This is a genomic window from Psychrobacter sanguinis (genome assembly GCF_020736705.1).
Lineage (GTDB): Bacteria > Pseudomonadota > Gammaproteobacteria > Pseudomonadales > Moraxellaceae > Psychrobacter > Psychrobacter sanguinis.
The window spans coordinates 980,414-1,095,756 of the sequence record NZ_CP085990.1 but is presented as its reverse complement, the minus strand read 5'-3'; the positions used below and the strand labels follow the sequence as shown (position 1 = coordinate 1,095,756).

The window sequence follows — 115,343 nt, the reverse complement described above, 5'->3', positions numbered from 1 at the left end:
TTTATTTATTTCTAGTTGGCATGGATATTGAAACAAAGTTAACAGTTAGAAACTTTTAATTACGTTAATGCTGTTTTTATTATCTGGAGAGTTTTATGTCAATTTTTGGTTCAGTTCCTTCTACTACGGTCAACTTATCACTATCGAACAACCCTGTTATGAAGTCTCATTTATCGGTATTGGCCGTTGCTATCTTAGGTAGCTTAAGCCTTGTCGGCTGTCAAAAACCAGCTGAAACCAATAACGAGACTGCACCAGCTGAAACCACCTCAAAAACAACTACTGAAACCAAAGCTACCCCTTCGGTAGATGGCGATACTATTAAAGTAGGAATTCTACATTCTTTATCAGGCACCATGGCTATTTCAGAAACATCGTTAAAAGATACAGCACTTATGACCATTGAAGAAATTAATGCTAATGGCGGTGTATTAGGCAAGCAACTTGAGCCTGTGGTAGTTGATCCAGCCTCAGACTGGCCATTATTCGCAGAAAAAGCTCGCCAGCTATTAACTCAAGACAAAGTAGATGTTATCTTCGGCGGCTGGACTTCAGTATCACGTAAATCAGTACTTCCGGTAGTTGAAGAGTTAAATGGCCTGATGTTCTACCCGGTACAGTATGAAGGTCAAGAGCAATCAAAGAATATTTTTTATACTGGCGCAGCCCCCAATCAACAAGCTATACCAGCGGTGGAATATTTAATGAGTCCAGAAGGCGGTAAAGCTGAACGCTTTGTACTGCTAGGTACCGATTATGTTTATCCTCGTACCACCAATCAGATTCTAAAAGCTTTCTTAAAATCGAAAGGTGTGGCTGATGCTGACATCATGGAAGAGTACACCCCATTTGGCTTTAGTAACTATCAGACCATCGTATCGAACGTAAAGAAGTTTTCAACTGGCAAAAAGACAGCAGTAATTTCGACCATTAATGGTGACTCAAACGTGCCATTTTATCGCGAGCTTGCCAATCAAGGCATCAAAGCCTCAGACATTCCTGTCATGGCCTTCTCAGTGGGTGAGGAAGAATTACGCGGTATTGATACCAGTTTATTACAAGGTCATTTAGCAGCATGGAACTACTTCATGTCTATTAAGAACCCAGTAAATAATGCGTTTACTAAAAAGTATAAAAAGTACGCCGTGGATCATAAGCTGCCTAATGCCGATAAAGTGGTGACCAATGATCCTATGGAAGCCACCTACGTGGGTATCAATATGTGGAAACAAGCGGTTGAAAAAGCGGGTACTACTGACGTAGATAAAGTGCGTATTAGTATGGGCGGTCAGACCTTTGATGCGCCATCAGGCTATACCTTAAAAATGGATGAAGAAAATCATCATTTATGGAAGCCAGTTATGATCGGTCAGATTCGTGCCGATGGTCAATTTGATGTTATCAATAAAACCCCAGAAGTTATCCGTGCTGAACCTTGGAGTCAGTATATTCCTAAGTAGAGATTAATGGCTAAGGGCTTACCAAAGATTAGTCCTTTAGCTGGCAGTCAGGATAAGCAGACAACGCTCTACCTATCCTAAATTTACTTCATGAACCATAAAAGAGAATCGGACCTTATTGCCATTCTCTTTTATCTCAATGACCCTCCCCTATAAGTTGATTGAAAAATCACTAAGGAGCCGTAAAAGATGCCTATGCTAAACTCATATTCAATACACGGGCAAAGCTTATCTACAAATGCCGTGATTACTGATTCAAACACATCATATAAACTAGAGCACCAAGCTAACGTAGAACACAAAACCAATAAAGCTGCCATTTATAAACAAGGGTTATTGCCACACTTTATGAACCTTTGTTTATGGGTGGCCGCATTATTTACTGCCGTTATTTTACTGATGCTACCGGCGCAGGCTGAAACAGCATCAGCCGTACAAACCCCTACTTCTTCTCAGCCAACCAATACTGTGGCAATTACCTCTGATGTTGCTAGCACTCCGGGCCATACTTTGGCCAATCAAAATGAGCAATCGCTTACTTCGCCAGCCGCTTTGAATAACGCCGCTACCCTTGCTGAGGTATCAACAGATTCTAACGCCTTAGACCCTATCCAGCAATTTGTCGCAGGCGACTTTAGCAAACGACAGACCATGTTGAATCATTGGCCAGGATCCGTCGAAAGTCTAGATACTTTGGTCGAATTAATCAGCAATGATCGGTTGTACCAAGGTAATAACGGTCAGACCTATTTACTCAATGCTGAAGACCAGTTGTTTACCTATCCAGATAAAAAAGAGACCGCAGATTGGCCCAGTGATTTATCACAAGTCACACTAACCAGCACCCTACGCTCGGCCCTTATCTTTGGTCAGGCTAAGGTAAAGCTGGCTTCAGAAGACCCTACACAGCGTTTAAAAGCGGTCGATATTTTATCAGACAATATTGACCAAGTAGATCCTACGCTTATCAGCGCTGCGGCTACTAATGAGAGTAATAAAAAAGTGCTTTCGGCCTTAAGTGCGTTGCAAGCCCGTATCGATTTTAAAAACGGTAATACGGCAACTAAGATTGAAGCGCTCAATCAACTGGCAGACAGTGATAGTCCACAAGTATTGGTTGATATAGAATCGGCTTTGACTACAGAAAATTTGAATCCTGCGCTTAAAAGCGCCTTAACCAATGCGCAAAGTAGTGTCGCCAATCGCATCAAAGTAAGCACTTGGACCGGGCACTTATTTATCGGTATGAGTACCGCCAGTATTCTATTGCTAGCTGCTCTTGGTCTTGCGATTACTTTTGGCTTACTGGGTGTCATAAACATGGCACATGGCGAACTAATTATGATTGGTGCTTACTCAACTTATGTGGTGCAAAACTTATTTCAGGCTTATTTACCTGGCATGGCAGGCTGGTATTTAGTTGCCGCTATTCCGGTCGCCTTCTTAGTCAGCGCCATCATTGGCATGATTATCGAACGGGTGGTGATTCGCCCGCTTTATGGCCGTGAGCTTGAAACCTTATTGGCTACCTTTGGGGTGAGTCTGATTTTGATGCAATTGGTGCGCATGATTTTTGGGGCTCAGAACGTGGAAGTCAGCAACGTAGATTGGTTAAGTGGCGCCTATCAAGTCTCTGCTAGTCTCGTTCTCCCTTATAACCGTATCGCCATTATTGGCTTTACCGTTATCGTATTGGCATTACTGATTTATTTATTAAATAAAACACGCTTTGGTTTATTCGTCCGTGCGGTAACCCAAAACCGTCAAATGGCAAGAGCCGTAGGTATTCGCTCAGCACGTATTGATATGTTGGCCTTTGGTTTGGGTTCAGGTCTCGCTGGACTGGCAGGCTGTGCGTTGGCACAGGTCGGCAACGTTGGTCCTGACCTGGGACAAACCTATATTATTGATGCCTTCTTAGTCGTTGTCGTCGGTGGTGTTGGACAAGTTTGGGGCGCTGTACTGGCTTCATTAGGCCTTGGTATCAGTGGCACTGTACTCGAGATAGGCATTGGTGCAGTTATGGCCAAAATAGTACTTCTGGTTCTTGTCATCCTGTTTATTCAGAAGCGTCCACAAGGTTTATTTGCCCTCAAAGGCCGTTTTGTGGATTAAGGAAACCCCCATGCGTTTTACTCAATTATTATCAGATAGACCCCGTAATGCCCTGCTTATTGGATTGTGCTTTTTAGTACTGTTGATATTGCCTTGGCTACATTTGATGCCGGTAGACTCAACATTTCATATTTCTGCTTATTGGATTACTTTGATTGGCAAAATTATGGCGCTGGCCATGGTGGCTTTAGCACTAGACTTAGTATGGGGTTATGCCGGTATTTTAAGTTTAGGGCACGGTCTTTACTTTGCACTTGGCGGTTATGCCTTTGGCATGTATTTAACCCGTGAAACGGCCGGTGATGCCCTACCTGACTTTATGCGTTTTTTAAGTTGGACTGAAATGCCATGGTATTGGGCGGGCACTCAAAATTTTTGGTGGTCAATGGCGTTAGTGGTTTTGGTTCCAGGACTGGTGGCCTTTATCTTTGGTTATTTTGCTTTCCGCTCTAAAATCAAAGGGGTTTATTTCTCCATCATCACCCAAGCCATGACCTATGCAGCAGCGCTACTGTTTTTCCGCAATGAAACAGGCTTTGGGGGTAACAATGGTTTTACCGGCTTTACTACCCTACTGGGCTATGACATCACGGCGGCCTCAACAAGAGCCATGCTATGCTTTGTAACTGCTTTGGCCCTCCTTTTTTCTTATTTGGGACTGCGTTACTTAATGAGCCAACCTTATGGCCGAGTGTTGGGTGCTATTCGTGACAGTGAAAACCGTCTGCAATATTTGGGCTATCGTACTCTCTGGTACAAGCTTTCTGCTTGGGTACTGTCTGCAGTTATCGCTGGGATAGCAGGGGCGCTGTATGTACCTCAAGTCGGTATTATTAATCCAGGTGAAATGAACCCAGTCAACTCGATTGAAATGGCGGTATGGGTAGCAGCTGGCGGTCGCGGCACATTAATTGGTGCCATAGTGGGTGCCGGTGCGGTGAATGCCATTAAGACCTACTTTACTGTGGCATATCCTGAGTTTTGGTTACTTATATTAGGTGGTTTATTTGTGGTCGTTACCATATTTTTACCCAATGGCATTATTGGTTTACTGGATCGATTTAAGAAGGAGAAAGAATAATGTCTAACTACCCAAATGCGATCCGTCCTGCCGAAAATCCACTAGTACCTAATGCTTCCTTTACCGCCAATAATGCGATTGAAGAATACGGTAGTGGTCTGGACGGGCTGGTGCATACTACCCCCAAATCTGGACCTGATTTAAGTCATGGTATTGCGCTATACCTTGAAGAAGTTGACGTTTGGTTTGACTCTTTTCAAGCCTTAAACAACCTATCCTTGTATATAGAAGAAGGTGAGCTACGCTGTATTATTGGTCCCAATGGTGCAGGCAAAACTACGTTAATGGATGTCATTACTGGTAAAACACGCCCAACTTCGGGTACCGCCTTTTTCGGTCAGGTTCATGACTTATCCACTTTATCCACTGAGCAAATTGCAGAAGCAGGTATCGGACGTAAATTTCAAAAACCCACTGTATTTGAAAACTTTACGATATTAGATAACTTAATGCTTGCGGCCCCTAAAGACAAACGAGTATCGAGAAGTTGGTATACCCGTATCGATGCTGATACCCAAAACACCCTAGACTCCACTCTACAACAGATTCGCTTAAAAGAGATGTTACACAAGCCGGCAGGACTACTGTCTCATGGTCAAAAGCAGTGGCTTGAAATTGGAATGCTACTAATGCAAAGCCCAAAGTTAATTTTATTAGACGAGCCGGTCGCTGGCATGACCGACGCAGAAACCGAACATACCGCTGAGCTTTGTTTGCGTCTTAAAAAAGATCATACCTTGGTCGTCGTCGAGCATGACATGACCTTCATCGATGCCATTAGCGAAAAAGTAACGGTTTTGGCAAATGGGGCAATTTTGGCTGAAGGTACGTTACATGATGTTCAGAATAATGAAGCAGTAATCGAAACCTACTTAGGTCGATAAGCTCTAGGGCGTGTCCTCAAGAAAAAAACACGATACCAAGCATACACAGATAAATTAGGGTAGTCATATGTTACAAGTTAATGCCATAAATCAATATTACGGAGGCAGCCATATCCTTCGCGACGTCACTCTGAGCGCTCCCATTGGAGAATGTAGCGTAATACTTGGTCGCAATGGGGTGGGTAAAACAACTTTACTGAAGTGCTTAATGGGTATTTTACCGATTAAATCGGGTGAAATTATCTTAGATGATAAAGACATCAGTAAGCAGAGCCCTGAGCAACGGGTACATCAAGGGTTGGCTTATGTCCCTCAAGGTCGCGATATTTTTTCTACGCTCACGGTAGAAGAAAATATTTTAATTGGTATGGCTAAGTTCTCTCAGAGTAAAGCCAGTAAAGTTCCTAAACATTTGTATGATTTATTTCCAGTACTTGATGAAATGAAGCATCGCCGAGGGGGCGATTTGTCTGGAGGTCAACAGCAGCAATTGGCCATTGCTCGTGCACTTGCTTCAGAACCTAGGGTACTTATTTTGGATGAGCCTACCGAGGGTATCCAGCCTTCTATTATTAAAGATATTGGCCGTGTTATTCAGGACTTAGCCCGTCAAGGCAATATGGCCATTGTCTTGGTCGAGCAGTTTTATGAGTTCGCAGAAGAACTGGCCGATAATTATACGGTGTTGTCACGAGGGCAAGTGGTGGCACAAGGTAAAGGGTCGGAAATGGCGGCAAATAACATCCAACAATTGGTGGCGATTTAGCTTAAGAAACCCGTATATTTGCTTTAGTATGATCTCGTGATTTTTAATTTAGCCAAGTACATTGCTGTACTTGGCTTTTTCTGGTCTAAACTTTTATAAACGGATAATAGACTAGCAGTATTCGACAGGGTCTATTTTTGCTATTATGAGGTTCATTTATTGACCAACTTTGTGACGATACGCCATGATGATTCATCCCCAATTTGATCCCGTAGCCCTATCACTCGGCCCCGTTCAAGTACATTGGTACGGTTTTATGTATTTACTGGCCTTTGTCGCAGCCTACGGACTTGCTTGGTATCGCAGTTCCAAGCGCGAAGGCTGGACACAAGATATGGTGTCAGACTTAGTGTTTTTTGGCGCATTGGGTGTGATTTTAGGGGGCCGCATTGGCTACGTCCTACTGTATCAATTTGATCAATTGCTCGCCAACCCCATGTATTTATTTAGAGTATGGGAAGGCGGTATGTCCTTCCATGGTGGCTTCATCGGCGTGGCCTTAGCAATGATTTATTTTGCTCGTAAATACAAAAAGCCCATATTCACCGTGTTAGACTTTATCGTACCGTGTGTGCCAACAGGTTTGTTATTTGGGCGTATTGGTAATTATATTAACGGCGAGCTTTGGGGTCGAGTCTCGGATGGCGGTCATAATTGGCTTACCTATTTCCCTCAAGCTGCGCAATTTGATGCCGACTTAATTGCCGCCAATCCTGCACTACAGTCTCTAGCAATGCAAGTGAATGGCAACTACCTGTTACCACGTCATCCTTCGCAGTTGTATGAGGCTTTTGCCGAAGGCTTATTAACCTTTATATTGGTTTGGTGGTTTTCTTCTAAACCACGCCCACGTATGGCTGTATCTGCTTTATTTATGTTGTGCTATGGAGTCAGTCGCTTCACAATCGAATTTTTCCGTCAGCCCGATGAAGGTTATCAATTAATCTTTGGTTGGATGAGTAAAGGACAGCTATACACTTTGCCTATGATTATTATTGGCTTGATATTAATGGTATTAGCTTATCGTCGTCAGCAATATGATTGGGGCAAATACGCAAGCTAATCCTAAGCACTAATGGCCACACTCAAGGATTTAGCCCTTTAATTTGCTCATTACTTTTTATTAATTATTTGAATTGAAACGTTGACTGTATCACTATGATAACCACTAAAAAAAATGAAGCCGCCTATCTGGATTTAATCCGCTACGTTCGTAACCACGGTACCGAAAAGGGAGACCGTACGGGTACAGGAACTCGCAGTCACTTTGGCGCCCAATTACGCTTTGATTTAAGCGACGGTTTTCCGTTATTAACCACCAAAAAAGTTCACATGAAATCGATTACCTATGAACTATTTTGGTTTTTAAAAGGCGATACCCATGTTAAATATTTACAGGACAATGGGGTGCGTATTTGGAATGAATGGTCAACGGCTGAACAAACTGCTCGATTTGGTCGCCCCGAAGGCGAGCTTGGCCCTATCTATGGTCATCAGTGGCGCAACTATGGTGCCAGTAAAAAACCAGATGGCAGCTACAACCAAGATGGGGTGGATCAAATCGTTGAGGTGATTGAGCAAATTAAAAACAACCCCAACTCTCGCCGTTTGATTGTCTCTGGTTGGAACCCTGCGGAAGCGACTCAGGTTGCATTGCCCCCTTGCCATACCCTATTCCAATTCTTCGTAGCAGATGGCAAGCTGTCTTGCCAATTGTATCAGCGTTCAGCAGATTTATTTTTAGGGGTGCCGTTTAACATTGCCAGCTACTCCTTATTAACCCATATGATTGCTCAAGTCTGCGACTTAGAGGTGGGTGAATTTATTTGGACCGGTGGCGATTGTCACCTGTATCAAAACCATATTGAACAGGTAAATGAGCAGCTGTCACGCGAGGCTTATGAGCTGCCCACCCTATGGTTGAATCCTGATATTAAAGATATTTTTGATTTTACCTTTGATGACATTCGAGTCGAAAACTATAAATCGCACCCTGCTATCAAAGCACCGGTCGCCGTTTAGCGTTTAGACAGTTATAAGATACCTTTATATTTATAAGCGACATATTTTATAAGCTACACACATTTATAACCCATATTAAGACAGTAATTGATTAGCGAAAGGATGGTTTCATGAGCTATGCCCACACCCAAGTTGCCCAAATTGCGGCCATTAGCAATAACCGCTGTATTGGTAAAGACAATAACTTACCATGGCATATCCCCAATGATTTAAAGCATTTTAAAGCCTTAACCACTGCCGAGACCGATGCCTATGTAGATAGCGGTTTAAAGGGTATTGTTATCATGGGCCGCAAAACCTTTGAATCGATGGGTTCAAAACCCTTGCCAAAACGGGTAAACTTTATCATTACCACTCAAATGGATTATGCGAAACAAAAGGACTTGGAAGGTCTTGAAGATGTGCATGTGGTACATAATTTAGATGATGCGTTAACCCACGCTGCTAATGTGGCTCATGGACTAAAGTTTGAAACTATTTGGGTAATTGGCGGTGAACGCGTCTTTAAAAACGCTTTGATGTTTACCGACCGCATTGAGTTGACCATCGTTGACACTGATATTGAAGACGGCGATGCTTTTTATCCTGAAATACCTGAAGATTTTGAATTAACTGAAGAATCTGAATCATTTACCGATGAAGACAGTGGCTTAAGCTATAAGTTTGTCACCTATTTACAGAAAAAAGGCTAATTGTATTGTGGCTCATAAAATGAGAGGACTGTAACCGTTATTTAATCTAGCCTGCTTATTTGAGCGGGCTTTTTTATCCTTACTCGCTCACCGTCTAGTTACGCTTACTGCTCTCTGCTGCCTAATGTCTCATTTTAAGCTTTTATGCTAGCCGCCCTTATTGCCATGAATCAAAATTCTCCCCTCAAAAGAGCAGTACTATGATTATAAAAACTCTAAAAATATTATTGCTGTTTATTGTCGGATTGCTTGCTCTTTTGACTCTGTTGGCATTTCTTACCTATAAGGATTTGCCTGACAATACCCAGCGCACCAAGTCCACTCATTTACCAATAGATTCTGACACTGCTTTGGCTCGGCAGTTACTGCCTGCTATGCAGCAACACCCTGATATGAGCGGTGTTTATTTATTAGGTGATAGCCATGAGGCTTTCTTGGCTAGATTGTCTTTGGCCGCTGCTGCCGAAAAAACTTTAGATGTGCAATATTACATTTGGCATGATGACACCACGGGCCATCTGTTGATGCAAAGCTTATATCAAGCTGCCGAACGTGGGGTACGGGTCCGCTTATTGCTAGATGATAATAATACGGGGGGTATGGACAAGTTATTGGCCAGTGTTGACGCTCACCCTAATATAGAAATACGGCTATTCAACCCCTTTATGCAGCGAACTTTACGACCTTTAGGTTACTTGAGTGATTTTTTCCGACTCAATCGCCGCATGCACAATAAGTCTTTTAGCGCTGATGGTCTAGTAACTATAACTGGGGGTCGCAACGTTGGCGACGAATACTTTGGCTTTGGTAGTGGTGTAATGTTTGCAGATTTAGACATTACCACCGTTGGGCCTGCGGCTAAGGAAGTAGAGCAAGATTTCGACCGTTACTGGGCCAGCGAATCCTCCTATCCACTGCAAAGTATTGTTAAAGCGGCAGCGACAGAGCCTTTTGATACCTCTCCCTCACAAGATGTTGATACTCAGCGTTTCTTAAAAGAGCTTGGGGAGTCTAAATTTGTAAAGCAGTTACGTGACGGTTCACTTCCGCTAATTTGGACCAAGACCCAGCTGATTAGTGATGACCCTGCCAAAGGTTTGCAAAAATCGAGAGAGGCAGATTCGGTACTGGCTCATATCACTCCGTTAATGCAGAAAACTAAGGAGGAACTACTTATCATTTCTCCTTATTTCGTCCCGACCAAGCAAGGCGCAAACTTATTTATTCGTCTGGCCCAAGAAGGGAAAAATGTTGCCGTATTGACCAACTCCTTAGCGGCTACCGATGTTATCCCCGTTCATGCCGGCTATGCCAAATACCGCAAACCTTTATTGACCTCAGGTGTCGCCTTATACGAGCTTAAACCTCATGCTACGGTCACTACTAGAAATCATGGGGGTATTATCAAAAGTAGTGGCGCCAGTTTACATGCCAAGACTTTTATCATCGATAATAAAACGCTATTTGTCGGCTCGTTTAATATGGACCCCCGCTCTGCAGCATTGAATACTGAAATGGGGTTCGTGTTTGATAGCGAGGAGATGGCCAGCTATTTGGCAGATAACATGAAACAAAAACAAATGCAGTACAGCTATTTGGTCAGTAAAAACGCCAAAGGTAAACTGCACTGGGAAACCATCGAAGACAACCAAATCCTTGAGTTTGATGATGAGCCACACAGCAGCTTTTTATCGCGTGCCGGCGTCTGGGTCTGCTCCTTATTGCCGATTGAATGGTTGTTGTAGCAGGTAATAGTTGGACAATCACACAAAAAAGCCGCCTAAAATTTAGGCGGCTTTTTAATTTAGAGTGAATAAACAACTATAAATAACGAGTTAAACGATTACATAGCCGACTAAATCGCTTTAGTACGCTCAGTTAACCAAGCCAGTGCTTCACCTTCTATACGGTCTTTTAGCTCATGATAAACGTGAGTGTGGTAATCATTCAACCAATCAATTTCCTCTTGGGTAAGTAGATTTGGATTCACCAAACGGGTATCGATAGGACATAAAGTAACTGTTTCAAAGTTTAGATAATGACCAAACTCGGTCTCTTCAGGCGTTGGTACCGGCTGATTCACTACTAAGTTTTCGATACGAATGCCCCATTTACCTTCACGATAAATACCAGGTTCATTACTACTAATCATACCGACTTTCATCGCACGCTCTGGCGGATTGCTGGCAGCGTAAGCAATCACTTGCGGGCCTTCATGAACGTTTAAGAAATAACCCACACCATGACCGGTACCATGACCATAATCCATCTGGGCTTGCCATAATGGGGCACGGCAAATGGCATCAATTAATGGTGAAGCAATGCCATCTGGGAAGCAGGCTTTGGCTAGTGCAATATGTGCTTTTAACACCATGCTAAAGTCGCGTTTTTGTACCTCATTGACATTACCAATGCCCACAACACGAGTAATATCGGTGGTTCCATTTTGGTACTGCGCTCCTGAGTCAATGAGTAACAGGCCATCGCCGTCTAAATAACTAAACTTGTCTTCAGTCGCACGGTAATGCGGTAAAGCACCATTTTCGTTGTAGCCAGCAATAGTAGGGAAGCTAGGAGATACATAATGTGGCTGCTGGCTACGTACCTCAATCAGCATGCTATCGACATCAAGTTCACTTAAACGCTCGCCTTTGTTCAAACGCGCTTCGAATTCAGCGAAGAATTGACATAAAGCAGCACCGTCTTGACGCATGGCTTGACGCACATGCTCGATATCCTCGACTGATTTTATTGATTTTAATAGGGTGCTTGGTGCAATTTGCTCAATCATCCCAATGTCATCACCTAAGTCATTTAGGGTGCCTACCGCCACTTTATTGGGATCTAACAGCAGCAAATCTTCAGGGGTTAATTGACTTAAAGCAGACTGCACTTGATCATATTCTGCGACGTCAATGCCGGCATCGGCCAATAACTTAGCAATATCATCGCCAACTTTGTTGTTGTCGATATATAAAGTGGCTTTGTCAGCTGTAATTAGCATATGAGCTAAGAACACCGGGTTATAATCGACGTCATTGCCGCGCAGGTTAGTTAACCAAGCAATATCATCTAAGCTCGACACAAGATGATGGGTAACCCCAATCTCTTGCATTTGGGCGCGCACATCAGCCAATTTTTCTTTGGCTGATTGTGATAAAAACTGCTCGTCATGAGCATACAGAGGGGCCGTTGGTAAAGCAGGTCGATCCTGCCACAGCTCAGTCAATAAGTCTTGCTCAGTGATTAAGCGAATACCCTCTTCGTCCTCGCCTGCCACTTCATCAAAAGCGTCTAGCAAACGGTCTTGTTCTGCTAATGACAACACATTACCATCGATGGCGACCGCATCGCCTGGGTTTAAACGAGAAGCCAACCACTCTGCGTGATTGGGTGAGCCTTTTTGTAGCTTCTGTAAACTAATACCTGTTTCTGCCAATTGGGCTGCAGCTTGTACCCAGTAACGGCTGTCCGTCCATAGACCGGCAAAATCTTCGGTGACCACCAACGTACCTACTGAACCGGTAAAACCTGATAACCACTGACGGCCTTGCCAGTACTCTGGCAAATACTCAGACAAATGAGGGTCTGCAGAAGGAATGATAATGGCATCAATTTCGTTATTTTTTAGCACTTGACGTAATTGACTGATACGCTCTTGAATAATAGATTTACTCATTATTAACTTACCTCTTTTTATAGAGTGATTTTTATTGTGAATTGGGGCCAGTTTTAAATACAAAAAACGTGCTACCAATTATGGTAACACGTTTGATTTTTAGAACGGTTTTTAGTTAGTAATCGACTTAAAATCTTACTATAAATCTGCAGCTGTATTAAACAATTTTATTACGGGCATCTTCAGCTTCACTGCGATCAAGCATCGCTCTAACTGGCTTAGACAATGCCAATAATATCAAAGCTGTGACCACTAAGAAAATAGTCATCGTGGTAAATAAACTTGGCAAGCCGTCAATGGTATCGGCAGAAACATGTCCGCCGAAGAAGGCAGCGACTAGGTTACCCATTGCCACAGAAGTAAAGAATAATCCCATCATTTGGCCTTGCATACCTTTCGGTGCAAGTTTGGTCATAGAAGACAGACCGACGGGGCTTAGTGCCAACTCACCTAGGGTCAATAGCAATAAACTACCGGTTAACCAGAGGGGAGAAACTAACGTATCCGGATTGGCCACAACCAGTTTAGACGCCATAATCATAAGACCAAAGCCTGCTGCCGCCAGTAGCATACCTAGTGAGAACTTGGCCATACTGTTGGGTTCAAGATTACGTTTACCCAACCATACCCAGATAACACTCACAATTGGAGCCAACATCAAAATAAAAATAGGGTTTAACGACTGGAACCAAATGCTAGGTACCGTGAAACCTAATATATTTAAATCAGTATAGCGATCAGCAAATAAGTTAAACGAGGTAGGCTGTTGCTCAAAACTTGACCAGAATAGAGTCGAGCCGATGATTAAGATAAAACAAATTAATAAGCGCAATTTATCAGTTTTGTCTAACTTAGGAGAAATAAACATAAAGCCAAAATACAACAACACTGTCGCAGCGATAAAGTAGGTCATGTATTCTGCGACCAACGCTGGATTAAATGGCATGATACCTGTCGCGATTAAGACAATAAGCGCCACCAAAGCTACCAAGAACACTGTTACCCAGCGCCCTACATTGTGATACTGACCATTGGCCATTTCCCACTCAGGGGTAATGCCTTTGAGGGTAGCATAACGTTTCAAGTTTTTGCGAGCGGCAAAACGGTATACCAATAGCGAGACTAGCATCCCTAGTCCACCGACACCAAAACCAAGGTGCCACATTTGTTTTTCTTGGAATATACCAACAATAAGGGCGGCCACTAAGGCACCGATATTAATGCCCATATAGAACAAGGTAAAGCCACCATCGCGTCGTGCGTCATCCTTGGGATATAAAGCGCCTACCATCACTGAGATACAGGTTTTAAACAGACCTGAACCCAAGACAATGCAGACCAGACCAATAAAAAACATCGACATGCCAAACAGAGCCGATAAAGCAATACACAAATGACCTAAGGCAATAATAACGCTGCCCCACCATAAGGCCCTTTCTTGACCTAGCCAATTGTCAGCCAACCAGCCACCAGGTACGGCGGCCAAATATAAAGTACCTGCGAAAATACCATAAATAGCAGAAGCGGTGGCATCATCAAAGCCAAAACCGCCGTTACTTACTGAGGCCACCATAAATAGCACCAGTAAGGGACGGATACTATAGTATGAAAAGCGTTCCCACATTTCGGTGAAAAACAAAGACCGTAATGGCTGAGGATGACCCATAAAGCCATTGTCTAGCGCTTTTAATTCAGCGGAGGACCCTTCTCGTTTTGAGTCTGCACTACTCATAGTCTCAATTCCTTAGTTGTATAACCGTTAACAGTGTCACTCTTAGCTGCATAATGAACGCCGTCCATCTTTACAAGCAGTATTTAGAGCAAGCCGTTATGTCATAGTATGAGCAAAATTTGGGTTAGTAATAACGTTGTCTTTCATAAAAAAAGACAAGTATTGTTTCATGGGATAAAAGGGTCGTAAAGAAGAAATTAGTGAAATATCACCAAAAAAACCCGCTCTATCATATAGATAAAGCGGGTTTTAGCGTATTTTATATCTTAAAAGTGACGCATCACTCACAAACTACCTGAGGCAATATAACCGATAAGCCAATACCAATAAATAGTATTAACGAACCGTTATAGCACGGTCTCAGCTGATTTACCTGAGCATTCATCAAGTGATACACAGCGTCCTATTGAGCAGGCGCAGGCTGTGTTGTCTCTGCAGAAGCATCTGCACGTTTCGCCTCATCGGCTGCAACGTCTGTAGCAGTAGATTGCGATTCAGTAGCATCTGATGACGCTTCAGCAGTTGCAGACTCTTCAGTCGCAGTAGGTGTACCCATTGTCGCTGATTTACCTTCTAATGCGGCAGGGGTAGCATCTGTAGCTGTGGCGTCAGTTGCTGTCGCTTCTGTTGCTGTCGCTTCTGTTGCTGTAGCATCTGTTGTAGCGGCATCTGTAGCTGCCGCAGGCTCTGCAGCTGCGGGTTTAGCAGCCTCTTCTTTAGCAGGTTCAGCCACTGCAGCTTTAGGCATGTCATGATTTCCTGCAGGGCGTAAGAAGGCTGAAATACCAATAAGAAGTACAATAGCCAAAAACGCAGCCGTACCTATCATGGCGTAGGTAAATTCTTTCTTTGGGTTATTTTGGCTTGCATCTGCCATAGGTCACCTATCTGTATTATTTGATAAAGGTTTAAGAGGAGTTAGTCCTCTGCAATATAGTCTTTTAAAGTGTGGTAGTAACTCTACATTCCCCGTAATGACTACGCTTCAGCACTATACCACAGTCAGAACCGTTCACATATCTTGCTATTATATCGCAATTTGCTATCTTTTGTGAAAACGCCCTGTCCAATTTGTGGATTAGCAGTGTATTTTTACATATCCCTGTCAATACGAGAAGGATTTTTTAGGTACGATTATTGCTTATTACCGCGTTTTCCGAGATAGCTTAACAACAACATTAGGCCTATTAATAATAAAACAGGCGTATTACCAAAGCGCACATAAGGGGTTGTCCCTGTACGCGACTGCACTTCACCGCGCAATACGGTGCGTTCAAATTGAGGCGCTCGGGCCACAATTTTACCAGTATGGTCAATAATAGCCGTTACCCCAGTATTGGTGGCACGCATAAACCATCGACCCGTCTCCAAAGAGCGCATCTGTACCATCTGTAAATGCTGTAAAGGACCGGCTGAGGTGCCAAACCAAGCATCGTTAGATATGGTCAGTAAAAAGTCTGTATTTTGTGCATTGCGGCGCGTCGTGTCTGGATAAGCCACTTCGTAGCATACCGCTGACCCTAAGTTATGTCCTCTCACCTTTAGAGGAGATTGATTTTCAGGACCACGGCTATAGTTCAGAACCTCTTGACTGCCTGCCAAACCTGGGAATAAATCTAATGCCCCCTGGAATGGGATATATTCTCCAAAAGGAACTAGATTTTGTTTTTTATACAGCCCTTCTGCTTGCGCCCCTAAGGCAATCACACTGTTATAAAAAGGCGCGTATTTATCGGTTTCTTTGTTATAAGCCGCTTCATCTTTATAAGGAATGCCGGTTACCCAGGTGGTGTCTGTTTCCTTAGCGACTTTGACCACTTCCGTCATAAACGGCCAAGCTTCGGTCTGAAACATCGGAATAGAAGACTCAGGCCAAACAACCAAATCTTGCCCCCACTCAGTCCTACTCAGCGTGGCGTAAATCTCAAGGGTCTTATAACGGTATTCGGTTAACCATTTTAAGTCCTGAGGAATATTACCTTGTACCAAAGATACTTTCAGGTTGGGGGTATTTTGTTTGGGTTGGGTCCACGCAGGATTGACCAGCCAAAGCCCGATACTCACTGCTAAAAACAGGGCGGCAACTACCAAGTAACCGGCGCGTTTGCGGAAAACATCCACCAAACTTGTGGCCAATAAAACCGCCACAAAAGATACCGCGAATACCCCAGCTACCGGTGCCAATGAAGACAACCAATACTGCTCGGTAAAAGCATAGCCAACAAACAACCAAGGGAAACCGGTTAAAAACCATGTTTTCATCCACTCTTGCAACACCCAAAGGGCCGCAAAAGCCAAAGGCTGTTTGCCCACAAAATGGTTAAAAATCCAAGCCATAAAGCCATGGAACAGACCCATACCTAGCCCCATAACCGCAATTGCCAACAAAGCTAAAGGCGCAGGTATGTCACCATAATCATGAATTGAAGTATACAGCCAGAATGCACCCACACACCAAAGCCCCATACCGTAAGCCTCACCTATAATAAACGCCCGCTTATTGGACATAGGAGACAACAGTAAAGCATACAATAGGGCAGGAGAGATCAATGCGATAATCCAATACCCATAGGGGGCAAGCGATAACATAAACATCGCCCCTGCCAACCAAGCCACAATCACAGCAGTACCAATCGGCATCAAAGACGCTTGCTGCTCGTTATAGGGCTGATTTAATCTATCTTGGACGTGTTGGGTTGAGGCTCGCATGACCGCTCCGATTACTGGTAACTTAGGGTAGTTAATCAAAAACCTGCTCAGCATTACATGCCAGCAGGTCGGTATCAATAATACTGTTCTGTCTTAACTGATAAAACAGTCATAAACTGTACAAGAGGGTAAAAGAATTCACTGAAAAGGGCAAATGAATTGCCACGTTTGTTTAGAGGGAAATATAAACCACATTCATCAAAGGATAAAACCACCGATACTGTCCTATTGGCTTAGCCTATACTATACGTATTATATGCCTATCATAACAGTCTACACCCCAAAAATGTTGAGGCAGATAACAGATAACCAATTCCCTCTGAAGAATCGCAGCAATATACTCTATAATCTTAGGTAAATACTGTAAAAATTTTGTCTAAATGCCCTATTTCTAGGTCCCTACTTGGCCTTTAATAACGCTATCAAAGAGGCTAATTATGCCGATATCATCTCCTAACATCCCAGAAAACAGCACAAACACAACCAGAGTGGCCACGGCCGTAGACCTGCCTGTGCATGTCTTAGCGGGCGTCGGTAGTAAAATTGAAGGGCAACTTGAGCAGCTGGGCATTAAGCGTTTATTCGACTTGCTATTACACTTACCACGTGGCTATGAAGACCGCAGCCGTTTGGTCAATATCAATGAGTTACAAGATGGTCAATCCGCCCTTATCGAAGGCGAAGTCACCTATGTTGATAACAAACGCAGCGGTATGACGGTGGTAATCGAAGATGCGACAGGTGCTCTGCAATTGCGATTCTTCAAAGTTTATGCAGGCTTGGTACAAACCATGACCTTAGGCACGCATTTAAGACTGTTTGGTGAAGTCAAAATTAGCCGTTATGGCATTCAAATGGCGCACCCTGAATACAGCATCGTATCACCCGGTGCCCCAGTCATTAATACCGGGCTACAGCCCATTTATCCGACGGTAAAGGGCCTGCACCAAAACAAATTACGTACTTTACTTAAGCTGGCATTACAAACTGTGCATCAGCAAGGACTGCCTCTGAGCGTATTCAATAGCGCAGACTGGGAAGCGGTCAATCATTTACCCGCACCCTTGCCCAAAAACAGTTATGGTTTACCGTTACCGAATGCCCCTGTTACACCAATCAATCCTGGTAGTTCACCCCAAGCACCGAGTTGGCAGACCCTGACTTTATTTGAGGCACTGACCTTAATCCATACGCCGCCGATGCACACCGATATTGGTTTGCAAGCGGCTCAATTGGCACAGTTAAAAGACCGGGTACATCCTGCTTGCCAACGCTTGATTGTGGAAGAGCTTACGGCGCATCAGTTAAGTATGTTATATCGCCGCAAGCAGCTACATCAGCACAAAGCGCCTAAGTGCGATAAACATAGCTCTCTCGCAGATAGGCTGTTGGCCAATTTGCCGTTTAGTTTAACCAAAGCTCAAGATCGGGTAATTAACGAAATTACCAGTGACATGGCCACTTCTGTGCCTATGTTACGCTTGGTACAAGGCGATGTGGGTGCCGGTAAAACTCTAGTGGCGGCACTAGCCGCCTGTTATGCCTTAGACAGTGGCTGGCAAGTTGCAGTGATGGCACCGACTGAAATTCTTGCTGAGCAGCATCTAATTAACTTTAAGTCATGGTTTGAACCCTTAGGTATCGGGGTCGGCTGGTTGGCAGGCAAGCAAACTGCCAAGCAGCGCCGTGAAGCTTTAGAAGCTGTTGCTGAAAATGAGGTGCAAGTGGTGGTCGGTACCCATGCCCTATTCCAAGATGCCGTAGTATTTGCCAAGTTAGGGCTAGCCATTATCGATGAGCAGCACCGCTTCGGCGTCGAGCAGCGCATGGCATTGACTGACAAAGGGGTGGCTGACAGTACACCACATCAGCTCATTATGACCGCTACTCCGATTCCGCGTACTTTGGCAATGAGTGCCTATGGCGACATGGACACCTCTATTATTGATGAGCTGCCTCCTGGTCGCACCCCGATTACTACAGTCACTATTGACCGTGCCCGCCGCGATGAAGTGATTGAACGCATTGCTATCAATTGTAAAGAAGGTAAGCAAGCCTATTGGGTCTGTCCGCTAGTGGATGACTCTAATACCTTGAATGCGCAAGCAGCGGAGGCAACTTACGCTGATTTAAGCGAGCGCTTAGACATTCGCATTGGTATGGTGCATGGCAAAATGAAGGGCGCTGAAAAGCAAGCGGTTATGGCTGCCTTTAAAAATGGCGAGCTTGATTTATTGGTGGCCACTACCGTGATTGAGGTCGGTGTTGATGTGCCTAATGCTTCGTTAATGGTCATAGAAAACGCAGAACGATTGGGTCTATCACAGCTGCATCAGTTACGAGGTCGAGTCGGTCGTGGTTCGACCAAAAGTTTCTGTGTGCTGTTGTACCAAACGCCCTTATCAGAGACGGGTATTGAGCGTCTTAATGTCCTGCGTGACAGTAACGACGGCTTCGTTATTGCTCAAAAGGACTTACAACTGCGCGGACCGGGCGAGCTATTGGGCAAACGTCAGACCGGTAATGTGGGCTACTATGTATCTGATCTCAGCCGTGATGAAAACTTATTAATGATTGCCAGCCATCTGGCCAAACGCTTAATTAACGACGATCAGCGCAAAGCAGAAGTGACCCAGCTTATTCATCGTTGGATGCCCGAGGCCAGTAAATACACCAATGTTTAAAGGACAGACAGCAATAAAGACTCATAGGCAAGCAATTAGATAAGAATAAAGGCAGATAGACAAATAGGCACACAAACCAAACGATTTAACAGAAAAATAGTTCTGCTATTGAGGGTTCAATGTGATTATAATCACTAATAATTTTACACTAGTACAATATTACAGAGCGTAATAACTGACCCATAGCCTAGTATGTGCTTATTTACCTCTTTTGTTAACATAGGATGTTACAGTGACTCAGCGCGACCTTATCACGTTTATTAGCCTTGCCTTTATGTGGTCGTTGTCCTTTATATTTTATCGAATCGGTGTGCCTGAATTTGGTTCGGTGGGCTTTGCCAGTCTTCGTGTGGTCTTAGCCGGTCTGACCATGTTACTGTTTGTTCTGTTTAATCCAAAAAATAGAGAAGGTATTCTCAAGCACTGGAAAATGCTAGCGGTCGTTGGTCTGTTCTCGACGGCCATTCCTTTTACCTTGTTTGGATTTGCCGCAAAATCAGTCAACGCCGGGGTATTGGCCGTATTGAATGCGTCTGTTCCGATGATGAGTGGGGTTATTGCCAGTATGTTCTTTAAGGACAGACTGTCTAGAAAGCAGCTGCTGGGTCTGGCCATTGGTATTATCGGGGTGGTGATATTGATGAGCGAAACTTTCATGGGCTTATTTGCGCCCAGTACAGCGGACAATGCACCACTTGGCTCACAGCTGTTGCCGATGGGGCTGGCATTATTTGCCTGTATTGGCTATGCCGCAGGCGCTAACCTCACTCGAAACTATCTGAGTCATGTTTCCCCTATTGCCATTACCGCAGGGTCACTGATTATAGCCAGTGTGGTGATGCTACCAGTTAGTATTTACGCCTTTCCTTACGGTCAGTCTATCAGTCTAAAAGCTTGGTTTTCAATCCTCTGTATTGGGGTAATATCAACTGCCATTGCTCTGATATTTATGAACCAACTGATCAAAAACATTGGTCCCGTTCGAGCCACCAGTATTACGTTGGTCATTCCTATTTTTGCCATTATTTTTGGTTATATCTTGCTGGATGAATCTTTGGATGTTTTTGCTATTGTCGGCTCTATGGTTATCTTGTTTGGTACTTACCTATCTTTAGACTTATCCTTTAAGAAACTGGCGAAATCTTAATTTAGCACGCATAATGAATGTTAAAGAGAGTCTATCTGTCTATTCTATGCCCCACCCTATGTTATGACCTGTTTTACCCATATCATAAGACTCAAGGATGAATTATGCGTCTGTTATCTAAGCTAAAAACGATTGTTAAAACCTCGACCCCGTCAACTACGACCTTAACTTCTATTCTTAAGGAATCAGAAGCGATAGAAACGGCCCCTATTTTTACCTTGGCAGATAGACTCCCGCAGCTGCCAGCTTTGCCGAATATACCCAGACGTGCCTCAGCCAGAGTGCGCCAATTGCTGCCAAGCGTGCCGTTTGTCAGCAACAAGCCACAGTTAGATATCTTAATTATTGGGGCAGGTATCTCAGGTATTGATATGGCGACCCATATTTCCCGAGACAAACGACTGTCTAAGTCTCTAAAAAAAGGACGGGTGGCCATCGTCGAAAAAAGAGACGCTATCGGCGGTACTTGGGATTTATTCAAATATCCTGGCGTACGCTCAGATTCAGACATGACCACGTTTGGCTTTGCGCATCGCCCTTGGATGGGCAAAAAGACTTTGGCGGACGCTGCTTCTATCAAAAACTATATTGAAGACACGGCCAAAGCAGGCTCTATTGATTCGCTGATTCAATTTAATACCAATGTGTCGCAAATTGAATGGTCAAGCGAGCGGAAGTATTGGACGGCTACTTTAGTCGACGTCAATACTGGCAACACTCGAACCATCACCAGCCGTTTTATTATCGGTGCTACCGGCTACTATGACTTTGATCAAGGTTATCAGCCTCACTTTACCGGTCAAGAGCAGTTTAAAGGTCAAATCATTCATCCTCAACAGTGGCAAGATGATATCGTCTATGACAATAAACGAGTGGTGGTAATTGGCAGTGGCGCCACAGCGGTCACCTTAGTCCCTGCTTTATTGCAACCCAACCATACAACCCCTAGCCAGACTCCGCAGAGCGCCGCCCATGTCACAATGTTGCAGCGTTCGCCTACCTATATCGGTAGTGTGCCTAGTGAAGATGATAGCTTAAACACTCTGAGCAAACGCTTTAACCTAAATACTCAAACCGCTTATACTTTGGTACGTTGGCGCAATATTCTTGCCCAACAAGGTCTGTATCGTTTTGCCCAAGTCGCGCCTACCCTTATGAAAAAAGGGCTAATCAGCCGAGCCAAAAAAGAGCTTAAAGGTAGCGATGTCGATATCAAGCACTTCCAACCAAGCTATGACCCGTGGGATGAAAGGTTATGTGCAGTCCCTGACGGGGATTTGTTCAAAGTACTACAGACCCCCAATGCTGAAATTGTGACCGACACCATAGAATATATGACAGACAGTGGTATCCAATTAACTTCAGGACGTCATTTAGAGGCAGATATTATTGTCAGCGCCACAGGACTAAAGCTACAAATGTTGGGCGGTGCTCAAGTGATAATCGATGGAGAGAGGGTACAAGTGAATCAGCGCATGACCTACAAAGCGGTGCTGGTAGAAAATGCCCCTAATTTAGCAGTGTTATTCGGTTATACCAATGCTTCTTGGACTCTAAAAATCGACTTGGCCTGCGACTATATCGTCCGTTTATTGCGTCATATGCAGCAAAATGGTCATAACAAATTTGTGCCGAATTCAATAGCCACTGACGGTGATACTGCCATCAAGCAGTCTGATACGGTTATGGGTGCGCTAAGTGCCGGCTATATACGTCGCGCCGAAGATGTGTTGCCGAAGCAAGGCGACCGTTACCCTTGGCATGTGACCAACAATTATCTCAGTGACATTATTATGCTGAAATATCAACGTATCGAAGACAAGTGGCTCAAGCTTTCTAAGTAATACATAAATTAGATGGCTATTTAATTATTAAATCCACTCCAATTTACTTATTCTGTTGTCAGTAGCCTTTAAAAAGGTCATAAATGCAACTTACTAAATCAAAGCACTAAATAAAAGTATGCATCTATAAAAAAGCCCTTGGAAACCAGAGTTGCTATTGGCAGTCTGTTTCTAAGGGCTTGTCTATCAGATCTTATAGTTAAAGTAAAACTGTTACCCTACTTCACTTTTTTTAAGAGCGTTTCTGTGGCCAATTTACCAAAATCATTGGCTGCCAGTGGACCATCTCCCGAAATTAGCTTTCTATCTTGATGGGTGTGACCCGAGGCCAATTTGTTGGTGATGGTAACCCCTAGTGCTTCCAACTTTTCATTAAAGTACCAAGGCATCTCACCGGGTAAATAGCCCATCTTAGGCAGTTGCTTGTCCATCACATCTGGGAAAGCCACGATATCGTAATCCTTATAGATAAAGTCGCTGTTAAATGAACGGTTACCGTCAGCCTCAAGCTCTTCTGGACGTTCTAAATTAGCAGATAATAATGCAGCAGGACCATGACAAATAACTAAGGTGTATAAGTCGCTCTCGTGAGCCCAACGCAATAACTCACCCAAATATTTGTTTTCTGGTAAGCCAAGCATCGCGCCATGTCCACCTGGGATAAAAATAGCAGCATAGTCCTCACTGTCAGCCATTTTATTTTTCACAAAGTCTTCTATACTCTGTGGCGCTTCACGTTTTGACTGGTAACTGCTATAAATTTCTTTTACCTTTTCATCTTCATTGGGCATTGCCCATTGCTCAATTTTCACTGATTCCCCAGTAGGCGTAAAGATATCTACCTCAAACCCTGCTTTTTTAAAATGTAGTAATGGCACAAACATCTCAACAGGATGATTACCTGTATCAAATTTCTTACCATTTTCCATGGTCATATATTGCTCTTGAGTACAGACCATCAGTATCTTTTTGTCACCCTGATAAGGCGTTTCATAATCGGTATCATCATAATTGGTCTTTTCAGGGGCAGCTAGTTTTAGCGCTGTTTGTGCAGGGATATAAACGCCATCTTCTGTCTCTTGTGCCTCAAAACCTAAAGCTTCTTTGAAGCTGTCTAATGTCTCTTTAATATTCATTATTATTTACCTAGTTTATAGTGAGTTTATAGAGCTAATAATTTATACAGTTAGGGTTAATAGGGTTATATCTTTCTATTTAATTTGGCTACTTATTTTTAATGAACTAGCTTAATCGGTTGTTATTTATTCTTTTTTCTTTGTCTTTACCACTCATTCAATTTAGCAAATCATTGCTTTATTAAATAGGTGACAGGTTTTGTTTTTCGTAAGCTTTGTTGATACTGCGTATAGGCACTGTCTCTAAAACGCTTATTTTTAAATAAAAAAAGAGGCCAGCAATGCTGACCTCTTTTTTGATAAGCGATTTATGACGCTTATTTTTTGTCTTTCTTAGCTTTTTTGTCTTTCTTAAGCTCTTTTACTTTTTTATCTTTAAGCTTATCAAGCTCTTTTACTTTCTTCTCAATTTTCTTTTCTGCTTTTTTGATGTCTTTTTTCAGGTCTTTCTTCATTTCTTTTAGCTTAGAATTATTAGCCATGTCTGACTCCTTTATTTTATTTTATAACTACAAATTTTATGGTACACACTTTATGATTAAACGTTGCGATAAATTGCAATAACGTATTATCGGGACTTATGTGATAAAGCAAGCTAGCCCATTAAAACTGGTCCATAGCTTGCTTAAATAGGTCTTAACTTGATAGTAGCAGATTGCATTTATAAAACAAGATACTACTGTATTCAGTATGTAATATTAACTTACGCTACCTATTTTTTTTAATGTGTTTAAATAAAAGTTATCTAAATAAAAATCACCAAAAATAAATCGCTTTAAATAAAAATTGCTGAAATCGCAAATTACTAGGCAACACCCTTTCATCATACGAGATTATCAGGACTGCTATAAATATCATACGAATCATCTTCCTTTAGCCATTCCTCAATTTACTTCGGGCATATAAAAAGCATCGCTGAGATATTTTTAAGTTAGCCAATGAAGTATTACAAAGTATTCAATATAGTCCTCAAATTGACGTAACTCTTTTACTTTTTTCTAAATAGGCTCTATTTTCTGATTTACAGTATTTCCCATATTTTTCCATAAAGTAACCAGCTTGTAACACCAAACTGTTAAAAAAGATTAAGTATAAAAAATAATCTAAATAACAACTCCAAATAATGAATTCACATACAGACGGCTTACTTAGGATAATAATATGACCCTTCAAAAAACTGGCATAACCCACCACCCTATTCTCAAAAAAGCATACACCACATTAGTGGCGATAACCTTAACGGGAATGTGTGGCACAGCAATGGCAAAAGTGTTGCCTGATTATCAAATGACTAGCCCTTGGTTCACAGAGGCACAAGCCAGTGTCAAAAACAAAGTTTCTGCAAGTAAGGATTTGGGTCACGCCAAAAATGTCATCTTGTTCGTCGGTGATGGTATGGGTATCTCAACCTTAACCGCTGCTCGAATTTTGGATGGTCAGCAAAAAGGGATGCTCGGTGAAGAGAACTATTTAAGCTTTGAGCGTTATCCCAATACCGCTTTAATCAAAACCTACAATACCAATCAACAAACGCCTGACTCTGCAGGAACCATGACCGCAATGGTCACTGGGGTAAAAACCCGTGCAGGCGTTCTGAATATAGCGCCAGATGCCCTACGCGCTGATTGTGCTAGCTCAAAAGGCCGTGAATTAACCACGTTATTTGAATACGCAGAAGCTCAAGGCCTATCAACAGGAGTGGTCACTACTGCTCGTCTCACTCATGCCACACCAGCCGCTACCTATGCTAAGACTTCTGAACGTAACTGGGAAAGTGATGACAAGCTGACCGATGAAGCCAAAATGAATGGCTGTAAAGACATTGCCACCCAATTCGTTGAGTTCGGCACGCAGCCGGGTCAAGGTGATGGTATTGATGTCGCTTTTGGTGGCGGTCGTCGTCATTTTATCAGTAACAACGCCATCGACAACGAAGGTAAAAAAGGCAAACGTACCGACGGTCAAAACCTTATAGACCTATGGAAAGCTCGCACCGGTGGAGTCTATGTGGAAGATCAAAATAGCTTTAATGCCATTGCTGATGATGCCGATAAGGTCCTTGGATTATTTAACTCATCGCATATGCAGTATGAGTCCGACCGTGGCAATGATAAATCTGGTGAACCGTCATTGATTGAAATGACCGCTAAAGCCGTACAGCTATTGGAAAACCGCAGCACCAAAACGGGCAAAGGCTATGTATTGGTTGTCGAGTCTGGACGTATCGACCACGCACATCATGCAGGTAATGCTTATAACGCTTTAGAAGACACTATTGAATATTCTGAAGCCATTGATACTGCACAGAAAATGGTGAGTGACGACACTTTAATCATGGTCACCGCAGATCACAGTCATGTCTTTACCATTGCCGGTTATCCTCAACGTGGTAATCCTATCTTAGGTAAAGTGTCTGGTACAGATGAGCATGGCTTGCCAAAGTCTATACCTGATCTTGCCTTAGACAATAAGCCTTATACCACACTTAGCTACGGTAATGGCCTCGGCTATCGTAACCTTGGTCAAGAAACCGATGCCGACGCTGCTTATGATGCTGATCCTGAAGCAGGTCGTCGTGATATCAGTGCCATCGATACCACCCAGCCAGGCTTCCATCAAGAAGCGTTAGTGCCCCTGGATTCAGAGTCACATGCGGGTGAAGATGTCTCCCTGCACGCTATGGGTCCAGGCTCGGCCTATGTACAAGGTGTGATGGAACAGAATGCGGTGTTTCATGTGATTAATAAAGCCTTAGGTCTTGAGGTTATGGCTAAATAGCGGCTAGCAATGAGTTGGCCTATTTATTAAAAAATAAAACCTATAGATAAAAAAATAACTAAATAAAAATATTAAGTCGCACACCGACCGGAGAAATCTTATGTTGCATCGCACAAAGCTAAATAATAAAAACATGTCTGCTAAAACGTTACTAACCATAAGCGTTACCTTAATGTTAGCCACTCTGACAGGTTGTAGCACTATGGCTACTGACACGCCAACAACATCAGCTACCACAATAGAGGCACCCCTTAATGCGGAAAGCAAAGCTTGGTTTAATGCTGGGGCACTAAAAGTGGCACAAAACGAAGCAGAAGTTAAAAAAATGATAGCAGATGCTCGCCAACAAGCTGCTCATGAGCAGGGTCAAGCTAAAAACATTATTCTATTTATTGGCGATGGTATGGGCGTATCAACGGTAACGGCCGCTCGTATTTTAGATGGACAGAATAAAGGACACTCAGGAGAAGAAAATTTACTTTCTTTTGAAAAAATGCCATATGCGGGCTTTATCAAAACCTACAACACCAATCAGCAGACTCCAGATTCTGCAGGTACCGCCACCGCGATACTAACCGGCGTTAAGACCAAAGCTGGGGTACTGGGGGTAACAGACCGTGCCAATCGTGCCACCTGTGCCGGTGACAAAGGTGAGAAAAATGCCAAACTAGTCACTGCGCTTGAGCTTGCTTCTATGGCGGGTAAAGCAACTGGTATTGTGACCACTGCTCGTCTTACTCACGCTACCCCTGCTGCGGCCTATGCCAAAACTTCTGAGCGTAACTGGGAAAGCGATGACAAACTTACTGATGAAGCCAAACGTTATGGTTGTAAAGACATTGCCACTCAATTCGTTGAGTCGCCTTATGTAGATGTGGCATTTGGAGGCGGTCGCCGTCACTTTATCGCTAAGACCACGACTGACCTAGAAGGCAAGTCTGGCAAACGCCTAGACAAAAAAGATTTGACTCAAGTATGGCAGCAAAGCACAGGCGGTATTGTGGTACAGAATCAAGCCCAATTTAATGCAATACCAGCAAATTCTAAAAAAGTATTGGGCTTATTCAACTCCTCACACATGCAGTACGAAGCGGATCGCAAGAATGATAAATCAGGCGAGCCCTCTTTAACCCAGATGACGGTTAAAGCCATTGACTTATTGAGTCAAGATAAGGACGGCTACTTTATGTTGGTTGAATCGGGCCGTATTGATCATGGTCATCATGCCGGTAGCGCTTATAACGCCTTAACAGATACTGTTGAGTTCTCAAAAGCAGTAGACGCGGCGATGCGTAAGACTTCACCACAAGATACCTTAATCATTGTGACCGCTGACCACAGTCATGTCCTTAGCTTAGCAGGTTATCCTACTCGTGGTAACCCAATATTAGGTAAAGTGAAGGGTAATGATGAACATGGCGAACCTAAGTCTGACTTGGATCTCGCCACAGACAAAAAGCCTTATACCACGCTAAGCTATGCCAACGGTCTTGGTTTTCACAACTTAAATAGTGAGACTGATGCCGATGCCGTCTATGATGAAGAGGCGGTGAGCGGTCGTGACAATCATGACTTAACGAAAGTGAATACCTTAGCACCTGGATACCATCAAGAAGCTTTAGTACCTTTGAAATCAGAAACTCACGCTGCTGAAGATGTGAGTATCTATGCTCGCGGTCCTGGGGCAAGCTTGGTATCGAGCACCAGTGAGCAAAACGAGATATTCCACATCATGAACTATGCGGGTAACTTAATAAATCTAGCGGAGACACATCAGCGCTAGGATTGCTAGGATTGGTTTAGGAAAAAGCGAAAACTTAAACCTAAAAAAGAGGCTCATCTAATGAGCCTCTTTTTTATCGCTATACATAAACGTTATGCACCAAGGTTTTATACAGCGATAGTTACGTGCTTTGTTATTTATTGCCGCACAGACAACCTAGTACTACCACATTAAGTCATCAGGAATAACGTAAGCAGCGTACGGATCATCTTCAGCCGACCCATCCGCTGCCTTGTCATTAGACTCGACGATAAAACCTTCCATTTTCTGATTAATACGATCTGCTAATGGACGAGGCAATAACGCATAGCCTTCCTCTAGTCGTGCGATACTAACGTGACCGGCTACTATTTGATCAAATAGCTTCTGGGTAATATTTAATTTTTTAATTTTAGAATCATCAACAAAGCGATATTCGATATCGCCGCTGGTCTCAGTAATCTGGTGCTGTTGAATCATTTGTACGATATTGGCCTTTAAAGTCTTCTCCTCTAAGGCCTGTTGTTTTTGTTGATTCAGCTTTTGGTCTCTTTCCAACTTCTCAGCTTGGGCCTGTGCGACTGATTGCTTAATTTCAGCATCTGCCGCATTACCGGTACGTTTGGCATGTTGGGCTTGTTTGGTTAGTTTTTTGGCTTTTTTGCTGTCAACCAATCCTGCTTTTAGCAATTGAGCCTGAAGGGCATTTTTTGCCATAATAAAATCACCTAAATCAGAAAATCTAACATTAAAATAAAAGAACGAAATGAGATAAAAGAATAAAAGTTAATAAAGGCATGGTAACAAGTTTTGCCTAAGACTGTCAGCGTTTTCATTGCCACTCATATTATGACTATCACACGCTTTTAGTATTAAAACAGAAGCTTTAAGGCAATTTCATATCGCCCGCTTCAATCCAGCCAGCACGTCGCATCAGCCAAGCTACTAAACCTGCAATCAGTGCAGGTAATATAAACATTAATAGTGCAATGGCTAACCAAATCTGGCTAGAGCTTAGTACGCCTGCTGAAGCCTCTAACACCCCAAACACACCCACAAAACCTGCCGTCCCCATACCTGCCCCACTGGCCGTGCTCATTAAGCCAAAGCCAACTGTGGCGATAGGACCGACGATTGCACTGGCAATCACTACCGGCAATAAAATAATTGGCTTTTTAAATATATTGGGAATCTGCAGCATACTGGTGCCCAGACCTTGAGCAACTAACCCGCTCACACCATTGTCTTTATAACTGGCTACGGCAAAGCCAATCATATGTGCCGCGCAGCCGACCACTGCTGCACCGCCAGCTAAGCCATCCAAACCAATGGCAATACAGATGGCCGCACTTGAGGTGGGCATAGTCAATAACAAGCCAACCACCACAGAAATAACCACACCCATCATAAACGGCTGTAAATGGGTGGCACTTTCAATACCTACCCCAATACTATTGACCAAACTAACCACCGGTGGATTGAGCCAAGCGCAGACTGCCAATGCCACCAAACCTACTGCCCAAGGTACTAAGATAATATCGAGCTTGGTTTTGCCTTGAATCCAGCTGCCTGCACGATAGGCAAAAACGGTGGCCAAATAAGCCCCAATAGGGTTACCAGGTATGGCCAAAAAGGTCGCTGGTGCCCTAGTTTGTGCTGTGAACAAATTGCCGGCCATTAAAGCTTCAGAATGGGCTCCCATCATCCCAGCTACCAAACAGGCAAAGACCACTAAAGTTGGCGCTTTAAGATAATAAGCGATACCGACACCAATACCCGCCCCCATTAACAGAGAAGCCAACTTACCCAAGTCCATCAATAGTGGCATGTCGAGTGCTAAGCCCACTTGAGAGAATATTAATCCCGCAATTAAAGTGACGAACAGCCCTAAGGCCATGCCAGTAAAGGCATCAATAAAGTATTTATTAAAAAAATTAATCACAGGCGGAGGTAAGACAGAATTAGAAACTGATGAAGTCATAACGACATTCCTAGGGAAACAAGGTATACAGGCAGAAGGCAGCCCTCCATAGCTAACCGTCTAAGAACAGCTATCAACAGACAATTATATAGACAGTTTACAAATAAAGGACGGTTTGATACGGGGTTATTCTAGCGGTTTTTAGAATTTACAGCTTTAATAACTTTAAAGTTTTGATAATTTTATAGTTCTGACAATTTTATAGTTCTATTAGCTTTACAGCTTTAATAACTTTTTACCTCTAATAATTAGGTGCTTAACACTTAAAAGCTAGAAATTTAATAGATAGGTCGTCAGTTATAATCGATAAGGTACAAACACCGTTGCTAAGGAGTCAATCATGAGCACCCCGCCTATTTTGTGTCAAAAGAAGATAAATATTACAGATAATCAAGATGATGAATGTCTTTTCACTATAAAAGTAATCCAAGCTGACATCACAACCTTACAGGTCGATGCCATCGTCAATGCGGCTAACTCAACCTTGTTGGGCGGCGGCGGAGTAGATGGGGCCATTCACCGCGCTGCAGGACGAGAGTTGGTGGCCTACTGTCGTACCCTGCAAGGCTGCCCAACTGGAGAAGCTAAGATAAGCCCTGGCTTTAAGCTACCCGCAAAATATGTTATCCATACTGTCGGTCCAGTGTGGCACGGAGGAAGTAGAGGCGAGGCTGAGTTACTGGCCAACTGCTATCGTAACTGCATTGACTTAGCACAGCAGAATAATATTACCAGTATTGCCTTTCCTGCCATAAGTACTGGCGTATATGGCTATCCTATTGCGGATGCCACTGACATTGCTATTCACAGTGTGATTGATAGAGTTAAGCAGGCAACTTTGTCAGGCAGTATGATTGAAAGTGTCATTAAAGAGGTTATCTTTTGCTGTTTTTCAGCGTCTGATGCGGACATATACCAGCAAAAGCTGGCAGCTGTTTAGATATAGGGGCAGCCTATTCATAGTGACCGCCTATTTAGGTTTATAGTGACCAAAATCATAACGGATTTTTTGATTGCGTATTTCACCTTTAAATAGCCGGTGAATATTAGCATAAAGATATTTGCTGCCGGTTTTGAATATGCCGTCCTGTTTTAGTCGTCTGGGATCAAAGGTAAAACCCATCGGCAACATCCGAAACTTGGTATGACGGCTGGCTCGATTGACATAATCACAGTCTTCGCACAGCGTGATGCTACTGTCAAAACCGTTGATAGCGTCATGGACAGACTTAGTAGAAAACAAGCAGGCACCGATGGCGGTCGGAAACATAAACTGAGTAAGGGCTATTCCCACATTAAACAGTTTGTACCCTAAACTATAACGCTTAGGCAGACCTTTTGGAGAGAGATAAACCCCTGCTACTTCAAGATTTTTGATAGTGAGATGCTGCAGGGCTTTTTGTAGAAAATCAGGCGGCAAACGCACATCGGCATCCAAAAAAAGCAGACGCTGATGCTGAGCCAATCCTGCCCCTGTATTGCGTCCCGAACACACCCCTCGGGCCAGCATTTGTTCAACATGTAGACGGGGCAAACGACTGGCATAACCTTGGGCGATGGCACAGGTCTCATCCTCGCTATTTGAATCAACAACGATAACCTCAAAGTCTTGGTGCGTCTGTTGCGCTAAGTCTTCAAGTAAGCTGCCGATACGTTCAGCTTCATTTAAAGTAATAACTATAATACTGAGTGGTAACACGAAGCTATCCTATATTGCATACTGCGAATACGATAAAGGTCATACCAATTCGAGACTGGTATGACCTATGCTACGACGTCAATGTGTCAATATGATTATAAGAACTTCGATTGTCGATTTGTTTTTTTGTTTATTTTTTAACCTTTAGCAACCAACTAATTTGGCTTAGACCACTGCTTCTGGCGGCCAAATTTTGCCTGGGTTCAAAATATTTTTGGGGTCTAACGCTTGCTTGATAGCTTGCATCAGTAGCACAGCATCACCATGCTCATGCTGCATATATTTTTGTTTGCCCTGACCAATACCATGTTCGCCAGTACAGGTACCGTCCATATCGATGGCTCGTTTTGCCAAACGGCCAACCAAGGCTTCTGCGGTTTGCACTTCCTCAGGATTGTTAGTATCAACCAGTAGTAGCACATGGAAATTACCATCGCCCACGTGTCCTACAATCGGTCCTACCATGCCGGACGCTTCAATATCTTTTGCGGTTTCGCTGACACATTCTGCCAGTCTGGATATAGGCACACAAGCGTCAGTAGAGAGGGCCTTAGCTTCAGGACGTAGCGCACAACTGGCAGGATAAGCATTGTGGCGCGCATGCCATAGCTTATTACGTGCTTCCTCATTACTGTCCCAAGCAAAGTCTGAACCGCCACACTCTTCTACAATTTCTGCAAAGATTTGCGCTTGCTCTTGTACCCCTGCTTCACTGCCATGAAACTCGACAAATAAAGTCGGCATTTCTTTCAAGGTTAAGTTGGAATAACGGTTACACGCTTTGACCTGTAGTGTGTCTAGTAGCTCAATACGGGCAATAGGCAGACACATTTGAATGGTCATCATTGTTGCTTCGCAGGCCGCTTCCACTGTTGGAAAATGACAGATACCACTACCGATACACTCTGTAATGCCGAACAGTTTTAAGGTAATCTCGGTCACAATCCCTAAAGTACCCTCTGAGCCTATCATCAATCTAGTTAGATCATAGCCTGCTGCTGATTTTTTGGCACGAGTGCCGGTCTTGATGATTTTGCCGTCAGCCGTGACCACTTCTAACGCTAAGACCACATCCTTCATCGTACCATAACGTACCGCATTGGTGCCTGAAGCACGAGTTGCCACCATACCGCCGATGGTCGCATTGGCACCTGGATCAATTGGGAAAAATAATCCCGTATCACGTAGATAGTGATTAAGCTGCTCGCGGGTAACGCCTGGCTGAACAGTTACCGTTAAGTCTTCATTGTTGACTTGTAATACTTCGTTCATTTCACTCATATCGATGCACAAACCACCGTATGGGGCATTTAATTGACCCTCTAATGAAGAGCCAATCCCAAAAGCAATTACTGGCATTTCGTACTGATGACAAAGAGCGACAGCTTTAGCAACATCCTGCTTGTCTTTGGCCACAAGGACCGCATCTGGCGGTTGATTTTCGAGCCAAGTCATGGTGTGAGCATGCTGTTGACGTGTGGTCAAATTGACGCTCAGCTGTTCGCCAAATAATTGTTTTAACTGCTCAATGGCATCGCTATAATCTTTTTTAAAAGTCGGTTCTGACACCATAGTTAAATTATCACTCATGCATTTCACCTTTCATTAGTCGATTTTGACTTTAATTTGATTTTTTAGTTTAAACACTATTAGCGATTAATAATTCTTGTTCATTGATAAAACTATTAATGACTTTTTGCTTCTTGGTTGGTAACTCTTCGCTTCTTTATAATAAGTAAATTGGCAGTTCTATTTCAATGAAGACTATAAACCTTTGGTTTTATAAGCAGTTATGTCATTTATTTTAATCATGGCAATTGACTATCCTGCCTAAGTTTTCTAGAATGAAGTTGTTATTGAAACATTTATTAATAAGTTAACACTTTGCTATAACAAAAATGTTTTAATCTATTAAGGTGTAGGAAGTCTACAAGGATGTTAGACGTTTTGGTTTGATTACTTTTACGGCATTTTTCTCAAAACCTCTACTCTCAACCTCCATTATAAGATAGATTGTCCTGTCATAAATATACTTACTGCTAAGTATCTCGTTAATCGGTTTGATTATCGCTGTTGTTATCATTTTCTTTCATACAAGGATGTATCATGAAAAAGACCCTATCCATTGCCTGTGCTATGGCTGTCCCTTTGTTATTTAGTCAATCCGCTACGGCCGCATTTGATTATTTCAAAAAAAGCGATGATGGCTTTAAACGCTTTTCTGTCTCTGCAGGTTGGCTACATGCTAAGCCTACGGGCGATGCTACCCCCGTTAGAAACAATACTGCTATTAAAGAGGGTACTGACGCTAAGAATGGTAGTATCACTGCTGGTGAAGTAAAAGAAGTTATTGATCGAAATCAGTCTGCTGAAGTTTTAGCAAAAGTTGATCCTGTATTTGGTACTGATAAGATGCCAGGTATACTCCCATCCAATACAGATTTATCAAACGTTAAATTTCCTTTACCTCTTGGAGACGTATCAGGTAACACAGTAATTAATGGTTTGGGTAGTTTTGCTACCCCAGGTACCGGCCTAGAATCTGATACCGTTGATACTTTAGGCATGTTACTGACCTACTATGTCGATGACCATTGGGGTGTAGAAGTCAAAGCAGGTATTCCGCCCACAGTAGATATTTTAGGCAAAGGTGAAGTCATTGCTCCTTTTTCTGGCAAGGTAACCCCAGGTGCAGCTGCTGAAAGCTTAACCGGTAGCTTCGATATCAAAAAAGACATTCAAATCACGGATATGACTCAAGGTGGCGGGGTCGCTTCTAGTGCTCGTGCTTGGTTGCCTGCTGCTTTAGTCCAGTATCAATTTGGTAAACAGGGTGTGAATAAATTCCGTCCTTATATAGGGGCGGGTGTGATGTACGCTTATTTTGATGATATTGAGTTAAACCCAGGTATCGGTAGAGATTTGCAGATTGCCGCTGGTCGATTACAGCTTATCCAAGATGGTAAGGCAGGTGCTGCACTTGGCTCAAAAGAAGCTGTGCGTGACAACATAGATGCAGGGGTTGCAGATATGCGTGTTAAAGTTGAGGCAGACAGTGCTTGGGCCCCTATTCTTAACGTCGGTGCTACTTATGACTTTGATGAAAACTGGTTCGCTGTGGGTTCAATCAGCTATGCAAAATTAGACAGCGATACCACTATTACTGTCAAAAATAAAGCAGGGGATCAGCTAATTGAAGCCAAATCTAATATCGATATCGACCCTTACATCACTTATCTAGGTGTGGGTTACCGCTTCTAAGTTAAGCTATTGATACTGAAATATACAAAACGCATCTAGGACATAGGTGCGTTTTTTTATGTCTGCGTTTTGATTCTAACGCTTTACTTTAATTTGGCTTTTTACTTTAAACAGTTAAAAAACTACGGCGCATTTTGATATAGTAAATAAATCATCACCTTAACGAGCTTTGTCATGACCCAGTCTCACACTAATCCTCAAACGCTGCCCTATCACATTGCCACCCTAAAATCGGTACGCACTGGCAAGGCACTGCCATTCACTCGAGAGCAACTTAGTGCCATTAATAAAGCGCCTATTAAACAGCCTGTTGCAGTGAATTATTTGGGCTTAGTCACTGATGAGCAAGCTGACAGACGTCATCATGGTGGCCATCTAAAGGCCGTTCATCAAATGAGTCCTGCCACCTATGATAGGCTCAATCAAGAGTTCCAATTAAAGTTAAGTATTGGCCTATTGGGTGAGAATTTGACCACCGTCCCTGTCTCTGGGGAAGACGATATGACCGAAGCCAATGTCTGTATCGGCGACGTGTATCAATACGGTGATGGCGATGATTGTGTTCAGCTACGTGTGGTACAGCCGAGAAGACCGTGTTACAAAATTAATGACCAAATCGGAATGGCAGCCAGCAAAAGAAATATTGCTTCTTGGATTACCAGTCAAGGTATCTCTGGTTGGTATTTTCAAGTCGTTAAAGATGGCATCATGGACCATGAGTTACCCGTATATTTGATTGAACGTCCCTACCCATTTGCCACCCTTGAGAAATTATGGGCGATCGCTAATGATAAGAAAGCAATTGATAAGGTAATCATAGAGCGTTGGCTAGATATTGAGTGTTTGGAGAGCAGTTGGAAAAAAATGTTAGCCAAAAAAATAAGCTAAGAGTTATAAAAAGCCCGTTGGACTTATTCCTTTAAATCTATGATCCGTTAAACCTATGATATAGAAAAAACAGAAAAGTATAAAAAAGAGGGCTAACCGCCCTCTCTTCTTTTTAACTTTTATTTTCTAACCTTGTATGATTAATACACCATCACTTAAGGTTGTTCACAATAAGGCCCTTTGTCCTCTGCTATTTACTATTGCGCTCTAATATGGCGACTTTCTTGTACTTCTACTTGACCAGGCTGTGTGGCTTGTAATTCACCACGCTTGTCTTTGATCTTTTGTTGTAGGGTAATTGGGGTAGCGTCAACATTACCACCCGCTTCACCCGCTAATCTAGGTGCTGAATTAACCGCTGATTGAGCCTGAGCAGGTTCTTGTCCCTGGGCCATATCTTGTTCACCCTGATTATTGTCTTGTTCTACTTGATTATCTTGTTCTACTGGCTGCTGTAAACCATTGGTTGTGCGTTTTGAAACATCTTGAGTATTTTTAGTTTTCATAATTGTTCTCCAAAAATTAACCTATGATAAGAGGCAATATATTTATATGAAAAAATATCTATACCACAAAAGTAGCCGATAACGGTTAGGCTCAACGCTAAATCAAGTTTAATAAAGTCAAATAGAGACCCTATTTCTCTTTAACTAGAACTAATCCCAACCTTCAAATGACTGTTTTTGAACAATAAATATTTAATTGTTGTATTTGAAACCCGACTCAATCAAACAATATGATGTATCTATGAATTATATTTAGATAAATTAGGGACTATAAATATCATCAAACCAGGTCATCAAATATAAGCCTCTACTATTGTCTTCTTAAGTTTTAACGGCTATCTTCTACTATCTCGTTCAAATTTCTCTAGTTCAAACTTCCCTAGTGCAAATTACCTAAGAATTTGTTAGAAAATTGGCTAAACTCTAAAACCAGTAATCCATATTTTATAGAAGACATTCCAGTTATAACCTTTTATATTAGTTTTAACCTTTTATAGTATAGAGAGCATACAAATTATTTTTATACCGGCTTTGTTAGTTTTTTCTTATGAAGTTGTATGCAACTGAGCACTTTATTTGCGCAATTGTTATTTATTAGTGTCATTATTAACGGTAAAGAAGTCTTCACAACTTAATTTTTAATAACATCGTTAATCACTTAATTAATAACGTTCAAATAATTAGTAAGTACGAATGGCTTAAGATTAATGAGTGACTTGATAAAAATTTAATAAGCGGCATAGACCGCTCTCTATTCATTCAAAAATATAAACATTGTATTTTACTCATAAGCCAATAAAGCTCTTTGAATCAAAACTGTGTTGATAGTCCTGCTAAACAATTTAGTACGATATGTCCCTAAACATAGGCGCTATATTTAACGTATAATTTAAATTATTTTTTATTTATCCAAACCAATGTGTTTGTGAGACCGATATGACAAGTAATTCTGATCCTAATCAAAAAACGCCGATTGAGACCTCCACTCCCTCAACGACGGATGAGTCCTATACTCCTTATATTGCAGACGAGGTAAAGTCTAAGCCGAATTGGTTGTGGTTGTTACCGCTACTACTGGTGACCTTAGTCATTGGCTTATTCGCAGGCCGTATGTGGGGAGAAAAGCAGCCAGGAGATGACGCACTTAACACAGAAAGATCTGTGTCACCTCAGGTAGGCACCGCCACTGGAGTCACTGAAATTGAAAAAGAAGTGAATCAAAAGCCGGTACTTACCGTAGAAACGGTGACCTCAACTCAATCTAGTGTTACTAAGGACTTAACCGCTGACGGTACCATTAGTCCAGAGACCACCTCTTCGGTTAGTGGTAAGGTCAATGGCGTAGCTATCGATAGAGTATTGGTAAAAGAGGGCGATCAAGTAAAAAGAGGTCAGGTCCTTGCTATCTTCGATACGGATGCGATGCAACAGCAGTTGATTCAAGCAAGAGCTGAACTCGCAGAAGCGGAGTCTAGTTATGACTTGGCCAAACGTGATGCAGAACGAGTGTTGCCTTTGCTTAAAATCAATGCGATTAGTCAACAAGAAGCCGATCGTTATGTGGCTACTGCCAATCAGGCTTCTGCGTCAGTAGCTGCCTCAAGAGCCCGTTTGAACAATCAAAATCTTAATATGCAAAATGCTAAAGTAACGGCACCTGTGAGCGGTGTTATTAGTGAAAAAACAGCGAATGTCGGAAGTGTGCCTGGTCCTGAACCTCTGTTTACCATTATCGAAGAAGGGAAACTTGAATGGCAAGCGCAGGTTGATCCCAATAAAGTGGGTCAAATTAACGTCGGCACACCGGTTGAAGTCAGCCTACCCAATAACAAAAGCGTAATGGGCAAAGTAAGTCGTATCTCACCGACAGCAGAAGACGGCAGTCGCCAGATTACAATTTATGCCTCACTTGCTAGACATCCTAATGCGCGAGCGGGTATGTATCAGCGCGGTACCTTCAAGTTGGGTGCGGATGCTAAACCTACTATACCTGTGAGTGCTGTGGTGACCCAAGATGGCTATGATTATGTGATGCAAGTTAAAGCGATTAAAGATGAAAATCGTGACACCATATATCGAGTCAGCCGAGTCAAAGTTAAATTGGGTGAGCGCCAAGGCGATCGCGTAGTATTACTTGAGCCACTTGAAGGAGAAGGTAATATCGTACGTCAAGGAGGCAGCTTCTTGAGTGATGGCGATATTGTGACTTTAGCCAAGCCTGAACCCGCTAAACCCACTAAGTAACGCCTTATTACCGCAAAGCCTAGGACGGTGATTGTGCCTTTAAGTTGTTTAAGACTCAGTCACCGCGCCTCCTCTTGTTCCACGCTATGTCTTTCATTTTGACTTATTTCTCCAAGCAGGAAGCCCCCTATGAGCCTTAACGTCTCTGCCTATTCCATTCGAAACCCCTTAGTTGCCATACTGCTATTCATACTACTGATACTCGGTGGCATTTACGGCTTTATGCAAATGAAAGTGCAACAGTTTCCTGATATCGATCTTCCTGCAGTAGTGGTCACTGTTACCTTACCCGGTGCAGCACCCAGCCAGCTTGAAAATGATGTGGCCAAAAAGATCGAAAATAAAATTTCCAGTATCGAAGGGGTCAAACACATGCGTACCACCCTACAGACAGGGGTGGCTACCGTAAGCACTGAATTCGTATTAGAAAAAGACATTCAAGAAGCAGTAGACGATGTGCGCTCAGCTGTCGGTGAAGTCCAAGGAGATTTACCGGCTGCGGCCAATGACCCTATCGTAACTAAAGTGACCACAGCAGGTCTGCCAGCGGTGACCTACACCGTGACAGCAGATAATGTCAGTCCAGAGGATTTATCTTGGTTTGTGGATGACACCATTAATAAGCGCTTGTCTGACATCAAAGGGGTTAGCAACGTCAGCCGTGTCGGTGGCCTTGAGCGCGAGATTAGTGTTGAGGTAGATCCGCTTAGTCTCAACGCGCTTAGATTACCGATTACTCAGCTTTCAGAACAGATTACTGGTATTCAACAAGACAGCTCAGGCGGTGAGTCTGAAGTCGGCAGTAGCAAACAAAACATTCGTGTATTGGGTGCGGTCAGTAATGCACGTGAACTTAATGACTTACAGATTGCCCTACCCACAGGCGGAAATCAGCGTTTAGGTGATTTGGCTACCATCACCGATGGTACTGCTGATCCTAGCTCCATTACCAAACTTGATGGACAAACCGTAGTGGCTTTCAACGTCACTCGTTCTCGTGGTGCCAGTGAAGTTGAGATTGTAAAGTTGGTCGATGCCGAATTGGCTGAATTACAAAAAGAGATGCCCAATTATACCATCTCTAAAGTATTCGACCGGGCAACACCGGTTGAAGAAGATTATAAAGCCTCATTACGAATGCTAATTGAAGGCGGCTTATTAGCAGTGGTAGTCGTGTTCTTATTCTTACGCAACGTGCGTGCCACTATTGTCGCTGCGGTTGCCCTACCCTTGTCAGTTATCCCTACTTTCTTAGGTATGTACTTATTTGATTTTAGTTTAAACATCATTAGTTTACTGGCTTTATCGCTGGTCGTAGGGGTACTGGTTGATGATGCCATCGTTGAAGTAGAAAACATCATACGTCACTTGCGAATGGGTAAAACACCTTATCAAGCAGCAATGGAAGCGGCTGATGAAATTGGCTTAGCGGTTGTGGCCACTACTTTTACCTTAATCGCTGTGTTTTTACCCACTGCTTTTATGAATGGTATCGTGGGTCAGTTTTTCCGTCAATTTGGTTGGACAGCTGCTATTTCTATCTTTGCCTCACTGATGGTGGCTCGCTTAGTCACGCCTATGATGGCCGCCTACGTATTACGTCCTGAGAAAAATCATGTCGAAAAAAGCGGACGTATAATGCAAGGTTACTTAAAGACTGTCGGCTGGACACTACGTCATCGCTGGCTCACTTTAGGCACTACCTTACTGCTGTTTTTTGCCTCATTGACGTTGGTGAAACTTTTACCGACAACCTTTATTCCTGAAAATGACATTGATCAAACCCGCGTTGGTATCGAGTTAACTCCAGACGCCAGCTTAGAAGACACTAGCCGCATTACTAAAATGGTTGAAGCTCGTGTGTCGCAAATACCTGGGGTACAAAGTGTCTTAAGCGTGGTAGGCGACCCGCAACAAGCCAGCTTAGATTCTAGCTCAAGTTCGGGCAGTGTTTCAAATGCTGCCAGTGTTGATATTGTGCTCGAGCCTCGTGGGACCCGTCCTACTAAGCTTGAAATTGAGCGCCAAATTACTGACGCTTTGGCCAGTGTACCCAGTGCTCGCTTTGATATTGGTTTGTCTAGTGGCGGTGAAGCTGGTTATAGTTTTGCGCTGACCAGTACTAATCCAGAGATATTAGAGCAAATGGCACAACAGGTAATGACCGAAATTCGCTCTATTCCTGAAGCAGGCAGTGTCACCAGTGACCGCAGCTTACCCCGTCAAGAGCTATCTATTATACCTAATCGTATCGCCATGGCGGACCAAGGTGCCACCACTCAAGGGGTTGCCGATACATTACGAGTGGCCACCCTAGGGGATTATGAACAGCGTTTGTCGAAGCTGAATTTAGACACGCGTCAGGTCCCTATCGTGGTACGTTTACCTGAAGAAGCCAAAAACAATGTCAGTCAATTAGGCGACTTATTTGTGCCCAGTTCAGGCAGTGAAGGGGCACGGGTAAGTGAAGTGGCAGATCTGTCTTTTGGTACCGGTCCTTCTGAAATTTTACGTTTTGACCGTGAGCGTGCGATTACCATTACAGTTCAAGTCGCGAGTGGTGAATTAGGTGGCTTGGTGAAAGCGGTTAAAAGCTTACCATCATTACAAGAACAGAATATTCCAGATGGTATTTCAATCATTGACCAAGGTCAGGCTGAGAGTATGTCAGAACTGTTTGGTGGCTTTGTGATTGCCATGAGTGTAGGTATTATCTGTATCTTTGGAGTGCTCGTTTTACTTTTCGGTAAGGTGCTTCAACCCTTCACTATTCTTATGGCATTACCTTTGTCTATTGGCGGTGCCTTCGTAGGCTTAGTACTTACCAATAGTAGTTTATCCATGCCATCGATGATTGGTTTTATCATGCTAATGGGTATCGCTACCAAAAACTCTATTTTATTGGTGGATTACGCTATTTTGGCCGAACGTGAGCATGGATTAAGCCGCTTTGATGCCTTACTAGATGCTTGTCGTAAACGGGCTAGACCTATTATTATGACCACTATTGCTATGGGTGCCGGTATGCTACCGCTGATATTTGGCTTGGGCGATGTAGACTCTACTTTCCGGCGTCCAATGGCGGCCGCTGTCTTGGGTGGTCTAGTGACTTCAACCTTCTTAAGTTTGATTGTTATTCCGATGGTTTATACGTTTATGGATGACATCTCTAACTGGTTTGCTAAATGGTTGCGTCCGCATGGTAAGACAGAGTAATTGAATTAAACCTTTTAATTGTTTCCTATATGATTCTTTAATTGAGGCCTAAGTATGACCGTAGCTAGCGACATTGAGATTGCCCAAAAAGCGACCCTAAGACCCATTATCGAAATTGCAGAGAAGATAGGCTTGTCGGCCGATAAGATTGAACCTTACGGCCACTACAAAGCAAAGATCAATCCCAATGACGTGTTTGAAAAACCAGCGAAATCACAGAACAGCAAATTGATACTGGTGACTGCCATTAACCCCACCCCAGCAGGTGAGGGGAAAACCACAGTGACTATTGGTCTAGCCGATGCACTAAACCGAGTCCATCAGCAGAACAATGATGGCAAGCGAACCATTGTGGCACTGCGCGAACCGTCTATTGGCCCTGTGTTTGGGATTAAAGGCGGGGCTGCCGGTGGCGGCTATGCTCAAGTATTGCCGATGGAGGACATTAACCTACACTTTACCGGTGATTTGCATGCCATTAGTGCCGCCAATAACTTATTGGCTGCCATGCTAGACAATCACATTTACCAGGGTAATGAGCTTAACATCGACCCAAAACAAGTATTGTGGCGCCGCGCAGTAGACATGAACGACCGTCAATTGCGTAACATCGTTAGTGGTATGGGCCGTTCGGCTGATGGTGTGATGCGCGAAGATGGTTTTGACATTACTGTGGCTTCGGAGGTAATGGCGGTCTTTTGTTTGGCCAAAGACTTGGCTGACCTTAAACAGCGTTTGGGGGACATTTTGGTCGCCTATACCAAAGATAAGAAACCCGTTTATGCCAAAGATTTAAAGGCTCATGGCGCCATGGCGGCTTTATTAAAAGAAGCCATCAAACCCAATCTGGTACAGACGATTGAAGGCACACCTGCCATTTTACATGGCGGTCCATTCGCCAATATCGCTCATGGCTGTAACTCAGTGATTGCGACACGTACTGCCATGCACTTGGCTGATTATACCTTGACTGAGGCCGGCTTTGGGGCAGATTTGGGAGCAGAGAAATTCTGTGATATTAAATGTCGTCTGTCAGGACTGACCCCCAATGCTGCAGTCGTTGTGGCTACTATTCGCGCTTTAAAATACAACGGAGGCGCTGCCAAGGATACACTTAAAGAGGAAGATTTGACGGCCCTAGAGCAAGGTTTACCCAACTTAACCAAGCATATCGAAAACTTAAAAGAGGTATTTGGTCTACCTGTGGTGGTGGCCATCAACCAATTTGAAAGTGATACCGATGCCGAAATTGAAATGGTACGCAAAGCCTGCAAGCGCTTAAAAGTAGACGTGGCGTTAACTCAAGTATGGGAGAAAGGTGGTGCGGGTGGCGAAGCCCTTGCCAAACTGTTGATTCAGTTAGTCGAAGACTGCGATCAGCGCGAGAGCGAATTTAAGTTTGCTTACGACACAGACATGCTTATTGAACATAAAATTCGTACCATTGCCCAGCGGGTATATGGTGCCAATGACATTGATATTAGCGCCACGGCCAAATCGAAAATCAAGCGTTTGGAAACGTTACAATTAGACAAAATGCCTATTTGTATTGCAAAAACTCAATATTCACTTAGTGATGATGCCTCACTTTTGGGCAGACCGACAGGATTCAACATTCATGTGCGAGACATCAGTATCTCTAATGGTGCAGGGTTTATTGTGGTGATATGTGGTCCCATCATGAAAATGCCAGGATTGCCTAAAATACCATCTGCCGAACGCATTGATGTCGACGAACAGGGCCATATTACCGGACTATTTTGATATCCGATTTGTATGACTTATGAGCAGCACTTTGGCCTCCGCTAAAGTGCTGCTTTTTATTTAAACAAGCTAGTGCTTTTACTCTAGATTTATCAGGGCCATTTTAAGAGAGTGATAAACTAAATCATCTGATATCGACCCCTTAGTGTATATCCTCTAAAGCAACTTCGTTTAGGAATTGTTAACCTAATTTGTCATGTATTTACAAACCTGTTAAATTTCAGTAAGGTCATAACTAGATGACCCTTAAGCTTTTCTCAAATTAGCTTAAAAACAAGGATGACACGGGCGATAAAGGATTAATAACAAGCATTATGTATGCTGATTTTATAGTGCTGTAGCGTACCACCCTTCCCTAACCGCTTTGTTCAATTCAAAAATCTTCTTTTAATTGGCTTGCTGCCAACCTTTCCTGGTTACTGATATTAAGGGAAGGGTCTATTCCTTGGTTTTGATCTAAATTAACCCTTACTTGTATGTTGTTACTCTTATCCACCCCTTAAGCCAGCACTATTTGCTAGCCCAATGAGGAAGTTATGAAGCCTATTGCCCCCTATTTACTAGCTTAGCTATAAGCTCTGTTATCGGCAGCTTACGCCGTAGTACCGTGCTGTCTCCGGCCCACCCTATGGTATTGGCCACATTATTGGGCACCTCGCTCAGCCTACCTATAAGCTTTGCCCATGCTGCTCCTGAAATGATGCCCTCTCACAATGCCAGTCAAAGTGAGTTGGTCAATCGCGGCGCTTATGTGGCACGTCAAGCGGACTGTATGGGCTGTCATAAAGAGGACTATTCAGGCGGCGTAGCAGTAGAGGCGCCTATGGGCACCATTTATGCCACCAACATTACCCCCTCGATAAAATATGGTATCGGCAACTACACCGAACAAGACTTCAAAAAAGCCCTAACCAAAGGTAAATCACCTACTCATCACCTATATCCGGCCATGCCCTATCCTGATTATAACGCCATGACCGATGAGGATATCTCGGCCTTATTTGCCTACTTCCAGACGGTGCCTGCGGTAGATGAAGCACCAGAACATAAGACTCAACTGCCCTTCCCCTTTAACATTCGTACCGTGATGCTGGGTTGGAATATAGTCAATATGCCCAAATGGCAAGCCCGTGATGGCTTAAATGATACCCAAAAATATGGTCAATATTTGGTTGATAACCTAGCCCACTGCGGTACTTGTCATACGCCGCGCAATGCCACCTTAGGTTATGACATGAACAAATACCTGAGTGGCTCTATGTTAGGCAATTGGTATGCACCCAATATCACGCCTGATGCCAGCAGTGGTATCGGCAGCTGGAGTGAGGCAGAAATTGTCACTTATTTGCGTCAAGGTAAAATTCATCAAAAAGCGGTGGCTTCAGGTCCTATGAATGAGGTGGTATATAACAGCACCCGCTATCTTAGCGACAAGGATTTAAATGCCATCGCCAGCTATCTAAAAGTGGTGCCTGCCATTACCACCGAAGACACTATACAGCCAGTTAATACTGCAGCCTTACCGAGTGAACATAGTCCCAATATGACTTTTGACCTATTGGCACAGATGGATTATCTGAAGCAAGCCAAGGCCCAAGCCAAATCGCCAAGTGAATCTTTGTATCTTAATCAATGTGCAAGTTGCCACGGGGTCAACGGTTATGGTCAGCCTGATGCTGGTTATGCGCCTATTGTTGGTATCTCAAGTCTCAGACGAGACAATCCTGCGCCTGTCATCAGTGTGGTCGCCCATGGCATTCAACAAGTGCCCAATACCCGCCCTAGAATGCCAGGCTTTAAAGACGAGCTGAGCGCAGAAGAGATGGCGCAAGTGGTCAATTACGTTCGTACTACTTTTGGTGGTTTATCAAACAGTAAAGTATCGGCTGATGACATTAACGGACAGCTAAAACGAGGTGACAGTGCCCCTTTTTTGATTAAAAACGCCGGTTGGCTAGCCAGCTTAGGCATTATTGCGGGTCTGATTGTCTTGGCTTTATTGATTCGCTCGCTGTTCCGCCGTCGTGCTTGAAACTCAATAAAAGCTAACCAAAGCGTATTTAATAAAAACAAATATAAATGGCCAAAATCGTTTGAGCAAAACCATCACGGCCAAAAGTAATAAGGATAAGACCATGCTAGACAATCTAAAATCGCCCACACGCCGGCAGCTGCTCACCATGATAGGTAAAACAGCTGGCGGTGCGGCCATGTATCAAGCCATGACCACCTTAGGCTTTGCTTCTGAATCTAGTTTTAAAAAAGAGCTTGAACTAAGTGGTGCTCCAGCAGGCGCCAGCATTATAGTCTTAGGGGCAGGACTTGCCGGCTTGACCGCCGCTTATGAGCTCAGAAAAGCGGGCTATAAAGTCACTGTTTTAGAGTATCAAAATCGAGGTGGCGGCCGCAGTATTACCTTAAAGGGCGGCGACAGGTATACCGAGCTTGGCGGTGAGGAAATCACTTGTGACTTTGAAGAGGGCAACTACTTTAACCCAGGTCCTTGGCGCTTACCGAGCCACCACTATGCAGTGTTTCATTACTGCAAAAAGTTTGGGGTTGAGATGCAGCCATTTATTCAACAAAACAGCCGCGCCTACTTACATCGTACCCAACATTTTAATGGGGTACCGCAGCGACTTGGTGATATCCAACACGATATTCAAGGCCATGTCTCTGAGCTATTATCAAAAGCGGTCAATGTCGGTAGCCTAGATCGCCAAGTGACTACAGAGGATAAAGAAAAGCTCTTAGAGGCCTTAAAGGGTTGGGGGGCACTCGATAAAGACTATAGGTATAAAAAGAGCCTTGAGACTAGCAAACAGCGTGGTTTTTCGGTTTATCCGGGCGGCGGCTTAATGCCCAATGAACAGGCCTCTACCCCGCTACCTTTGGACGATATTTTGCAATCTGGGGTCTGGGGCGATATTTATGCCAATCACACCAATTATATGCACAGCCCTACCATGTTCCAACCGGTAGGCGGTATGGGAAAAATTGGCGATGCTTTCACCCGTGAATGCCAAGATATGATCACGCTTAATGCCAAAGTCACCGAGATTCGCCAAGATGATTCTGGCGTTACCGTGTCTTATGTCGATAGCAATAATGAGGACGGTCCGGTTAAAACAGCACGGGCTGACTGGTGTGTTTGTACTATCCCCTTATCGATATTGAGCCAGTTGCCTATTAATGTCTCAAAGCCGATGCGCGATGCCATAGCAGCTGTCCCTTATGAGACCTCATTTAAAGTAGGTCTGGAATTTAAGCGCCGCTTCTGGGAAGAGGACGAATGGATTTATGGCGGCGTAACTTATACCGATATGCCAATTAAACAAATCTCTTATCCGTCACAAGATATGTTCAAATCAGGCAGTGGCGTATTGCTAGGCGGCTACGGCTATGGCCCCACTTCTTATAAGTTCAACTCTTTAGCGCCCCAAGAGCGTATTGAAGCAGCGTTAGCTTACGGTAAACATATTCACCCTCAGTATCTAAAAGAGTTTCGCTCAGGAACCTCTATGGTCTGGCACCGTATGCCTTGGACCTTAGGCTGCTACGGTATTTGGACCAAAGAGACGCGTAATCAGCATTATAAAACGCTGTGTAGCATTGATAATCGTATCGTATTGGCCGGAGAGCACTGCTCGCACATTCCTGCTTGGCAAGAAGGTGCCATTTTATCGGGTCTCGATTCCGCCAATCGCTTACACCAACGTGCCAAAGCAGTCTAACCCATGGCTGTTCTTATTCGTCATGGCTTACACAATAAAGAGGCTCTCTAATATGAAACACCTAACTTATCCCTCATTGCCTAACTTGGGCTTGCTGATTATGACCTCAGCCTTAGCAGCATTAACAGGCTGCTCGTCACAAACTGATAAAAAGGCTACTACCTTAGCTCAGACCACGGATACCTTTAGCCAAACTGCAGTATCCCCTGAAGTTGACCCTTATGCTAGCCGCAATGACGGGGCTTGGGGCGGCGTATATATGAGCGAAGCTGAGCTGAACGAATCTAAGCGTCATATCGTAGATGTGGATGCTGTGCCGCCTTTTGATAAAGACCCCAGTTTAACAAAGTGGAATGAAAAGTTTGGCTTTGAGCATGCTTATACCACTACAGATGGTAAAAAGCTGTATCACGACTCTTGTGCTGCCTGTCATATGCACAAAGGTGAAGGCGCCTATGGTGCCGGCTACTATCCACCATTGGCCAACAACAGTAAGATGCAGTCTAAGTACTATGTGCTAGATATCTTGATTAATGGATTTAGAGGTATGCCCTCATTCCGTGGTATGTTAAACGATGAGCAGATGGCCGCGGTCACTCAATATATTGCCCAAGATTTAAATGGCTTTGACGTAAAGGTGACAGCAGAAGATGCCGCACAATTGCGTCCTGCTGAGCCGCCCACTTATGATCCCTCGGACGAATAACAGCGGTTTTTATAAGTGGTATGTAACTTATAACATCGCCTTATCCACCCCGATAGCTAAGCGCCTCACTTAGATGAGGCGTTTTTATGATAACCTTTGTCCTATAATAAAAAATAGATTAAATTTAATGAACCCAATTAATGAAGCTGGGATTAATGAATAGCGCATAAATGCAAAGGATTGATTATGAAAGTCTCACTGAGCAAAGCCGTTATCGGAGTAGCATTGTCGTCACTGGTTATGAGCTGTCAAACTACAGCAGTCACTAATAGTACTAAACCTGTAGTTGACTCCGATACAAGCGCTGTAGAAAAAACAATTATTAATAAAGACAATACTAACCCCCTGCCCGCTACTGCTTCCTCCCCTTTATTACTTTATTATTTTACCCCCACACTTTTGATGCAGCGCATATATCCCGTAGTTACAGGTCGCTATGTGGTGCAAGACAATTGCTTGAAATTTGAGCAGATTTATAATAATAAGACCCGTCTTTTAACCCCTCTGTTTGATCCTACTTACAAGGTCTCTTTGCTACAGAATGAGCAAGCTCTTATCTTAGATGGTACACGGGTGAAATTCGGAGAGACTGTAAAGACTGGCGGTTCGGTTAAAGAAGAGTATCTGTTTTATCACCTACAGTTTGATAACCCACAAAGTGGGGTATCTGAGTCTGTGCGTAACCCAGAAGACCACGTTTGTCTTACAGAGCCGGGCATCTTTATGAGAAGCAAACTAATAGATTGACTCTAGCCACCCCGATAGCTAAGCGCCTCAGTTAAATGGGGCGTTTTTATATCGGCACTGTTTGCCAGATCTGCTATGGTTCGTGCCACTCGCAATAATCGGTGGTAGCCACGGGCTGATAAATTCAGTTTGCTTTGTGCCATCGCTAACAGCTGTTTTTCACTATCACCTAGAGTAATATGCTCGTCCATTTCGCTTGGGGTTAACTCACAATTGGGTTTGTTTTGCCGCTCCTGTTGACGTTTATAAGCAAGAGTTACCCGTGTTCGAACCGTCTGCGAGCGCTCACCTGGCTGGCTATTTTGAAGGTCACTAATCGGTAAAGCGGGAACACTGACCTGCAAGTCTATTCTATCCAGTAAGGGACCAGAAATCTTATCCTGATAACGCTGAATTTGTTCAGGTCGACAATGGCAACGATTAGAAGGGTCACCATGATAACCACACGGACAAGGGTTCATCGCTGCAATCAATTGAAAGTTAGCCGGGAAAGTAGCCTGTTGATTGGCACGGCTGATGGTAATTTGCTTGGACTCTAGCGGCTGACGTAGCACCTCTAGTACTTTGCGATCAAACTCCGGCATTTCATCTAAAAACAAGACGCCTTTATTGGCGAGTGTAATCTCACCAGGTTTGGGACGCGAGCCGCCGCCCACCAATGCTACGGCTGAAATGGTATGGTGAATTTCTCTGAAAGGCCGTGTGCCATATTGATATTCAGTATCTGCAACCGAATACGTACTGGCCACCTCTAAAGCTTCTTCATCATTTAAGTCAGGCAATATAGTTGGCAATCGGGCTGCCATTAAGGTCTTGCCAGACCCAGGCGGACCCGTGAACAGGAGCGAATGCCCGCCAGCCGCCGCTATTTCTAACACACGTCTGGCATGGTGCTGACCTTTGACATCGGCTAAGTCTACTTTATAACTGGCGTTAACTTTTGGTGCCTTTGACACTACCGCTTTCAATAATCCTGATTGAGAATGTGTCAAATCTGATGGGTTGTTATCGTTAGCTTGAATATTTTCAGCTTGTAGATGATCACAAACCTCAATAAGATTTCGTGCCCCATAAACTTCTATACCTCCTACTCGGCTTGATTCATAGCCATTACCCGCCGGCACCATCAGCTTGCGAATCATTAGAGGTTTATCGTGCTCATTGTCTTTTGCCCCTACATTACCGTCGGTTTTTATGGCTCTTGCTACAGCTAGTCCACCCGCGATAGCGCGCAGCTCGCCATTTAGGGCTAGCTCACCAATAAACTCATAGGGCTGTAGCCATTCAGGCTGTATCTGACCACTGGCTGCCAGAATACCCATCGCAATAGGTAAATCTAGACGCGCCCCTTCTTTTGGCAAATCTGCTGGTGCCAAATTAATAGTCAATCGGCGATTGGGAAATTGAAAGTTTGAATTGATTAATGCCGAACGAACTCGATCTTTGCTCTCTCTAACCGCCGCCTCAGGTAGCCCTACGATGGTTAAAGCCGGTAATCCTTGAGATAAATGCACTTCCACCATCACTTTAGGAGCATGCAATCCGACGACTGAGCGGGTATGAACTTGAGCAAAAGACATTAAGGACCTTATAATAAATTTCAGTTATTAGAATAATTTTATTAAAAATAAATTATTTATTAACAGTTAGCAAAGTTAAGGACGATTTAAATAAAGGCTAAATCACAGCTTATAGTCAAAAACGCTAAAAAGAACTTAGACTTAATGTAGGCAATGAGAAACAGCTAGCGAGACAAAGCTAATAAGCTCTAGATCATGAATAGACATCCTATAAGGTCATGTTTACAAAGTGAGTCTGAGGATAGTGCTAGAATTCAGTATTATTAAGTGACGACATTAACTATTCAGACGGTAAACGATAAGGCGTAATATGAAAGGAAATCATAAGTGAATAAGGACTTAGTGGTTGCGCTAACTTGTCTCATTGCGGGCGGCGCCTTGTTAGGAGTTTCTACCAATGTGGGTAAGTATGCCGGTACGGTGGGACTGACTCCTTTGGCTTTTGTATTTTGGTCAATTACTGGTGCCGCCTTATTGTTACTCGCAATGGCGGTCATTCGCCGTCAGCCGCCACCGATTACCAAGCGTAGTATTGAATATTATCTAATAGCAGCTTTGGTAAGTGTGGCAGGCTCAAACTTGATATTTTTTTCTGCCATTCCTAAAGTAGGTGCCAGTTTTGTGGCGCTGACCATTACTCTCCCGCCTTTATTAACTTATCTGGGTGCGCTACTACTAAAGATGGAGCGCTTTGACCCCTTACGTGCTTTGGGCGTTGTGTCGGCATTAAGTGGTGCAGGCGTATTGGCAGCGAATAAATTGAGCGCCCCCAATGCCAGTACTTTTTGGATATTGATTGCCCTTTGTGGTCCTGTCTTGTTGGCAATAGGCAACCTATATCGTACCTTACGTTGGCCTACGAATGCTTCCCCCAGTGCTTTGGCGCCAGGTATGCTTGTGGCTGCCGCCATACAGCTAGGCATGGTGAGTTTATTACCCAATTTTTCATTGTCACTGCCTAATCAAGACCCAATGGCGTTAATGAGGTCATTGGCCATAATTGGATTGCAAGCGTGTATTTTCGCCGCTCAGTTTCAGATCTTATTTATGCTCCAAAAGGCAGGAGGGCCCGTATTGCTAAGCTTATTGGGGTCGATAGCTGCCCTGTTTGCCGTGCCTATTGCTATATTTTTGCAAGGAGAATTACCGCCTGAAGGATTGGCATTGGGCGCCACATTGATTGCACTGGGGGTAATTTTAGTCACTTGGGGTGGTATCAGAAAGCCGGTTATGAAATAAGAATCTTTTAAGAAATGAAAAGCCGCTTATGAAATAAAAAGTCTGCACTTAATCGTTGAAATGTTACAACAACTGTCCTTAAGAGGTATGGCATACCCTGCCGTTTCAGGATACCTTGCCATAATTTGTTATAATTGATTTTAGTACACTCTTTCTATTCCATTGCTTTAATTATTCGGCTCTCCGATAAGGCCAATGTCATGACTAACTCTGCCATCTTTACAGACCAAGCCAACCTTCCCCCTACTACTGAGCGTCCAGATTTTAGTCCTCCCAACCCTTATGCTAAAAGACAGTTTGAGGCAGCAAACTCTGATATGCCGCAATTAGTGTATGACGAGGCATTGGTTCATAAATACAATCGCTCAGGACCACGTTACACCTCTTATCCCACAGCGCTAGAATTCAAACCTATTGAAAGCTGTACGGAACTCGATATATTGACCCGTCGCGACCCCAATACGCCACTATCGCTTTACTTCCATATTCCTTTTTGTCGACACCTTTGCTACTACTGTGGCTGTAATAAAATCATCACTAAAAAGAACAGTGATGCCGGCGACTATCTAGAGTACCTAAAAAGAGAAGTGAAACAAAAAAGAGCGCTATTGGAGCGCCCTGCCTCTGGTGGTAAACCTTACGTCAAACAATTACATCTAGGCGGTGGCACGCCAACGTTTTTTAGCGATGAAGAACTTACTGAACTTTGGGAATTCTTGCAAACCCAATTTGAGTTTGCGCCCACTTCACAAGACAAGACCACTGACGAGCATCCTGAAGTGGGGGATTATTCGATTGAAATTGACCCAAGAGAGATTCGAGACACTACTCTAGAGGTTCTACGTAACCTAGGCTTTAATCGAGTCAGCTTTGGGGTGCAAGACTTAGATCACAACGTTCAAATTGCGGTTAACCGAGTTCAATCTGAAGAATTGATTCAAAGTGTGATGGAAGAGACGCGCCGACTCGGCTTTAAATCGACCAATATTGATTTAATTTATGGCCTGCCACATCAAACTCCGCAGACCTTTGCCAAGACCGTTGAGCGTATCATTGATATTTCTCCAGATAGACTGTCCATATTTAACTATGCACACTTACCCAGTCGTTTTAAATCGCAGCGTCAAATTAAAGAAGAAGACTTGCCGACACCGGCCGAAAAGCTAGAAATGTTCAGTAATACCATAGCGGCGCTCAATGAAGCAGGATACCAATACATTGGTATTGACCACTTCGCTAAACCTGAAGACAGTATGGCGGTGGCTCAGCGTGAAGGGATATTACACCGCAACTTCCAAGGCTACACCATCCTCGGTGATTGCGATTTATTGGGCTTCGGCGTGTCGTCGATCAGTCAGATTAATAGCACCCTGTATGCCAATAAAGGCAACTCATCGACTCATATCCTGCAAAATCATACCGATCTTAAAGAATACGAAACAATGGTAGATCTTGGCAAACTGCCTGCGGTGAAACACATTAAAACCACCATCCAAGATCGATTGCGTGGCTATATCATCATGAACTTACTGTGCCATGATTACATCGACTTTAAGGATTTAAATCAGAAGTTTAGTATTGATGCCATCACTTACTTTATTGATGAAATCCAACAGCTCGGTGAGATGCAGCAAGACAAACTGATTGATATGGATGCCGCTGGTATTCGTATCCTACCCAAAGGTCGTTTGCTTGCCCGCAACGTCGCCATGGTGTTTGATACTTATTTGGCCAGTAAAGAAAAAGGACGTTTTTCTAAAGTCATTTAGCGTCGTAAAATTTAGCACTAATTTGAGCTTAAGTACTCAGTTCAGCTTAGACACAGAAGCAGAATCAAAAAAAGCCGACCTAATTTGGTCGGCTTTTTTATGGATCTAACACAAATCGATTTATTTGCTTATTGCAAAGCGGCAGCCACTTGTTTCAATAGCGACGGTATGTCCATAACCTCTGTGACCACTTCGATAAATACCATTTTATCTGGCGTATTTTTCGCTTGTTCTAAAGCTGACTTAAGCTCAACAGGCGTATTGACTTTAAGAGTCACACAATTGCCTTCGTTAGCCCCAAAAGCTTTTGGCATCAGTTGCCAATCACACATAGGAATGTCATTGTAAGGCTGCTTTTCCCCATGAATAGCGCGTTCTACGGTATAGCCTGAGTTATTGATTAGCAAAATCACCGGATTGAGCTTTTCACGCAGCATTACTGCCAAATCTTGAATGGTCAATAAAGCCGAACCATCGCCAATCAACAACACACTACGTTTGTTAGGAGACGCTAGGCCTGCGCCTAAACTAGCGGGTAAAGTATAGCCAATAGATCCCCATAAAGGTTGACCATAAAAGGTAACCCCTTCTGGTAACCTAACTTCACTCATACCAAAATATGAGGTCCCTTGATCAGCAAATACAATATTACTGTCATCCAGACTACCGGCAATAATATGCCATAAATCTTTTTGTAGTAGGGGTTCATCATCTCCACCTTGCTGCTGATGCTTACCTACTTTGTCTATGAGCGGTTTTGGCTTGATTTCAATACCAGAGGTCAGTACTTCATGCAATGCTTGAAGCGCATCCTTCATAGCAATAGGCGCAAAAAACTTATCGCCCACTGTTGCACGCTCTTGATGAATATCTACCACTCGTGAGCGTTCAATATTTTGAGTAAAGCCGGCCGTGGTGGTGTCGGTATAATTTACCCCAAGCTTAATTAAACATTCAGCATTTTCTACTGCATCTTTTACCACAGGCTGAGAGGCTTCACCCACATAGACCCCCGCCCAACGCTCACCATTTTCATCTATCAATGATTTGCCCCAAGACAAAGTAGCATAAGGGATTTTAGTGTCTGATATTAAAGCTTTTAATTGAGACTGCAGTCCGAGACGATGTACCATCAGATCTGCAATTAGCGTTGTGGCTTTACCTTGGATAAAAGCAGCCAACTCTTCCTTAAAATCTGCCAATGCCATTTGACTGGTAATATCTTCTTCGCTGTCTTTTAGTTTTGTGGTAGGCGGATAAATAGGCAGTTTTGCAATATCTGGTGATAACAATAAATATCCAGGGCGTTGTTTTTTTAACACCATACGGATCACTCTATCAATTTCAGAGGCGGCATTTTTTGCGGTAATTTCGGCTCTTGCCACACTGACAGGCTCTGCCATCTTAATAAAATGATTAAACTCGCCATCGCCTAAACTATGATGCAAACGTCGTTTGCCCTTTCGCAGCTCAGTGTCTGGGGCACCGACAATATGCAGTACGGGCGCATATTCAGCAAAGGAGCCAGCAGTAGCATTAATGGCAGATAATTCACCCACGCCAAAAGTAGTCACCATAGCCGCAAAACGACGTTCACGCGCATAGCCATCAGCGGCATAACCTGCATTGAGCTCATTGGTATTGCCCACCCAACGTAGCTTATCTGACGCAATAATATTGTCTAAGAAAGATAAGTTATAGTCGCCTGGCACGCCAAATACTTCGGTAGCACCGGCTTCAGCCACTCGATCAAATAGATAATCCGCTATGGTGTAAGCGTGTTCGGACATGATAGTCTCCTATTTATTCATATTATTATTATCAATTTAGCTACCCCTTTAATCTATCAATAAGCAGCCTGTTGTAAAATGCGAACTATGTTATAAATAGGCGTGAACATGTAAGTGAATCTTAATGTACTTCAGAGCTAGTAGTCTCTGTGAAACTCGATACTATCTGTTATACCTTGGGATAAACCACATATAGTCGGTTGCCATCTATAATGGTTTTTTTGGCATCCAAATACTTATGCTCTACCCCTTTGTCCGAATCATTCATCGCAAAATCATCATCATTTAATAGACCAATTGACCCATCCTGACGTAGCCAAATACCTTCAAGCTTATCGTGTGGGTAATCAATAGCCTGTAGGATATCGACAGCCAAAGTTTTTTGGACAGGATGAATGCCTAACTCCACCAAGGTGTCCCAGTGACACTCATCTTGTGCGATCCACTGCTCCAACGTTTGCCCATTAATTAATAGACCTAACTCACTGTCACAATGGATACGCTCATCGTTAGAGTTATCTGATAGAGCCTGAAGGTTATTAATATCCGTGGCTTGCGAGATGTCAAATTTATAGATAAGTTTCTTGGCTGTTGACTGTTGTAAAGGAAACTGGCGGTCATGTTCTGCGACATAGAACTCATGCTCACTTAACGCAGCAATGGCAGAATTAACATGTTCCTTGGCGTCTAAACGACAAAGGTACTGTTTAATCACCCCGTTTTTCAGATTAATCATTACCATACGGGTCAAAGTGGACAGTCGACCTGATTTATCAGGATTGTCTATAGAAGACTCCATAACGCCGACCAAAGTGTTTTGATCTGGGGTAATGGTCAAAGATTCCATACCCCGATTGGTACGACGTTTGGCAAATTCGGCCGGTAATAATAAAGGACGACCTTCAATTATCACGTTGTTACGGCTGTCCTGAGTAAAAGGATTAATACGCTCAATCTCTATCCCTTGGGCATCATAATGTACCAGATGTGGCCCATACTCATCACTGATCCAAAAGCTACCATCCTCTAGTGCCGCTAAGCCCTCAGGGTCTAATCCGTTAAGATCTGTTTTTACCGGATTGGTTTGGGGATCGTAGGGTTTACTTGGGTCAATCGTCATTGGATTCCCTGAGATATCATAAGGAATCTCATTGGTTCCACCTAGGGCTTTGGGGTTGGGCAAACCACTGACTGGCTGCCCGTTTCTGTCCTTTAAGACAATCTCTTTGATCTTACGAATTTGGCCATCTGCTTTTACCTCGAAAAGACCTATTTTAGGGCTATAATCAGGGACCAGAAACTGTTTCCCCTCTCCTAAGCTACCCTTAAAGTCTGAGTTTGGCCCTCTATCGGTTAACGCATAGAATTGATTGGGATTGGTTGGGTGTGCTGCTGCATCGGAACCGAAGCCACCACCACGAATCTGTAATTTAGTCTCGGGATAAGCGGCATTTTGAAATTGCTCATTGAGGATATCATAAGGCAAAGCGGTGCCTTGAGTAATTGGATTTAAGTCATTTGATAAAGGGCTATTAAAGTTGGTAGGGATGCTGGTCATGGTGTGTTCCTAATAATTTTCTTAATGATATTTTTCTAATAATAGGTTTTTAACGTCATTTATTTAACGCTATTTGTTATGTTAGATAGGTATAGTTTTTAGAGCTTCTATAATGCCCTGCAACTACAGCTAAAAAAATAGCCCCTTAGTAACAGACCTTATCACTAAGGCGTACTAAGAGACTTTAAATCAGATAAAGGTGAGGTAGCATGATCTTAGAATAAGATGAGCTAATTAAATAAAGTTAAGATCAGTTATTTTACTGCTTAAATTTATCGCCTACCATTCCTTTGACTGTACTTAAAATATCAGCAGGTAATACCACCATCTTGGCATTGTCGGATTCTGCTAGCTCACGCATTGCTTTGATGTACTGTTCGCCAAGAAGATAAACTACTGGCATCTCCTCTTTACCCATGGCTTGGGTAATTAATCGAATCGACTCTTCTGAGCCCTTAGCTAAGACGACTTGAGCTTCAGCATCACGGCGAGAAGCTTCTAAGCGGCCATCAGCTTCTAAAATAGCGGCTTGCTTTTGACCATCAGCACGGGTCACTGTCGCACGGCGCTGGCGTTCAGCCGCAGCTTGCTCTTCCATAGCAGTCTGCATGGTGTCTGATGGATTAATATCTTGAATTTCGACGGTCTTCAAGGTAATACCCCAGTCAGCGATATCTTCAGAGATGGCCTCTTTTAATAAAGCTTTAATATGGTCGCGACTAGACAACGCACTGTCCAAGTCCATTTCACCGATAATAGAGCGTAATGAGGTTTGTACTAGATTGCGAATACCATGCTCGTAATCTTCAATACCGTATACTGCTTTTTCAGGCTGAACGATACTGATATAAGCGACAGCGTTGGCAATGATCACCACGTTATCACGGGTAATAACTTCTTGAGACGGAATGTCTAACACGATGTCTTTTGTGGTCAGTTTATAAGCCACATTGTCTACGTAAGGGATAATAAGGTTTAATCCCGGCTCCAAGGTTTGATGGTATTTACCTAAACGCTGCACAATCCACTTGTATCCTTGCGGTACAATTCTAACCCCTTTAAAGACGGTGAATACCACCAGTGCCACCATCACTAGCATGACTATACTAAAGCTTCCCATCTATACACTCCCTTTTTTTAAACACTTATTTAGTTTCCCATATTGATAGGGCTTTGTTTAAGTTTTCTGTTTTTCAAATTTTTTTGAATTTTTTACTGACCTGTACTGACTACCTATTATCGATGATTAATATGAGCCATAGTCTGGGCAGGTACCACGATCAATTCATTACCAACAACATCGACTACAACTACCCTTTGCCCCACTTCAACTACTTCACCTCGAGTGCGGCATTTCCATTCAGTAGCACCAACAATAGGAACACTAAAACGTACTGTACCCACTCTATCGAATGTTGGTTCCACGGTTATCATTCCTTTCTCGCCTATGATGACACTGCCACCCAGTCCAGCTTTAGTGCGATCAACAGATAAAGGCTGCACGTACTTAAACCATACGACCGCCATCACTATAGAGAGTATTAACCACAATGTGATTTGAAAAAATTGTGACAAGGGAAATAACCAGCTCAATAACGCGATAATCACTGCTGCGATACCGAACCATAAGGTCGCAAAGGTGGTTAAAAACATCTCTGAAATAATCAGTAGCCCTCCAAGTACCAGCCAGTGCCACGGCTCAAATACAAACATAATCTCATCCTTAATTATTTTTTTAGCGTTATTTATCTTAGCACTTTTGACGCTGTCACGTAGGCTTATCATAATGGCTATCAGTGATGCTATATTTTTAAACCATTAAGCATAAAAAAACGACCGCCGAAGCGATCGTTTTTGTTGAGACTAGATAGAGCAAAAGCTTTAGACTTGGTTCAATTAGAACTTGAATTTAGCACCTAGAGTGATACCATTCGCGTCTAAATCATCACCTACTCTGTTTTCAACTTGTGGGTACCAGTCATAAGCCACTTCTACTGCAGCATTAGGAGCAAGGTTTAGACCTAGACCTAAGCCACCCGCGATTGACGTTTTAGATTTGCTGTAATCTGCTACATTTGTCACTTTTGAATCATATTCTACTTTGTTCTTAGCCACACCTAAACGACCTTTAGCATACATTTGTGAGCCTGGGAAGTTATAGTCGTAAGTACCATATAAGCCATAAACGTCTGCACTATATTCATTAGCAGCGTTAAAATCTTCATCGCTAGTCGTCATGTATTCAGCTTCAAGACCGAAGTTTGGCGTGAATTTAGCACCACCATAAACACCGTATGAAGTTGCTGAGTCTTTAGCATCATCTAAGTCATATTGACCGATTTTAGCACCAATATATGGCTGTGCAGGTGATGCATAATTAACCGCAGCTTGAGCACCAACAGTCATCATTGAACCAGCAGCTAAAGCAAGTAGAGTTTTCTGTAAAGTTTTCATGGTCGTTCTCCTATAAGTATAAAGGTGATGACAAGTAAGGGTGTGGTTTGTCCATATGACTATCTTCAATACCCTTGCTTGTTATCCATGTCATAATAGTAACAAAATATTTCAAAGATATTGTGGTCTTTTGAGGACTAAGTTGTTACTTTTTGAAACAACTTATTTCTAGTGGAAACAAACACTTAGCGACTCATCATTTTCGAAACCTAAGTACTAATTTTTTTTAGATAAGGTGGGAATTTATCTTTGGCCGATATTAGTATCGAAACGCAAAAAAACGACCGCTGAAGCGATCGTTTTTCGTGTCATTTTAAGACAGTCAGTATTTTAGAAAATTTAACTAAGTAATTAACTCAAATTAGAATTTGAAGTTAGCACCTAAAGTGATACCAGAAGCATCCAAGTCGCCTTTGTTACCAACGTTTTCAATTTTTGGATACCAGTCATAAGCCAGTTCTACTGCAGCGTTAGGAGCAAGGTTTAGACCTAGACCTAGACCACCAGCAATACCAGTATCTGAATAGCTACCATTGTTTACTTTAGCAACGTTTTTAGAACTTAGGTCTATTTCGTTTTTAGCGATACCTAAACGACCTTTGGCATACATTTGTGAACCTGGGAAAGTATAGTCATATGTACCATATAAGCCATATACATCTGCACTGTATTCAGATTTATCTGCAACACCGGTAGTGAAATCTTCATCACTAGTAGTCATGTATTCAGCTTCAATACCGAAGTTTGGTGTGAATTTAGCACCACCATAGATACCATATGAAGTTGCCTCATCTTTAGCGCCGTCTATGTCATATTGACCAATTTTAGCACCGATATAAGGTTGTGCAGTCATGCCATAGTTTACAGCAGCTTGAGCACCAACAGTCATCATTGAGCCAGCAGCTAAAGCAAGTAGAGTTTTTTGTAAAATTTTCATTATAGTTCTCCTATTTATATAAAGGTGATACCAAGTAAGGTGATAGTTTATTGATAGCTTTAATACCCTCAATATCCTCGCTTGTTATCCATGTATTAATAGTAACAAAATATTTCATTTGATATGTAGGTGTTTGATAGGTCACTTGTTACTTTTTGCAATAAAATATTATTAATAGAAACAAGAGGTTAGTATCTTCTAGCAATAAAATTAATAGCTTTGCATTAAGCCATAAAAAAACGACCGCCGAAGCGATCGTTTTCTATATCTCTAAAAGAGGTTATGCTAGATTTTAAGTTGTTTAAAATTAGAACTTAAAGTGAGCACCTAGTGATACACCAGAAGCATCATAGTCTGTGTTGCCGATTTCAACTGTTGGATACCAGTTGTACATGGCTTCTACAGAGGCATTAGGGGCAATGTTATAACCTAGACCTAAACCACCTGCTACACCGGTGTCAGAATAGTCTGAAGACACTTTAACCGTATTAGATTTAGATTCTAAATCTACTTCGTTTTTAGCCACACCTAAACGACCTTTACCATATAAACCGCCAGTGTTAGGGAAAGCATAGTCAGCAGTCGCATATAAACCATAAGTATCTGCTGAATATTCAGTTACATTATTGAAGTCTTCATCACTTGTGGTTAGGTATTCAGCTTCAAGACCAAAGTTTGGAGTAAATTTAGCACCACCATAAACACCATAAGCAGTACCTGTATCTTTGGCACCATCAAGGTCATACTGGCCTACTTTAGCACCAATGTATGGCTGAGCGGTCATAGTGTTGCCATAGTTCACAGCAGCTTGTGCGCCTACAGTCATTAATGAACCAGCAGCTAGAGCAAGTAGAGTTTTTTGTAAAGTTTTCATTTTTATCTCCTAATTAATTTTGAACGATGCAAGAGTAAGTTAAATCCAATTAAGTAAAACGATATTTACTAAGTTAAGTAAAGAAGCCATTTTCTTAAAAGGTCTTGCTTGTTGTTGATGTATCCATAATAACCAAGGTTGCTTTAATACTCTGTCAGTGTTTAATAGGTCAGAAGTTATTTTTTACCCTTGTTTTTTATGCGTATAGTTACAAAAGCCGATTTATGAAAATATTTGTTACATATACCGATTAATGAAATATTCGCTATACATTATCAGATAGCCCTACCCACCAAATTTGACTCTCATCCCAAAATTTTCCGTAATATTTTCTGCATAACAGCTATTTAAAACAAAATTAAATTTAACAAGGGCAAGTGTTTATGAACGGACCCACACAGTCAAGCGTCACTGAACTATTAGAAACCCTCAAATCAAAAGACCAATATCGACAACTGCCCAACATTAAACATCAAAATCGATGCATTGTTTTAAATGACAGCTCATTACTTAATATTTCAAGTAACGATTATTTGGGAATAGGCAGTGATACAAAGCTGCAATCGCAGTTCTTAAGTTATTTACAAGAGATGCCCGAATCTTTATTACCGAAGATGGGATCAACTTCTTCTCGTCTATTAACAGGCAACCATGAACAGCTTCCCTTATTAGAAGCAGAGCTATTAAACTGGTATAGACTTGCCTTATCTGAGCAACAAAAGGTAACTTCTACCAAATCAGTATTGGTAATGAACAGTGGCTACCATGCCAATATTGGTATTTTACCGGCATTGGCTAAGCTGCCGTTGAATACTTTAATTTTGACAGACACTCTCATTCACGCCAGCCTGATAGATGGGGTACGTCTTATCAGCAGTAAGAACAGCAAACACTGTACTTATCAACGCTATCGCCATAACGACTTAACCCGCTTGGCTTCTTTAATTGAGCAGGCAGATGACAGCATAGAACGCATTATTATTGTCACAGAAAGCATTTTTAGTATGGATGGCGATCGAGCAGATTTAAAAGCCCTTGTGGCTCTTAAAGCCGCTGATTCTCGAATTGAATTGTATGTCGATGAGGCTCACGCTGTAGGAGTATTAGGTCGTAATGGACTGGGCCTGGCTGAGGAGACACAAACTTTAGCGGATATAGACTATGTGGTGGGTACCTTTGGTAAAGCGTTTGCTTCTATGGGGGCTTATATAATTTGTGATGAGCAGATTAAACAGTGGTTAATCAACCAAATGCGCTCTTTTATTTTTAGTACTGCTCTACCACCCATTACCCAGTGTTGGACCAGATTTGTGTTAGCAGAGATGCCCTCACTACACTATTTACGCAGCCACCTTAGCGAGCTTTCAATACGGGTATCTAACGCCATAGATGCTGACTCAAGCGACGATTATCAATCGCCTATCATTCCTTATATATTAGGCGACAATGCCAGTGCTGTGAAGAAAGCTCAGGCTTTACAAAAAGCAGGTTTTTACGCGCTTCCTATTCGACCTCCTACCGTTCCAATCAATACCGCTCGTATCAGAATAGTAATGAACGCAAAATTAACCCATGACGATTGTACCCATCTTATTAAGCAGTTATAAATCCTATTATTAATCTCATCCTGACGTTATTAGCTTTTTATACCCTATATGATTTTAAGCTATATATGGTTTTAAGCTATCTGCTGAATAAAACGGCTAAATAAAAAAAGACCGTGCTATTAATAGCACGGTCTTTTAGTTAGCTAACGATAAAACCTATTAAGGTTTATAAGCTAATTACTTTTTATCGTCTTCATTCACTTCAGTGAACTCAGCGTCAACCACATCGTCATCTGCAGCATTGTCCGCTTGTTCACTATCAGCTGCTTGCGTTGGATCTACACCTTCAGCACCTTGGCCTGCTGAGTAAATCTTCTGGCTAACAGGCAAGAATGCGTTGTCTAATGCTTCAAGCTTAGCTTTGATGTCATCATGATCATCTTCTTTAGCCGCTAGTTCTAAATCACTAATTGCAGTTTCTACCGCTGATTTTTCATCTGCAGTCACTTTATCTTCAGCATCTTTCAATGCTTTCTGGATAGCGTGGATACGGCCATCTGCTTCGTTACGCACTTGCGCAAGGGCTGCGAACTTCTCATCTTCTGCAGCGTTGGCTTCAGCGTCACGTACCATTTGCTCGATTTCTTCATCCGATAAGCCAGAGTCCGCTTTAATTTGGATGCTCTGCTCTTTACCTGTACCTTTGTCTTTCGCTGAGATGTTCATGATACCATCAGCGTTGATATCAAAGGTTACTTCGATCTGTGGGATACCACGTGGTGCTGGTGGAATATCCGTTAGGTTGAAATTACCTAGCAATTTGTTCTGTGAAGCAACTTTACGCTCACCTTGGTATACCTGAATGGTTACCGCTGGCTGATTGTCTTCTGCTGTTGAGAACACTTGAGATTTCTTAGTTGGGATCATCGTGTTTTTCTCGATGATTGGAGTCATGACACCACCCATCGTTTCGATACCCAGTGTTAATGGTGTTACGTCAAGTAATAGTACGTCAGTTTTGTCACCTGAAAGTACCGCACCTTGAATCGCTGCACCCACTGCCACTGCTTCGTCAGGGTTCACATCTTTACGTGGCTCTTGACCGAAGAACTCTTCCACGGTTTTCTGAACCAATGGCATACGAGTCTGACCACCTACTAGGATAACGTCATCTATTTCACTTGCTTTTAGACCAGCATCGGCTAGAGCTACTTTACAAGGTTCGATAGTACGTTTTACCAATTCTTCAGTTAACGCTTCTAGTTTAGAGCGGCTAATAGTTACCACTAAGTGCTTAGGACCAGAGGCATCAGCAGTGATGTAAGGTAAGTTTACTTCAGTGCTTTGAGCGCTTGATAACTCGATTTTAGCTTTTTCAGCGGCTTCTTTTAGACGCTGCATCGCTAATGGGTCGCCTTTTAGGTTGAAGTCTTGTTCTTTTTTGAACTCTTCAACTAAGAAGTCGATTAAAGCTAAGTCAAAGTCTTCACCACCTAGGAAAGTATCACCGTTGGTTGATAGTACTTCGAACTGTTGTTCGCCATCAACGTCTGCGATTTCAATGATTGATACGTCAAAAGTACCACCACCTAAGTCATATACCGCAACAGTGCTATCGCCTTTTTTCTTATCCATACCGTAAGCAAGAGCAGCAGCGGTTGGTTCGTTGATGATACGTTTAACGTTTAGACCCGCGATTTTACCCGCATCTTTAGTTGCTTGACGCTGAGAGTCGTTAAAGTAAGCTGGTACGGTAACTACCGCATCTGTTACTTTCTCACCTAAGTAGTCTTCTGCTGTCTTTTTCATTTTTGTTAAGATTTCAGCAGAAATCTGTGGTGGTGCCATTTTTTTACCGTTAACTTCAACCCACGCATCACCATTATCTGCTTTAACGATTTTGTAAGGCACCATACCGATGTCTTTTTGAACCACTTTGTCATCAAAACGGCGACCGATTAGACGCTTAATAGCATATAAAGTGTTGTTTGGGTTAGTCACTGCCTGACGTTTTGCAGACTGACCTACTAGAATTTCGCCGTCTTTATAAGCGATGATAGAAGGGGTAGTACGTGTGCCTTCAGCATTTTCGATGACTTTAACTTTGTCACCTTCCATTACTGCCACACAAGAGTTAGTTGTACCTAAATCAATACCAATTGTCTTAGCCATAATATAAAACTCCAAATCATTTATTGTTTGTGTTTATTTCAATGTTAGCATTTGGCTTACTTTCTATTATTGAGAATTTGATTAAGTAAGCCTTGCTCTTGTCTCTATATATCGGTTTAGTAATGCTGTTTTTCAAGCCAGAGTTAAGCAAAATTGATAACTTTTTGTCTTTTTTTATGTATCTGGCCCACTTTTACTAAGGTTCGGCTTAAATTTTAAGCCCAATACGGGTTACCGCTTATTGACCCACTTTAACCATAGCAGGACGCAATAAACGACCGTTTAAGGTATAGCCTTTTTGTAATACTTCACCCACTGTATCAGCAGCAGCTTCTGGGTGGATACCTACCGCTTCGTGAAACTCAGGGTCAAACTTGTCATTTTGTGGATCAACCACCTCAACACCCTGTTTATTTAAAACATTTAAGAAAGACTTATGGGTTAATTTAACACCTTCCAAGATAGCATCATCTGCATCATCATCGGCTTGTACGCTAACGATGGCACGTTCTAGATTATCTACCACTTCTAAAAGCTCTTTGATGAATTTCTGTAGCGCAAACTTACGGCTTTTTTCTGTTTCTTGCTCCATACGTTTTTGAGCATTATAAGCCTCAGCATTGGCACGAGCTTGACCTTCTTTGGCTGCTTTTACTTCTTCTTCAAGCTGAGCGATACGTTCTTCATAAGTGGTAATATCAATATCGTTACCGATAACATTGTCACCATTCACTTCTGGATTAAACTCATTCAACGTTTGTTCCAATACAGTTTCCGAACGCTCAATATTATCATGAGCAGCATTTGGGTTCTGAGTTTGGTTCTCTTGATTCGGGGCAGCGTTATTCGCTTCATTATTACTCATGGTATCTCCTTAGTCGCTTAAAGTTATATAACGGATTTTTTATGATTTATGACGCCCTAATTTAAACTGTGAAATTTTTTAAAATTAGGACCATTCGTTAGGGTAATGCTAAAAATGCTGAATTCATTGACATTTATCGTCTATCGTCGTTTAAACACACTAAATCCACGATAAATTATTGTCTATTTTCTATAATTTACTTTTCTTATATTCTTACTGATTGATAAAGGTCATTGGTATAAATTTCAACCCCTGAGCACAAACTTAAAACAATCCATTAACAACATTATGGGGTTGATATCTTAAAATGCACTATATACTGAGCTATTTAATAGTAATTTGGCAGTATTTATTTTAGGATTAACAACGATTGATGGATTGCTAGGCCTCATTGATGGATTGTTAGACCTTAATTAGACATTAAATCTGCATTAATCGCCAAGTCTGCCTTTTACTCTCAATTATTCTCATCATAACCTTTATAGGACCTTTTTCATGTCATCGCCCTTGATTCATAAAGCCAATTACACCCCTTCGCTCTACAAACGTTACCTTAGGGGGTTGGTGCTGGCTATGGTCACCTCAATAGCAGTGTTAGGGTGTGATGCAGAGAAATCTTCTAGTTCTGAAGCGCTAGTCCAGATTTTGGAAAACGAGGTGGTGGTAGATCACTCTTTGGTACAAACCAGTATTCCAGAGCGTTATCAACCCAGTTATAACTTGCAGGGGGCTTTAATTCCGGTCAACAGTATTACGCTGACCACGCCTTATCCTGTTTTATCCGCCTCTATAGAAGTCAAAGAAAGGGATGAAGTCAAAAAAGGGCAGACGCTGGCTAAGATAGACACCCAAATAGCAGAAAACAAGCTTCCTTATATTGCTGGTGAATTTCTTGACGTATATGTCGACGGTGTACAAATTCCCGCACAGAACGGGTCAGAGACGACTGCGACACCACAAACCACACTAGGAGTAGCATCAGATAAACCAAGCCAGCCTCAGTCGACTGATAATGGCAATAACACTGCTTCTAATGCCAATAAAAGCCCACTGAACACGACGGACCTTTCCCCTACTACTAAACAAGACGATAATGAAACAGAAGAAAAGCTAATTCCCGTTACTTTGGTTCTAAAGTCTTCTATTGATGGAACGGTTACTAGCCTCTCTACTGCCTCTAAGACTGAATCAGTACAGAGCAGTGCAGATAATGCCAATACTGAAGGCAAACCCGATAGCGCCAGTACCCTTGATGAGACTAACCAAGGTAAAGCTTCTTCATTCGCCATTACTGTGGCCAATACTCAAAAACTACAGTTGGTTGGCAAACTGCCTTTATCGACTCAATCTCAGCTTTCTGTCGGTAAACCGGTTTATTTCACTGTCTATGATTTAAAGAAAGAATTTACCGGTCAAATCAGTCACATTATCCCTGATCGTCAATCGCAAACCTTAACGGTTCGTGCGCCCTTAGTCGCTGGTGAAAATAGTAAAGCCCTGTTGAAGCCAGGGATGCAAGCATCAATGAATATTGAGTATGGTCAGATTGAACTTGGGGTACGTTTGCCTAGAAACGCTATTCATGAAGCCAATCTCGATGAGTTAACCAAAAAGCGTCCCAGACCAAACAGCCCTATCAAAGGCTATGTGTGGATTGTTGAACAAGATCAAAGATTGGCTTATACCCCGGTAGAAGTGGTGCAATATTTTGCTGAGTCTGATCAGTTTTTAGTCAGTGGAATCAGTAATGAAAGTATTGTCTGTTTGGCTGACCTACCTAAGAACTCTGATGGCAAAAAGCTATCTATAGACTAAAGACATCTAAAATTAGAGAAGCTGGATACTAGAGAGAGTTGCTCTTAAAGAGACTTATTCTTAAAGAAATTCATTTCACATTAACTTATTTTCACTATAAGCAATAAGGAAGTCTTAGTGCGAAACCATTGGTTGTTCTGGAGCTTTTGGGTAATTGTCAATGCCTTAGCAGGTTATGTCTGGGGCACTTTATTAATGGCGCCCACCACCTTAGGTCCTATCGCGGGGATGCTTTTAGGTACGGCGATATTTATTGTTGCTTATGCGCTTATTGATAAATATTTGATAACCCATCGCTATCAGAACTGGCATCAGGCTTTACGTAAGGGCGTTTATATAAAAGCGGCACTGCAACTGCTCAACTTCACCTTATTATTGAAGGTCCCTATCGTGCCAGAACTATGGGCGGGAGGTATATCGGTTTCTATCGTTACCGATATTTTAGGAATTAATTCAAGAGCACAACCTTTCTTATTTGCTCTGACCAATACCCTATTAACTGGTTTGCTTTTATCGATGATGGTAGCCGCAATTAGCTTTATCGTTGGTATTACTAGTAAGGCTAAACAGGCCAAAAGCTCAAAGTCTTAGCTAGAATTTGTTATGGTTTAATATGTCCAATTGGCTCTTATATACTATTGTCGGTAGCTTGATCAACACTTCGCTTATGTGTTACTTACTGCTATTTATCTGCTAATTAGCTACTTATCTATTTAATCAGTTACTTAGTCATTTAATTAGTAGGTCACTTCATCGGTTACTTAATCACTTACTTAGTGAGCAATTAATTATCGACTATAGTGTTTCACGTGAAACTTTAAATACTAGGCCTAAATTCTGTTTCACGTGAAACATATGCATATATAGCCTGCTTATCGTTACTTTAAAAGTGGCTACTGTTTAAAATAAGCTACTGATTGACGAGGGCACCCGCTAAATCTGGGTGTTGAAACTCAAAGCCTGCGTCCAATAATGCTTTCGGCAATACTTTCTGACCATCGATTAGCAAAGTCGACATTTCGCCAAACATCATCTTTAATACAGGAGCTGGCATTGTCATAATGGTCGGTCGGTTTAACCAATCCCCCAACGTCTTAGTAAAAGTGGCATTGTCCACAGCATTCGGGGAAGTTAAGTTATAGATAGAGACCGGTTTACTATCATTTGATAACTGCGAAGTATGAGCCTCGGTAGAAAGATGACGCTCAATAATAAACGCCACCGCTCTCACCCAGTCTTCGCGGCTGATCCAGCTCATAATTTGCTTACCATCGCCTATTTGACCCCCTGCACCCATTTTTAAAGGCGTGATTAATCTACCCAGCATCCCACCTTCGGGGTGAATCACGACCCCCGTTCTCACTAACACCACTTCGACGCCCATCTTGGTCGCTGAGATTGCGAGCTCCTCCCAACTATCACACAGTTGGTGGGCGAAATCCTCCTTAAAGGTCTGTGGGTTTGCCTGTTTTGAGTAGTGTTGACTACTTTCATCAAGAGGTTTATCGCCTTGAGCGCCATACCAGCCTATTGCTGAACCACTGATAAGCAGTTTAGGCTTTTGCTCAATACGATCTATATAGTCCAAAACTGACTGCGTGGGCTGTACTCTACTGTCAAACAATTCGCGCTTACGGGTTTCACTCCACCGTTTATCGGCAATGCCAGCACCGGCAAGGTTGATCACCACATCGAAACTAAGCAGCGTCTCGCTTAACTCTTCATAACTCATCATATTAATATAACTAGGATGTGATTGCGTGTTATCACGGCTCAGCCAAGTAATACTCACCTCGCCTCCCTGCTTTTCATATAGCCACTGACTCAGAGCACTACCTAAAAATCCTGATCCACCGCTGATTAAAATATCCATTTTATTATCCCTATTTATTAAGGTGATGAGCTATTAAGGTCGTGAGTTGTTGAGACTTTAAGTTGTTGAGGTCGTACTTTATTTGATTGAGCTTGTGTATGCTCTAATGTATAAGGACTTGGCTGCTGTTAATTTTATCGAATGATATCGCCTGTTAAGCCTTCTCTAATCTGACTGGGTAACGTGTAACCCAAAGTATCACCCTGCAAATAGCCGATGTCCTCTTTAAAATAAGCATATGCCTGCTCAAAAGTGACCGCAGGTGCTTGCCCCGATGGATTACAGCTGGTAGAGACAATTAAACCATAAGGATTGCTGTCACTAACCATTTTCTTACAAAGTTGAGCAATCAACGGATGATTGATGACTCTGACAGCTATCGAGTTATGTTTGCCCGTTATCCAATAGGGAATAACAGGGTCTTGCTGTGCTAGAGCCGTTAGCTCAGATTCAGACTTAGATTGAAGCTCAGATTTAGACAAAGGCAATGGCAAAAGCCAAGTATGCGCCTGTTGAGTGTCTCTGGATGCATCACCCTTATTTGATTGAGGCGCCCAACTGTCGATAATCTGCTGCTGACGCTGAACGGGTAACTGATCAATCAAGGGACGAACCCGATCAATATTATCAGTAACCACAATCATCCCTTTTTCAGCGGGTCTGTTTTTTATGGTGAGAATTTGATTAACGGCTTCCTCATTATAAGCATCACAGCCTATGCCCCAGACACTTTCTGTCGGATAGGCCAGCAGTTTACCTTGCTGCAACCACTGAGCGGCTTGCTCAATTTCAGTGGTAATATTTTGGGTGTTCAAGTTCATAGTTTACTGTTTCGGATAAATAGTCTATTGCTTTGGATAAATAAAAGCGTAGGGTGCTCTAGCTAACTTATAAAATAGAAAGGGGCATTACTAATTTGTCAGTCGTTGATACCGACCCCCAACTTGGGTAATCACCCCCAACAGTTCTAACTCCATTAGCTGACTCAAAAGACTGGGTGTATCCAACTTAGTTTTGATGATTAAGGCATCTAAATCTTGAAAGTCAAACTCAATATGAACCCATAAAGGCTGAAGGTGCTTTGAAATAGTAGCAGACTTTTTTTCTTTTAAAACAGGTTTAGCGTTATCATTTGAAGCAAAGGCTGTAAACGAACTCTGATTAAATAAAGATAAGGTCTCAGACTTGTTTTTTTTATAATCAGACTGTCCGTCTTTATTATTGGGTAAATCTATTCCTTCCTGCTTTAACTGTTCTTCATGTTTTGTAAAACTTCCAGGTGCTAATAACTGGCTGCACAGATCTTCAATAATTTGATCCGGATGATAGACCAAAGTAGCCCCTTCTCGAATGAGATGGTGACAACCTTCTGCATTACTATTATCAATACTGCTCGGTAAAGCAAAGACCTGCTTACCCTGCTCTGAGGTCAACCGAGCGGTAATCAGTGAGCCACTTTTGATTGCTGCTTCGGTAACGTTAGTGCCCAAACTTAGACCGGCCACAATACGATTGCGTCGTGGAAAGGTGTGTTTATTAGGTTTAATGCCAGGTAGAAGTTCGCTGATAATACAGCCACCTTCATTAATGATACGCTCAAACAGCGCCCGATGCGGAACAGGATAATAAACATCTATACCAGTTCCCATTACCCCAATAGTGCGTCCACACTGTTCTGAATTTTGTGCCAAAGCCCCTAAATGTGCTTGAGCATCCACCCCTTGTGCCAGCCCGCTGGTAATAATATATCCCGTTTTTGCTAGATATTGGGCCATATCAAAGGTAAGCTTTTGTGCTTTTTGAGTCGGTTTGCGACTGCCAACGATTGCTATTTGTGCAGCATTTAACAAACTTCCATTGCCACGATAGAACAATAAAGGCGGGGGATTAAACAGCTGCAATAACTGCTGAGGATAGTCACTGCCCTCTTGAAATAAAACCTGAAATTCATCGCCTGCTCTGCGCTTTTCAATATCGGCAATAAAAGCTTCATCATTCTCGGTACTGGCTTGCCTATGCCGAGCAATGTGCTTCGCATGAATACCCAATGTTGTCCATTTCGATTCACCTTGTTGTAACGCACTTTGAGCCGAACCAAAATGCTTTTTGAGTTTATAAAAAGCAGACAGTGAGGTATTAACCCGTTGCCATAAAATTAAGATAGCCCGTTGCTCAAGCGTAAAGGTAGAGCATTCATTTAATAGGGCACTATTCATGATGGTGACCAATTGACAACAGTATTGCTCATACTACTTACCTTAATAAAATTAAAAGATTAAATAATGGATGTGAATACATACTAACAAAACCGGTAGTTAATTATTAATATTATTAAATATTTTGATATTGTCTTTGCTATTTTACTTTACACTCTCTTTAATATTAGGTTTTATAGTTAGCTTACTCATGAACCAAAAAAAACCAGAGCGCTGTTATCAGCCACTCTGGTCAGTCTTGAATTATGCTATTTTAACTTCTAATTTGGCGTCTGATTTAGCATTTAATTTAACTATTAACGTAAAGATTCGTAATCAGATATCGCGTTCAATTCAGTTAAAAGCCTATTCTTGTTAGACAGGTGATACTACTGCTCTAATCTCATCGGCTACTAAGCTAGCATCATTATCTAATACCGTTACATGCTGCTCTAAGGACTCAATATCTTTAGTATGTTCTGGACGTTCGATGTCTATCTCACCCACTGCTTCAAAAATGGTTTCTGAGAATTTAACAGGCAGTGCGGTTTCGGCACAGACAATGACTTCACCCTCTTTTTGTAGCTCACGGGCTACTTTCACCCCATCAGCCGTGTGCGGATCGATTAGATCGTTATAGTTTTCATAGACTGATTTAATGGTATTAAGACGATCTTGATGCGTTGACTTGCCAGCAGCAAAACCATAACGGCTATTTACCGCGTCTAACACATCTGACAAGTCAAAGCCTTTGCCAGTTTTCACCCCATCAAATAGCTCATGAACACGGTTGCTGTCTTTTTCTAATAACAGATAAACAAAACGTTCAAAGTTGGACGCTTTAGAGATATCCATTGAAGGACTTGAAGTGACATAAGTCTTATCAGCTGGACGCGGCGTATAAACACCTTGGTTAAAGAAATCATTTAACACATCGTTTTCATTGGTGGCGACGATTAAGCGGTCGACAGGCAGTCCCATTTCACGGGCAATGTGACCAGCACAGATGTTACCAAAGTTACCCGAAGGTACGCAGAAACTTATCTTTTGCTCATTATCATCCGTGACCGCAAAGTAAGCTTTAAAGTAATAAACGATTTGGGCTAAGATACGACCCCAGTTGATTGAGTTAACCGTACCTAGGCTATATTTGGCTTTAAAGTCTGCATCTTGTTGTAATGCTTTAACGATATCCTGGCAGTCATCAAACATGCCTTTAATGGCGATATTGTGAATGTTGGCATCGGTTAAGCTATACATTTGAGCACGTTGAAATTCACTCATTTTGCCATGTGGCGACATCATAAACACTTCGATGTTGTCTTTGCCGCGAAGCGCATATTCGGCCGCACTACCGGTATCACCACTAGTGGCACCAATAATGGTCAAACGTTTGCCTTTCTTCTTTAATACGTACTCAAATGCATTGCCCAAAAACTGCATGGCCACGTCTTTAAAAGCTAAAGTTGGACCATTAGACAAACCTAAAATATATAAGTCATCTTCTAATTGGCGTACCGGTACAATATCATCGCTACCAAACACTTCTTTGGTATAAGTACGATTGATAATATCTTTTAAATCAGCCTCGTCAATATCGGTGGCAAACAGACGCATAATTTCAAATGCTAGCTCTGGATAGCTGAGTTTACGCCACTTGTTTAGGGTAGCTGAATCAACTTGTGGATAGCTTTCTGGCAGCATTAAACCGCCGTCAGGGGCTAGACCCATTAACAACACATCGCTAAAGTCCATTCGCTCGGTTTGACCACGGGTACTGATATATTTCATGTCTTGTCCTGTCAAAGAATCATATAAAGTTGTAGTACAAAAAGAGTAGCATATTTTTAAGTATAAGCCATATCAAATAAACGGCTTATTGGTTTTTGAAATGATTTTAAACTTTAGTCTTGGAGTTAACTACACTTTCATCAGCTTGAAGAATCATCACCTGAAGCTACCAGTCACTCTACATAACTAATTTGTTAGTCATGTAATTTAATGCTATAAATAGTTTACTATGTCTGAGTTGTAATATTCAGTCTAGAGAGTCATTCAACCACTTAATAATTTATAAAAAGGAATAACACCATGGCAGATATTGAAATCGAAAAAGAACACAATTTAGAGTTTAGTAAAGCCCGTGAGCAAGCTAAAAAGTGGCTTGAAAGTTCTAAAGAAAAGTTTGGTCTTGATGCCACTTATGTGGAAGGCGAGAATGAAGATAATGTCACTATCAGCCGTAAAGGTATTGATGGTAAAGCCACTTTGGATGCCAATAAATTAAGATTTGAAGCGAAATTAGGCTTTTTAGCCAAACCGTTAAAAGGCAAGATCAAAGAAGTATTAGAGTCAGGGATAAGTAAGTATTTTAGCTAATCCGCTTAGAGTTAATTGGCTATAACTTGGTTACTATCGATGCTTGAAAGAACCCCATAAGTCGGACTCAACTTATGGGGTTTATTTCATTTTAAGTGGACACTTTTTTCAGCACTGCATAATAAAAACCATCGCCACCAGCAGCTGGGGTAGCTATTTGTTGCTCAGAATCCTGATCCACAGCAGTTGGCTCTAGTGATTCAGACACTTTGTATATCGGCAAACACTGACGTCCCACAGCTTGTTCGATACCCCAATTGGTCTGCTCGTCATCAAAAGCTACGGCCACCGCATCCTTATGACGTTTTAAAAACGCTTGCATCTGTTCTACGTTTTCTTGCTTTAATATTGAACAAGTAACGTATAAAAAATAGCCACCTACTTTTAGCTGCGGCCACAAGTTATCCAAAATTTGCTCTTGCAACTGTGCGGTATGTTGCACATCTTCCTCGGTACGCAGTAAAGTAATATCAGGATGACGTCGAATAACCCCTGTTGCAGTACAGGGCGCATCCAATAATATGGCATCAAATCCTGAATCAGAGTCTTTATCAGTTGGCTGAGCTTGCCAACTGGTGGCATCAACGCACTCGATATCCAGATGTAGTTTGCTATTCACGATAGGCGCTGGAAGCTGTAAACGCTCTAAGTTTTCAAAAATACGGGTAATACGTGGCGCTTCGTTATCAATAGCCGTTAGCTCAACCTTGCTAATATTAGTGGTGTCCGTATTTAACTCATCATCCTGTTTCACGTGAAACAATCCAGTTTGTTCTGATTCTTGCACGCCCAATAATTCAAGCCAATGTGCCAACTTACCGCCTGGTGCTGCACACGCATCTAATAAACGTACTTTCTCTTTTGGATTGGCAGTTACTGCCTTTTGCAATAACGCATTGATAATAGGTGCCGCCAATTGTGCATGCGCATCTTGTACACTGGCAATGCCCTCTTCAAATTCAGGCAAATGACTAACCGGCACGCTGTCAATCAGCTCTATTAATTGTTGTTTAATCTCAACCAACTCATCCGCAGTATCAGTTTTAATTGAAGTTTCGAGTGACACCAATTCTGCGGCTATTTCTGCTTCAGCCAACTGTGATAAATAACTTTCACTGTCACTTTGTAGAGGATTTACTCGCAAGAACATCGCCGCTGACTGACGCAAACTTTGGGTCAGCTCATTATAGTTTTCACGCCAATCTGCTTTTAGCTGCTGAGCTAGCCAGTTAGGTAAACTGTGGTTTTTGTTGGCTTTCTTACGGAACTTATTCGGGTTTTTGGCCACTTTACGTAAGATGGCATTGACCAAACCTGACGCACGCGCCAGATCAATATATTTCACCGCTTCTACCGTTTCATGAATCGCAGCATGATCAGCAACATTCAAATAAAGTAGTTGAGTAATACCAACTTGAATCGTGGTACGTACCTCAATCTCATCAATTGGATTATCAGACAAGCTATCAAGTAAACGTTCGGTCGCATACCAATGGCGTAAGGTCGTCAGCAATAAAGCATGGGCAAATCCCTTATCCTCTCCCTTTAAGCTGTTTAATAATGGGTCCAAAAGGCTACTAAGTGACTGTCCTTGCTGAATGGCTAACAAGGTGTTAATCACCGCAACACGGACGTTTTTGTTTTGGGTTTTGTTTTGGCTACTGCTATTTGGTTTGCTGCTCATTTAAATGAATGCCTAATAATGACTAAATATGGTTAATACAATTAGAGGTATTAAAGGTGATGGTGTCTATTTCTATGAAATCTGTTTATCTGTCTATAAAAGCTACTCAGCGGCAGCAACAAATTTATCGCCATCATCTAGCTGACTGCCATGACACACTTGCTCAGCAGTTACTGGCTTACTGCCTGCAAATTGCAATTGGGTTAAACGTAACGTCGTACCTTCGGCATTAGAATCGGTATTCGATTGACCACAAGCGACTAAAATGGCATTTTTACCAACACTTATTACCGTACCAGGTTCTACTACCGTAGTTTGTGAATGATTAACTGGCAATGCTGCCAATACTTTAACCCGTTTCGGCTCACCCTTACCTTCAGAATCGGCTAAAAAGGTATAAGCGCCTGGATACGGATGCATACCCCGTATCTGACGCTCAATCAATTCCGCCGATTGAGTCCAATCGATTTCACCCTCAGACTTACTTAGTTTCTCAGCATAATTAGCCAAGCTATCATCTTGCTTTTCAGCTTTGGCCTGATACCAAGGTAAATCTTTTAACACGGTAACGATGGCCTCAGCGCCCAGTTCTGCCATTTTGTCATGCAGACTGGCTGTGGTTTCATCAGCGGCGATATTATAAGCCACCTTATATAACATATCGCCCGTGTCCAGACCTTTGTCCATCTGCATGATAGTAATACCTGTTTGTTCATCACCGGCAAGTAACGCACGGTGAATGGGTGCTGCACCACGCCAACGAGGTAATAATGAAGCATGAATATTCAAGCAGCCATGCGTTGGTGTCTCTAACACCCCTATTGGTAAAATAAGACCGTAAGCCGCCACTACCATAATGTCTGGCTGATAATTCGCTAAGGTTTCACGAGCCGCTTGTCCCTCCTCCACCGACTTTTTAAAAGTGTGCGGCTGTTCAACGGGTAGATTGTGCTCAAGCGCCAATTGTTTTACTGGAGAGGCAGTGAGCTTTTGACCGCGACCTGCTTTGCGATCAGGTTGGGTGTACACAGCAATAATCTCGATGTTGAGCGCCTGTTGCTGCTCGATAAGTGCTTGCAAACTAATGGCGGCAAATTCTGGAGTACCCGCAAAAATAACACGCTGCTTGGTAAAAGACTGTTTTTCAATATTCATAGTTTTTATTCGTTATACAGTTTAGTGAAATAAGATGACAGCGGATAAAGTAAACCTAACTCTGCCCTTGTTTCATTATAGTGAAATTATGGTCTCCCTGCCATGAAACCTACTAAGGTCTATCAATTAACCTCGAAATCATAGTTAAAAAAATTTAAACCACTTTAAAAGTATCTCAGCCAGTAATCACATAAGCTATTATTTTTGTCAGCTGTACGTGATTTTAGACACTGCGCAAAATACCCTGTGCTTAAAACAGTCGACTCGGCTTGCTGCTATTTAACTCGCGCAACAAACTTAATTTTCAAAACAAAAAAGCCCTTCTAAAACTAAGAAGGGCTCAAATGACACAGACCAATTAACAACTGCTAAACTGCTTAATATAGGGTTACTGAATATAGAGTCACTGAATATATAGTCACTGCATACAGAATTACGGTCTTTATATTAAGTGAAATATTAGTCAAGCCTATTTACTCAGCAGCCACACTGGTCAGACGCTCAAGATAACGAGCAATTAAATCTACTTCGATATTTACTGGGCCACCTACTTTCCAGTGACGACCAATGTTGGTCACTTCTGCAGTATGCGGAATGATATTTAAACAAACAATATTGTCTTTAACCAAGTTGGTGGTCAAACTGATGCCATCGACAGTAATAGACCCTTTGGTAGCTGCATATTTTTTCAGTGCTTCAGGAATAGCAATCTCTATGTATATCGATCGAGCATCCTCTTTCATCAACTCGATTTTACCTACCCCATCTACATGGCCTGAAACCATATGACCGCCAAAACGCGTTGTCGGTAACATCGCTTTCTCGAGGTTAAGGGTATCGCCTTGTTGCCAGTTACCCATGGCTGTCTTAGCTAAAGTTTCACGTGAAACATCCACTGAATAGCCGTTATTACTCATTTCTACAACAGTAAGACAGATGCCATTGCTGGCGATTGAATCGCCTAATTTCACATCGCTAAAATCCAAATTGTCAGATTCAATGGCTAGACGTACATCTCCACCTAACTCAGTGATTGACTTTAAGGTTCCGGTACTTTCAATTATTCCTGTAAACATAAATACTCCACATAGTTAACTGCTATAAAAGCATACAAAAATTATTAGACATCTTCTAAATCAACCCCTATTAGCATCGAGTCAATCTGTGGATAACTTTAGCGAAATTACACACAGCATATCTCTTCAAAGTAGAATTAAAATAGTTATCCACAGCGAAATTAAAAAACCTGCTAAAGTTATTAACAACACTTAGTTCCACGTGAAACGCTTAATATACTTGGTTTTGGGTAGCACAACATTATAAATAGTTTCATGTGAAACCCAACTAATCCACAGTTTCATGTGAAACAATCAAATAAATTTTTATTTTATAAATTTTTTAATGACCGATTGTGGATAACTCTATACGTAATTACTGTAGGCTTCAAATAACACTAATAGGCTGACAGTACCTACAACCACACAGCTCATTAGATAGTTTGTAAGAATACTAAACAAATGTTCATTAATCTCTAGCTAGCATTTGCCACAAAATTAAGCTTAATATCGGTCCCTATTTGACTGCAGTGTGCCAATTTAAAGCGGCGTTGTGATGATAATCTATTAACAGTCATAGTTAGCATGGGCTGTGCTTCATGCCCCAACACACAAGGGGCTTGATAAACAATTAATTCATCTACCAACCCTGCTTCAATAAAGCTACCCGATACTTTAGAGCCTGCTTCAATTAGCACGTCATGAATATCATGCTCTACCACTAAGCTGTGCAACAGTGTTTTTAAATCATTATCAGCCCACAGCAGCGTCTGCTCATTTTGCAGTACCTTATAATCACTACCCTTTAAACGCTGACGTCGGTCCAATACCACCACTTTTGGCTGTGGTATCTGTTCAATATCGACACCCAATTGAGTGGAACGCACGTTTAAGCTCGGATTATCCTTAATAATGGTCTGACTACCCGTAATAATGGCACCGCTCAATGCCCTCAGCTGTTGTACATCTTCTCGGGCTGCTGACCCTGTAATCCATTTAGATTCTCCCGAGGCCATTGCTGTTCTACCATCTAAACTACTGGCTATCTTTAGGCGCACATAGGGCATTTGGGTACGCATTGACTTTAAAAAGCCTAAATTAAGCTGTTCAGCTTGTTCAGTACACACACCCACAGAGACTTTTATACCGGCATCTAGCAGCAATCGTACACCTCTACCCGCTACTTTAGGATTCGGATCTAGACCGGCAATCACTACTCTACTTACTTGAGCTTTGATTAAAGCCTCTGCACAAGGTGGGGTTTTTCCAGTATGGCTACAAGGTTCTAGGGTCACATAAGCAGTCGCTGCTGCAACCGATTGTGTAGCGTTTCTTAAAGCAAAGACTTCTGCATGTGGTTGTCCTGCTTTAGGGTGAAACCCTGTACCTATAATTAAGCCATCCTTAACCAGAACACAACCTACTGCAGGATTAGGGCGGGTGGTATAAAGGCCTTTTTTAGCCGCTTCTATCGCCAGATTCATGTAGTAATAATCTTCGATTTGTGGCGTATCGATGCCTTCTATATTTGCGAAATAAGAGGCAGGGTTAGCAGTAGAAATAAGCGTTGGATTGGGGGAAGATAAAGAGTCAACATGCATAAGTAACGACCATTATTGTAAGTGGGCAATTTGAGGATAAAACATACCAATATGAATCAATAGACAAGAAAATAGCCACATAGAGACACGAAAATAGAGACAATACTCTATCCCGTTTATTTGCCCCATTATCGATTATTAACTGGCTAAAGCTTTTTTTTATTTGAAGTTTATTTATTGGAAACTTGTCTGTTAACTCTTTATATATTGAGTATAGGCTTATTGACTAAAAGCTTATTTATTATCTGAGGGCCTAATGTTTTGTAATTCTTGACGAAACGCCTCTATGTCTTGAAAGTCTCGATAGACACTGGCAAAACGCACATAAGCCACATCATCAAGCTCTTTTAGCTCACTCATGACTACCTCACCCAGGGCTTTACTACTGATTTCACGCTCTCCCAATTGACGAATACGCTTTTCAATACGGCTAATCATCGCCTCTTGCTCATCTAAGGTGACCGGGCGTTTTTGTAGGGGAAGCTGTATAGAGCGTCGAAGCTTCTGTGAGTCATAAGGCTCAATACGGTTATTGGATTTGATGATACGCGGCATCACCACTTCTACTACCTCAAAGGTGGTGAAACGCTCTTGGCACTGATTACACTGCCGGCGACGGCGAACCTGGGCGCCTTCTGCTGCCAGTCTTGAATCAATCACCTTAGTATCATCTGCATTACAATAAGGACACTGCATATACTTTTCTCATTTATATCAGACTAATAGTCACTAAAAGATAGCACAGTTACACGTGGCTGCTAAGTCTCATTTTGCCCCGCCTTTTATCATTACTCAGAGGCTATTTACCAATACAGAAGCTGCCAAAAATTCGGCCCAGTAAATCATCTGCACTAAATTCGCCAGTGATTTCGCCCAAGCTATACTGGCCTTGACGTAAACTTTCTGCCACTAATTCACCGGCTTGGTATTCAACCAATTGTAGGTGTGCATCGTTTAAGTGCTGCTGAGTTCTCCTCAGCGCATCTAAGTGTCTAGTGCGAGCTATCAGGCTATTCTCAGGCGGATGGAAGCCAACTTTGTCACACAGAGTAGCGATTAAACAGTCAATACCCTCTGATGTTTCACATGAAACATTAACCTGCTCATAACCAGAGACATCTACTTTATCACTCAAATTCTGTGACTGCTGCTGTTCAACTAAGTCTCTTTTATTACCAATCAGCAAGAGCTTAGCAGGGTCAAAGTTAGGCGTACCTGATGCTGTCGTTCCAAATAATTCAGTCGCCAATTCAAGCGGGTTTGCCTGCTTGGATAGGTCATGAACCAATAGCAATAAATCAGCTTGATGAATAGCAGTGCGCGCCCTTTCTATACCGATACGTTCCACAGCATCGGTCGTATCACGTAGACCCGCAGTATCCGTTAAGTGGATGGTCAACCCATTAAGCACAATGGTCTCTTGTAGGGTGTCTCGGGTAGTCCCAGCCACATCGGTCACAATGGCGCGCTCTTGTCCGGCCAAGCTGTTTAGTAGGCTTGATTTGCCGGCATTGGGACGGCCGGCCAACACCACATGTACTCCGTCTCGTAATAATTGACCTTGTTGCGCTGTGGCTAAGATGGTCTTTAATCGGTCTTGAATGCGACTCAGTTTCGACTCAATCACTCCGTCACTCAAAAAGTCCACATCTTCTTCATCAGGGAAATCAATCGAGGCTTCCACATACAAGCGAAGCTCAATTAACGCTTCTAAAATGTCGTTAATTTTATTCGAAAACTCGCCAGTGAGAGATCGAATGGCACTGCTGGCAGCGGCAGCACTGGTCGCATCAATAGCATCGGCGATGGCTTCAGCTTGCAATAAATCAAGCTTATCATTCTCAAAAGCGCGATAAGAGAATTCACCTGGTTGGGCTTGATGGGCGCCTAGCTCGAAAACACGCGCTAACAGCTGGTTTTGAAGTATCATGCCACCATGACCCTGTAACTCGATAACATCCTCACCAGTGAACGAATACGGCGCTTTAAAGTACAATACTAACCCTTCATCTAGCACGTTGCGCTGGTCATCATAAAACCGACAAAAACTGGCCAAGCGTGGGGTAAAATGGTCTTTACCAGTCAATTGACAAGCGATGTCATAAGCTTTAGGTCCAGACAGTCGAATAATGCCCACACCGCCTCTGCCCAAGGGGGTAGCTATGGCGGCAATTGTTTTAACATTTGACATAAAATTAGCTCTGATTAAAGTCTTGGCATTTGGCCATTTAAGAATGAATGAGGGGTTTGATACAAAGGCTATGAATCTGTAATAGAATAAATACGACCTACAACTAACACATTGGCTGATGCCTTTTATAGCCGTATATAAGGTCTTATAGTAGGTACTAAACAGTGCTTATTCAATGCCTGTTATATAAACCGCTCTATAAAACAAAAGCACCTATATGAGTCATATAGGTGCTTTTGTTCAGTTAGAATGAGGCTTAATCACCAAATCAGTTGGTAATTAACCTGCTGTTCTGGCTGCTTTTTCTCGTTGTTCTCTTTCTACTTTCTTATTCACAATGTACTGCTGAGCCATGGTAAACAAGTTGTTTACAGTCCAGTAAAGTACCAGACCCGCTGGGAAGAACATCATGAATAAGGTAAAGATAATTGGCAAGAATCTCATTACTTTTGCTTGCATTGGATCAGTCGGCTGCGGGCTAAACATTTGCTGCGCAAACATACTGGCACCCATTAGCATTGGTAAAATAAACCAAGGATCCATTGATGATAAATCCTGAATCCATAGAATCCAAGGCGCATGACGTAGCTCAATACTCTCTACCAATACCCAGTATAAAGCTAAGAAGATAGGCATCTGTAATAAGATGGGTAAACAACCTGCCATTGGGTTTACTTGCTCTTCTTTATAAATGGCCATCATTTCTTGTGACATTTTCATGCGATCATCGCCATGCTCTTCTTTTAACGCTTGTAAACGTGGCGCAATAGCCCGCATCTTAGCCATAGAGTAGTAGCTCTTGTTAGAGAACCACATCAAGGCAAGTTTTACCAATAAAGTCAGGGCAATAATTGACCAACCCCAGTTACCAATGACTTTATGAATACCTTCTAAAACCGCAAATAGCACTTTAGAGATTGGCCATAAGAAGCCATAATCCACAGTTTTGTTTAGACCAGGAGCCACTTCAAGTAAAGAGTCTTGATCTTTTGGTCCAGCATACAAAGTAGCGGTAATGTCTTTTTGTTTGGCCGCAGGAACCATGAATTGTTCACTGTTCATACCAATAAAATGATCGCCTGCTTTTTCACGGCTAAAAAATTGACCAGTAAAGTTCTGTGGTGTCCAAGCTGAAACGAAATAATGCTGAACAATACCGACCCAACCTTTGTCACTGGCAGCTTTTAAATCACCATCATTAAAGTCTTTAAATTTAAGTTTATTGTAGTCATCGTCTGGCGTACCCCAAGCACCGCCTAAGTAAGTGGCCATACTAATGGCGCCTTTATCCGCCATACCAGGATCTTTACTGCTATCACGCTTTAACTGAGCAAACAACTGACCATTCCACGCTTTACCACTGGTGTTATTGATATTGTAATTAACACTGATAGGGTATTTACCTTCGGTGAAAGTAAAGGTCTTGGTGATGGTAACGCCATCTTCTTGTTTGTACGTTAAAGGAACTTCAAGCTTCTTCTGACCAGGTTGCATAACATAGTTATCAGACTGATAGCTATATTTTGCACGACCTGCTGGGGTATCAATACCATTAGGACCAATCAAACCTGATTGAGCAACATACACACGTTGGCCCGAATTTTCCAATAGCACAAAGGGGTTTTTGCTGTCTAATGTGGCGTTGTAATTGCGCAATGCTGCATAGACAACATCGCCCCCTACCGGATCAATTTTAATTTGATAACGGTCGGTCGTCACATTGATTAGCGCGCCTTGTTTGGCGTTGGTATTTTCGCCACCCACTTCGCTAGACGGTACATCGGTTGTTGCTGATGCGGTTGCTGCAGGTATGTCACTTGTACCGGTGCCGGTACTGGTTGGGATGTCCGCACCAGTGGTAGAAGTGGATACAGAAGGGGTTACTGCGTCTGCTGATGTGGCTGGCACATTGGCATAATCTTTTTGCCAAGCTAGCACCAACAAATATGCGGTAATCAACATCGCAATGATGATGAGCACCCGTAGTATCTTTTGCATAAGATTGTCCTAAACAACTCTAAATGAAGTTTTTAAATAAAAATTATCGGGTTAGTTATAGGGCATTCACTGACACAACGCCCCCAGCAAACACCCTACTCGAATAGCACCTCTTGTTCATTAAGGGGGTCTTTAATGGTTACTTTAGTTGCTACTTTACCCTTAAAACAGTTACAAAATGGGGACTATTTTACTAAAAAACCATCGCAAATGATATAGAAGCAATAATTGCCCTAACCAGCAACGATAAGAAGGCATTGATAAGGTATTAAACTCTGCTTACTTTTTAATACGCTATAGTTTATAACCTAATTTATAAGACAACTATTAACAAATTATTTAAGAGCCGTAAACTGGTTATTCAACATGACTACGTAGCTATTTCTATCCTTATACACGCCTCGATCCCTGAATAATGTTTCACGTGAAACACTCAAGTTTGCTACCGGTTGGAAGGTATATTTATAAAGTGGTAAGGGTACAAAATCTATTCCATGCCCTCCCAAAGGATGACAGCGACAGATACGCTTTACCGCCAACCATCCGCCTTGAGCCGGTCCGTGCCAAATTACAGCGGTTTTACCATATTCAGAACAGGTAGGATAGTAACGACATCTTGCCGGTAATAGCGGACTCACAAAGTTTTGATAGCCTTTGATAATGGCCAGTAGTAATCGCGAGAAAAAATTAGAAAGCATAATTCTTGCTCTTTTTAGTATGCTAAGGCAACCATTATAACCGGCGTTAATTCACACTGGCTTTTGTTCGGTCTTGGCCTTAGCTGCTAGATTTCTACGTTGCTTGGCAATAACTTTAGCTAAGATTTCATTGACCTGTTGACGCATCTGATCATTACTCAGGTCCTTGGTAGATTGTTTTAAAATAAATACCAAATCTAAAGCAGGCAACTCAGGGTGTTTATGGCGAAACTGTTCACGAATGATACGTTTAATGGTATTTCTGGCCACCGCCGTAGGAATTCTCTTTTTAGTAATGGCCATACCCAGCCGAGCTTGCTCGCTTTCAGAATCATAAGCAAACGCCATAAAGTGCGGTTGATGGATTTTAAAAAGTGGCTGATTAAATACTGGTTTGAACTCAGCAGGCTTTAATAATCGTTTTGCTTTGGGATAACAGTAATCAGTCATGATAAATCAACATACAATGAAAATAACAGAGGTGTTAGACGAAGGTATTGACAAGCTAACAGGCTTTCAAACGCCATAATCAAAAAAAGCACCTAATAAATAGGTGCTTTTAATAAAATCTGCGAATTAACTTGTCTGTCTAAAGTTTTTAGGTAATTAAATGTCAATTAGTATAATTAATTACACAGTTAAACGATGACGACCTTTTGCACGACGACGTGCTAAAACTTGACGACCTTTTTTAGTTGCCATGCGAGCACGGAAACCATGGGTGCGCTTGCGTTTGATAACGCTTGGCTGGAATGTACGTTTCATAAATCACCTTTGACAGCAAAGAAATTAAAAATAAATAGAGTTCACTAAGAATTTGTAGTAACGAGCGATTATGCCAGTTTAGACCGCTATTGTCAATAATAAATAAAGGTTTAACCTGGCAACAATCTCATATGAACACTGCTGTAGGAGTTCAATTTACCCTATCTGGTTGGCAGGAAACGGAAGGATCCAATATTTAAACTAAGATTTGAACTGGGGTTAATCATAACTCGAGCACCACTTATATTTTATTAGCCTTATTTGCTATTGAAATTTGTGATAAACCGTGAGATTTAGAATTTAATAAAAAAATACTAGAGGAAACCAGACCAACTAATTTGTTATCCTTCCTATCATAGACAACTATACAGGTTATCTAAACAAAAAACAGGATGAACTCGGGGTTTATTAGGCTATTTTTATGAATATAAATTAAACAATGCCTATTTTTTTCATTCCTCGATAAATCAAAATATGAGTTAAAAAATCTTTATCGTATTCGTGAGTCGGCTATAAATGAGTTGGCTATAAAACTGTTGAAAACTGATATTGGAAAACCAGAAATCCAGAGTTAATAACTGGGACAGGCAGTTGAAGAAAGCAGATCATGTTTACTCAAAAGACTTAGGTTTTGGTTTTGTAAGACGGTTGATGATAAGCATTGCGCTTAGGTGACTTGAGGCTTATAACGTTGCCTAGATAATCTTAATTATTGCGTCGTTGCTTTTGTGTCGTTGCTGCGACTGGTTTTATGGTATCCCTAGCTTAGGTAAATAATTGCTTGTTACTGATCACTGCTAAATTAATTAGTAGTTCCTTAGGGTGTTAAATAAATTTTTTATTACTAGTATTTAAGATTTAATAGGTTCTGTTTTTAGCTAATCTCTATCTTTGGTTTATCAAACTTAAGTCACAACCTGCTGTTTTTATAGTATCACTTCTCTGTTTTTGACAGAGTAAACTTAAATCTTGTTGAAAACTTATCCACAGAAAGCAAAGTGCTCTATAACTATATATATAATAGTTCTTTTGTTATTATTAGCACCCTAATTATCTGTGAATAAGTGATAAAAATTCAACTATTTCATATATTTAACCTGTGGTTATTGCTGTTGATAACCTGTTGTTAAACTCTGTATAACTCTCGTATTTTAGTTATCCACAGGTTTAGCCACAAAGTTATCCACAGAAGAATTGTGATGATATTTATGGTTTTGTGTGGTAAAGTACCCCCTCAAAACAGGGTGAGAGAGTCCTTTTGTCCTCCCCTACTCTTCTTTTTTTGTCCGTCTTATCAGGGTTAATGGGTCATGTCAGAGAGTTTACCGTTATGGGATAGATGTCTTAATGACTTAAGATATCAGCTCAAAGAAAATGAGTTTACGATGTGGCTTCGTCCACTTTCTGCCAAAGTGGTTGGGGATAAATTAGAGTTACTGGCGCCAAACCAATACTTTGTCACCCATGTTCAAGAAAATCATTTCGCTGCCATCGAGCAATTGGCCAAGCAACACAGCAACGGGGAAATCAGCCAAGTCGTCATTAAGGTTGAAAGCAGTGTTCAGCCTGCGCCTCAAGACTCGACTGTGGACCGAAATACGTCAAACGGTCATCACAATAGAGGGTCTGCTTCGATGACCCAAGGTCTTGACTCAGAAGGTAATTTATCAGATGCCGCACAAATGGCTTCCGATAAATCTCTAAGTTATATTAATCCTTATTTTACTTTCGAGACCTTTGTCAGTGGTAAGTCAAATATGTTGGCTTACAAAGCCTGCCAAGAGCTGGGTAAAAAACAATCGCAAAACCGGCACAACCCTTTGTTTCTTTATGGAGCTTCGGGACTGGGTAAAACCCATTTGATGCATTCAGTGGCGCATAAGTATTTAAAAATTGGCAAGACTTTTTACTACTTTTCTTCGGAAAAATTTATCAATCAGTTGGTATATGCCCTGCGTAATCAAAAAATTGAACAGTTCAAACGCAAAATTAAGCGGGTCGATCTATTAATTATCGATGATGTGCACGTTCTGGCAGGTAAAAATAAATCGAGTAGTGAGTTCTTATCGTTATTTGCCGATTTCATGGTAGAGGGCAAGCAGGTTATCTTGGCATCAGACCGTCATCCGTCACAGATGACTGAATTTGATGAACGTTTTCGGTCAAGGTTTTCTTCTGGATTGGCGGTTTCAATTGAACCACCAGAGATGGAAACGCGAATGCAAATTCTACAAAAGAAAGCGAGTCTGTCCGGGGTCGAGCTACCAAAAGAGTGTGCGCTATTTATCGCTCAAAACGTGGTATCTAACGTTAGACGCTTGGAGGGTGCATTAAATCAGGTGGTGGCAAATGCCAATCTGACCGGCAATCCAATTGATCTAGATATGGTGCAATATGCGCTAAAAGACGTGATTGCTATACGTTCACAAGCGGTAAGCATGGATAATATCCGCAAAGTTGTGGCGGAGTACTATGATGTCTCGGTAAAAGACTTAATGAGTAAAAAGCGTACCCGCAGCATTGCGCGCCCTCGCCAAATTGCTATGGCCTTAGCGCGAGAGCTGACCAAAGACAGTTTTCCAGATATTGGACAGTCTTTTGGTGGTCGTGATCACACCACTGTGATGCATGCCTGTGACAAAGTGGCCCAGCTGCGTAGTGAAGATCCGGTATTAGACAAAGAATACAAAGCTTTATCGATGACCCTGCAAGCGGGATAGTCGGCTAAATAAATAAAGTGAGCTAAGAGAAGGGAAGGGTAAGTATTACTTCAAATGCTTATCGTGCAGAGCGTTTAATATTTGGTTATACTAAATAGCCTTAATCACCCATACAACTTGAATAAACACAGTGGGTGAAACAGCATAGCCTTAATAATAAAAGCGTGAATCAAACCAAATAAGTCAGATTAAACTAGGTATACCTCACATTAAGAATTAAGACCTCATTAAAGAGTCCAATATTATGCAACTGTCTATAAATCGTGAATTGCTGCTAAAAGCCATCAACTTGATTGCCAAAGCGGCAGACAAACGCCATAACATGGTAGTTCTGGGCAATATTAAGCTGGAAGTTACTGAGCAACTGCTCATCTTAACGGCCTCTGATTTGGAGGTAGAGTTAAGCGCCGAAGTTAAGCTGGGTAATGGGGCAACGGGTGTGGTCGGTGCGACTACTTTACCGGCGTCTAAGCTGCATGAAATCTGTAAATTATTACCCAAAGATACTATGGTTAATTTTAGTGCCGAAGCCAACGAGCGCTGCGTGATCACTAGCGGTAAAAGCCGTTTTGTGTTGGGGACATTGCCCGCTGCAGACTTTCCAGTATTAGGTACCCCAGCCAATATTACACCGCTGACTTTAAGTCGCGCCGTATTGATGGATTTAATGGCAAAAACTCAATTTGCCATGGCCATTCAAGATGTGCGTTATTACCTAACGGGTATGCTATTTGAAGTGGCTCAAAGACAATTAACCACCGTGGCTACCGACGGTCATCGTTTGGCATTAGCCCGCAGCGTTATTGATGTTGCTGATGATTTTACCATGCAGGCTATCTTACCACGCAAAGCAGTTATTGAGCTTGAGCGCTTGGGTAATGAGCTGGGTAAACTGGTAGGCGATAACGATGGTAATTTAACCTTGGTGTTTGGGCGCGAGTTTTTACAAGTAACGCTGCCTTTTGGTAATGTTAATAGCACCGGTCAAATTGACGACGCTATAAAAGTTACCTTTACCGCCCGTCTAATTGACGGAAAATTCCCAGATTATCGCCGAGTTATGCCTGCCAGTACCAATAAAGTAGCTTTGGCCAATAAGGACCAAATGACAGACGTCCTAAGACGGGTCTCTATTTTAAGTAATGAGAAGTCACGTGGTGTTATCTTTAAGTTCTCCCAAGATGGGAATGTAGAAGTTCGCGCTAATAACGCTGAACAGGATGAAGCAGTAGAAGCATTACAGGTTAACTATCAAGGTGAACCTATTGAGCTATCTTTTAATGCTGCCTATTTGCAAGATGTGTTGGATGTATTGGGTGGCGATGTTCAATTACATATGAGCCAAGCTAATAGTTCGGTGTTGGTCAATCAGTTGAATGACTCACAGCATCAATACGTGATTATGCCGATGCGTATCTAGCAACAGCAATGCTATAGTTTTTCTAATAAGCAAAACCTCAGGGTTTTGCTTTTTTTATGGTGATTTTAATAGCTGCATTTTATCTATTGTTTATGTAATGAACTATGATAGCTAGTATTTTTAATTTAACATAATCTTATAACTAGTATTTCTACACATTATGTTAAATGAAGTTGCCTGATATTGTTTTTTCCAAGTCTAAAGACTTATTTATTTAAGCGTCCATTATTTAAAGCGATTGCTCATATAGCTAATTTAATAGCTTATGCTACTGTTGACAAATATTGCTGGTAAATTTGGTACTCAGACATTGAGAGTTATATTGAAAAGTAATGTGGGCTTTAATCATGGCCACAATGCCCTCATTAAAATGATTCAACACACAATAAAGGTCTTTTTATATGCTGACCCAACTTAGCATCCATCACTTACGTAATTTGCAAGCGGTCCATATTCCAGTAGGGCAGTGTAATGTATTCGTTGGGGCAAATGGCAGTGGTAAAACCTCCTTATTAGAATCCTTATATCTACTCTCTCGTGGCAAGAGCTTTCGGCATCATCAGCCAAAACGTTATATTTCTCATCATGCGCCCCATACTACGGTGCATGCCAAGTTCGCCAGTGGCAGTAGTATGGCCATACAAAAAGCTCAAGATGCTAGTAGCATCATGCGCTTAGATCAACAGGCAGTCTATGTACAAAGTGCGTTGACCAAGCAATTACCTACCTTATTAATTGACCCTTCGTCGATGGATATATTGGAAATAGGAAGTGGCAGTCGAAGGCAATTATTAGACTGGATAACGTTTCACGTGAAACCTGGGTTTCATCCGCAATGGTTGTCTTATCAGCGCTTATTAAAACAACGAAATGCCTTGCTAAAGCAGTCGCCTAGGTTGTCAGACTATCAACGAAAAGAGTTGGCAGCTTGGGACAAAGGGCTGGCCAATCATGCTGCTTTGATTACCCACTATCGACAGCAGGCTTTTGAAGAATGGCAGCCTTTATTTAATGACCTTCTTAAACAGCTATTGCCGGCTTATGCGCCCTTTATCCAGCTTAGATTTTCAGCAGGGTATAACACCGAGATCCCATTAGACGAATTATTGCAACAACGATTGGCCCAAGACTGTCAGAGTGGCTACACTCGCATTGGCTGTCACCGTGCAGATGTGCAGGTACTGTGGGTGGAAGACGAAGCTGCTAGGCAACAAGTCAATCAAACTTCTGAGAATAAGAGACTTCAATCTGCAAACAATGAACAGCAGGAAGCGCCATTAACCTTGGATTCTGTGCAAACAGACTATCCTGAGCTGTTTAATGATTCGGTATTAGAGGATGATCAGACAGACAATGGTCACGAACTAGATTCAGATCAGGTGTTTGAGGAAGAGGATGAGGTGGTCTTGGGTAATGTGCGTGAACAAGCCGCCAATATATTATCTCGAGGCGAGAAAAAGCTATTAATCACCGCCTTAAGATTGTCACAACTGCCGTTATTGGCAGGTATGGAGGCAAACAATGCTGTTTCCATTGGAAACGATGAGGGGTTACCCTTAGTACTGCTAGATGATATTACCGCTGAACTTGATGAGCGGGCACTTTCTATCCTACTTAAGTCGCTGTCACAGTTGTCTTGTCAGGTTTTTATCACCAGCTTAGATGATGACATAATGACCAAAATCCAACCGTATTGGCCAGAAGCTAAATTGTTTCACATGAAACAGGGTAAGGTTATTCAGTCTCCATAAACATAAGGTTCTACTGCCAGAATCAGGGGTAATTCACCCCATACGCCACATGCTTTTATTGCCAAAAAATGCTATAATAGCCGTTAAGTTTTATAGTGAAATTATAGGCATAGAAACCCTAGTATTGGGCAAGAGGGAATGCCCAGAATTAAGCAAAAATACAGTACATAGCCGAGCATAGCGTTAAGCGTAGAACAAAGTAAATATTGAGCATTAATGTGCGTTAAAAAGTGAGCTGTTAAAACCCCTATGCCATTTGAATTGCTGATTAAATCAGCATTGCCGTTTTAGGAAAGGATATAACATGAGTGAATCAAACCATAATACCGAGCAAGAGCTAATCGAAGGCTTGCCAGAGGGGGTCGATATTGCAGACTTACCACAACAGGCACAGCCAGAAGAATATAGTTCAAAAAATATTCGAGTATTAAGAGGGCTTGAAGCAGTACGCGTGCGTCCAGGTATGTATATCGGAGATACCGATGACGGCACTGGCTTGCATCACATGGTGTTCGAAGTGGTCGATAACTCCATTGATGAAGCCTTAGCAGGGCATTGCGACCAGATTGATATTATTATTCATGAAGATGAATCGGTTAGTGTCATGGATAATGGCCGAGGTATTCCAGTAGATGTGCATCCCGAAGAAGGGGTCTCTGCAGCGCAGGTTATTATGACCGTGCTACACGCAGGTGGTAAGTTCGATGACAATAGTTATAAAGTGTCAGGCGGTCTGCACGGCGTGGGTGTATCGGTAGTAAACGCTCTATCTAAAAAACTAGAAATGAATATTTGGCGTGAAGGCCATCATTATCAGCAGACCTATAGCGATGGTGTGCCACATGGCGATATCCAAATGCTAGAAGAGACAGACCGTACTGGGACTCAAATCCGTTTTTATCCAAGCCCAAACGTTTTCACGGGTACGACCTTTGACTTTGAAATCTTAGCCAAACGTTTGCGCGAGCTATCATTCCTAAACTCAGGGGTACGTATTGTATTAACTGATGAGCGTACCGACAAACAGCATGTTTTTGAACATAAAGGCGGTTTGTCAGAGTTTGTGGCCTACATTAACTCAGGTAAGGAAGGCTTAAACGATGTGTTCCACTTTGTGAGTGAGCAAGATGACGGTATTGTCGTCGAAGCTGCGCTACAGTGGACCGATACTTATAACGAAAAAGTGCTGTGTTTTACCAATAATATCCCGCAAAAAGATGGGGGCACTCACTTATCAGGTTTTCGTTCGGCATTAACCCGTTGTCTAAATACTTATATGGACAACGAAAATCTGATGAAAAAAGAGAAGGTAAATACCACTGGCGATGATGCCCGTGAGGGGTTAACCGCAATTGTTTCGGTCAAAGTACCCGACCCTAAATTCTCGAGTCAGACTAAAGATAAGCTGGTTTCTAGTGAGGTAAAATCTGCTGTTGAATCAGCGATGCACGATAAATTTAATGACTATTTATTAGAAAACCCAAGCGCTGCTAAATCGATTGCTGGCAAAATTATTGATGCCGCACGAGCTCGTGATGCGGCGCGTAAAGCCCGTGAATTAACCCGTCGTAAAACCACTTTAGATATTGCAGGTCTACCGGGCAAACTGGCGGACTGTCAAGAAAAAGACCCTGCACTGTCTGAATTATATATTGTGGAAGGGGATTCTGCGGGCGGTTCTGCGAAGCAGGGTCGTAGCCGTAAGACACAAGCCATTTTGCCACTAAAAGGTAAAATTCTGAACGTAGAGCGTGCCCGTTTTGACAAGATGTTGTCCTCTGCTGAGGTTGGCACTTTGATTACGGCGTTAGGCTGTGGTATTGGCCCAGATGAATATAACCCGGACAAAGTACGCTATCATAAAATCATCATCATGACCGATGCTGATGTTGACGGGTCACACATCCGTACCTTGTTACTGACGTTCTTCTTCCGTCAAACGCCAGAGCTTATCGAGCGCGGTTATATTTATATTGCTCAGCCACCTTTATATAAAGTTAAAAAGGGCCGTCAAGAGCTGTATCTGAAAGATGATGAAGCCTTAAAAGCTTACTTGTTATCTTCTACGATTGATGAGATGAACCTTCACATCAGTGAAGATGCGCCTGCCATTACCGGTCAAGCATTGGAATCATTGTTGAACGATTATAACCAGACCCAACTGGTAAAAAGTCGTCTACAGATTCGCTATCCGGCAGTACTGTTGGATGCCCTAACCCATGTACCTAAACTCTCCACAGATATGACTTATGACTATGATGTCATGAGTGAGTGGAAAGATAAGCTACAGGCTCAATTAGAACGTTTTGGCAGTGATTTACGTTCGAGTATCGAGCTTGATAACATCCATGCGCCTCGCACAGATGAGTTATCTGAAGCGGCGAAAGATGCCAATAATCAGTTTAAGTTCAAATTAGGGGCCAAAGTAGACAGTCCTAATAGTGATGTCGAAGATGCTGAAGTGGTGGAAGGCGCAGACAGCGATATGCTATCGACTAAGCCTCAGTGGTTGCCTCGAATTACCATCTATGTGCACAACTTAGCACAGCATTATTTGCTAGATGCTGGCTTCTTTAATTCAGGTGAATACGCTCGTTTGATGCGCTTATCAAAAGAGTGGAACACACTGTTAACCGATACCGCCTTTGTCCGTCGTGACACCACCACGGGTACTGTAAAAGACATATTGTTGCGTGACTTTGACCATTTATGGCAACAAGTTATGCAAGAGGCACGCCGTGGTTTATCGGTACAACGCTATAAAGGTCTAGGTGAGATGAACGCTGACCAACTATGGGACACGACTATGGATCCTGAAAATCGTCGCATGTTAAAAGTAACGATTGAAGATGCCATTGCAGCAGATCATCTATTTATGTGCTTAATGGGTGATGATGTTGAGCCACGTCGTCAGTTCATTGAAGAAAATGCCCTAACTGTGACCAACCTAGATATCTAATAATCGATATGTAGTAGAGGATGTCTGATATAAGATAGCCAAAAGTTTAAACAGTCGTTAGAAAAGTCACCTTCAAAGTAATGTGGCTTTTTTTGTTTCACGTGAAACATTGTAATTGTTAAATATTTGATAGTTTCACAATATGGAAAAATTGATAAAATCTCATTATTACAACCAGTTTTTGAGCTATTTAGGAATCTCTTAATGATTGAAGTCATTTTATTGGCCATTGCTTTAGCGATGGATGCTTTTGCAGTGTCTATTGGACTAGGGGCGAAACAAGGCTCTACGACATTCTCCACTGCTGAGAAAGCGCGCTCTATGCTGTTTAAACTGGCCTTAATGGCAGGATTATATTTTGGGATAGCACAGGGGGTGATGCCCTTAATTGGCTACTTATTGGGGTCTGCTTTACTGGGTTGGTTGGCGTCTGCTGCGCCTTGGATTGGCTGTATTATCCTAGTGGGACTGGGCGCAAAAATGCTGTATGAGGCATTTACTGGCGATGAAGAAGAAGAGGTGCTAGAGGTAACAGACAACACTAAAATTGATCATAAGCTAATGACCTCATTGGCAATTGCCACCAGTATCGATGCGATGGCAGCAGGATTTACGCTTAATTTATTGGCGGTTAACGCTTGGATTGCGTGTCTCATTATCGCGGTAGTGACGGCTCTGTTCAGCTTTGGTGGCGTATATTTAGGTCGACAATCAGGGACATGGTTAGAGGATAAAGCAGAGATATTGGGTGGTGTGGTACTAATCGCTATTGGTATCAAAATGATTTTATAGTCGGCTACTTTCTGTATTTTTCCTCTAAAAATTTTGCTTAAAAAGCAGCGGCATTAAAAAAGACCCTTTGTCCATGGATAAAGGGTCTTTTTTAATGAGGTGAAGCCTGTTTTAAAGACAATGCTACCTGTCGATTTGGCTAAATAAGCGGCATTAGCAATTTATTTAAAACGCCAAGCTAAAATTCGACTGGCTTTTTGACCATGCTGCATATTGATGGTTTTAATCTGTCTGGCGCCAACTCTTCTCAGTAAGGCATCAAGGGGCTTTAAGTTTTCAGCCCGTGAAACCAAAGTAGTGAACCAGTTTACTTGCTGAGCATAATCGACACTCTCATTAATCATACGACTGATAAACGCGAATTCGCCACCTTCAGTCCATAGCTCTGCATTTTGACCGCCAAAGTTTAAGTTGTTTTTGGCATCGGCAAATTTGTTTGCAGTTTGGCTATTAGGATTGCGACGGGCGCGATTTTTTTGCAGTTTGGTTTGTTTGCGATTATTGGCATCCAATACTTCTTGCATCGACCCATGAAACGGAGGATTACACACGGTGATATCAAAATAATCGTGTTCACCGATAATGCCTTTAAAGATATTTTTCGGATTCTTTTGCTGTTTGACGGTGACCAATTTTTTTAGATTGGGATTGATTTCACAAATGGTTTTGGCGGTGTTAATAGAAACAGGGTCTATATCGGTGGCGGTAAAGTACCAGCCATAACTCTGACTGCCCACAATGGGATAAATCAAACTGGCACCGGTACCAATGTCTAGTACATGTGGCTTCTTGTTTTCTGAGCCACTGTTGTTATCGGCCAATAAGTCAGCTACTTGGTGAATATAGTCAGCACGACCTGGAATCGGTGGGCACAAGTAGCCTTTGGGTAAATCCCAATATTTAATACCATAGTGCAATGCTAACAAAGCTTTGTTTAAGGTTAAAACCGCGTCAGCATCTGAGAAGTTGATCGTTGCTTCACCACTAGGGTTAGTGATGGCATGCTTTTCAAGCTCAGGTAACGCTTTGATAAGTTTATCAAAATCGTAACGACCTTGATGCGGATTGCGAGGGTGCAGGGTACTGGCCGCTGGCTTACTGGTAGGAGTTTTATGCGTGGTGTTTTTTTGGGTGATAGGTTGTGTCATAGGGATTAAAACTTATTCAGGTGATAGGGTGGATAATTGAAATAGGAAGAGGGGTAAAAGAAAGGTAAGGTAAAAGAAAATACTGTCCGTACCGTTGAACAAAATTGGCCGTACTATTGATAATAACCGTTAATAAACCTCAATAACCGACAAGACTCGACAATACCCAACAATAACTACAATTTAACTGTGCGTAATATGGTTAAACTCTACAAACCCCTTTATTTTCAAGGCTTGCGGAAGGTGTTTGTCCTGTGGATAACTATTTTATAGGCATTATATCCACACTAATCAAAAATAAAATATTTAATAAAATCAATGATTTATGGTTTTTACATTTGATGGCAGTTTTTTTCGTCTTCTAAACTTTTTTAAAAGTTTTCAGCCATTTGGGGACTAGTTTAACAGGTTTGCTGTAGCAACATAGATTGAAAATAAACAAATTGCCTATTTGCTAGGTTTGCTAAGCGTCCGGCATAGGATTATAGTTGACTTATAGGACACCGGTAGCGGCATGAGTCGCCACTGACTAACGTATAAAAGGACAATAACAGTGACCAGTAACATTAACATTCACAATAGTGAGAGCAAGCAACTAAACCGAATTAGCTATGCCACTGAGGGATATATTTGCTTGATTGGCCTGAATCGTGCCGACAAACGCAACGCCTTTGACAGTCATATGATTGCCCAGTTATCACAGGCTTTAACCCGTTATGAGAACGATGACACGTTGCGCTGTGCCGTTATATTTGCCCATGGTGAGCACTTCACTGCAGGCCTTGATTTGATGGAATTACAAGACAAGCTAGATAAGGGAGTTTTCGCTTTTGACAGTACCCAAATTGACCTGTGGGGCATTAGTGGCAAGCTGCGTACCAAACCGGTGGTGGTTGCAGTACAAGGTACTTGCTTTACGGCGGGTATTGAGCTGATGTTGAATGCCGATGTGGTAGTCGCCAGTGAGGATTGTAACTTTGCACAGATGGAAGTTCAGCGCGGTATCATGCCCTTTGGCGGGGCAACTGTCCGCTTTGTGCAGGCTGCTGGGTGGCAAAAAGCCATGCCTTATCTATTGACCGGTAAGCCGTTTGATGCTGCTACCGCTGACAAGCTAGGTCTGGTTAGTGAGGTAGTTTCCAAAGGCAAACAGTATGATCGAGCCTATGAGTTGGCGACCGAAATCAGTAAAGCGGCGCCACTTGGAGTAAAAGGTGTGCTAGCTTCTGCTCAAGATGCTGCGCGTAATGGCACGGCAGCGGCGTTAGCAAATATTCACAGTTTTTTGCCACCTTTATTTGCCTCTGAAGACGCCAAAGAGGGCGTAATATCAATGGTTGAGCGCCGAGAGGCTCAGTTTAAGGGTCGTTAACGCTATGTTAGATGACGTCTTTAAGTTCATTATAGAGTGGGTGGTCGAAGATGTCATCGAGGAAAGTATCAGTCATCCAAGTTTTAGGATAAAAGGTCATCCTTACCTAACTTGTGTTTATCGAGGCTGTATTTTGTCGATCATAGCCTTCTTCGGTATGGTCATTTGGCGTTATATAAGTGACGTTTCAATAATTCGAACGGTTGAAGACGACTTAAAGCTTAGTGCTTTATTAGGTGGCATTTTCACCTTTGTTTTATTGTTTATTACCGCATCGTGGCGGTTGTTTTCACCCAGAGATAGTTTAAGAGACTAGATCTATACGTGGCAATTGCGAGAAAGCTTCTTTGCTGTTGGAAAATAGAAGAATACCAATCATTAAAAGTGAAAGATTCATTTGTGAAGCCTTAGCCAATTAATTTTATAGATATAAGATTTTAATGACCAATTATAAATGGGACAGAAAATGAGTAAATCTATAGAATTTTGGGACACTGCTTCAAAAAACTATGATAAAACAGAACAACGTTTTGAATACATTCATAGTAAATCTAGAGAAAATACTAAAAAATATCTCGGAGACAATGATATTGTCTTGGATTATGGATGTGGAACGGGTACCACAGCCTGCGCGCTTGCTCATCATGTGAAACAGATTCATGCCATTGATATATCGTTAAAGATGATTGAGATTGCCAAAGCAAAAGCTATCATGAGTAAAATTGAAAATATAAATTTCTTGCAAACCGATATTTTTGATAAAAGATACCATAATGATTCTTTTGATACGATTTTGGCTTTCAATATGCTGCATACCGTATCTAACCCTCACGAGGTCACTCAAAGAATACATGACTTATTAAAACCTGAGGGACTATTTATTTCGGTAACGCCCTGCCTACGAGAAAAGATGTCATTTTCAGTTAGTGCTCAAATTCAGTTGATTCGAATGTTGTGTAAAATCGGCATCATTCCCATTGAAATTAGAAGGCTTAAAAGTTCTGACTTAGATGACTTAATGGCGAATGCAGAGTTTGAAATTATTGAAACTGAAAAAACATATAAAGGTGCCTCTAGTTATTTTGTAGTCGCAAAAAAACTTAAGAAGTAAAGGTGCTGATAATTGGCTATTTAAACAAATAATAGGCTATTCAAATAAAAATAAAGCTCATTTAGAGCGTAGATGTAAGCCCAGAATGAACGTATATAATGCCTTGAAGCGAGACACAACACATCAGATTTTTGCAGGGCACTTCCTACTATGTTAGACATCCTCAACATTACCGCACCGATTTTTATCATTATCGCTCTGGGTTATCTGAGCGTGCGCACCCGCATTATTGACCCAAGCCACGCCAAAGGCATGGGCACTTTAGTACTGTATATTGCTTTACCTGCACTGATGTTTAACGCCATTTCAGAAATGCCCTTTCAGGAAGTCATATCGCCAAGCTATCTTCTTATCTATGCCATAGGTTCGGTCTTGGCGTTTGTGATAGGTATTATTGTGACCAAAGGATTTTGGCGTCAGGATAATGTCTCTGCTGCTCTAAACTCTACGGCATTAGCGTATTCAAACAGTGCTTTTATTGGTTTTGCCGTATTGTCAGCGGTTATCGGGTCTACGAAGGCAGCCACTTATTTATCCATGGTGGTGTTGATAGAGAGTTTTATCATGCTGCCAATGCTGTTTATCATGGCAGATATGAGCACCGACTCTGGCCAGTCTTTGGGTCAATTATTATTGCGTATTATCAAAAACCTCTCCCGTAACCCGTTGATTATTGCCATTATCATCAGCGTGAGTTTCTCGATTTTTAACATTCCTGTTCCGAAAATAGCGGCTCAAACTGCACACATGCTCTCAGGCGTTGCCGCCCCTGTTGCGCTGTTTGTTATTGGTATGAGCTTATCTGGTCTAGAGCTAAAAGGTGATTTACCCAAGATTACCACTATTGGCTTAGGTAAGCTTATTGTGCATCCATTAATGATGTTAGTTGCAATTATGCTTATCCCAAGCGCGCCAGTAGAAAGCAAATATGTGGCCATGCTGTTTGCGTCTGCACCGACCTTCTCAACCATTGCCATCATCGCTCAGCATTATGGTTTGGTTGATCGAGTGTCGGCTATTGTTATCATCTCAACCGTTGGCTCGTTTTTTAGTATGAGTGCGGTGCTGATATATTGGGAGATGACGGTTGGGTTTTAGGGTAAACTGTGTTTTAAGTCATAAATACGTATTTCAGTAGGACCTTATTCAGTATAACTTTGTAGAGCCATTCACTTCCTAACAAGGCCAAATCTCATGCTCATTCGCCCAATGACAATGAACGATTACGATGCGGTATACCAGCTGTGGATAATTACCCCCGGTATGGGCTTAAATGATATCGATGACTCTTATCAAGGTATTGAACGTATGCTAACCCGTAATCCAACGCTTAGTTTTGTGGCAGAAAATGAACATAAAGAAGTCATAGGCGTTGTTATCGCAGGAGAGGATGGCCGGCGCGGTTATATTTACCATACCGCGGTGCTGCCAGCATATCGTAACCAAGGACTCGGTCAGGCATTGGTAAAAAATGTATTAGACCAAATGACTCAATTGTCCATATCGAAAGTGGGTTTGTTTATTTTTAAAGGTAACCAAATCGGCAATGGCTTTTGGGATAAATTAGGCTTTACGGTTCGAGACGATATCCATTATCGCAACTATGCACTGACTGAATTACAGCGAATCGATACCTAATCAATAACGACGCTGAATCTCCCTCGTTATACAGTATTAAATTAAAATCTCTCGCGTTTATTAGGAACAATCCATGCAATACAATTTTGATGAAGTAATAGACAGAAGCAACACAGGCTCCATTAAGTGGCATTATGAAGATGACACTATTCCGCTTTGGGTTGCGGATATGGATTTCAAGACCGCAAAGCCTATTTTAGACAGCTTACAGCAAGTGGTTGACCATGGCGTATTGGGCTATACCAAACAGACTGACGCCTTATATCAGGCGATTATTAATTGGCACAGTAGTCGTTATGGCTTGTCGCTAACCGAAGAGCAGATTTTATTTTCGCCTGGAGTAGTGCCTAGTATTGCATTAATGGTGAATTTATTTACTGAAGTGGGGGATGCGGTTTTAATTAATGACCCTATTTATGCCCCTTTTGTGGCCAAAACCAAGCTTAATGGTTGTAAAGCAATTAGTTCACCACTAAAAGAAATAGACGGACGCTATTACTTTGATTTAGAAGACATGGAAGCGAAAATTAAACAGCACAAAGTGAAGCTGTTTTTATTATGCAACCCGCACAATCCAGGCGGACGAGTGTGGAGTGAGGCGGAGCTAAAGACAGTATTAGAGCTTTGCAAAAAGTATCAAGTGGCGATCGTGAGTGATGAGATTCACCAAGATTTGACCTTAACTGGACATACCTTTACCCCGTTTTTAAACCTAGCGGAAGGTTATGAGCAGATGGTAGTTAGTCTAACGTCGATGACTAAGACCTTTAATGTGGCCGGCATCAAGGGCTCTTTAATCTTTGCTAAGGACAAGGCTTTGTTAAAGCAAATCAGTAATCAACAGCGCTTGAATGATGAAAATGAGCTGAATATGTTTGCCTATAGTGTCATGCGTAGTGCCTATGAAAATGGCGGGTCGTGGTTGCAACAAGCCTTGGCTTATATTGAGACAAATATTGATTTTACGATTGATTATCTGGCCACGCATCTGCCCGATGTGAAAGTAATGCGTCCTGAAGCCTCTTATTTAATTTGGCTAGATTGTTCTGCGTATGCTAACGATGATAAGGGGCTATATGACAAGCTACGAGAGGCCAAAGTCGAGCTGAATTCCGGTATTCAGTATGGCAACGAGGGTCATCTCAAAATGCGTATTAATGTGGCTTGTCCCCAGTCTATACTCGCTGAAGGATTAAATAGAGTAAAACAAGCTTTGGCTTAGCCTCTAAGTCGTAGATAGCTGCTTCAATCGTCAAAAGCTAACGTCAAAAGTTAAGTACTAAAAAAGCTAAATACAAAAAAGGTTGGATTAGTTTACTAGTCCAACCTTTTTTACGGCTCAATTTAGGGTTGTATTAGGGGAAAACTAGCTGTCGTGTTTGTCTAACTCATCTGTATTTTCTTCTTCCTCATTATCCTCACGCATCTGCTCCCACTCATCTTGTAGGGCCAACACTGAGCCTTCAGGGGCTTCTGAAGTTTTACCTTCTTCCCAAGGCGCACTGTCTGCCAGCTCTTCAATATGAATAGTCTTCAAGTAATAATCAGGCTGATAATATAGGTCATAACGTGCCGCTTTTATCACCGATAGCATCATCAAAGATAGAATAACAATCAGCGGAGCACCAGCGATAATAGAAGCAGTTTGCAGAGTCGCCAAATCACCTAAGAACATCAAAATGGCGGGCAATAGACACAGGGTAAATGCCCAAAATAAACGGTTCCAACGGTGTGGTTCGTCGTCCACTTCTATTTGCACCACGGACGCTAAAATATAAGAGATTGAGTCAAAAGTCGTCGCGGTAAATATTACGGCTAAGAGGGTAAATACGGCTACCACGGCATAAGACATGGGCAGGCTATTTAAAATCGCAAAAATTGCAGCAGTGGCTGATTCATTGTTAAGAATACTCACCACATCTACGGTGCCGTTTAACTGTAAATACAAGCCATAATTACCTAAGATAATCATGAACATTGCACAGCCTAACGAACCATAAAACATTGAGCCTACTACCATATTTTGAATGGTACGGCCGCGTGAAATTTTGGCGATAAATAGACCAATGGTAGGGGCAAATACCAGCCACCATGCCCAGTAGAATACGGTCCAATCTTGAGGGAAGGTAGTGTGTTTAAAGCCAAAATTTTCAAAGTCTTTAAAGGGCTCAATATAAGTCATCATCCGCGGCATTTCAGTTATCGAGCGGCCTAACGCCTCAAGTCCGGTATTGAAAATAAAGACAGTTGGACCAGCGATAAGGATGAATAATAGCAGTCCTATGGCCATGTAGAAATTGATATTAGACAGTTTTTGAATACCGCCTTTTAGACCTTGATAGGCACTATAAGCAAAGATTAACGTGGTCACAAACAGTACTACCAATTGCATGGTAATGTTGCGTGGTAAGCCAAATAAGTTGTATAGACCTTCGTTAATCAAGGGGGAGGCCAGACCTAATGTCGTTGCCCCACCACCGACCATACCAAATACAAACAGCACATCGAGCATCTTTGCCCAATTACTGTGAGCTAGTTTTTCACCCAATAAAGGCATCAACGTTTGGCTGACCTTTAGTACCGGAATCTGGCGTACATAATAAAAATAAGCGATAGGCACGGCTGGTACCAAATAAATGGCCCAAGCGACAGGTCCCCAGTGGAAAATACCATAGGTGGTGGCCCAGCGGATGGCGTCAGGTGATTCAGCGGCGATACCAAAAGGAGGGCCTTGATAATAATAGGCCCATTCAATAAGTCCCCAATATAGAATACTGGCTCCAATACCTCCGCAGAACAGCATGGCAGCCCAAGAGGCATCTTTAAACTCTGGGGTATCTTCGGGACGACCAAGCTTGATGTTACCGATATCAGAGAAGACGATATAAATGACAAATATCATCGCCAAAATGCCAAAGGTCAAATAGGCAAAGCCGAAGTTGGTGGTAACAAAGCTCCGGGCAATTTCCACCCACTCTTTACCTTGCTCTGGAAAGAAAACTAGGGGAATACAAATGCCTAACAGGATGACCAGCACCATACCGAAGGTAAACTTATCAATACGGGTGTCCGGCTCATGATCAGGACGGCGTTGAGTAATGTTCATTGGTGCATTAAAAGTGCCTAAATGAGGCGGTCTTTTATGTGCTGAATTGGTCTTAATAAAGTCTGGAAGGTATTATTTTGAGTGGGATTGTAAGTGACTATTTATAGGGTGACGGTTTTTATTGTCACTGGATTTATTGTCACTGGAGTTAGTCATATTACTTCTCCTGAGTCAGTATTGAGATCATCTTTCTTTTAATAAAACTTAAAAGGGGCAGGTATAGTAACATACCTTATTAATCTAATAGGACTCAAGAGTAGAGGCTAACCCGTCATAATGCTATTTTATAATGGTCAAAATTAATCTTATTGATTCAGACCATTTTTTTTATTCTCGATATTTTCAGCTGTTATTTTTATCAAAGATTATCTTTTGAGGTCAATGCTTACTCTTTGCGGTCATTGGTATGGATGAGAGCAGTGTTTTCCGTAGGGGCTTATTTATTATTGATGCTTATGCTCAAATATAGCTCTGCAGATAAAGTAAGCACTTTATTCTTTTTATTACCCTTACTGACAATGATTTTGGAAAGTCTGGTTGTTGATACTACTTTGAGTGAGTTAACTATTTTTGGTGTCCTATTAATTTGTGCAAGTTTGTTCATTTATCAGACTCAAAAATCTTCTAAAGCTATGTAGGTTCAACTGATTTACTTATACAAAATTTAGAGTAATTTTAAAACTAATACCCAAACCATAATTTAATATTCTCCCAAAATGATGTTCGAGAATTACTTTCTTTTTCGGACGCACGATGCCTATCAATTGATGGTGTATTATCAATAGAACCACTACTAGCAGCATTGCTAGGGAACGCAGCGTTCAGCTTATTGCAAGTAGGATATTTGGCTTGTAACTGCTGTAAATAATAAGCTTGATCTTCCTCTATAAAGCCATCCAATATTCCAACTTTATAGCTGCTGTTATGACCACATTTACCCTCTACTCGGTTCCATGCTAAAAAAGGCACCAATGGTTTACCAACTATCAATTTATCATCTTTACAGCTTAGAGTTGCTATGGATGCTACCGTGTAATCTTTTGGTTTACTGCCATCTTGGTTATACGCCAGCCCAATAACTAAGTCATTTGGCTCGATACCCTTTAACTCAAAATCACTTTGCCAGTGCTCAGCTTTAGAATACATAAGCCACATTTTAAGGGTACGAAAAACGAAGCGATAATGACTAAACTGCAAGTCAAAACCCTTCTGCTGATTATCCATTAGTATGGGCTGAGATGATTGCAGACGAGCAATAAATACATCGTTTTTTGAGAGCGGCATACATGCCCATACAGTTTGCATCGACAAGAAGAGTATAATCAAAATAGGTATGCGATATAAAAAACGCATTTTGTAATCCTTCTTTCACAAGTCAACCCGCTGATAGTTTATGTGGTACGAATAATAATAAGTGGGTAGCCAAATCGTCATGACGCAATTGTACAATATTCGAACTTAACTTTATTTCGACCACCGGTCTCGCATAAACGTTAAGACATAAAATAGGACCGTCGTAATAACACTTAGAATTAAGATATAAGTCAGATCCTGCCCTAACTTTAGGGTCATATTAAGGACATAGTTTAGCCCAAATACAACGATAAAAAATATAAGTAAACTGCTTATCTTCATGGTAAAACCCTTGTCTTATTTTTATTATTAAACGTGTAATAAGCGTGTGTTAAGCCTGTCATGAATTTTCTATTTCTCAGGACAGCCTGTGATGTCTTGAATGCTATGGTATAGAGGCTGTAAACGATCATACATCTTCAGATAAACTTCATTGTACAAGCGTTTATAAAGCGAAACATTGGCGGCTATGGGCAAAAATTCATCACCCAAATGAGTCATCGCCTCAGCTGCGGTAGAATAATCTGGATAAACGCCAAGCCCCACTGCACAGTTTATGGCCGCGCCCAAACCAGAAGCCTCGAAAGTATGAGGACGATAGGCGGGCATAGCAAATATATCTGCAGTCAGTTGCATCGCTGCATCGCTTTGAGATCCGCCCCCAGAGACGCGAAGGTGCTTAATGGTCTTACGAGTGCGCTTCTCAATGGTATCAAACCCAAGCTTTAACTCATAAGCCAAACCTTCCAAAATAGCCCGATAAATATGGGCGCGGGTATGCACATCACCAAAACCAATCAACGCGCCTTTGCCTTCAAGCCCAGGATGACGTACGCCAGGTGACCAGTAAGGCTGCAGCATCAATCCCATTGATCCCGCAGGAATGTCTTTAACCGCTTGATCTAGTAAGTGTTCAGTATCAATACCTTGGGTCTTCGCCAGTTGCGCCTCGTAATGGGCAAACTGCTCTTTGAACCAGCTGACCATCCAAAATCCGCGGTAAATCATATACTCGTGATTGTAGTAATTTGGGACCGCCGCTGTATAGGCAGGCATGTGCTTTAGCACCTCAATATAGTTGGTTGAGGTGGTATTAATGGTAGCCGTGGTGCCAAAACTTAGGCACGCGGTATCGGCAGATAAGCCGGCACTGCCCAATGCCTCGCAAGCCTTGTCACTGGCCGCTGCAATCATCGGTGTGCCCTCAGGAATACCTGTGGCTGTCGCCGCTTCGGCGGTAATATGTCCTAATTTTTGCCCAGGTGCGACCAGTCTTGGCATCTGTTCGATGCGACAACTGAATAGGCGCCACTTAAAGTTGTTGGGCTTCATCCACTTTTGTGCCTTGTAGTCATAAGGCAAGTAGCCGGTGGTCTGACCCGACGAGTCGACCAAATCATCGGTCAGCTTATAAGTCAAATAGGCCGATAAATTGACATAATGGGCAGTCTTAGCCCAAATCTCAGGCTCATGACGGGATAACCAGTTGCAGCGTGCTTTTTTCTGAGCCTCTTCTGCCAATTCTCCCATACCAACCAGTTTGGTGAGGGGGTCAAGAAATCCCAAATCATTGGTTTCGCCTTGGCGAAAATCCATCCAAACAATGGCAGGGCGTAATGGCTGTTTATCCTTATCCAGACAGATCATGGTATAGCGTTGTGTGGTTAGGCTTACCCCTGCAATTTGCGAAGGTTTGATATCGCAGTTTTGCCATAATTGTTGACAAGTTTCACTAAGTTTTTCCCAATAATAATGGGCATGCTGCTCAGCAAAGTTGGCCTGAGTGGAAAAATAAGGCTCAATAGGAATACGCGCTTTAGCAATTTCAGTACCGAACTGATCAAATATTAAGGCTCTAATACTCTGAGTGCCATTGTCTATGGCCAGTAAATAAATTGGGGTTTCGTTTTTAACGCTCATAAGGGTGTGCCACTCGGTCATTAATAAGAAAATTGGCTTTGGGATATTGAGATAAAAAATTATCCCATAGCTAGCCTACATTTTTGGATAGAGTCATCATAGGGTTTAACTAGGACTGAGGGCAGGGAGAAGATAAGGGAGCCTCATTATTAGGTTACAATATTAACCTAACCTGTCAGGCCAAAAAGCGGATAACGCTTATTGCTAACCTTAAAGGTCCCTAAGTACTCAATCCTTTGAGAAACTTTATCCTTTATGACAATAGTTATAAGTTAAGCCAGTCAGAGAGTCGATGCGACTTACTATAATATAAGTTACTGTAAATCAAGACTTTAAGCCAGCCTATCACTCACTGTCAAAGTTTTTAAAATCGACGGGTTATGCCGCCGGTAAATGCGCCGGTAAATGATAGTAATTTTGCCAAAGAGCTTTATAAAGGTCGACTTCTTGTTGCCATTTTTGTTGATCCCAACCCAGCTCTTGCTGACAAATCTGTTGCAGTTTATCGGTTACAGAATCTATCATCGCCCCTTGCGGCAAGATAAGACCTAGACGAGTACGACGCAGTAATAAATCATCTAAATGAATAACTTGCTCATAACGTGCCGCAAATCTAATCTCTGCCCACAGCGTATTGCTATCAGCAACAGGAACAAGCTCTTGATCCTCTGCAAGCTCGAGTAACTGATCTAGTTGACGGCCATAAAAACCTTGCAAGCGGTACTGGAGTGGGGCAGGCAACTGAGCAAATTTGTCATTGCTTGGCACCGGATTGCTAAAGACGGCATCATCTATGGCCGCATTATTGTCAATCGGTAATACCTGCTGACAGATTTTAAGCACATCAAGGGCGATAAGACGGAAGGTGGTCAACTTACCGCCACTGACCGTGACCAGATTGTTGTCTAACCACACGCTGTGATCACGTTTCTCTTTGCTAGGACTGACTCGTTTACCATCACCACCTTCAGAAATCAGCGGACGGACGCCCGCCCAAGTACTGATAATATCTTCACGGCTTAACTGAGTATGATCAAACAGACCATTGACCGCCTGTAATAGATAATCGACTTCTTCATTGGTGATGCCGACTTCTTGATCATCAAGGGGTGGGTGGTCTAAATCAGTGGTGCCAATGACGGTTCTATTCTCCCAAGGAAAGACAAACAAAGCTCTTTTATCAACGGGATGCAGTAAAGTGTACGCCTGTTCAATCGGTAGGCGCTCTTGACTAATAACCAAGTGACTGCCCCGAGACGGACGAATTTGTTTATGGAAATTGGTGGGGGTTTCAGAGAAGGCCTGCAGGCGCAACTTATCTGCCCAAGCCCCCGTGGCGCTAACCACCACCTTAGCATAAACCTCATAAGTTTCAGAATGCTGGTCAGTAGCAGTATCTACTAGCTTTGCCCCCACTACCAGACCTTGGTCGTTTTTGAGCAGGCCTTCAGCTTTTAGATAGTTAATAGCTTGCGCCCCATCATGCAGGGCTTCACCGAGCACCCGCATCACCAAGCGCGAGTCATCAGTGACAGCATCACTAAATTGACTGGCGCCCAGTAGCTTGTCTTGTTTAATACCAGGATTTAACGGCGAAAAAGCGTCTTTTTTAAAGTATTTGAAGTAGCGTTTTCCGGCCAGTTTGTCATATACCCTAAGCAGATTATTAAAAATCCAAGGCGGCGGAAACTTGCCTTTATAATGCGGCATCATGTAATGCATTTCATTAACTAGGCCGCCTGCTTCTTTCAGCATACGTTCGCGCTCACGTACACTGAGTAACGTGGTTTTGTAATCCCCAGAAGCGATATAACGTAGTCCGCCATGTACCATTTTGCTAGAGCGACTCGAGGTGCCCCAAGCGAAGTCTCTTTGTTCAATTAATAACACTTGTAGACCACGTTTGGCCGCCTCTCGAGCAATACCTGCTCCGGTAATACCACCCCCAATAATCAACATATCCCAAGGTTCGGTGCGCAAAAGGGGTATTAAAGCTTGTTGACGCTGTTGTGTTTGGGTCATGAGTGGTTCCTCATCAATGGGTGGCAATTAGTGTGTAGCAAATAGCATGGCTAGTTATCCATGCTGCTAATACAGGCTTTAGTCTTTGGGCAATTTAGTCCTCTAGCAAAGCGCCTGGATTCATACGCTGCTCAGGATCTAAGCTTTGCAGCATGTCACGGGTCACTTGTAGACCAAGCTCACCTTTTTCAGCCACCAGATAAGGAGCATGGTCACGGCCCACACCATGTTGATGCGAAATCGTGGCTTTGCCGTTGGCCACACTGGTGCTTGCGGCATGTTTAATTTTCTGCCAACGCTGCAAGGTCTCAGCATGACTCTTAGCGGTTCTAAAGAAATAGGTGGTGTATAAGCTGGCACCCTGTTTATAAACATGCGAAATATGGGTAAACGCCATCACTTGTTCGCCATGCTCTCGCAGTGATTCACGAACTGCCTTCTCCATAGCGGCCATTTGCTGGTCAATGTTGGTCCAGTTTGTCGAGGTTTCGAAGGTATCGACCATGATGCCTTTTTCCCATAAAGTGCCACGCAAATACGGGAATTTAAAGCGGCCATGTGCCCATATCGAGCCCATTAAGTCCGCCAATTTACCGGTGACACCGCCATTTTGTTTTAACAGCTGTTTAAACTGGGTCAATGCCAGTGCATTTTGGGCTTTGTCGCCCGTCACGCCATAAGTGAGCATCACTTTATCCGAGCCTAACCCCTTAGATCTTAAATAGGCAGTAATGGCCAAGAATTGACTGCGCGTGGTGCCTAAATGTAGATGGGCATTGGTCTCAGTAGCATTACTTAGGCGTAACATAGATAGACGAACATTTTTTCGAACCGCTTGTTTTAATAACGCTTGCCCCGCTTCCCAGTTAGGTAAGAACGCCACTTTAAAAACCTCTTGCTCAGGCTGAGGCTGTACCCGCATTTTGACTTCGGTAAAGATACCGGCACGGCCTTCAGTACCCATCATCATTTCACGCAAATCAGGACCGGCAGAGGAGGCAGGGATATCGGGTATGGTCAACTTGCCTTGAGGGGTGACTAAGGTACCGCCAGCGAACATTTGTTCGATACGGCCATAGCCTAAAGACTGCTGACCACTTGAACGGGCTGCAATCCAGCCGCCTAAAGTAGATAATTCCCAAGATTGTGGATAATGTCCTAATCGGTAGCCATGATCACTCAGCTGTGCTTCTACAGCAGGTCCTTGAGCACCTGCACCAAAGGTAGCAATTTGGCTTGCTTCATCCAAATCAATGAGTTTGTCCATATGACCAGTGGCAATGGTCAATACTGGACGAGGATCCTTAGGCGGATTAATATGACCGGCCACGGATGTACCGCCACCGTAAGGGATAACCACTAGGTCGTGTTCACTGGCCAAGGCCAATAGCTTTGCGACATCTTCGGTAGTTTTCGGCATGGCGACCCCATCAGGGAAAACGCCAAAATCACCACTGTGCATGGCAATCCAATCGGGGAAGCTTTGCCCACGCGCATGTCTGACACGTACTTCGTTGTCAGTAGAGACCATTGCCAATTCGGTGAGGGCATGAGGGAGTCGTGAGGAAGGAACTGTTTTTAATACCGATTCTAGGCTAACAGAAGGCAGTTTTTGAGTTTTGCCGATATGAGATTTAATCAGTTTAGCCCCATGAGGTGAGACTGCTTTATTGATATTGATATTGCCCCAACCATTCCAGCGGGTCTGTTCTTTAGGGGTATTACTTTTGACAGGGAAGTCTAAAGCAGGTTGTTCAGTCTTATTAGCAGGTGACGTATTAGAAGCAGTCATTTTGCGAAGAATTGAGGTGATTTTACTCATAGGGATATAACCTTTCCATTTGTTATAGTCATGATTTAATGAATATATTACTAATTGTTTGTAGTTAATACAATATAATAAACTATTTATTAACACAATTTAAGTAATAGAGATTTAATCCATCGCCTTACTGAATTAATTACACTTTTCGAAGGCATTTAAAAACACAATTCCCCATCATGGCTTAGATTCTTGTTAAAATAGCCGGATATAATTTTATCCCTACTTCTACGTCACGGTTAGATAACCTTCCTAAAATCTGACTTAACTTTGAATTAGACTTGCCCAATTGGACATCACTATGAGTAATAACACACCTGCCATCAAAGAAGACCGTATTTTAATTATCGATTACGGCTCACAGTACAGCCAGCTTATTGCCCGCCGTGTGCGCGAAGCCGGTGTTTTTTGTGAGATGTATCCTTATGACATCGACACTAGCCGTATTGAAGCGTTTGGTGCCAAAGGCGTTATCTTATCAGGTGGTCCTGAAAGTGTGCACGATGAAAACAGCCCAAAAATCAATCAAGCTTTGTTTGATTTGAATGTGCCTATTTTAGGTATTTGCTATGGCATGCAAGCCATGGCCGATCACTTTGGTGGTAAAGTGCAAGCCAGTGATGTACACGAGTTTGGCGCAGCGACCATTGAAATTACAGGGTCTAGCACCTTGCTTGATGGTATCGAAGATGCGCATAAAGACAACAGCTTAATGCACGTTTGGATGAGCCATGGTGATAAAGTTGTTGAAGTTCCAGAAGGCTTTGATGTTATCGCCAGTACCCCAAGCTGCCCAATCGCAGTGATGGTCAATGAAGATAAGAAATACTACGGCCTACAGTTCCATCCAGAAGTGACTCATACCCTACAAGGCGATGTGTTGTTGTCACGCTTTGTGCATCAAATTTGTGATTGTGCCGGTAGCTGGACGCCAGATAATATTATCGACATGCGTGTTGAGCAGTTAAAAGAACAAATCGGTGACAAACAAGTGCTGCTTGGCTTATCGGGTGGTGTAGATAGCTCAGTAGTTGCCGCATTATTACACAAAGCGATTGGCGATCAACTGACCTGTGTGTTTGTGGACAATGGTCTATTACGTCTGCACGAAGGCGATCAAGTAATGCAAGTATTTGCTGAAAACATGGGTGTAAAAGTGGTTCGTGTGGATGCTGAAGAGCGTTTCTTAGATGCGTTGGCAGGCGAGTCAGACCCTGAAGCTAAGCGTAAAATTATTGGTAAAACCTTCATCGACGTATTCGCTGATGCAGCACGTGATGTGAGCCAAGGTAGCGACGGCAAACCAGTCGAGTTCTTGGCTCAAGGGACTATTTATCCTGATGTTATCGAGTCAGCGAAGTCGCACCAAGGTAAAGCCCATGTCATTAAGAGCCACCATAATGTAGGTGGTTTACCGGAAGACCTACAGTTTGAATTGGTTGAGCCACTACGCGACCTATTTAAAGACGAAGTGCGTAAATTGGGTATCGCATTAGGCCTACCGCATAAGATGATTTACCGTCATCCGTTCCCTGGCCCTGGCCTAGGCGTGCGTATCTTGGGTGAAGTGAAAAAAGAATATGCTGACATCCTACGTCAAGCAGACGCTATCTTTATGCAAGAGCTTGAGAAATCAGGCTGGTATGAAAAGACCGCACAAGCCTTTGCGGTATTTACCCCAGTAAAATCTGTGGGTGTAGTAGGTGATGGCCGCCGTTATGCTTGGGTTATCGCTTTACGTGCGGTTGAAACCATCGACTTTATGACCGCACGTTTTGCCCACTTGCCCTATGAGTTAATCGAGACTGTCAGTAACCGTATCATGAACGAAATCGCAGATGTTTCTCGTGTGACTTATGACGTATCAAGTAAGCCACCAGCCACTATTGAGTGGGAATAACAGTAAGTATGGTAGGTTCTAAACGGTATTTTTAACGAGGAAAGCACCCGATTGGGTGCTTTTTTTGTGTCAAAGTATAGCTATTCATATATAAAAAAGTATAAATAATATGTTAGTTCAAATAACACTGTTATAATTATTAGTAAGGATTTCAATTATTTAAACTTCGATGTTGACCCTAAATATGGGTCGAACCAATCCTTATTTTGCCCTATAAAAAATGAGCCCTACTTTAGAATTAAGAGCAGAAAAATTAAGAGTAGAGCTATTTCACTCCTCATAATGAGAAAGGTTATTGTATTCGACTGTTTAATCGATCTTATAAAGTTTAACTGCCCTAAGGGTAGTTTGCTCGACGTAATATTCTATTAATAGCTTTTAAAACAATTAAACATTTAGAGAGAAATATGAACTCAGACAATAAAATAATAAGTCTTGAAGAAGCATTAAGTTTCATAAAAAGTGGTGACCATGTTGTTACAGGCCTGGGAGCAGGTGAAGCAAAACTATTTTTAGAAAACCTCCATACCATCGCTGACCGTGTTAACAATGTCACCATCACTAATAGCTTAACGTTAATTCAACCTAAGTTTTATGAAGATCAATATAAAGATTCTTTCAATATTGATAGTATGTTTTTCTCGCCTGTAACGAGAAGCGCACATAAAAATGGCAATATTAATTATGTGCCTAATCATCTGTATTTATCAGCTTCTGATAGGATGAAGCATATCACACCCGATATTTTTATTGGTTCGGCAACACCTCCTGATAAACATGGCTTTATGTCATTATCTTTATCCAATGTTTGTGAAACACAGTTTATAGAAAATGCTAAGTTGGTTATTTTGGAGATTAATGAAAATTTCCCTAGAACTTTTGGTGACAATGAAATACACATCGATGATGTTGATTATTTGGTTAAAGCGGATTATCAACCTCCTTTTTTACCAGAAATTGAACCCAACGAAAAAGATTTAAAAATAGGTAAACTCATTGCAGAACATATTCAAGATGGGGATACCATTCAGCTTGGTATCGGCGGAATTCGAAATGCGGTTGCTGCCTGCTTGAAAGATAAAAAAGATCTAGGTATTCATACCGAAATGATGACGACAGGTATGCTAGATTTAATCGAGCAAGGCGTGGTTACTGGCAAGAAAAAGTCATTACATAGAGGTAAAGTAGTGTTTTCATTTGCTTTAGGCAGCAAGCGTTTATATGACTACTTAGACGATAACCCATCAATTATTGTGGGTAAAGGTTCCTATGTCACTGACCCTTATGTGATCAGCCAAAACGATAATATGATTTCCATCAATACGGCCATCGAAGTGGACTTAACCGGTCAAGTATGTTCTGAATCTATTGGTCATACCCAATTTAGTGGTACAGGCGGTCAGTTTACGACGGCTGTCGGCGCTCAGATGGCTAAAAATGGTCGTAGCATCATCGCTTTGTATTCCACTTTTACTACTAAAAATGAGCAGGGCGAACGGGTAGAAATGTCCAAAATTGTTCCTTTCTTAAAGCTAGGGTCTATTGTAACTTTAACCCGTACTAATGTGGATATGGTTGCCACGGAATATGGGATTGTTAGTTTAGAAGGCACCAATGTTAAGGAGCGTGTTGAGCGTTTAATCTCTATTGCCCATCCTAACTTTAGAGATCAGCTGCGTGCTGAGGCGGTAAGCTGTGGTTTGCTAGTAGAGTAGCTTTTATTAATAAAAGCAGTATTTTCAATGCGAAAAGCACCCGATTGGGTGCTTTTTTTGTGTCTTAAGTAATCGTGTCACAGCTTCAGCAAGACCTTGCCTTTCTTACCCTTTTGCACCTTGCCAGACACCGCTTCATTAATATCCTCAAGATCAAAAATTGCCTCTACCGGTAGCGTAAGCTGATGGTTAGTAGCGTGCTTGATGAGTTGATTGATTAACCGTTGCTTATTTTCAAGATCCATTTCACGACTGGTTTTACTGCCCCAAAATCCCTTAACCACTGCCTGCTTAAAAATCAAATTGCTAGGATTTATAATCATCGGCTCACCAGCCATAACCCCAAAAGAAACCAACGTACCATTGGTGCCCAATAGGTCTAATAAATCATTGCTAGCTTCACCGCCTAAAGAGTCGACAGCGGCACTAATTTGAGCATCATCAACGAGTTCACGCACTTTGTCTTTCCAGTTTGATTGTGAGACATCAATAGAGTACTCAATACCCAGATCGGTTAACTCTTGAGCCGCTTCTGCTCGGCGTACCAAGCCAATCGTATGAATCCCACGAGCGGCAGCAATCATCGCAAAAGATTTACCTACAGCACCGTTAGCCGCATTAAAGATAACCCATTGACCTGGCTGTAATTGCATAAACTCTAGCAGCATTAACGCACTAAGCGGCATGGCAATTAATTGTGCGGCTATTTCATCCTCAAGCTCATCTGGCACAGCAAATACCATTTTTGCAGGGGCCGTAAAGTATTGGGCCCAAGTGCCTGTGACACTGGCAGTTGCCACTCGTTGGCCAATTTCAAAATCCTCCACCTCTTCACCTACAGCATCAATAATGCCCAGTGCTTCACTACCAGGCGTCGTAGGTAAATCTGGTTTATCGCCATACTGACCACGAATGGTAATCAAATCATGGTTATGAATTGAGGCCAAAATAGTTTTAACACGTACCTCTTTTGGTCCTGGTTCTGGTATAGGAATGTCGGTAATACTCAATACTTCTGAAGGTTTACCAAACTGGTGATAAGTGGCACTACGCATAACACAATCCTTATTTATTATTGTTGAGTAGGTTGATGGATAGATTAAGTCCTGATAGTAGCGTTAACCCGATTAAGTTAAATACAGTCAAGTTAAATACCACCCAAT

Annotated in this window: 85 protein-coding genes; 43 read left to right on the top strand and 42 right to left on the bottom strand. The window is 42.3% G+C overall.

What is annotated here, in order from left to right; genetic code table 11:
* The first annotated feature begins 158 nt into the window (after positions 1 to 158).
* The 9 genes from urtA (at position 159) to LK453_RS04530 (ending at position 10,765) form a co-directional block, all read left to right on the top strand.
* Positions 159 to 1,460, top strand: a complete 1,302-nt coding sequence (urtA, locus tag LK453_RS04570) for an urea ABC transporter substrate-binding protein (RefSeq protein WP_201536203.1) — start codon at positions 159 to 161, stop codon at positions 1,458 to 1,460.
* Positions 1,461 to 1,649: 189 nt separating this feature from the next.
* Entirely contained in the window at positions 1,650 to 3,575 is a 1,926-nt protein-coding gene (gene urtB, locus LK453_RS04565) for an urea ABC transporter permease subunit UrtB (protein ID WP_379652742.1), read from the top strand.
* 10 nt (positions 3,576 to 3,585) lie between these two features.
* Complete coding sequence (urtC, locus tag LK453_RS04560) at positions 3,586 to 4,656, top strand: urea ABC transporter permease subunit UrtC (protein WP_201536151.1); 1,071 nt, start codon at positions 3,586 to 3,588, stop codon at positions 4,654 to 4,656.
* A gap of 77 nt (positions 4,657 to 4,733) precedes the next feature.
* Positions 4,734 to 5,540, top strand: a complete 807-nt coding sequence (urtD, locus tag LK453_RS04555) for an urea ABC transporter ATP-binding protein UrtD (RefSeq protein WP_201536209.1) — start codon at positions 4,734 to 4,736, stop codon at positions 5,538 to 5,540.
* 67 nt (positions 5,541 to 5,607) lie between these two features.
* Complete coding sequence (gene urtE, locus LK453_RS04550; protein ID WP_201536153.1) at positions 5,608 to 6,306, top strand: urea ABC transporter ATP-binding subunit UrtE; 699 nt, start codon at positions 5,608 to 5,610, stop codon at positions 6,304 to 6,306.
* A 184-nt stretch (positions 6,307 to 6,490) separates the two neighbouring features.
* Positions 6,491 to 7,369 carry a prolipoprotein diacylglyceryl transferase gene (gene lgt, locus LK453_RS04545; RefSeq protein ID WP_201536155.1) on the top strand — a complete coding sequence of 293 codons (879 nt, stop codon included), beginning with the start codon at positions 6,491 to 6,493 and terminating at the stop codon, positions 7,367 to 7,369.
* 95 nt (positions 7,370 to 7,464) lie between these two features.
* Positions 7,465 to 8,328, top strand: coding sequence for a thymidylate synthase (locus LK453_RS04540; protein ID WP_201536157.1), 864 nt, complete (start codon positions 7,465 to 7,467; stop codon positions 8,326 to 8,328).
* A gap of 110 nt (positions 8,329 to 8,438) precedes the next feature.
* Positions 8,439 to 9,020 carry a dihydrofolate reductase gene (locus tag LK453_RS04535; RefSeq protein ID WP_007394834.1) on the top strand — a complete coding sequence of 194 codons (582 nt, stop codon included), beginning with the start codon at positions 8,439 to 8,441 and terminating at the stop codon, positions 9,018 to 9,020.
* Positions 9,021 to 9,220: 200 nt separating this feature from the next.
* A complete protein-coding gene (locus LK453_RS04530) occupies positions 9,221 to 10,765 on the top strand; it encodes a phospholipase D family protein (RefSeq protein ID WP_007394833.1) in 1,545 nt (514 codons plus the stop codon).
* 110 nt (positions 10,766 to 10,875) lie between these two features.
* Here LK453_RS04530 and LK453_RS04525 read toward each other — a convergent pair whose 3' ends face one another.
* The 4 genes from LK453_RS04525 to lnt all read right to left on the bottom strand — a co-directional run bounded on the left by LK453_RS04525 (position 10,876) and on the right by lnt (position 17,140).
* The gene (locus LK453_RS04525; RefSeq protein WP_201536160.1) at positions 10,876 to 12,699 is read right to left on the bottom strand and encodes an aminopeptidase P family protein; all 1,824 of its coding nucleotides are present in this window, start codon (positions 12,697 to 12,699) and stop codon (positions 10,876 to 10,878) included.
* A gap of 157 nt (positions 12,700 to 12,856) precedes the next feature.
* A complete protein-coding gene (locus tag LK453_RS04520; protein ID WP_201536162.1) occupies positions 12,857 to 14,431 on the bottom strand; it encodes a peptide MFS transporter in 1,575 nt (524 codons plus the stop codon).
* Positions 14,432 to 14,834: 403 nt separating this feature from the next.
* Positions 14,835 to 15,308 (bottom strand): hypothetical protein, encoded by a 474-nt coding sequence (locus LK453_RS04515; protein ID WP_201541538.1) that lies wholly within the window; start codon positions 15,306 to 15,308, stop codon positions 14,835 to 14,837.
* Between the two features lie 257 nt (positions 15,309 to 15,565).
* On the bottom strand, positions 15,566 to 17,140 hold the full coding sequence (gene lnt, locus LK453_RS04510; RefSeq protein WP_201536165.1) for an apolipoprotein N-acyltransferase: 1,575 nt from the start codon (positions 17,138 to 17,140) through the stop codon (positions 15,566 to 15,568).
* Between the two features lie 437 nt (positions 17,141 to 17,577).
* Between lnt and recG the strand changes: the two genes are divergently transcribed.
* From recG to LK453_RS04495, 3 genes are all read left to right on the top strand, one after another.
* A complete protein-coding gene (gene recG / locus LK453_RS04505; protein ID WP_201536181.1) occupies positions 17,578 to 19,824 on the top strand; it encodes an ATP-dependent DNA helicase RecG in 2,247 nt (748 codons plus the stop codon).
* Between the two features lie 232 nt (positions 19,825 to 20,056).
* Positions 20,057 to 20,971: a DMT family transporter gene (locus tag LK453_RS04500; RefSeq protein ID WP_007394826.1), complete on the top strand. Its 915-nt coding sequence runs from the start codon at positions 20,057 to 20,059 to the stop codon at positions 20,969 to 20,971.
* A gap of 104 nt (positions 20,972 to 21,075) precedes the next feature.
* The gene (locus LK453_RS04495; protein ID WP_007394825.1) at positions 21,076 to 22,815 is read left to right on the top strand and encodes a flavin-containing monooxygenase; all 1,740 of its coding nucleotides are present in this window, start codon (positions 21,076 to 21,078) and stop codon (positions 22,813 to 22,815) included.
* 218 nt (positions 22,816 to 23,033) lie between these two features.
* Here the strand turns inward: LK453_RS04495 and LK453_RS04490 are convergent, their stop codons facing one another.
* Both LK453_RS04490 and LK453_RS04485 read right to left on the bottom strand, forming a co-directional pair.
* Positions 23,034 to 23,951: a DJ-1/PfpI family protein gene (locus LK453_RS04490; RefSeq protein ID WP_007394824.1), complete on the bottom strand. Its 918-nt coding sequence runs from the start codon at positions 23,949 to 23,951 to the stop codon at positions 23,034 to 23,036.
* A 317-nt stretch (positions 23,952 to 24,268) separates the two neighbouring features.
* Positions 24,269 to 24,433, bottom strand: a complete 165-nt coding sequence (locus LK453_RS04485) for a hypothetical protein (protein WP_007394823.1) — start codon at positions 24,431 to 24,433, stop codon at positions 24,269 to 24,271.
* 679 nt (positions 24,434 to 25,112) lie between these two features.
* Between LK453_RS04485 and LK453_RS04480 the strand changes: the two genes are divergently transcribed.
* Both LK453_RS04480 and LK453_RS04475 read left to right on the top strand, forming a co-directional pair.
* Positions 25,113 to 26,729, top strand: coding sequence for an alkaline phosphatase (locus LK453_RS04480; protein ID WP_007394822.1), 1,617 nt, complete (start codon positions 25,113 to 25,115; stop codon positions 26,727 to 26,729).
* A gap of 100 nt (positions 26,730 to 26,829) precedes the next feature.
* Entirely contained in the window at positions 26,830 to 28,512 is a 1,683-nt protein-coding gene (locus LK453_RS04475; protein ID WP_201536187.1) for an alkaline phosphatase, read from the top strand.
* Positions 28,513 to 28,674: 162 nt separating this feature from the next.
* Here the strand turns inward: LK453_RS04475 and LK453_RS04470 are convergent, their stop codons facing one another.
* Both LK453_RS04470 and LK453_RS04465 read right to left on the bottom strand, forming a co-directional pair.
* Positions 28,675 to 29,208 carry a DUF2058 domain-containing protein gene (locus tag LK453_RS04470; protein WP_007394820.1) on the bottom strand — a complete coding sequence of 178 codons (534 nt, stop codon included), beginning with the start codon at positions 29,206 to 29,208 and terminating at the stop codon, positions 28,675 to 28,677.
* 169 nt (positions 29,209 to 29,377) lie between these two features.
* Positions 29,378 to 30,472, bottom strand: coding sequence for a PTS transporter subunit IIC (locus LK453_RS04465; RefSeq protein WP_007394819.1), 1,095 nt, complete (start codon positions 30,470 to 30,472; stop codon positions 29,378 to 29,380).
* 340 nt (positions 30,473 to 30,812) lie between these two features.
* On the opposite strand from LK453_RS04465, the gene LK453_RS04460 reads away from it, so the two are divergent.
* Complete coding sequence (locus LK453_RS04460; protein ID WP_007394818.1) at positions 30,813 to 31,412, top strand: O-acetyl-ADP-ribose deacetylase; 600 nt, start codon at positions 30,813 to 30,815, stop codon at positions 31,410 to 31,412.
* A 30-nt stretch (positions 31,413 to 31,442) separates the two neighbouring features.
* Here LK453_RS04460 and LK453_RS04455 read toward each other — a convergent pair whose 3' ends face one another.
* Together LK453_RS04455 and LK453_RS04450 are read right to left on the bottom strand one after the other, a co-directional pair.
* Positions 31,443 to 32,171 (bottom strand): glycosyltransferase, encoded by a 729-nt coding sequence (locus tag LK453_RS04455; protein WP_201536190.1) that lies wholly within the window; start codon positions 32,169 to 32,171, stop codon positions 31,443 to 31,445.
* Positions 32,172 to 32,336: 165 nt separating this feature from the next.
* The gene (locus LK453_RS04450; RefSeq protein WP_007394816.1) at positions 32,337 to 33,761 is read right to left on the bottom strand and encodes an FAD-binding oxidoreductase; all 1,425 of its coding nucleotides are present in this window, start codon (positions 33,759 to 33,761) and stop codon (positions 32,337 to 32,339) included.
* 516 nt (positions 33,762 to 34,277) lie between these two features.
* On the opposite strand from LK453_RS04450, the gene LK453_RS04445 reads away from it, so the two are divergent.
* Together LK453_RS04445 and LK453_RS04440 are read left to right on the top strand one after the other, a co-directional pair.
* Positions 34,278 to 35,432 carry an OmpW/AlkL family protein gene (locus LK453_RS04445; RefSeq protein WP_007394814.1) on the top strand — a complete coding sequence of 385 codons (1,155 nt, stop codon included), beginning with the start codon at positions 34,278 to 34,280 and terminating at the stop codon, positions 35,430 to 35,432.
* A gap of 174 nt (positions 35,433 to 35,606) precedes the next feature.
* On the top strand, positions 35,607 to 36,320 hold the full coding sequence (locus LK453_RS04440) for an MOSC domain-containing protein (RefSeq protein ID WP_007394813.1): 714 nt from the start codon (positions 35,607 to 35,609) through the stop codon (positions 36,318 to 36,320).
* 197 nt (positions 36,321 to 36,517) lie between these two features.
* Here LK453_RS04440 and LK453_RS04435 read toward each other — a convergent pair whose 3' ends face one another.
* Positions 36,518 to 36,826, bottom strand: coding sequence for a hypothetical protein (locus LK453_RS04435; RefSeq protein ID WP_201536193.1), 309 nt, complete (start codon positions 36,824 to 36,826; stop codon positions 36,518 to 36,520).
* 936 nt (positions 36,827 to 37,762) lie between these two features.
* Between LK453_RS04435 and LK453_RS04430 the strand changes: the two genes are divergently transcribed.
* From LK453_RS04430 to LK453_RS04400, 7 genes are all read left to right on the top strand, one after another.
* Positions 37,763 to 39,070: an efflux RND transporter periplasmic adaptor subunit gene (locus tag LK453_RS04430; protein WP_201537333.1), complete on the top strand. Its 1,308-nt coding sequence runs from the start codon at positions 37,763 to 37,765 to the stop codon at positions 39,068 to 39,070.
* A 129-nt stretch (positions 39,071 to 39,199) separates the two neighbouring features.
* Positions 39,200 to 42,286 carry an efflux RND transporter permease subunit gene (locus LK453_RS04425; protein ID WP_201537336.1) on the top strand — a complete coding sequence of 1,029 codons (3,087 nt, stop codon included), beginning with the start codon at positions 39,200 to 39,202 and terminating at the stop codon, positions 42,284 to 42,286.
* 54 nt (positions 42,287 to 42,340) lie between these two features.
* Positions 42,341 to 44,050 (top strand): formate--tetrahydrofolate ligase, encoded by a 1,710-nt coding sequence (locus LK453_RS04420; protein ID WP_007394808.1) that lies wholly within the window; start codon positions 42,341 to 42,343, stop codon positions 44,048 to 44,050.
* A 607-nt stretch (positions 44,051 to 44,657) separates the two neighbouring features.
* Positions 44,658 to 46,082, top strand: a complete 1,425-nt coding sequence (locus LK453_RS04415) for a cytochrome c (protein ID WP_227674327.1) — start codon at positions 44,658 to 44,660, stop codon at positions 46,080 to 46,082.
* 103 nt (positions 46,083 to 46,185) lie between these two features.
* On the top strand, positions 46,186 to 47,784 hold the full coding sequence (locus LK453_RS04410; protein ID WP_201537376.1) for a flavin monoamine oxidase family protein: 1,599 nt from the start codon (positions 46,186 to 46,188) through the stop codon (positions 47,782 to 47,784).
* 52 nt (positions 47,785 to 47,836) lie between these two features.
* Positions 47,837 to 48,490 carry a c-type cytochrome gene (locus LK453_RS04405; RefSeq protein WP_201537339.1) on the top strand — a complete coding sequence of 218 codons (654 nt, stop codon included), beginning with the start codon at positions 47,837 to 47,839 and terminating at the stop codon, positions 48,488 to 48,490.
* A gap of 186 nt (positions 48,491 to 48,676) precedes the next feature.
* Positions 48,677 to 49,237, top strand: a complete 561-nt coding sequence (locus LK453_RS04400) for a hypothetical protein (RefSeq protein ID WP_201537342.1) — start codon at positions 48,677 to 48,679, stop codon at positions 49,235 to 49,237.
* 2 nt (positions 49,238 to 49,239) lie between these two features.
* Here the strand turns inward: LK453_RS04400 and LK453_RS04395 are convergent, their stop codons facing one another.
* A complete protein-coding gene (locus tag LK453_RS04395) occupies positions 49,240 to 50,817 on the bottom strand; it encodes a YifB family Mg chelatase-like AAA ATPase (RefSeq protein WP_201541524.1) in 1,578 nt (525 codons plus the stop codon).
* Positions 50,818 to 51,144: 327 nt separating this feature from the next.
* On the opposite strand from LK453_RS04395, the gene LK453_RS04390 reads away from it, so the two are divergent.
* Entirely contained in the window at positions 51,145 to 52,056 is a 912-nt protein-coding gene (locus LK453_RS04390; protein WP_007394799.1) for a DMT family transporter, read from the top strand.
* Positions 52,057 to 52,256: 200 nt separating this feature from the next.
* The gene (gene hemN, locus LK453_RS04385; protein WP_201537346.1) at positions 52,257 to 53,825 is read left to right on the top strand and encodes an oxygen-independent coproporphyrinogen III oxidase; all 1,569 of its coding nucleotides are present in this window, start codon (positions 52,257 to 52,259) and stop codon (positions 53,823 to 53,825) included.
* A gap of 128 nt (positions 53,826 to 53,953) precedes the next feature.
* On the opposite strand, the gene LK453_RS04380 is transcribed toward hemN, so the two are convergent.
* The 7 genes from LK453_RS04380 to LK453_RS04350 all read right to left on the bottom strand — a co-directional run bounded on the left by LK453_RS04380 (position 53,954) and on the right by LK453_RS04350 (position 61,438).
* Positions 53,954 to 55,615: an alpha-keto acid decarboxylase family protein gene (locus LK453_RS04380; protein ID WP_007394797.1), complete on the bottom strand. Its 1,662-nt coding sequence runs from the start codon at positions 55,613 to 55,615 to the stop codon at positions 53,954 to 53,956.
* Positions 55,616 to 55,784: 169 nt separating this feature from the next.
* Entirely contained in the window at positions 55,785 to 57,173 is a 1,389-nt protein-coding gene (locus LK453_RS04375) for an esterase-like activity of phytase family protein (protein ID WP_007394796.1), read from the bottom strand.
* A gap of 259 nt (positions 57,174 to 57,432) precedes the next feature.
* Positions 57,433 to 58,293 (bottom strand): SPFH domain-containing protein, encoded by an 861-nt coding sequence (locus LK453_RS04370; protein ID WP_007394795.1) that lies wholly within the window; start codon positions 58,291 to 58,293, stop codon positions 57,433 to 57,435.
* A 116-nt stretch (positions 58,294 to 58,409) separates the two neighbouring features.
* On the bottom strand, positions 58,410 to 58,886 hold the full coding sequence (locus LK453_RS04365; protein WP_044298290.1) for an NfeD family protein: 477 nt from the start codon (positions 58,884 to 58,886) through the stop codon (positions 58,410 to 58,412).
* Positions 58,887 to 59,069: 183 nt separating this feature from the next.
* Positions 59,070 to 59,627 carry a porin family protein gene (locus LK453_RS04360; protein WP_007394780.1) on the bottom strand — a complete coding sequence of 186 codons (558 nt, stop codon included), beginning with the start codon at positions 59,625 to 59,627 and terminating at the stop codon, positions 59,070 to 59,072.
* A 361-nt stretch (positions 59,628 to 59,988) separates the two neighbouring features.
* Positions 59,989 to 60,564, bottom strand: coding sequence for a porin family protein (locus LK453_RS04355; protein ID WP_007394779.1), 576 nt, complete (start codon positions 60,562 to 60,564; stop codon positions 59,989 to 59,991).
* Between the two features lie 307 nt (positions 60,565 to 60,871).
* Positions 60,872 to 61,438: a porin family protein gene (locus LK453_RS04350; RefSeq protein ID WP_007394778.1), complete on the bottom strand. Its 567-nt coding sequence runs from the start codon at positions 61,436 to 61,438 to the stop codon at positions 60,872 to 60,874.
* 383 nt (positions 61,439 to 61,821) lie between these two features.
* Between LK453_RS04350 and LK453_RS04345 the strand changes: the two genes are divergently transcribed.
* Positions 61,822 to 63,045 carry an 8-amino-7-oxononanoate synthase gene (locus tag LK453_RS04345; protein ID WP_201537351.1) on the top strand — a complete coding sequence of 408 codons (1,224 nt, stop codon included), beginning with the start codon at positions 61,822 to 61,824 and terminating at the stop codon, positions 63,043 to 63,045.
* A gap of 177 nt (positions 63,046 to 63,222) precedes the next feature.
* Here the strand turns inward: LK453_RS04345 and dnaK are convergent, their stop codons facing one another.
* Both dnaK and grpE read right to left on the bottom strand, forming a co-directional pair.
* Positions 63,223 to 65,157: a molecular chaperone DnaK gene (gene dnaK / locus LK453_RS04340; protein ID WP_007394775.1), complete on the bottom strand. Its 1,935-nt coding sequence runs from the start codon at positions 65,155 to 65,157 to the stop codon at positions 63,223 to 63,225.
* Positions 65,158 to 65,395: 238 nt separating this feature from the next.
* Positions 65,396 to 66,022, bottom strand: coding sequence for a nucleotide exchange factor GrpE (gene grpE / locus LK453_RS04335; protein WP_007394774.1), 627 nt, complete (start codon positions 66,020 to 66,022; stop codon positions 65,396 to 65,398).
* Positions 66,023 to 66,517: 495 nt separating this feature from the next.
* On the opposite strand from grpE, the gene LK453_RS04330 reads away from it, so the two are divergent.
* Together LK453_RS04330 and LK453_RS04325 are read left to right on the top strand one after the other, a co-directional pair.
* The gene (locus LK453_RS04330) at positions 66,518 to 67,837 is read left to right on the top strand and encodes an efflux RND transporter periplasmic adaptor subunit (protein ID WP_201537354.1); all 1,320 of its coding nucleotides are present in this window, start codon (positions 66,518 to 66,520) and stop codon (positions 67,835 to 67,837) included.
* Positions 67,838 to 67,954: 117 nt separating this feature from the next.
* Positions 67,955 to 68,428, top strand: coding sequence for a hypothetical protein (locus LK453_RS04325; RefSeq protein ID WP_007394772.1), 474 nt, complete (start codon positions 67,955 to 67,957; stop codon positions 68,426 to 68,428).
* A gap of 319 nt (positions 68,429 to 68,747) precedes the next feature.
* Here LK453_RS04325 and LK453_RS04320 read toward each other — a convergent pair whose 3' ends face one another.
* From LK453_RS04320 to thrC, 4 genes are all read right to left on the bottom strand, one after another.
* Complete coding sequence (locus tag LK453_RS04320) at positions 68,748 to 69,710, bottom strand: TIGR01777 family oxidoreductase (protein WP_201541522.1); 963 nt, start codon at positions 69,708 to 69,710, stop codon at positions 68,748 to 68,750.
* Positions 69,711 to 69,844: 134 nt separating this feature from the next.
* Entirely contained in the window at positions 69,845 to 70,531 is a 687-nt protein-coding gene (locus tag LK453_RS04315; RefSeq protein WP_007394770.1) for an L-threonylcarbamoyladenylate synthase, read from the bottom strand.
* Positions 70,532 to 70,621: 90 nt separating this feature from the next.
* On the bottom strand, positions 70,622 to 71,926 hold the full coding sequence (gene dprA, locus LK453_RS04310) for a DNA-processing protein DprA (protein ID WP_201537360.1): 1,305 nt from the start codon (positions 71,924 to 71,926) through the stop codon (positions 70,622 to 70,624).
* 354 nt (positions 71,927 to 72,280) lie between these two features.
* On the bottom strand, positions 72,281 to 73,696 hold the full coding sequence (gene thrC / locus LK453_RS04305) for a threonine synthase (protein WP_007394768.1): 1,416 nt from the start codon (positions 73,694 to 73,696) through the stop codon (positions 72,281 to 72,283).
* A 300-nt stretch (positions 73,697 to 73,996) separates the two neighbouring features.
* Between thrC and LK453_RS04300 the strand changes: the two genes are divergently transcribed.
* Positions 73,997 to 74,284 carry a polyhydroxyalkanoic acid system family protein gene (locus tag LK453_RS04300; RefSeq protein ID WP_007394767.1) on the top strand — a complete coding sequence of 96 codons (288 nt, stop codon included), beginning with the start codon at positions 73,997 to 73,999 and terminating at the stop codon, positions 74,282 to 74,284.
* A 91-nt stretch (positions 74,285 to 74,375) separates the two neighbouring features.
* On the opposite strand, the gene LK453_RS04295 is transcribed toward LK453_RS04300, so the two are convergent.
* From LK453_RS04295 to rpmH, 10 genes are all read right to left on the bottom strand, one after another.
* A complete protein-coding gene (locus LK453_RS04295) occupies positions 74,376 to 75,968 on the bottom strand; it encodes a transcription antitermination factor NusB (RefSeq protein WP_201537363.1) in 1,593 nt (530 codons plus the stop codon).
* A 102-nt stretch (positions 75,969 to 76,070) separates the two neighbouring features.
* A complete protein-coding gene (gene fmt, locus LK453_RS04290) occupies positions 76,071 to 77,123 on the bottom strand; it encodes a methionyl-tRNA formyltransferase (protein WP_201537367.1) in 1,053 nt (350 codons plus the stop codon).
* A gap of 473 nt (positions 77,124 to 77,596) precedes the next feature.
* The gene (locus LK453_RS04285; protein WP_007394764.1) at positions 77,597 to 78,199 is read right to left on the bottom strand and encodes a riboflavin synthase; all 603 of its coding nucleotides are present in this window, start codon (positions 78,197 to 78,199) and stop codon (positions 77,597 to 77,599) included.
* Between the two features lie 455 nt (positions 78,200 to 78,654).
* Complete coding sequence (ribD, locus tag LK453_RS04280) at positions 78,655 to 79,662, bottom strand: bifunctional diaminohydroxyphosphoribosylaminopyrimidine deaminase/5-amino-6-(5-phosphoribosylamino)uracil reductase RibD (RefSeq protein WP_265335093.1); 1,008 nt, start codon at positions 79,660 to 79,662, stop codon at positions 78,655 to 78,657.
* Positions 79,663 to 80,013: 351 nt separating this feature from the next.
* A complete protein-coding gene (gene nrdR, locus LK453_RS04275; protein ID WP_007394762.1) occupies positions 80,014 to 80,475 on the bottom strand; it encodes a transcriptional regulator NrdR in 462 nt (153 codons plus the stop codon).
* A 103-nt stretch (positions 80,476 to 80,578) separates the two neighbouring features.
* Positions 80,579 to 81,970, bottom strand: a complete 1,392-nt coding sequence (gene mnmE, locus LK453_RS04270; RefSeq protein ID WP_007394761.1) for a tRNA uridine-5-carboxymethylaminomethyl(34) synthesis GTPase MnmE — start codon at positions 81,968 to 81,970, stop codon at positions 80,579 to 80,581.
* Positions 81,971 to 82,249: 279 nt separating this feature from the next.
* Positions 82,250 to 83,968: a membrane protein insertase YidC gene (yidC, locus tag LK453_RS04265; protein ID WP_201541520.1), complete on the bottom strand. Its 1,719-nt coding sequence runs from the start codon at positions 83,966 to 83,968 to the stop codon at positions 82,250 to 82,252.
* A 335-nt stretch (positions 83,969 to 84,303) separates the two neighbouring features.
* A complete protein-coding gene (gene yidD / locus LK453_RS04260; RefSeq protein WP_007394759.1) occupies positions 84,304 to 84,666 on the bottom strand; it encodes a membrane protein insertion efficiency factor YidD in 363 nt (120 codons plus the stop codon).
* 51 nt (positions 84,667 to 84,717) lie between these two features.
* Positions 84,718 to 85,116 (bottom strand): ribonuclease P protein component, encoded by a 399-nt coding sequence (gene rnpA / locus LK453_RS04255; protein WP_007394758.1) that lies wholly within the window; start codon positions 85,114 to 85,116, stop codon positions 84,718 to 84,720.
* Between the two features lie 180 nt (positions 85,117 to 85,296).
* Positions 85,297 to 85,431, bottom strand: a complete 135-nt coding sequence (gene rpmH / locus LK453_RS04250) for a 50S ribosomal protein L34 (RefSeq protein ID WP_007394757.1) — start codon at positions 85,429 to 85,431, stop codon at positions 85,297 to 85,299.
* Between the two features lie 1,310 nt (positions 85,432 to 86,741).
* On the opposite strand from rpmH, the gene dnaA reads away from it, so the two are divergent.
* The 5 genes from dnaA (at position 86,742) to LK453_RS04225 (ending at position 95,073) form a co-directional block, all read left to right on the top strand.
* Entirely contained in the window at positions 86,742 to 88,151 is a 1,410-nt protein-coding gene (gene dnaA / locus LK453_RS04245; RefSeq protein ID WP_007394756.1) for a chromosomal replication initiator protein DnaA, read from the top strand.
* Positions 88,152 to 88,395: 244 nt separating this feature from the next.
* On the top strand, positions 88,396 to 89,571 hold the full coding sequence (gene dnaN, locus LK453_RS04240; protein WP_007394755.1) for a DNA polymerase III subunit beta: 1,176 nt from the start codon (positions 88,396 to 88,398) through the stop codon (positions 89,569 to 89,571).
* A gap of 401 nt (positions 89,572 to 89,972) precedes the next feature.
* Positions 89,973 to 91,322, top strand: coding sequence for a DNA replication/repair protein RecF (gene recF, locus LK453_RS04235; protein WP_007394753.1), 1,350 nt, complete (start codon positions 89,973 to 89,975; stop codon positions 91,320 to 91,322).
* Positions 91,323 to 91,626: 304 nt separating this feature from the next.
* Positions 91,627 to 94,281 carry a DNA topoisomerase (ATP-hydrolyzing) subunit B gene (gyrB, locus tag LK453_RS04230; protein WP_227674326.1) on the top strand — a complete coding sequence of 885 codons (2,655 nt, stop codon included), beginning with the start codon at positions 91,627 to 91,629 and terminating at the stop codon, positions 94,279 to 94,281.
* Positions 94,282 to 94,485: 204 nt separating this feature from the next.
* Positions 94,486 to 95,073 (top strand): manganese efflux pump MntP, encoded by a 588-nt coding sequence (locus tag LK453_RS04225; RefSeq protein ID WP_007394751.1) that lies wholly within the window; start codon positions 94,486 to 94,488, stop codon positions 95,071 to 95,073.
* A gap of 161 nt (positions 95,074 to 95,234) precedes the next feature.
* Here LK453_RS04225 and rlmF read toward each other — a convergent pair whose 3' ends face one another.
* Positions 95,235 to 96,221, bottom strand: a complete 987-nt coding sequence (gene rlmF, locus LK453_RS04220; RefSeq protein WP_201537318.1) for a 23S rRNA (adenine(1618)-N(6))-methyltransferase RlmF — start codon at positions 96,219 to 96,221, stop codon at positions 95,235 to 95,237.
* Positions 96,222 to 96,774: 553 nt separating this feature from the next.
* On the opposite strand from rlmF, the gene LK453_RS04215 reads away from it, so the two are divergent.
* The 5 genes from LK453_RS04215 to LK453_RS04195 all read left to right on the top strand — a co-directional run bounded on the left by LK453_RS04215 (position 96,775) and on the right by LK453_RS04195 (position 101,564).
* Positions 96,775 to 97,593: a crotonase/enoyl-CoA hydratase family protein gene (locus LK453_RS04215; RefSeq protein ID WP_379652743.1), complete on the top strand. Its 819-nt coding sequence runs from the start codon at positions 96,775 to 96,777 to the stop codon at positions 97,591 to 97,593.
* A 466-nt stretch (positions 97,594 to 98,059) separates the two neighbouring features.
* Positions 98,060 to 98,704: a class I SAM-dependent methyltransferase gene (locus LK453_RS04210; RefSeq protein WP_201537315.1), complete on the top strand. Its 645-nt coding sequence runs from the start codon at positions 98,060 to 98,062 to the stop codon at positions 98,702 to 98,704.
* A gap of 150 nt (positions 98,705 to 98,854) precedes the next feature.
* Positions 98,855 to 99,802 carry an AEC family transporter gene (locus LK453_RS04205; RefSeq protein ID WP_007394746.1) on the top strand — a complete coding sequence of 316 codons (948 nt, stop codon included), beginning with the start codon at positions 98,855 to 98,857 and terminating at the stop codon, positions 99,800 to 99,802.
* A gap of 96 nt (positions 99,803 to 99,898) precedes the next feature.
* Complete coding sequence (locus LK453_RS04200) at positions 99,899 to 100,342, top strand: GNAT family N-acetyltransferase (RefSeq protein ID WP_007394745.1); 444 nt, start codon at positions 99,899 to 99,901, stop codon at positions 100,340 to 100,342.
* A gap of 73 nt (positions 100,343 to 100,415) precedes the next feature.
* A complete protein-coding gene (locus LK453_RS04195; protein WP_007394744.1) occupies positions 100,416 to 101,564 on the top strand; it encodes a MalY/PatB family protein in 1,149 nt (382 codons plus the stop codon).
* Positions 101,565 to 101,708: 144 nt separating this feature from the next.
* Here LK453_RS04195 and LK453_RS04190 read toward each other — a convergent pair whose 3' ends face one another.
* Positions 101,709 to 103,448: a BCCT family transporter gene (locus LK453_RS04190; RefSeq protein ID WP_201537312.1), complete on the bottom strand. Its 1,740-nt coding sequence runs from the start codon at positions 103,446 to 103,448 to the stop codon at positions 101,709 to 101,711.
* 308 nt (positions 103,449 to 103,756) lie between these two features.
* On the opposite strand from LK453_RS04190, the gene LK453_RS14395 reads away from it, so the two are divergent.
* Complete coding sequence (locus tag LK453_RS14395; RefSeq protein WP_201537309.1) at positions 103,757 to 104,086, top strand: EamA family transporter; 330 nt, start codon at positions 103,757 to 103,759, stop codon at positions 104,084 to 104,086.
* 43 nt (positions 104,087 to 104,129) lie between these two features.
* Here the strand turns inward: LK453_RS14395 and LK453_RS04180 are convergent, their stop codons facing one another.
* The 4 genes from LK453_RS04180 to LK453_RS04165 all read right to left on the bottom strand — a co-directional run bounded on the left by LK453_RS04180 (position 104,130) and on the right by LK453_RS04165 (position 110,565).
* Entirely contained in the window at positions 104,130 to 104,801 is a 672-nt protein-coding gene (locus LK453_RS04180; RefSeq protein ID WP_201537306.1) for a hypothetical protein, read from the bottom strand.
* Between the two features lie 351 nt (positions 104,802 to 105,152).
* Entirely contained in the window at positions 105,153 to 106,721 is a 1,569-nt protein-coding gene (locus LK453_RS04175) for an FGGY-family carbohydrate kinase (protein ID WP_227674325.1), read from the bottom strand.
* A 378-nt stretch (positions 106,722 to 107,099) separates the two neighbouring features.
* Positions 107,100 to 108,743, bottom strand: a complete 1,644-nt coding sequence (locus tag LK453_RS04170) for a glycerol-3-phosphate dehydrogenase/oxidase (protein ID WP_201537300.1) — start codon at positions 108,741 to 108,743, stop codon at positions 107,100 to 107,102.
* A 94-nt stretch (positions 108,744 to 108,837) separates the two neighbouring features.
* Positions 108,838 to 110,565 (bottom strand): FAD-binding oxidoreductase, encoded by a 1,728-nt coding sequence (locus LK453_RS04165; protein WP_201541518.1) that lies wholly within the window; start codon positions 110,563 to 110,565, stop codon positions 108,838 to 108,840.
* Between the two features lie 301 nt (positions 110,566 to 110,866).
* Between LK453_RS04165 and guaA the strand changes: the two genes are divergently transcribed.
* Both guaA and LK453_RS04155 read left to right on the top strand, forming a co-directional pair.
* Complete coding sequence (guaA, locus tag LK453_RS04160) at positions 110,867 to 112,465, top strand: glutamine-hydrolyzing GMP synthase (protein ID WP_201537294.1); 1,599 nt, start codon at positions 110,867 to 110,869, stop codon at positions 112,463 to 112,465.
* Between the two features lie 407 nt (positions 112,466 to 112,872).
* Positions 112,873 to 114,180 carry an acetyl-CoA hydrolase/transferase family protein gene (locus LK453_RS04155; RefSeq protein WP_201537291.1) on the top strand — a complete coding sequence of 436 codons (1,308 nt, stop codon included), beginning with the start codon at positions 112,873 to 112,875 and terminating at the stop codon, positions 114,178 to 114,180.
* A 77-nt stretch (positions 114,181 to 114,257) separates the two neighbouring features.
* On the opposite strand, the gene LK453_RS04150 is transcribed toward LK453_RS04155, so the two are convergent.
* Positions 114,258 to 115,235 carry a zinc-binding dehydrogenase gene (locus LK453_RS04150; protein WP_201537289.1) on the bottom strand — a complete coding sequence of 326 codons (978 nt, stop codon included), beginning with the start codon at positions 115,233 to 115,235 and terminating at the stop codon, positions 114,258 to 114,260.
* Positions 115,236 to 115,343 lie beyond the last annotated feature (108 nt).

Bases quoted from the DNA above. Each gene is read 5' to 3' on its own strand.
- urtA (WP_201536203.1), top strand. From the start codon at position 159: ATGAAGTCTCATTTATCGGTATTGGCCGTTGCTATCTTAGGTAGCTTA.
- urtB (WP_379652742.1), top strand. From the start codon at position 1,650: ATGCCTATGCTAAACTCATATTCAATACACGGGCAAAGCTTATCTACA.
- urtC (WP_201536151.1), top strand. From the start codon at position 3,586: ATGCGTTTTACTCAATTATTATCAGATAGACCCCGTAATGCCCTGCTT.
- urtE (WP_201536153.1), top strand. From the start codon at position 5,608: ATGTTACAAGTTAATGCCATAAATCAATATTACGGAGGCAGCCATATC.
- lgt (WP_201536155.1), top strand. From the start codon at position 6,491: ATGATGATTCATCCCCAATTTGATCCCGTAGCCCTATCACTCGGCCCC.
- LK453_RS04540 (WP_201536157.1), top strand. From the start codon at position 7,465: ATGATAACCACTAAAAAAAATGAAGCCGCCTATCTGGATTTAATCCGC.
- LK453_RS04535 (WP_007394834.1), top strand. From the start codon at position 8,439: ATGAGCTATGCCCACACCCAAGTTGCCCAAATTGCGGCCATTAGCAAT.
- LK453_RS04530 (WP_007394833.1), top strand. From the start codon at position 9,221: ATGATTATAAAAACTCTAAAAATATTATTGCTGTTTATTGTCGGATTG.
- LK453_RS04525 (WP_201536160.1), bottom strand. From the start codon at position 12,699: ATGAGTAAATCTATTATTCAAGAGCGTATCAGTCAATTACGTCAAGTG.
- LK453_RS04520 (WP_201536162.1), bottom strand. From the start codon at position 14,431: ATGAGTAGTGCAGACTCAAAACGAGAAGGGTCCTCCGCTGAATTAAAA.
- LK453_RS04515 (WP_201541538.1), bottom strand. From the start codon at position 15,308: ATGGCAGATGCAAGCCAAAATAACCCAAAGAAAGAATTTACCTACGCC.
- lnt (WP_201536165.1), bottom strand. From the start codon at position 17,140: ATGCGAGCCTCAACCCAACACGTCCAAGATAGATTAAATCAGCCCTAT.
- recG (WP_201536181.1), top strand. From the start codon at position 17,578: ATGCCGATATCATCTCCTAACATCCCAGAAAACAGCACAAACACAACC.
- LK453_RS04495 (WP_007394825.1), top strand. From the start codon at position 21,076: ATGCGTCTGTTATCTAAGCTAAAAACGATTGTTAAAACCTCGACCCCG.
- LK453_RS04490 (WP_007394824.1), bottom strand. From the start codon at position 23,951: ATGAATATTAAAGAGACATTAGACAGCTTCAAAGAAGCTTTAGGTTTT.
- LK453_RS04485 (WP_007394823.1), bottom strand. From the start codon at position 24,433: ATGGCTAATAATTCTAAGCTAAAAGAAATGAAGAAAGACCTGAAAAAA.
- LK453_RS04480 (WP_007394822.1), top strand. From the start codon at position 25,113: ATGACCCTTCAAAAAACTGGCATAACCCACCACCCTATTCTCAAAAAA.
- LK453_RS04475 (WP_201536187.1), top strand. From the start codon at position 26,830: ATGTTGCATCGCACAAAGCTAAATAATAAAAACATGTCTGCTAAAACG.
- LK453_RS04470 (WP_007394820.1), bottom strand. From the start codon at position 29,208: ATGGCAAAAAATGCCCTTCAGGCTCAATTGCTAAAAGCAGGATTGGTT.
- LK453_RS04465 (WP_007394819.1), bottom strand. From the start codon at position 30,472: ATGACTTCATCAGTTTCTAATTCTGTCTTACCTCCGCCTGTGATTAAT.
- LK453_RS04460 (WP_007394818.1), top strand. From the start codon at position 30,813: ATGAGCACCCCGCCTATTTTGTGTCAAAAGAAGATAAATATTACAGAT.
- LK453_RS04450 (WP_007394816.1), bottom strand. From the start codon at position 33,761: ATGAGTGATAATTTAACTATGGTGTCAGAACCGACTTTTAAAAAAGAT.
- LK453_RS04445 (WP_007394814.1), top strand. From the start codon at position 34,278: ATGAAAAAGACCCTATCCATTGCCTGTGCTATGGCTGTCCCTTTGTTA.
- LK453_RS04440 (WP_007394813.1), top strand. From the start codon at position 35,607: ATGACCCAGTCTCACACTAATCCTCAAACGCTGCCCTATCACATTGCC.
- LK453_RS04435 (WP_201536193.1), bottom strand. From the start codon at position 36,826: ATGAAAACTAAAAATACTCAAGATGTTTCAAAACGCACAACCAATGGT.
- LK453_RS04430 (WP_201537333.1), top strand. From the start codon at position 37,763: ATGACAAGTAATTCTGATCCTAATCAAAAAACGCCGATTGAGACCTCC.
- LK453_RS04425 (WP_201537336.1), top strand. From the start codon at position 39,200: ATGAGCCTTAACGTCTCTGCCTATTCCATTCGAAACCCCTTAGTTGCC.
- LK453_RS04420 (WP_007394808.1), top strand. From the start codon at position 42,341: ATGACCGTAGCTAGCGACATTGAGATTGCCCAAAAAGCGACCCTAAGA.
- LK453_RS04410 (WP_201537376.1), top strand. From the start codon at position 46,186: ATGCTAGACAATCTAAAATCGCCCACACGCCGGCAGCTGCTCACCATG.
- LK453_RS04405 (WP_201537339.1), top strand. From the start codon at position 47,837: ATGAAACACCTAACTTATCCCTCATTGCCTAACTTGGGCTTGCTGATT.
- LK453_RS04400 (WP_201537342.1), top strand. From the start codon at position 48,677: ATGAAAGTCTCACTGAGCAAAGCCGTTATCGGAGTAGCATTGTCGTCA.
- LK453_RS04395 (WP_201541524.1), bottom strand. From the start codon at position 50,817: ATGTCTTTTGCTCAAGTTCATACCCGCTCAGTCGTCGGATTGCATGCT.
- hemN (WP_201537346.1), top strand. From the start codon at position 52,257: ATGACTAACTCTGCCATCTTTACAGACCAAGCCAACCTTCCCCCTACT.
- LK453_RS04380 (WP_007394797.1), bottom strand. From the start codon at position 55,615: ATGTCCGAACACGCTTACACCATAGCGGATTATCTATTTGATCGAGTG.
- LK453_RS04375 (WP_007394796.1), bottom strand. From the start codon at position 57,173: ATGACCAGCATCCCTACCAACTTTAATAGCCCTTTATCAAATGACTTA.
- LK453_RS04370 (WP_007394795.1), bottom strand. From the start codon at position 58,293: ATGGGAAGCTTTAGTATAGTCATGCTAGTGATGGTGGCACTGGTGGTA.
- LK453_RS04365 (WP_044298290.1), bottom strand. From the start codon at position 58,886: ATGTTTGTATTTGAGCCGTGGCACTGGCTGGTACTTGGAGGGCTACTG.
- LK453_RS04360 (WP_007394780.1), bottom strand. From the start codon at position 59,627: ATGAAAACTTTACAGAAAACTCTACTTGCTTTAGCTGCTGGTTCAATG.
- LK453_RS04355 (WP_007394779.1), bottom strand. From the start codon at position 60,564: ATGAAAATTTTACAAAAAACTCTACTTGCTTTAGCTGCTGGCTCAATG.
- LK453_RS04350 (WP_007394778.1), bottom strand. From the start codon at position 61,438: ATGAAAACTTTACAAAAAACTCTACTTGCTCTAGCTGCTGGTTCATTA.
- LK453_RS04345 (WP_201537351.1), top strand. From the start codon at position 61,822: ATGAACGGACCCACACAGTCAAGCGTCACTGAACTATTAGAAACCCTC.
- dnaK (WP_007394775.1), bottom strand. From the start codon at position 65,157: ATGGCTAAGACAATTGGTATTGATTTAGGTACAACTAACTCTTGTGTG.
- grpE (WP_007394774.1), bottom strand. From the start codon at position 66,022: ATGAGTAATAATGAAGCGAATAACGCTGCCCCGAATCAAGAGAACCAA.
- LK453_RS04330 (WP_201537354.1), top strand. From the start codon at position 66,518: ATGTCATCGCCCTTGATTCATAAAGCCAATTACACCCCTTCGCTCTAC.
- LK453_RS04320 (WP_201541522.1), bottom strand. From the start codon at position 69,710: ATGGATATTTTAATCAGCGGTGGATCAGGATTTTTAGGTAGTGCTCTG.
- LK453_RS04315 (WP_007394770.1), bottom strand. From the start codon at position 70,531: ATGAACTTGAACACCCAAAATATTACCACTGAAATTGAGCAAGCCGCT.
- dprA (WP_201537360.1), bottom strand. From the start codon at position 71,926: ATGAATAGTGCCCTATTAAATGAATGCTCTACCTTTACGCTTGAGCAA.
- thrC (WP_007394768.1), bottom strand. From the start codon at position 73,696: ATGAAATATATCAGTACCCGTGGTCAAACCGAGCGAATGGACTTTAGC.
- LK453_RS04300 (WP_007394767.1), top strand. From the start codon at position 73,997: ATGGCAGATATTGAAATCGAAAAAGAACACAATTTAGAGTTTAGTAAA.
- LK453_RS04295 (WP_201537363.1), bottom strand. From the start codon at position 75,968: ATGAGCAGCAAACCAAATAGCAGTAGCCAAAACAAAACCCAAAACAAA.
- fmt (WP_201537367.1), bottom strand. From the start codon at position 77,123: ATGAATATTGAAAAACAGTCTTTTACCAAGCAGCGTGTTATTTTTGCG.
- LK453_RS04285 (WP_007394764.1), bottom strand. From the start codon at position 78,199: ATGTTTACAGGAATAATTGAAAGTACCGGAACCTTAAAGTCAATCACT.
- ribD (WP_265335093.1), bottom strand. From the start codon at position 79,662: ATGAATCTGGCGATAGAAGCGGCTAAAAAAGGCCTTTATACCACCCGC.
- nrdR (WP_007394762.1), bottom strand. From the start codon at position 80,475: ATGCAGTGTCCTTATTGTAATGCAGATGATACTAAGGTGATTGATTCA.
- mnmE (WP_007394761.1), bottom strand. From the start codon at position 81,970: ATGTCAAATGTTAAAACAATTGCCGCCATAGCTACCCCCTTGGGCAGA.
- yidC (WP_201541520.1), bottom strand. From the start codon at position 83,968: ATGCAAAAGATACTACGGGTGCTCATCATCATTGCGATGTTGATTACC.
- yidD (WP_007394759.1), bottom strand. From the start codon at position 84,666: ATGCTTTCTAATTTTTTCTCGCGATTACTACTGGCCATTATCAAAGGC.
- rnpA (WP_007394758.1), bottom strand. From the start codon at position 85,116: ATGACTGATTACTGTTATCCCAAAGCAAAACGATTATTAAAGCCTGCT.
- rpmH (WP_007394757.1), bottom strand. From the start codon at position 85,431: ATGAAACGTACATTCCAGCCAAGCGTTATCAAACGCAAGCGCACCCAT.
- dnaA (WP_007394756.1), top strand. From the start codon at position 86,742: ATGTCAGAGAGTTTACCGTTATGGGATAGATGTCTTAATGACTTAAGA.
- dnaN (WP_007394755.1), top strand. From the start codon at position 88,396: ATGCAACTGTCTATAAATCGTGAATTGCTGCTAAAAGCCATCAACTTG.
- recF (WP_007394753.1), top strand. From the start codon at position 89,973: ATGCTGACCCAACTTAGCATCCATCACTTACGTAATTTGCAAGCGGTC.
- gyrB (WP_227674326.1), top strand. From the start codon at position 91,627: ATGAGTGAATCAAACCATAATACCGAGCAAGAGCTAATCGAAGGCTTG.
- LK453_RS04225 (WP_007394751.1), top strand. From the start codon at position 94,486: ATGATTGAAGTCATTTTATTGGCCATTGCTTTAGCGATGGATGCTTTT.
- rlmF (WP_201537318.1), bottom strand. From the start codon at position 96,221: ATGACACAACCTATCACCCAAAAAAACACCACGCATAAAACTCCTACC.
- LK453_RS04210 (WP_201537315.1), top strand. From the start codon at position 98,060: ATGAGTAAATCTATAGAATTTTGGGACACTGCTTCAAAAAACTATGAT.
- LK453_RS04205 (WP_007394746.1), top strand. From the start codon at position 98,855: ATGTTAGACATCCTCAACATTACCGCACCGATTTTTATCATTATCGCT.
- LK453_RS04200 (WP_007394745.1), top strand. From the start codon at position 99,899: ATGCTCATTCGCCCAATGACAATGAACGATTACGATGCGGTATACCAG.
- LK453_RS04195 (WP_007394744.1), top strand. From the start codon at position 100,416: ATGCAATACAATTTTGATGAAGTAATAGACAGAAGCAACACAGGCTCC.
- LK453_RS04190 (WP_201537312.1), bottom strand. From the start codon at position 103,448: ATGAACATTACTCAACGCCGTCCTGATCATGAGCCGGACACCCGTATT.
- LK453_RS04180 (WP_201537306.1), bottom strand. From the start codon at position 104,801: ATGCGTTTTTTATATCGCATACCTATTTTGATTATACTCTTCTTGTCG.
- LK453_RS04175 (WP_227674325.1), bottom strand. From the start codon at position 106,721: ATGAGCGTTAAAAACGAAACCCCAATTTATTTACTGGCCATAGACAAT.
- LK453_RS04170 (WP_201537300.1), bottom strand. From the start codon at position 108,743: ATGACCCAAACACAACAGCGTCAACAAGCTTTAATACCCCTTTTGCGC.
- LK453_RS04165 (WP_201541518.1), bottom strand. From the start codon at position 110,565: ATGAGTAAAATCACCTCAATTCTTCGCAAAATGACTGCTTCTAATACG.
- guaA (WP_201537294.1), top strand. From the start codon at position 110,867: ATGAGTAATAACACACCTGCCATCAAAGAAGACCGTATTTTAATTATC.
- LK453_RS04155 (WP_201537291.1), top strand. From the start codon at position 112,873: ATGAACTCAGACAATAAAATAATAAGTCTTGAAGAAGCATTAAGTTTC.
- LK453_RS04150 (WP_201537289.1), bottom strand. From the start codon at position 115,235: ATGCGTAGTGCCACTTATCACCAGTTTGGTAAACCTTCAGAAGTATTG.